The sequence below is a fragment of the Novipirellula herctigrandis genome, assembly GCA_007859835.1.
Classification (GTDB): Bacteria; Planctomycetota; Planctomycetia; order Pirellulales; family Pirellulaceae; genus Novipirellula_A; species Novipirellula_A herctigrandis.
The window spans coordinates 307,099-422,441 of the sequence record SJPJ01000002.1; the positions used below are offsets into that span (position 1 = coordinate 307,099).

Here is a 115,343-nt window from a genome sequence, read left to right on the forward strand (position 1 = left end):
TGAATTGGATGCGTTGGAAATGAAGGTGAAAAATCTTCGCAACACTTCGAACCAGCAACGTTTTGGCCAATCCCGGTGCCCCGGTGATCAAACAGTGGCCCCCTGCCATCAAACAAATCAACAATTGTTCGATAACGTCATGCTGACCAACGATGGTCTTGGACAACTCAGCCGCAATTTTTTCTCGCCCGGAACGGATCTGCCCAATGGTCTGTTCCTCTTGCTCAAGTGACAACGATTCGCTGCTCATCAAGGTTCCTTTATTGGTGCGGCATACTCGGTGCCGTTTAGTATAAAGGTTCAGGCAAGTATCGTGTGATTAAAAGAAGTAACCTTCGGAGTGCCGACCCTGATCACAGGTTTCCGCTGCATGCACCACGGTCCTGTGGTGGCAACGAGGGACGGCAAAAGGTTTCCTTGACCGCTCGCTCTGTAGAGGGAAGTCTTAGAGAGGGAAGTCGTCTTCGGCTGCACTATCAGCGTACAATGGCATGTGCCGATAATAGACTTCCAAAATCATCGTCGCAAACGCGGTGCTTGCCAAACGACCACCCTCTCTAGGCCCTCGATTTGCACGGCTATTGGGAAAATGCCAACTTCCTTTTTCGCCCGGCTTCTGCGATTGAACGGCGACCAACCAGTCGCGAAGCTCGACGTTGAATTTATCCCATTCCAAACCACCGTAATGACGCAAGACTTGGGCGGCATAGTAGTCGTAGTAGATATCTTCTTTGTCGACACCCTTGTTTGCCACATCTTTGACGCCCGCAATGATGCCTGGATGCGTTTTATCCCAACCAGTGTACATCCGACACAATAGCCCAATCGCCGTGTTGCTCGGCCTGAATCCGGCGGTCGGTTTGTCGTAGCCATAACGCGAACCGTTGTTGGATTGCACTTTGTCCAAAAACGCCATCGATCCTTGAATGGTCGTAGGTGGAATCACAAGGTGCCCCATGTGCCCACTCTTCAATGCCATGATTTGCCAACCCGTGACCGACGTGTCCCCACCTTCCGGATGTTTCGGTCGATATCGCCATCCTCCGTCGCGGCATTGGGCATAGATAATGTAATTCAGTGACGCTTGAGCTGGAGCCGCAAGTGCAGGGTCGCCTGTCATTGCGTAAGCTTCGCAAAGTGTGATCGATGCCAAGCCGTGCGAGTACATGTTGCCGGAACCTTCGGACAAATCGAGAACTGGCATGCCTTGTTGCTTGCCTGGCTTTCCATTGTTGGCGAGGAACAGGAGTCCGGCACGGATTCGGTCTCGGTATTCACCACTCATGTGAGTTTGCCCGGCACCCAAGAATGGCAACAGGGCGAATGAGGTTGCCGCGTTGTTTGCGTCCCAACGATTAGGCTCGCCGGGGTCGCCGCATCGATTTCGGCAAACCGTATTATGGTGGAACGTCCACGCACCATTGGGCATTTGATGCAGACTCAACCACTTCAATGCTTGCCCTACAGCCGATTCGCTTTGCTCACTGCCGCCGTAATCACGAAGCAGTTTCCTTTTCATTTCGGCACCACGACTGCTCATGGGAGCACCATGGGTCGCGGCGAGTGTTTGAAGTGTAGCGGAGACCGGAGCCATATCCGCAGCCATGTCCATGCTAACGGCCACTTGCGCGATTTCGATCGACTCGATCGCCGTTGGCTCGACCATCTCCATCTCTTGTTCGGTCTCGACCATTTCGTCGACCACATCGTCAGCTTCTTCTACATCGCCCGGATCGATTTGTTCAATCGAGAACTCCTCCATGTCGAGGCCTTCTTCGCCTGCTCCCGCAGCGGTCAAAACATTGACAACCCTGACCGGTTCCGAAACGCTAATGAGTCCTAAGATCAGGATGACAATGACATGAAAAAAGGTGCTGATCATCCAAGCAGGCATCGCGCGAAAAAACAAAAATCGCTGTTCTGGCGTGTAGTCGTCGGTTTCGTGCTCTTCGAGCATGGCGGCTTCGTTTGCGATGTCCTCATCATCAATCACATCGCTGTCAATCACATCGCTGTCAATCACATCGCTGTCAATCACATCGCTGTCAATCGCACTTTCATCAACAGAGTCGTCCAGAATGAAGGATTCCTCGACGTCCGGATCAATCTCATTACTCATGGATTACGCAAACCCTGATTAGAAACACTACGAAACAGAACTCTGCCGATCCCAGTATAGCCACTAAGGGTACTGAATCGACCACAGCAATCGAAATTAATGCCGTTCTGCAGCCTATGATTGGGTGAGTGAACGCCAAGCTTGCTCCGCCGCAATGCGAATCTCCTGGGCCGTCGTTTGGTGACTTTCTGCCAAGGCGGCGGCGTCATCGTCTTCGATCGAAAACCGCGGCTCTCCCTTCGGAAGAATCACCAATTTCCCTCGTACGGGCCCGTAAGCGGTTTCCACGGTTTCTACTTTTCGCTGCAATTTATGCCGATCGACGCTGTATCGACGAATCCCAATCGATGTCGAGTGCGCAAAGATGATCTGCTCCAACACCGCAACGCTCGAATTTGGAGATACAGCGGTCAGCACGACGCCGCTTCGTCCTTTCTTCATCACACAGGGGGTTTGAAAGACGTCAAGTGCGCCAGCGGAAAGCAAACGACGAGCACAATCGGCCAACTGCTCCGGCGAGCAATCGTCGATGTTCGTTTCCAACACCACGACCCGATCGGATTCCACCGCCCCAATCGACTCCGCATCACCGCCTTCGGCTTCCCCCAACAAAACACGAAGCACATTTGCTTGTTCACTCAAATCTTTGCTGCCAGCACCGTATCCGACCGCCGCCAGTGTCATCGCAGGCATATTTCCAAAGTGGGTCGCAGTCGCCTTCAAGATTGCCGCACCGGTGGGGGTGGTCAATTCGGCTTGGATATCGCTGGCAGCAATCGGGATGCCTTTAAGAAGTTCCGCAGTCGCAGGTGCAGGAACCGAAACGAGGCCGTGCGCGATCGTGATTTTCCCACTTCCGGTGGGGACGGGCGAAGTCGCGACCGCTTTAATGCCTAGAGCCTCCATGGCGATAGCGGTGCCAACGATGTCCGCAATCGAATCAATGGCCCCCACTTCGTGGAAATGGACTTTTTCGATGGTCGATCCGTGGACCTTCGCTTCGGCTTCGGCCAATCGACGAAAAATTCGATGAGCCAACTGTTTCGCCTCCTCGCTGATTTGATCGGCCCGATCGATCATCTCGGTAATATGGTGCAGATGGCGATGAGCATGCTCCGGGGGGTGTTCGATATGGACTTTGACAGCCCGAAACCCGTTTTTCTTGACCATTTCCGAGCGAATGGCGATTTCGGGCAATCCCATCGAACGAACGCCCGTTTCGATCGCTGCAGCGTCGATTTGCCCGGTTTGGGCTCCCAAATCAATCAATGCACCGAGAGTCATATCGCCACTGATTCCACTGTGGCAATCAAAAAAGGCTGTCGTTACCGATCCATTCATTGTCGCTTCCTACTTTTCTCGGTTGTTGAGCGGAGGGGGGGTGAGGTGGATTTCATGTCAGTTTTGGCGGGAATATCTGTTTTGACAATGTCGGTTGTGGCAGGCGTTTTGGCGTTGAAGGATTCCTCCAAACCGCTATACTCCGCCCTTTCCAACGTGTTCTTACGTTAACAAAAGCGACTCGCCGCGGCCATTGTTAGCCGCTGGCGTGACAGAGTATACGAAATAAGCGACGAGATCGATCCGATGAAAGTTGTCAGTAGCATTGGTGCCTTGAAGTACCGCCATCCCGATTGCCAAGTGGTCAAACGCCGCGGCCGTATTTACGTGATTTGCAAGAGCAATCCGAAGTTTAAGGTCCGCCAAGGCGGTGCGAAGGTAAAAAAAGCCCGTCGCTAAAGTCGTTGATCACTCCGCAAAATGACGACCATTCATACCGAAGCGCCCGCGGATCTGCCTAGCACCGATCCACTTGATATGCTGGTCGTCGCCCCTCATCCGGATGACGCCGAATTAGGGATGGGTGGTACGATTGCTAAAATGCAATCGATGGGCTGGCGCGTCGGTATCCTGGATTTAACCAGCGGTGAACCGACACCTCATGGGTCCGAATCACTGCGTCGCAAAGAAACGCTTCTCGCAACCGAAACGCTCGGTATCTCTTGGCGAGGAAACGCAGGTTTGCCCAATCGCAAACTTGAGCACACCCTCGATGCTCGCGAGTTGGTCGCCAGCTACTTTCGCGTGCTTCGTCCCCGATGGATCTTTGCCCCGTATTGGCAAGACGCCCATCCGGACCACATTGCGGCAACCGAGATGATCGAAGCGGCCCGGTTTTGGGCTAAGTTGAGTAAGACAAATATGCCGGGAGAACGATTCCATCCCGAACGCGTTTTCTATTATTACTGCATCCATTTGCGGATGGCCGTCACACCGGATTGGATCGTCGACATCAGCGAACAATGGGAAACCAAACGAGCGTCGATCGAAGCGTACCAAAGTCAATTTGTCCATGGTCGCGAACCACAACCGCCGACCTTCATTGACCGCTTGCGAGACGAAGCGGCCAATTGGGGGCGGCTGATCAATCGCCAATATGGCGAGCCATTTGCAACCAAAGAACCCTTGGGCCTTCGTTCGCTCGAAGGAATTCTCTGAGTCCTGTCGCTCGGGATATCGAAAAATCGGAGTGGCCCGCCCCACCCATTACCGCAGCACATTCGAGATCGATTATAGTAGGGACTTGGAGAATTTCCTTTCTTCCGAATCCGTTTGCTCCACTCACAGTAACTACCATGCCTGTCAAAATGCAGCTGGCCCGGATCATCATTTCCGAGCTTACTGAAAACCAAGTGATCTACCTTCAAGAAGTAGATGGGCAACGCGAGTTCCCTATTCTGATTGGCATCTTCGAAGCAACCAACATCGATCGTCGTGTCAAAGAAGAGTACGTGCCCCCACGACCACTAACCCACGACTTGATCGTCCGCGTTGCCGACTCACTTGAAGCGAAGATCGAAAGCGTGGTGATCAGCGATTTGAGCGAACACACCTACTACGCTCAATTGAATTTGCGAAAGGCAGACGGAGAATTGATCACGATCGATTCACGACCAAGTGACGCAATCGCGGTCGCCGTGACCTTTTCACCGCCTCTACCGATCTTCGTCGCCGAACATGTTCTCGACGAAGCGACATCAGCTCCCTTCTAAAGAACCTGTTGAAACGGATTCACATGCAGCGACTTCTTACACCCGAGCAGGCTCGGTCTTTTGTGTTATCGCATCGATTCGAAGGCCGGACCGTAGGTCTAGTGCCGACGATGGGCGCACTTCACAAAGGCCACTTGTCACTCGTTCGCCAATCGCAACAACAATGTGATGTAACCGTCGCAACCATCTTTGTGAATCCGACACAGTTTGGCCCGAGCGAGGACCTCGACAAATACCCGCGATTGCTCGAGCACGATTGTGAACTGTTAGAGCGTGAAGGCACCGCAGCGGTTTTCTTGCCGTCCAATGAAGCGATGTACGCCAATGGGTATAGCACCTTCGTCGATCCCCCCAAGGTCGCCCAGCGACTAGAAGGCGAATGCCGACCGGGCCATTTTCGCGGCGTCGCGACGGTGGTGCTCAAGCTGTCTCAAATCCTACCTGCCACACATGCCTTCTTTGGCCGCAAGGACTACCAACAACTCAAAGTAATCCAAGCGATGCTGAGGGATTTGAGTGTCGGCATCATCGCGGTTCCTTGCGAAACCGTTCGTGAGCAAGACGGATTAGCGATGAGCAGCCGTAATCGTTACCTCAGCGACGAACAACGTTCACAATCGCTAAGACTATCAAAGGCTCTCAGTAAAGCGAAGCAATTAGCGGATTCGGGCGAACAGAGTATCGACGTGATTGAAGAGGCGATGCAAGAAGAACTACGAAGAGATGGGGGAGTGGACCGCATCGACTACGCAACCGTCGTGAACGCAGAAACGCTCGATCCCCTGTCAAAACTTGACCAACCCGCCGTCGCATTGATCGCAGCATTCGTCGGTAAAACACGCTTGATTGACAATCAAACGATCCTTTAAAACTCAACTTCAATTGGATGGAACGGGACGTGGCGGATCGCGGCTCCACCACTGAAAAATTGCATGCGGTTTAGCTCGTAGCCTTTCACAACTCGGTGCGTGTGACCAAACACCACCCGGCGAACGCCGTTTGCATAGTTCAAGTCATGTAGGTCCAAGAACCGAGACAATTTCTTGACCGCCATTTTATTGCGGTGCGCCATCGCCGCAGCCACCTTATGGGCTCGCGATGCAACGATCGCATCATAGGGCGCGAACCGCCATAGCGCCGCCCGTTTCTTATCGGCCCACTTTTGTCGATACAGTTCGAACCGAGCGATTTGTCCACGACCTTCGATTTGATCACCGTGCAACATGACCGTATCGCCAATTCGCAACACATCGCCTGCGAACAGAAAATTCGACTCCGAGGCGGCATACTCTTTTAATTCCGCCAAAAACTTCGGCGCCGCGTCGTGATTACCACACAAAAAGGCAAACCTCTGGCTAGGAAACCTCGTTTGCCATGACTTCAAGTAATCCATCGAATAGGCAACCGCATCGGACTCATGATGTAGACGACTCCAACGAAAGTCGAATAAATCGCCTCCCCAAACAACCAAATCAGCGCGTTCGATAAAGGATTCGATTAGGTACTCATGCTCCTCGGCCGTGCTACGCGTGCTCATCAAGTGCAAATCGGAAACGAACAACACTCGGCCAAGCGGCGAGTTAGTCGGCCATTGGTAAATCACGATGGGTCTCCTTGTTTCAATCCTGATATCAATTTTTTCTAAAATTGATGTTATTGACACGATTCCAGCGACCAACGGAAGCGGGCGAACGTGATTCGAGCGGTAGCTCACCTCGCTTGCGGTCCTACCGTACTACGCTTTCAGATGGCGATAACGTTCGATCAACTGATTCGTGGAGCCATCATGGCTTAGCGATGCGTCCTTCGACTGCAACTCAGGAATGATCTTCTGGGCGAGTACCTTTCCAAGCTCAACCCCCCATTGATCGAAGGAATCAATTTGCCAAATCACACCTTGAACGAACGTGCTGTGCTCGTACAAAGCAATTAGCTTACCGAGAACCGCAGGTGTCAAACGGTCAATCAAAATCGTATTGGATGGCCGATTTCCTTCAAAGACACGGTGAGGCACCAAGGACGGGTCGGTCCCTTCGCCCTCCACTTCTTTTGTTGTCTTGCCCATTGCCAGAGCTTCCCCTTGCGCAATCACGTTAGCGAGCAAGTAGTCTTGGTGGTCACCGATAGGGTTGAGCGAGTTTGCGAAAGCGATAAAGTCACAAGGAATCAAGTGCGTTCCTTGATGAATTAACTGGTAGAACGAATGCTGACCGTTCGTGCCCGGTTCACCCCAGAAGATCGGGCTGGTGTCATAGTCGACTCGGTCGCCCGAAAGGGTGGTCGACTTGCCGTTGCTTTCCATCGTCAATTGCTGAAGGTAAGCGGGAAACCGTTTTAGGTACTGATCGTAAGGCAACACGGCTACCGTTTTCGCATCGAAAAAGTTGGTGTACCAAACCGTTAGCAGCCCCATCAGGACAGGCAAGTTTTTGTCAAACGGCGCGGTGCGAAAGTGAGTGTCCATTTCATGAAAGCCAGCGAGCAGTTCACGAAAATTCTTAGGCCCAATCGCTAACATCGTCGACAACCCAATTGCCGAGTCCATCGAATAACGTCCGCCGACCCAATCCCAAAAGACAAACATGTTGTCCGTGTCGATTCCAAACTCTTTCACCTTAGCAGCGTTGGTCGACACGGCAACAAAATGCTTGGCTACCGCCGAGGCATCGCCACCGAGCCCGTCGAGCAACCACTGTCGTGCCGTGCGTGCATTTGTCATTGTTTCCAACGTGGTGAACGTCTTCGACGAAACGACAAACAACGTTTCAGTCGGATCGAGATCCGCGGTTGCTTCGAAGAAGTCGGTGCCATCCACGTTCGAAACGTAACGGAATACCAAGTCTCGGTTGCTGTAGTGCTTCAGCGCCTCATACGCCATCACAGGACCGAGGTCCGATCCGCCGATACCGATGTTGACAACATTGCGAATCGTTTTGCCCGTTTGGCCTTTCCATTTACCACTCGTAATGCGATCACAGAAATCCGCCATCTTGTCCAACACGGCGTGAACCTCGGGAACCACGTTTTCACCTTCAAACTCGACCTTTGCATCCCGGGGGGCTCGCAAGGCCGTATGCAGAACGGCACGGTCTTCGGTGATGTTGATTTTTTCGCCGCCAAACATCGCGTCGATGCGGGGCTGAAGCTCCGCGGATTCCGCCAATGCGATCAGTCGCTTGATCGTTTCCCCATCAATTCGATTTTTTGAATAATCGAGAAACAAGCCGATCGCATCAACAGTGAACGTTTCTGCACGACCAGCGTCTTCGGCAAACCAATCACGAAGTTGTTTGTCTTTGATTTGTTCGTAATGTTCGGCAAGGGATTTCCAGGCGTCCGAAGTCGTCAGTTGGGTCGGTAATTTAGCGGTCATCTTCGTCCATTTCTCTAGGATTCTTGTGTTTTCGGGTTGCCTGAGGATGGGGGCGACCGATCCACGGCGGGTGTATTGTCTACGGCAAAACGAAATTTGGGAACCGGCTGGAATCGTACGCACTTAAGCAATGGCAGATGCGAACCGACGACGGTTGCCCCCAGGGACGCAGGGCAAGCGATTGGGTTACAATGGTGAACGCCACAGCCCCAGTGGTATCAATGTCATCCCACCTTCGCTTTTTTGCATAAGGATCCTTCGCTTTGGTCCAACCTCCTCCGATTGAAACTTCCGGCGATGCTGCGGCAACGACCCGCCTCGTCCACGCCTGCAACCAAGTTCGCGAACAAGTTGCCCGAATCGTCGTCGGCCAAGACGAGGTGATCGAGCAACTGCTGATCGCTATTTTGGCTCGCGGGCACTGCCTTCTTGAAGGCGTTCCGGGGCTCGCTAAGACACTGATGATCCGAACCCTCGCCGAGTCGATGCATCTATCCTTCCGACGAATCCAGTTCACGCCGGATTTAATGCCGGGCGATATTACCGGAACCGAGATTATCCAAGAAGATCCATCGACTGGCCGCCGAGAATTTATCTTCGAGCAAGGCCCGATTTTCACACAAATGTTATTGGCGGATGAAATCAACCGGACGCCACCCAAAACCCAAGCTGCATTGCTCGAAGCGATGCAGGAGCATGAAGTCACCACAGCAGGAACGACCTATCGTTTGTCCGAACCTTTCTTTGTCCTGGCGACACAGAACCCGATCGAACAAGAGGGTACCTACCCCCTTCCCGAAGCCCAACGAGACCGATTCCTATTCCATGTGATTGTCAACTATCCAAATCGCGACGAAGAGTCCGAGATTGTGGACCGAACCACGTCAACGTTCCAATCAACCGTGCAATCGGTCGTTTCGGGGGATGACATTATCACATTCCAAAAGACCGTTCGCGAAGTTCCGCTGCCACCCCATGTGAAGGATTGGGTACTCGACGCCGTCCGCACCCTTCGCCCACAAGACGAACAGAGCGCCGCATGGGCAAAAGACTTGATCCAATGGGGACCGGGACCACGAGCGAGCCAGCAATTAGTATTGGCGGCGAAGGCGCGGGCTTTGTTGCACGGTCGACCGGTTGTGGCGATCGAAGATGTGAAGTCGCTAGCGCTGCCAGTCCTCAGACATCGAGTAGTGCCAACCTTTGCAGCGGAAGCCGACGGTATCACGGTCGACGAGTTGATCTCGAGAATGATTCGTGAAACATCCAAAGGGCCAGCAAAAGTACTGTAACGACCATTCCAACGGCTACTGCCGTCGGCTCATTTCCCGAGCGAGTACCAACCGGACGAATCGCGAGGCTTTGATACAGGGACCGATGTCGACACCGGTTGGCGATAGGAACGCTGTTGAATGAGTGCCGCTTCGCGAACGGGGACCCGTGGCGCTACGGCTTCACTCGGAGCACTGGCTTGGTAGTCGCGGTTGTGGGCGTTGCTAGCTGGTAGCGGAGGCGCCGACAGTGGCGAGCGATCGTAATCGTTACTCGGAGTGAACTCGAGCGATTTCCGTTCGAATGGTGACGTGTAACCAGGCGGTGCCTCGATTGGCCGAACATCCGAATAGGGTTGTGACGGACTACCCTGTGAATTCGTCGCTGAAATCATTTGATCCGCCGCTGATGTCGATGAGCCAAACACGTTGGAGTCGGACGGATTCTGAAGCTGCCACGATGGCCTAGGACTCAGGCTTGGCGGTGTCAGGCTTGGGCGAGTCTGGCTTGATGGTGTCTGGCTTGATGGTGTCTGGCTTGATGGTGTCTGGCTAGGTGCAGCTTGGCTTGATGTCGAGTTGCTGTCCAAATAGCGACTCATGTCGCTGGGACCCGAATTGGGCGACGCCGTGCCGTAAGGACTCGGTGCATATTGGCTAGATTGAGTTGCCCCAAGCTGCGGTTGACTCAGCGGCGCCAAATCGCCATTTGCTGGACCTGTCAACGGAGCGGTGTTGGGTGCTTCATACGAGGAACCGGTCCCGTACCCTGTCGCAGGAATCGGAACAACGGAACGCTCGGTAGGTGATTGAATGCCACTGGCTCGATTGACACCGCCGTATGCATATGGCTGCGACGTGGCTGGGCTCACGCCATAAACCGAAGGCAGCGGTGTCGTTGGCGGTGTGGCGCCCAAACTAGCATAGGGAGTGCGTTGCAATTGGGTCTCGTATGACGAACAACCTTGCTGCGTCGTGACGGTTGTGCCGCTGACAGGATCAACGGTGGTGACGGGGCGGTAATACGTTACTGGAGCGCGATAATACGATGTTTGGTAGTTCGTTCCGAACATCGGTGCACAAAACCGTGACAAACCACATCCCGTTCCCGTTGCCGGGGCCGCTGCTGGGTAGAGCGGTGCCATTTGCGTTGCTGGCATCGCAGTCACAGGCGCTCCGGTGACAACAGGTGCACTACCATAGCTGGCCGAGTAAGGAGTGTTGTATGACACAGGCGGGTAGGCGTTGCTGCCACCATAAAACGAGGTGGTTGGCGCGGCACCCCGATAGGCTTGTGCGAGTGGAACGGTATTGGGCGGAACGGCATTGGTCGGATAATTCGCCGAGTAGGGCGTCGCTAGCGGTGCCGCCGCCCCCGTCAACGGCAAACTATAGGAAGTTTGCCTCGTCGTCCGTGGAACCACCGGCAAACCGGTGTAAACCGATGGGTTGTCGTAGTAAGTCGGACGCTGCGCTTGGTAAACGCCGCTCACTTGATATTGGGATGTGTAGGGTTGCGCCGAGACAAGCGGTAGTGCCGAGCGATATCCAGCCGAATACGATCCAGCCGAATACGGAATTGTCGCCACCGGCGTGTAACTAGCCGCGTAAGGCTGTGCATAGGCGGGACCATATCCAACCACGTACGCCGGAGTCCGCCCGAACAACCAATCCTTTAAACAGCAAGCCGAAACATCGACGGCCACTAATTGAATAGCAGCAAAGGTGAAGACAGCAATGAGGTGGCGTCGTGTCGACATCCATCTATCCCGTGCGAGTGAAAAACTACTGGTGAAGCGAAAACCTGACTCATACCAACCCATTGTGACGGAGCGTCCCCGCCGGTTGGTTACCGGCATGACTGCGCACTGGGTCTTGACGTGTAAGTGGACGTTTCGAGTCGTCTTTCGTCAATCTTTCTGTAGCAAACTTTTGCAACTTGAAAACCTTTCCGCATCGCTACCTACCGATCGAAACGATTGTGCCAACTTTACGGCGAGCGTCATCGACACATGGGTGAAGTGAATCGTATGGCGTCGCTCCGAATTCGTCTCCCGTCGCCAGGCAAGCAGCTAGCAAACGCACGTTTGATTACGATAATTTGTGCGTTCTGGGCAACTTGTTCCTTAATTATGTCCTATGTTTCCTTGGGTCTTTAGATTCCGTCGCAAGCGAATGATCTCGCATCAGCGACGAAAACAGCGAAAGCAATCGCCAAAACGACCTTGCACGGGTGCTCATCCCACAACCAACTGTTTTGAAAACAGCCACGTTCGGGTGTAGCAGGTATAGAACAAAGCAATCGGCATTAACGGTATCAACCGGGGAACTTCCAGCTATGCGTAACGCGACTCAATCCGCTCGCCCTGAAGTGAATCGTCAGCAGCAATTTGAAGATATCAAACGTCGCATCCACAGCAAGTTGGTTGACAAACTTGATCTTTCGCGCGTCGGCGATCTAAAAGGCGAAACGCTGACACGCGAGATCCGTTTGGTCGTCGAACATCTGTGCGATGCAGAAGAAACACTACTAAACCGGCAGGAACGAGAGCGGATTGTCGACGAGGTGCTCGATGAAGTCCTCGGCCTTGGTCCACTTGAATTGATCCTCAAAGACCCAGCCGTCAGCGATATTTTGATCAACGGCCCCAAGAACATTTATGTCGAAAAGGGTGGTCGGATGCAGAAGACCGACGTGGAATTCCGCGACGGCAAACACTTGTTACAAATCATTGACCGTATCGTCAGTAAAGTTGGTCGACGCGTCGACGAAACCTGTCCAATGGTCGATGCACGACTCGAAGACGGTTCACGTGTGAATGCGATCATTCCGCCTTTGGCACTTGACGGAGCAGCGGTCAGTATTCGTCGTTTCGGCAGCAACCCATTGAAGCTGGAAGACTTGCTCAACTACCGTGCATTCACTCCTGAAATGGTGATGTTGCTTGAAGGTTGCATCAAAGCGAGATTGAACATGATCATCGCAGGCGGCACTGGCTCGGGGAAAACGACGCTGCTCAATACGCTGTCATCCTTCATTGGGCACGACGACCGTATCGTGACGATCGAAGACGCGGCGGAGTTGCAGCTTCAACAAGACCATGTTGTTCGTTTGGAAACGCGACCACCGAATATTGAAGGTACGGGTGCGGTCACGGCAACCGACCTGGTGAAGAACGCCCTGCGTATGCGTCCGGAACGAATCATCATCGGTGAATGTCGTGGCGGTGAGACCCTGGACATGTTGCAGGCGATGAACACCGGTCACGACGGGTCGTTAACGACCATTCACGCCAACACTCCGCGTGACGCGATCGCTCGTCTAGAAACGCTTGTCATGATGGCTGGATTTGAATTGCCCGTCAAAGCGATTCGCCAACAAGTCTCGGGGGCAGTGGACGTGCTGATTCAAGCGAACCGTTTACAGGGTGGTCCGCGACGCGTCACTGCCATCACGGAAGTGGTCGGCATGGAACAAGACACAATCGTCTTGCAAGACATTTATCGCTATTCCCAAAAGGGCATCAATGATGAAGGAAAGGCGTACGGCCACTTTGAATGCACCGGAGTTCGCCCATCGTTCATGGACAAATTGGAAGCCGCCGGCGTCCGTTTGCCTGGCAGTGCGTTCCGCGAACGAGTCATCATGCCTGCGTAATGGTAAACGACACAAATAGGTGGTGGTCACCTTAAACGGGATCGCCATGCTTAATCCATATTGAGTATTCGAGTTCAGTTTCAATAGTTTTTACACGATAGCTAAAGCGTTTTAGTCATGAGCGGAATTATCATCGTCGTCGCGGTCGGCGTATTCGTAGCCTCGATCGTCGCCTTTGCGATCAACGTCATGATGCCCAATGCGGACACCACGTCGGCCGAAGATCGGTTGTCGATGATGGCATCCCGCCGAGGGCGGGAGAGTGCCGATGAGATTGAACAACGATCGTTGCTTCTAAACAACGAAGGCTCGACAAACCCGATCAGCAGCTTCTTGGAAAATTTACCGGGACTATCGGACTACCTCGAACAAGCTGACGTAAAGATGCCGGCGCCACAGTTCGCGTTCATCTGCTTTCTCTGTTTAGCCGGCGGAGTTGTCATAAGCGTGCTCTCGCCTTTGCCGAACATCTTGGCCCCATTGGTGGGTATGGCCTTTTTGTCATTGCCCATCGGATGGCTAGTAATGAAACGAAAACGCCGGTTGGCCAAATTCGGCGTTCAAATGCCGGAAGCCTTGGAACTACTTGGTCGCTCACTTCGTGCCGGCCACTCACTCAATGCTGGTTTTGACCTTGTTGCAAAACAGATGGACGCGCCTTTGGCGACAGAGTTTGCACGGTGCTTCGAAGAACAAAACTTTGGAATTCCGCTTGATGAAGCGATTGAAGGGATGGCTGATCGCGTTCCGAACATGGACATTCGGTTCTTTGCAACCGCAGTGATTCTGCAACGACAAACCGGCGGTGACTTGGCCGAGATTTTAGACAAGATCGGCTACATCATTCGCGAACGACTGCAAATCCATGGACAAATCCAAGCTCTCACCGGCGAAGGCCGCATGAGTGGTGCCGTCTTGCTGGCGTTACCACCGGTATTGTTTTTGGTAATGCTCAAGCTGAATTACGAATACATCATGATGTTGTTCACAGACGAAATCGGGCGTTATTTGCTCGGCGTCGCTTTGGTGTCCCAGATCATCGGTGCTTTGATGATCAAGAAAATCATCACGATCAAGGTTTAATTGCGTCTTTCATAAGTTAGGTGAGTTCATTGAGAACACGCCATTTAGAAACACTATTATCCGTCCAACTGCTGACTGTTCGCCGCCTTCACAAACGCCTATCATGACTACATTCACGATGATCGCTCTTGCTCTAAGCCCTGTCACGATTACGTCGATCTCCATTTTCTTTGGCGTGACGGCATTGGCATGGTTCGTACTAGGCCGCGTCAGTGGCGATGACAAGCCTCGCGCCGAAGCACGCCTCGATGCCATGCGCAGCCGACGCGGTGGTAATCTTGATGAGGATCTCTCCGAAGACGAGCTAAAAAAGAAGAAGAACCAAGCGATTGCAGCGGTGCTTGAAAAAGCAACCTCGCCATTGGCCGAAACGGTCCGTGGTAGTGACGAAGAAATGAGTAAGCTTCGGGAAGAATTGATGAACGCTGGATTCCGCGGCGAATCCGCTCCCATTGTGTTTCGTGGCGTTCAATTGATCATCGCATGTATCGGATTGTTTCTCGGCGGCATATTTGGATTGGTCGCAAACGGATTGACCCAAGCGATGCTTATGAAATTGCTCGGTGGCTTTGTTGTCGGCTACATGGGACCAAAGTTCGTACTGGGGATGATTGCCAAAAAGCGTATGGAATCGATTTTCTTGGGTCTTCCTGACGCACTCGACCTAATGGTCGTTTGTGTGGAAGCCGGTTTGGGAATGGACCAAGCACTTCGAAAAGTGGCTGAAGAAATGTCCAAGAGCCACAAGAATATCGGTGAGGAATTCAGTGTCGCCAATCAACAACTTCAATTCGGTCGACCTCGATCCGAAGTGCTTCTTGCACTCGGACAACGAAGCGGCGTGGATGACCTGAAACAATTGGCATCGATCTTGATCCAAGCGGACAAGTTCGGTTCGAGCGTCGGGAATGCACTCCGCGTGCAAAGTGATGCGATGCGAACCAAGCGTCGGCAAATCGCGGAAGAAAAAGCGGCGAAGACCGCTGTAAAGATGATCTTCCCACTGGTTTTGTTCATCTTCCCAGGCATCTTTGTGGTGCTCGTGGGGCCTGCGGGAATCAACATGTACCGTCAAATGCTAACCAAATAGCAAGCACCAGCACGCTTGGCTTTCGAGCCTAGCGTGCCGCTGCAACCGATTCCGATACTTAAGCTTGACAACGCCACTTTACGCGACATGTGGCGTGTCTGTTTTAGAAAGAGTAACCTCCGAGCGCAAGCACATGATTCCGCCGTTTTGATCAACGATCGAACCGCGTGCGAGTGAATTGCGGCTCCGCAAAACCTACATATACTCCGCCACTGGAAGGACAAGGATTTTGCCGTCGCCGATGCGGCCCGTCCGCGTAACGGAGACAATTTTTTTGAGAATTTCTTCACAGCGTGAATCGTCAACCCACATTGTGATTTCGACTTTGGGTACGAAGGCTTGCGAGTACTCGGTCTCTTGATATTCGTCCAAGTAACTCTTCTGGCGGCCGTAGCCTTTCACCTCCATCACACTCAGCGCCTCCAGCGGCGCACGGCGGAGACTGGCAAGCAACTGTTCAGCCAAATGCGGACGGACAGTAGTGATTATTTGTTTCACGTGCTGAAAGCGTCTTTCGTGGAAGAGTAAAGCGAAAACCGACCTTTATCGTACACTGTGACGACAAATGCGGGCAATCATGCCACGTCGGCCGATTTTCGACGCCTACTTCCCTTGTCGGTTGGCCCTATAATCAACATACGTAGTGGGACAACGCCATTTTGCGACCCTTCCATCAATTTCAACGGGAACGACCATGTCTGATTATTTGAGCATGAGCGCCCTCCACCATCAGCCGCTTGGGAAATCGATCGCTTTGCGATTTGCCTTGGCATGGATATGTTTCGCCACCATCTCGGGCGTGCTTTCCGCTCAAGACATCACAGCTGAAAAAGTCGACGGCATCAAAGTCGGCTATCTTATCGATATGCCCATGCCCCTTACCTCCAATGGGGCAGCCGATTTGATGGCCCAACTCGGTCGTTTAGCCCAGTCCGCCAATGACGATTCGCGGCTGACCGTCGTGCTTCGTTATCACGACTCAACCGATTCGTTAGGGAGGACTCCCTTCGAAGACGCGCTTCGGCTTGCTCGTGCGATCACCGGTCCGGACCTGCGCCGCATCCGAGTCGTATCGTGGGTCGAAGGAACCGTTAACGGCCATTTGACGCTTCCAATTTTGGCGTCTGATTTGTTGGTGGTTGCCCCTACAGCTGTGATCGCGGATGCAACCAAAGACGAATCGGCCGCGGACGAGACGATCGAAGTGAGTTATCGATCCGTTGCCGCCCGTCGTGGGCTGTTCCCCCCCGAGGTCGTTTCGGCTTTGGTGGATCCAGGACTCGAGTTGGCGAAGGTTGCCAAAATCGACGGTGGCGAAGTCTTTGCCACGGGAAACGACTTGGACAAACTGCGTTCGACCGGCCAAATCACCAGCGAATCGATTTGGTCTTCCGCGAACGTCCCGCTGCGAATCGATGCAAACCAGTTGCGTTCGTCTCGAATTGCTGCCGGAATCGTAGGCTCGAAAGAAAAAGTTGCGGAGCTGCTTGATTTGGCTTCGCTCAACCCGATAGACCACAGCACCAAGTCGGGCGAGCCCAAAGGAGTGCTACTCGAAATGGTCGGATCGATTACCGATAGCCGATCGCGTCGGTGGCAAAGCAATCTTCGTGGCACAATTGAAGCGGGCGATATCAATACTTGGGTGATCGCGATCGATTCGCCGGGAGGTAGCCTTGGCCAAAGTGTAACGCTTGCGGATTGGTTCGCAAATCCCGACCCTCCGCTGCATACGGTTGCCGGTTTCATTCAAGCCGAAGCTCGAGGCGACGCGGCGCTGTTCGCCGTTGCTTGTCGGCCGCTTTTCATGAGTCCAAGCGGACGACTCGGTGGCCCAGGTGCCGAAGCGATCGATTCAGCCGCAGTGATGCAAAACGATGAGCTCATCGAAGAAATTGCTCGAAATGCAAAACGCCCCGCCGCGTTGATTCGCGGATTGCTCGATCCGAGTCTGGAGGTATACCGTTATACGAGCCGAAAAACAGGCCGTGTCCGATATGCAACCGAAGAGGATTTGATTCGCGGCGTTGAGGATCCGGTTGCTGAACGCGAGCGGTGGCAACGAGGGGAATTGATCGAATTAGCCGAGGGACTGAGTGCATCCGAAGCGATCGCCTTTGGGCTCGCCGAGGGCGAGTCGCCGTCGGTCGATGATGTTTCTCGGCGGGCGGGATTGACGGGGACACCACCGCTCGTGACTGACCGCGGAATGATCCGATGGGTCGAAAGTTTGGGGCGAAATCACGCCTTAGCGTTCTTCCTCCTTTTCATTGGATTTGCCGCACTGTCGACCGAAGCAAATGCACCGGGATTGGGGCTGCCCGGGTTTGTCGCCATCGTCTGTTTTGGAATGTACTTTTGGATCAAATTTCTCGCCGGCACTGCCGAGTGGCTGGAGTTGTTGGCGTTCGCGATTGGGTTGATTTGTATCGCGATCGAGGTCTTTGTGATTCCTGGATTTGGAGTATTCGGCATCGGCGGTTTAGCATTAACGGTGCTTGGTGTCGTATTGATGAGCCAGACATTTGTGATTCCTCGAAATGTCTATCAAATCGAAGTGCTAACGCATAGCATTTGGGCGGCAATTGCAAGCGCCTTCGGGTTGATAGCCGGTTTCGTTCTGTTTCGGACGATGATGCCACACATTCCGGTACTCAGTGGTTTGGCGATGGAGACCCCCGATTCCGCCGCAGTCAACGAGGCCGAGAAGTTGGCTGACTACTCGCACCTGTACGGACAAACGGGCATCACAACGACGCCGCTTCGACCATCAGGAAAGGCAAAATTCGGCGATGCGATCGTACAAGTGATCAGCGACGGCACCGCGGTCGGTGGCGGCGAACGGGTGCGTGTGAGCGAAGTTCATGGAACTCGAGTGGTTGTCGAGGGCCTCGACGAGGTGGCTGATGAACGTGCACCAGAGGCGACGGAAAGCTAATGCCACTTTATTATGCGTACGGATTGCTGTTACTTTTCTACTTTCTGCTGGTGCTCGAGTTTTTTGTCCCCAGCGGTGGTCTGGTTGGCGTTGGGGCCGTCATCGTGGTATTCGGGGCATTGGTGATTGCGTTTTCTCATAGCTTCACAGCTGGATTGACCCTCTTGTTGGTTGTCGCTGCGACAACCCCTATCGTTTTCATCGGAGCAATCCGGGCTTGGCCGCATACGCCATTTGGTCGGCGGATTCTGAATCGCCGCCCAGGGCAAACCGACTCCAATAAGTCAAATCGTAAGCTAGCCGATGGAACGCGTCTTGATGAATTGGCTGGACGGATCGGAACAGCAAAAACCAATCTACTGCCAAGCGGTTTGGTCAGCCTCGATTCCGTTCGTGTCGATGCGGTAAGCCAGGGAATGCCAATCGACGCGGGAACTCGCGTTATCGTCACCAAAGTCGAGGCAGGCAAAATCCATGTCCGACCTGTTACGCCGGATGAAGAGCTGGCCGAAAATCAGACCAAGCAACAGCCCGCGACTCCCATTTCCCCCGAATCGCTCGAAAGTCCGCCTGAATCATTTGATTTTGATACATCGCAATTGGATTCGAACTAGTCGGTTGACATTGGCGCTGGAGGGCGGGACATTAGAAGGACGGTTTGCATACGATCGACACACCTCCTGATGGAACCCTCAGCCGATGACGTACTTTGCTTTGATGACTCAGCAGGCTTTGATTGCCCAGCAACTGCCGAAACAGACGATGCCACTTTTGATTGGCGCGTTGGTCGTTTTCGGTTTTCTATTGGTGATTTTGTTCATCTTCGCCAGCTATTTCGGATTGTGGATCCAATCACAACTGACCGGCGCGAACGTCACCATCTTTAACCTGCTCGGCATGACGTTCCGAAAAGTGAACGCCCGAACCATCGTCCGCAGCAAGATTATGGCTACGCAAGCGGGGCTCGATGATCCCGAGATCAGCAGCGAAGCACTGGAGGCCCATTATCTGGCCGGGGGCAACGTCCAGCAAGTCATCCGCGCGTTGATCGCAGCAAAGAAAGCCAAGACGATCTCATTGACATTCCGCGAAGCAACGGCGATCGACTTGGCAGGACGCGATGTACTTGAATCGGTCCAAACAAGCGTTTATCCAAAAGTGATTGACTGTCCACCACGAGGTGCAGTGAAACCGTCACTCGATGCGGTTGCAAAAGACGGGATTCAATTGAAAGTGAAAGCACGAGTCACCGTGCGTGCAAACTTGCAGCAATTAATCGGGGGTGCAACCGAGGAAACCATTATTGCCCGTGTTGGCGAAGGCATCGTGAGCGCAATTGGTAGTGCAGCGGACCACAAAGCTGTACTCGAGAATCCCGATGTGATCAGTAAAGCGGTTTTGGCCAAACGTCTTGATTCGCAAACAGCGTTCGAAATAGTCTCCATTGATATCGCCGATATTGATGTTGGAGCCAACATTGGTGCTCGATTGCAGGCGGATCAAGCCGAAGCGGACACTCAAGTAGCACGGGCAAGAGCGGAAGGCAAACGAGCTTCCGCCGTGGCAGAAGAACAGGAAATGCAGGCAAAAATCGAAGAAAGCCGTGCCTCCTTGGTTCTCGCCCAAGCGTCCGTTCCCGAAGCAATGGCCGAAGCGTTTCGCAGCGGAAATTTGCACATTTTGGACTACTACAAATTGCAAAATGTGAGTGCGGATACGGAAATGCGGAAATCAATCGCTGGCAGCAGTCGGGGTGCAGTAGAAACGAATTACGACAAACCATAACGCGAGTAATCGATGTCAGGTGACTTAGAAGACTTTCTGCGTCGAGCGGCGCAGCGGCGACAAGCCAAAGCAGGCCAAGCCAAAGCAGGCCAAGGTAACGCAGGCCAAGCAAAACCAGCGGGTGCAAGTCGACAGCGAGCAACTCAGCAGCCACCCCCTGCAAAGTCGACGCGTCAACGCCCCGAATACAGTAACAGCCGTTCAGAGCGGCTCGTACGCCCAGTCGAAGAAGAAATCGTTGTCGCCGAGATCGTCGAGGACGTTGATAGTGAATGGCAACAACGTCGCCGCCGAATTGAAGAAGCAAAGCGAGCCGCTAAGCAAGCGCAAGCCGAAGTCGGTCGACAGGTTTCCAAGCTGAAAAAGAAATCGACTGATCAGACCCCCGTGCCGGTATCGCCATTAGGCACCGGACATGCGATCGACGATTTGTTGAACCTGATACATCGCCCCGGTGGCATGCAGCAAGCAATCTTGCTGCGTGAGATCTTAGACCGGCCTGAGCATCGTTGGTAGCGGCCGGTTCGATTGAATTGGATCCGTTTTTTGAACCCGGTCACTTCGATCAATCCGATCCATCGATCGGATTGATCTTTCGTAGTATCGACCGACTGCTAAAGCGTTCCGCCACCACCAGCTGCACCGCCACCACCGCCGAAGCCGCCACCGCCTAGACCTCCGCCACCTCCACCGCCTGGGGTTGTTGTTCCTTCGCCAGATACGAAGTTAAACGTACTGACGTCCCCAATCTGTGAGAAGAACGGAGTCGGTGAAATCCGAACATACCGCCGATCGGCCGAAATGATGGCCAGCGTCATCAACATTGCACCTTCGGGAATCGTCGTGATCTCAGGCTGGAAACCAACTGCACCGCGTCGGAAATTCCCTTGGTTCACAGCACCGCCGGTCAATCCTCCGGTACTTCCACCGGTCAAAGCCTGAATGTCTCGGTAAAGATCACTTAGGACCTCTGCCGAGTTCCCTTGCCCAGGCAAACCCCCGAATTGACCTAACATGTCGCGGTTGATGCCGCGTTGTTCCTTGCGAAGGCTTTCCAATTGAGCTGCTGCGATTTCGCCTTGTCGCTGACCGTCTTTGACTTCGAACACAACGAGCGCGTCCTTGTCGCCTACCGGGATTTCTTCGCGGATATAGCGTTGGCTCATACGTCCGACATCCGTGACGATTTCCACGGTTGCTTGACCCGTGGACACTTGGCCCCATACACGCCGAATCAGCAGACGGTATTTTCCGGTGAACCCTTGCGGACAGACGTAAGTTTCCGAAACCATTCCGACTTCGTCATCACCATGACCTGGGAAGGCGTCGCCCATCAGCGTGCCACCACCGGCCGATAAGGGGGAATCCATCGAGCAAACGGTCCCCGATGGTTCCTCAACGGCTAAGTCCAAATCGGCATCCCCCGTCCATGAAACACGAACCAAGACGTCGTGCGAAGAAGCGAGGCGTAACGCATCACCAAATTTCTTGGCATCTTCGGTCCGACCTTCGGCAACGAGCTCACTGTGTGTGGCACGCGCGGTCAATCGAGCGTCTTCGACGATGGCTTGCAATTTTTCAGGCCACGCTTGACTTAAAACGCCACAACATGCCCACGACAAACCGTCGATATCGTTCAGTTCTTTAGCAATGCGAAGGCCCATCGAGTAGGCTTCGCGGCGATAAGGATCAACGCCCGCTACTTTCTTGCACAATTCCAAAGCGGCTGCACCACTACCAACTTCGTCGAGCCTAGCGGCAACGTGAAGTAATTCTTCGGGGAATTCGGCAAAGTCAACAGCCGATAACAACGCTCGTTCGATCTGTTCACGTGGAGCATCGGTTGCTTGTAACGCGATGGCATACGCTTGGTACATCCACGGTTGGCCGTGACCCGCACGCATCGCAGCCGCAATCAAATCCCGGGAATCGGCAAAGAAGCCAATCGCCACCTCACGGTCACTCGCTTCTTGAGCCCTGGAAGCTTTGATTGAATACTCACGGAGCGTCGTACGAATCCGTTGATCAAGAATCGTAAGATCTTCGGCGTTTTCGATTTTCACGGATGTAAAGAAGGCGTCCCAAGCTTGGACCTTGGTTTGCCCTTCGGTCAATTGCAAACGAATTGGCTTGATGTCGAAACGCGAAATTGTATCGACTGACTTCGCGGGTAGATTGCTTGTCGAGCTAGCGGATTCACTGGCAGAAGCTTTGCTTTGAAGCGAAATGTCGTCAGGCACAGCAAACATACCGCCGCCCATGCCGCCGCCACCCATGCCGCCCATGCCGCCGCCGCCCATGCCGCCCATGCCGCCGCCGCCCATGCCGCCGCCGCCCATGCCGCCACCCATGCCGCCGCCCATGCCGCCACCCATGCCGCCGCCCATGCCGCCCATGCTCATGATTGGAATCACCAAGTCACCGACTGGATAAACCATCAATTTTGGGTTGTCCTCAGCAGCTTCTTTGGTCGTAATCTGCATCACTTCGTCCTTGATCATGTAGGTCAGCTCATGTTCACGGAGCATCAGACGCAAGAACGAACGTAACGATACGTTTTCAAGACTAACTGTAATGGGTTGGTCCGGAGTCAAACCGATTTCTTCGAGAGCGCGACGATCGACGACGATTGGAATATCGTGATCCGTCGATAGTTTCTGAATCGCTTCTTCCAAAGGCGTTTCAACAAAGTTCTGCGTCGTCTCATCCCCAAGACTCGCTTGGATTTTTCTTTCGCTCTCGTTGTCACCGACCAATTCAATTGCACCATATCGTTCCAAACGACGACGGCTCAATCTTTGCCAAGTTTCCGCTTCCGGATAAACGATCGGCGGATCGTCGACGAAGGGAACATGAGCTTTGAGTACCAACGACATCGCATCGATGTAATTTCGCTCGCGAAGTTCCGTATAACGACGGTCACGTGCGTACGTTTGTAGCCAAAGTGGGAAATCGGTGAAATGACGACCTGCGACCGAATCGCGAGTGACCGTATCACCCGCCAAACGAGCAAACGGAATCGACACTTCGCCATCCGCTTCTTCGTAACGACCTTCGTCGATCAACGCGTTCATCTGTTCCGACAGGGTTTTTAGCGTGTCTTCGTTGCGGAACGTTTCTTCGAGCAGCCGCGCGGACGCGTTCGCACCCTTGGCCATTTGTTCAAGATTCATCTGTTGATCCAAGAACTCCGCTTCCCGGCGGCTTGCAATTTGAATTGCCGAGCGAACTTGGGACATCAATTCCTGACGAGTCCCTGGATCAAGTTCGGGTTCCGCTTGCAACGATCCGAGCAAACTCTTCAATGCCCCGGATACGCCCGTTGGATCCTTTCGCATGTTGCGACTTGATGCACTTAGTTGTGCATTCACCTCGGCACGCCAACGACCTTCGACCGCCGATTGTTGAGCTTCAACGCGGTTAAGCAATTCGCCACCCGATTCAAGCAATTCATCGTCACCGACAGGTGGGCCAAAAAAATTGTCTTGGGAAAGCGGTGCCTGGGCTTGTGGGAAAGCTTGCTGAGGTACCGCTTGTGCAGGAGTTGCTTGTGCGGGAGCTGCTTGTGCGGGAGTTGCTTGTGCAGGAGTTGCTTGTGCAGGAGTTGCTTGTGCGGGAGCTGCTTGATCGAATCCCATTGGATCCGCCTCAACGGTTTCGCCACCGAATACATCGCCTTGAGGAGCGGCGTCAAGCGGTGCTTCCGCAGGAACATCAACGGGGCTCGATTCACCACCGAACAAGTTTCCGAACGGATCATCGTTCTGGATAATCAACTTTTTTCCGTTGCTTGAAGCCTTTTCAATCGCTTGAGCTTCGGGGTTCTCAGGATCAATTTCTAGTGCTTTTTGAGCGATCGTCCGAGCTCCACGAAGATTCCCCTGTTTGATGGCCAAATTACCAGCGCGGACCAATTCGTCCGCTTGCAGAGCTAACAAACGAGCCGATTCACGTAGCAGGGGCGAGCCTGCCGACGGCAACATCAACCCGCGGTCGATCGTCGATTGCTCGACCATGGCACACAAGAATGAGAAGTCAGGATGGCTCGCTTCCACGTGAGCGTCAGTGGTGATTTCAATTTTGGCAGAGGTAGTTTCGCCGATAAATTTGAGTTCCCCATCCTTCTTCGCTTCGCCGCCAATACGTCCAAGCAGGATTGAATCGCGATCCACTCGCAACGGTGGCAAACGATCTTGTTGAACACTCGACATCCCGTCGATCAACGTCACACTGTTGATCCAGATCGGAGAAGTCGATGCTGATTTTCCGACATATCGAGCGATATCGACGGGGCGGCTGCCTTCGGTTGCCGCAACAAACCCCAGAACGCCACCGGTTTGATTTGCCAAAATCGCAGGCAATTCGACATTGGTTGTTGGCCCAACCATCACGCTATGGACCGAAATATGATCTGCACGCAGGGCATCAACAAGCGATTCAAAACGTTTCTTGTCCGCCGTCGCTTCAATCGAAGCACCATCGCCAACATAGACGATCGACCGTGTGTGGCTTTGTGGGCGTGCGACCAATGCAGCCCGAGTCGTATGGAGTGCCGAAATCAGATTCGTATTTCCGAGTGGCAGTCGCTGGTCAAGCTTCGCAAATGCATCCGCCGTCAGCGATGAATTAGCCATTTCAAAATCGCCACTCAAATCGACTGCATTCACGTCCGCAGCATAAATTCGCACGCGATCGGCCGAATCAAGTTGGTCGGTCAAAGCACGAACCGTTGCAATGGAATCAGCCCGAAACTCGCCCGCTTGGCTAGCGGATGTGTCAACGATGATGACCACGTCTGCGTCTGCTTTCGCAGTCGCTTGGATCATCGAATCGCTGGCCGACGGCTGTATCGAAGCGGCAAAGTAGGCATCACCCGATGGACTCGCATAGCTGGTGATGCGTACTTGAGCATCATCAACCTGCGATTCGGTTTCCGCGTTTACCGCCGTCGCCATCAAAGCGCCGGTGAGGGCCACGACATAAGCGAGAGCGACGAAAACGCCGTAACGCCAACGAGGCTGTGAAATTTGGACGAATGATGCGAGGGGTCGCAATTCCATCTGTGTAGGTCTCCGCAGTGACAAAAAACGCATGGTGCGTGTCTCGTGGGTGTGGCTCGAAAAGGAGGTCGATTCTTAAAAATCGATCGTTGGTATCAGTTGTAAGGTTTCGGGAACGCGGGCCGATTCGGGGCATTCCCTGCACTAGAGTCTATTTCCGATGCAGTGACTTCGCCACGAAAAAACCAAGCTTTCCGGTCCCCTTCGGCGGGAAGATTCCGATTGTAGGTGTTGCAATCTGCAACACCTGTTGCACGCTTGCACATCACAACCGATCAAAACCCTCGATCGACCGAATGAGAAGGCTATAAACGCTAGAACCGTGCCAGAATCACCCATTATTTCTGATCACCAGCAAAATCCCCTAAAACGTTCAGCCATCTGCGGGTGGATTATCAGACAAATTAGGATGATGACGAAGAATCCAATCAAACCATCAACCGAACGTATGACCGCGTAGAAACTCCTGAGCCGCCATCTCTCGCTTACCGGACGGTTGAAGCTTGATGATTTCGACGAACCGATCTCGGCTGGCAAACTTGAATCCGCCCTCAACCACTATCGTGCCCGGCTTGGTTCCTGGCGGGACCTCGTCACCAATTCGAACCTCTTTGATCGCCACTCGCACCAGTTCCTTCTTCGACTGGACCGATACAAATGTGTATGCAATTGGCCATGGTTGCATCCCCCGCACATGGCAATCGATCATCCGAGCAGGCTGGTCCCAAAGGATCTCGCCTTCGGCCTTCGACAATCGTGCAGCACGCGTCACGTTGGCAGGGTCTTGCCTTTGGCCAAGATCGCTGTGGCCATCCCAAGCGATCAATCGGTCGACCGCTTCGAGCGTGGCGTCAATCCCAAGCGTCGACAATCGCTCTTCGAGTTCCCCCGCCGTTTCGTGATCTTGGATCCGAGTTTGTCGCGTCGCGATAATGGGCCCACCATCCAATTTAGGCGTCATGTGGATCACCGAAACGCCCGTTACCGAGTCGCCACTGAGCAGGGCTCGTTGAACGGGAGCCGCACCACGATAGGCCGGAAGTAGCGAACCATGCAAATTGATTCCACCAAGCGAAGCAGCCCCAAGCGCCGCTGGCTTGAGAATTTGTCCATAGTCACAAACCACCAACAAATCAGCCGCCAGCAACTTCATTCGCTCTACCGCTGGTTCGTCATTGATACTATCGGGATCATCGAGGTCCAATTGGTGCTCATTCGCCCACACTCGCACGGGCGAATCAGGAGCTTTTTTGCGACTTTTCACGGGCGGTTGCGGTCGAGTGACAACCAATGGGATCGAATGTCCTGCTAACCGCAGGGCCTCAAACGAAGGAACCGCGAACGGACCCGTTCCCATCATGATCAAACGAAGTTTCTTATTTTGGGGCACTTCATCAGGCATATCGCTTGGTCCACTCCGCCAATCCTGCAATCAGTTCTTCGTCTGGTGAAATCGCACCAGTCGATTGTTGGGACCGAAAATCCGTTTCGAATTCGCCCAGAGGATCGAGCAATTCACGTTTCCCCTCTTCGCTCATTCGATCAAAAAACAGTACTCCGTCGAGGTGATCATTTTCATGCATCAAGACGCGAGCCAAGAAGCCATCGACATCTCGTTCAATCGCATTCCCCTTCAAATCATACGCACTGAGCCGAATCGCTTTGGGGCGTTTCACTTGTCCAAACAATCCCGGCAGACTCAAACACCCCTCTTGGTCCGATTCATTCCCACGCGGCATTTGCAATTCGGGGTTCACGAGGATCATTTCTTCCCCTTCGTCCCGTTGCCCCGACGGATTAGCCACAAACATTCGCAGCGGCAAATTGACTTGGTTAGCTGCTAAACCCACGCCATTAAACTCGTACATCAAATGCAGCATCTCATCGGCAATTGCTCGCAGATCTTTGTCAACGCGACGAATCGGTTTGCTACGATACCGCAGCGTCGGATGCGGATACTGAATGATGCTTAAAGGCATGAGTGGTAGATGCGAGAAATCAGAGGACACGGCAGTAAGACGCCAACAGGATGAACGATTTCCACGCTTTTACGCTGGCAGATCATTTTCGTTACCCTAGACAGAGCCATTCGACTCGGCGACAGTTTATCTATGTTTAATCTACACACGTTTTCGCTTTTCGACCACCTAAGCGATACCGCCATTTCGAAGCGAATCGTCGCTTCAACCGTTGCCGGTGCCAGCGTCCTCGACGCTGGCGTTCACACCGCTGGATCGCTCGCAGCAGGCGTTGGGCTGGCTCGTTTGTGCCTTGCGGATCGTGCCGAAGTGACCCTTGTCCCATGCGATGAGAGGTCTTTCGTTAGTCCCAATGCGGTTTTCGTTCGAACAGACGATCCGATCGGCGCCTGTTTAGCAGCCCAATACGCCGGATGGCCCATTCACACCGATGATTTTTTTGCCATGGGTAGCGGCCCCATGAGAGCAGCTCGAGGCCGCGAAGAACTGCTTACCGAATTGAAAATAAACGAAACTGCGTCGACCGTTTTTGGCGTTTTAGAATCGGATAAATTGCCGACCCAATCCGCGATTGAATTGATTTCCGATCAGTGCAAAGTCCCACCTGCGCAAGTTCGACTTGCCATCGCACCAAGCTCGTCGATCGCCGGCAACATCCAAGTGGTTGCCCGGTCGATTGAAACGGCACTCCACAAACTACACGCTTTGAAGTTTGATGTCCGGCAAATCGTTTCCGCTACTGGGCACGCACCCTTGCCCCCCCCCGCGAAACCAGGTGACTCGATTGGTGGCATTGGACGAACCAACGATGCCATTCTGTATGGCGCAAGCGTGACATTGTGGACCGATGCCAGCGATGATGAAATTGAAAATGTCGCCGCGAATGTTCCCAGTAATAGCAGTCCCGACCACGGACAACCGTTCGCAAAAATCTTCAAAACCTATGATTTCGACTTCTACAAAGTTGACCCACAACTGTTTAGCCCTGCGGTCGTGACGATTCACAATCTTCGCAGTGGCCGGACATGGAATGTTGGGCAAATTGAAACGGCCCTGCTTCGCCAGTCATTTCTATCATGAGCGGCGCAAAAATTTTAGCACTCGGGGCGGGGGAAGGGTGGCACGCCAACGAACTCCGAAAAGCGGCCGCACGTCACCAATGCAAAATCGCCTTTCGCGATTATGAATCGCTCTATGCCAAAATCATTTGTCACGACCAAGTTGAGTTAGGCTGCGGCACGTTTTCACCCGACGCCAAACGGATTGACGATTTTGATGCTGTGCTCACTCGCACCATGCCGACGGGATCACTCGAAAAGATCACCTTTCGACTGGCCGTATTGCATTCGCTTGGTGCCAACGCGGTGCCTGTCGTCAACGCACCTAGCAGCTTAGAGCTGGCGATCGACAAATTCGCGACCCTGGCCCACATCGCTCGGCTTGGTTTCGCTGTCCCTGACACCATCGTTGTTCAATCACGCGGTGAAGCAGTTGTAGCGTTCAAACGACTCGGGGGTGATTGTATTGTCAAACCGATCTTTGGCGGCGAAGGTCGTGGAGTGATGCGGATTCAAGATCCTCAATTGGCATGGTACGCTTTCTCGACCCTCGAACAAATTGATGCGGCATTCTACATCCAAGCGTTCGTGCCTCCGGGTGGACGCGACACTCGATTGCTTGTCATCGGTGATCGCATCGTAGCCGCACGACGGCAAAACGACACCGATTTTCGGACCAATTTTTCTCAAGGCGCTCGTACGATCGCAATCGAACCGACTAACGAACAAATCGACATGGCACACCATATCACCTCATCGCTTGGATTGACCATTGCCTCGGTTGACATGCTCGATTCCGCCGACGGCCCGCCTCGAGTCTTAGAAGTCAACGGCGTGCCTGGATGGAAGGGATTGCAATCGGTTTGTGACCATGACATCGCCTCTTTGATTATCGAGACCGTGCTACAAACCAAGGAGGCAAACCAATGAATTGCAGCCCTACGGATGGAAACGTTGCCCATCGTTTGAAAATCGTTAGCGCACTGACCCCCGCAGGAATCGCGATCGCGGAACCCGATGGTCCGCCGCGGCCCGACGGATTACGTCACTACAATCTCACCACATTCGAACAACTCGACCAGCGCAGCGACAACATCGCGAAAGGCCTGATTGCATGGGGCGTCAAGCCCGGGATGCGATTGGGGATGTTGGTTCCGTTTGGTGGGCAATTTATCGAACTGGTTTTCGCACTACTCAAAACAGGTGCGGTTGCCGTGCTGATCGATCCCGGCATCGGCAAAAAACATCTCGTCAAATGCCTCAGCGAATCTCGCCCCGATGGCTTTGTCGGTATCCCCAAAGCACAAATGATCCGAAGCGTCCTGCGAAAACATTTTCCCACCGCTAAATGGAACGTGACCGTGGGCCGTCGTTGGTTTTGGGGTGGAAAGACGCTTGACCAGATTATGGAACTTGGCCAAAAAGCGGACAACGCCACACTTCCCAAAGTGGACCAAACCGATCAAGCGGCGATCATCTTTACAACCGGAAGCACCGGGCCGCCAAAGGGAGTCCTCTATACACACGGTACCTTCCACGCCCAAATCGAGCGGATTCGCGAACGATACGATATCCACCGAGGGTCGCGTGATTTAGCCTGTTTTCCGCTGTTTGGATTGTTTGATGCTGTCATGGGAGTAACGACGATTATTCCCGACATGGACCCGACTCGCCCGGCGGATGTGAACCCAATGCGGTTGATCGAAGCGGCAAACCAATGGGAAGTCGATCAAGCATTCGGCTCACCCGCGCTTTGGAATACGGTGGTAACGTGGTGCGAAAATAACAAAGTCGAGCGTCCGTTCCCGACGCTGCGCCGAGTGCTTTCCGCCGGTGCGCCCGTCCCCGCGGTGACGCTCGAAAAGTTGCGCACACTGATCGATCCCGATGCAATGATCGTGACTCCGTACGGTGCCACCGAAGCACTTCCCATCGCATCGATTGAATCTCGCGAAGTGATCGCTGAAACCGGACCTGCGACGGCGAAAGGAAAAGGGGTTTGTGTCGGAAGTCGATTTGAAGGAGTTCAATGGCGAGTGATCAAAATTGAAGATGGTCCAATCGACGATATCTCCGAGACGTCCGAAATGCCGCGCGGGAAAATTGGCGAATTAATGGTCAGCGGCCCCATGGTCACTACTGAATATGTTGTCCGATCGGATCAGAATCCTATGCACAAGGTTCGCGATGGTGATCGCGTCTGGCATCGCATGGGCGACGTGGGATACCTGGATGATCGAGACCGTTTTTGGTTTTGTGGACGCAAAGCCCATCGAGTCGTGATGGAAAATCGAACCCTGTTCACGATTCCGTGCGAGGCAGTGTTTAATTCACACCCCTCGGTTTACCGAAGCGCGCTGGTCGGAAAAGGTCAACGACCCAACCAAATCCCCGTGGTGATGGTGGAAACCTTTGCCAAAGATCAACCGAATAACGATACAGAGCGAGAAGCATTACAAGCAGAATTGCTTGATTTAGCCGCTCGCAACCCCATCACGCGACGTATCGAGGAAATCATCATTCGCACCAAACCATTGCCCGTGGACATTCGCCACAACAGCAAAATCTTTCGTGAACGGTTATCCGAAGAAATCCAAAGCAAAGTCTGATCGGCGCAGAAGCGTTTCAAAACGTGCCCCTACCTTCCGATCGGTTCTTTGCCACTATAGGTCAGCATCGCCTTGATCGTTCCCAAATCGATGCTTGATGAAATGAATTTGACGGCACCGTCACCAAACAAAACGTGGCATCCGCCTGGGTGGCTATTTCCGAATTGCGGCAGCGGGTTATCCAAGTCGACTTGGACGTCTTGTGGCTTCGTCCACTCGACCGCCTGATCGCGGTTCGCTTCAATGACCATGATCGTTGTCGACAAACCATCAATAACGTCGCGAAATTTGCGAGTTCCTTCCTCGGGGAAAAACACCTCCGTGCCGACCGGCAACTGGAAAACCGTCATTCCAGGCGCCAACGGCGCACTGGGGTCGACGAATGTTTTTGGCATCAAAGGAATCAACGTGCGATTATGGGGACTGTCCCAGGGTTCATCTAAATGGAATTGGTCATAGAGTTCGTTGGCTTCGAGGAAAGGTAGGATTGCCACACGCCAACTAAGCAGCGGCTTTCCATCGGCATCGCGAATCGCCCGATCGGGAAGCGATCGATATGCAGAGTGATGGTTGTGCAACGCCAAACCAATCTGTTTCAAACCGTTGCTTGCCGACATGCGGCGGGCGGCCTCGCGGGATGCTTGGACCGCCGGCAATAACAAAGCCACCAACACACCGGTCGTTGCGATAGAGCCTTCAAGGTCCACTTGAACTCGTCGACCTGACCGTTTCGGTCGGGCCAATCCAGATAGTTTGGTCGACATCCGATCGATGTACTTAAGAGTTGCTTCCTCGACGAGTTGGCTCTCTCCATGCACATTCTTTGTCATTTCGTTGACTGCAATGTCGCGGCCAAAATCAATCGACTGATTGATCAATTGCTCCAATTCCTCTGCCGCAGCTTCATCACGGCCAAGTAGCGAAACGCTTAAAAGCCCACTCATCAATCCATAATCAAGATTGACTAGCATTGCATCGGTCAATTCCGCGAACTCGGTCCATCCGCTAAGAGGCGGGGGCAGGCTGTCCCCGTTTTGTTTAAGGAGTCCCGTGACCATCGGGCGAATGCCATCCATCACGGCCACCACATTGATCCCATCGCGTGGCATAAGCTTCGACACCAATTGAGCAAGCGTTCCCGCCTGTTTGTCCGCATCGAGCGCTTGTCCGTCCGCATCGAGCATTGGTTTCAGGTATCCGCCCATCGCAACAATGAAGGTCGAATCGTCTTTGCGATACAACACGGCTCCAGGGATTTCCGAAAGCGACCACACCGACACCCCCTCTTCATCATGCGGCTCGGGCGACACCAACCACTGAGGTTTCAGATCGCTGATCTGATAAGCCTTCGACGTTTCAATCACCATTCCCGCCTGTGGGCCCTGCGGGCCTGGCATTCCGGCAACCACTTTGATGCGTAAAAGGTCAAGTGGATCGACCCCCACTTCTTCGATCACTTTCGCCTGGAAGATCTCGATCGGAAGCATCTCTAGTTCAGGGTCCGTAAGAACCTCCTGGACCGGATAAAAGACAGCGGCGACCGCATCGGGCGGAATGAAATCACTCGATAGTCGACCACCGTCTTGCGCAAAACCGTTTACGCTCGCAGTACAAAGCAATGTGAAAGACGCGAGACAAACAGACCAACTTCTGAACATTGAAAACTCCGCATCGTTTGGAAAACGCTATTCTCGGACGAATGGGCTTATGACAACGAGTCAAGCGTAAAGTATACCAAAGTCAGGGGCGCATAACGGAGCAGCAGCATTCGCGCGGAGCAGCCGCATTCGCGCGGAGCAGCAGCATTCGAGGCGACGAAGCCGACTCGCAAGAACAGGTGGTCGCGTGTTAAGCAAAGCGGCGGATTCTTACCGCCGAGGCTTGACCTTGCGGGGTGACGTTCACGTTGACGAATTCATCACCCGCAGGTGTTCCCGATTCCATACATGCGTTGATCGGACACTCGGGGTCCAAGTCATTGCAATTCAGAATCGTAAAGAGTTCGTCACCGAGCGAATCAAGACTAGCGACGATTTCCACCATCCCACCTCCGGCACCTAAATTTCCGAAGTGGCCTTTGGCGGTCGTAACGGGCGGTTGATCTTTCGATGCACCAAATACGTCCGCGATTGCGGCGGCTTCGTCACGGTCCGATTCGATCGTTCCTAAGCCATGTGCATTGATGTGGCCAATCGATTTCGGATCGGCTGTTCCGAGCGCACCTTTCAAAACATTGCGAATCGCTTGTCTCAGATAGTCCGCTCCGGCTGTGGGGCCGACCGCACTACTGCTGTAACCAACGATCTCGCCGATAATCGTCGCGCCACGTTTTTGAGCATGCTGGAGTGATTCACAAACAAAGGCGGCCGCGCCTTCACCCACCACACTGCCATCTCGCGTAACGTCGAACGGGCGACTCATTTTGGACGGATCGCTCGTGTCAGCGGCCAATTTCTCCTGCAGCGATGCGTGCAGCGTCCGCAGCGGGTGAACGCGTGATCCCGTTGCCCCCACAATCAATGCATCGGCGTGCCCTCGTTGGATCGTCGAAACCGCTTCGCCAAGTGCCGCACCAGCGGACGCTTCGCGAACGGTCAGCGAATTGTTGGCACCACGCAAATTGTTGTAGATCGCGATATGGCTAGCAGGCATGTTGGGCAAGTACTTTAGCAGCCACAACGGGTTGACCTCCGGTTTGCCTTCTTGCCCCCATCGATCGAAATCGAAATTGCCGTCTTCATCCATGCACTTGCGAATCCCGCCGATGAACTCTTCGGGAAGCGACATGATATAGTCACATCCGTACAAAACGCCCACTCGCTCGGGATCACGCTGGTCTTCGGTCAATCCCGCGTCATGCATGGCGAGTTGAGCGACGGCGACTCCCATTTCGATTTCGCGGCACATCACTTTGCTGCCCTTGCGAATCGTCCGCTGGAGTGTTTTTTCGAGCGGTCCGTAGTTGGAAATATGCCCGGTAAAATCGATCGCCTCGGCACCATGATCGACACACAGCACACCCGTGGGGACTTGCGTGAACGCACGAACGCCACTCGTTCCGCTCTTGAGGGCCATTAGCATGGCCGCGGGATCGTTTCCAAGAGGGCTAACAACGCCTCGGCCTGTAATGACCACTCGGCAAGGTTCGGATCTGTCCATAAAAGGTAGGCGGCCGTGGCCGACGAGTTTGCTAAATGGGTGAATGGGAAAGACTTCGGTTCGTTCAACCGAGCCATTCTAAACAGATAAGGGCAAACCTTTGAGGGGGGGGTGAAATCGGAAATGGCAGCCGGTTTTGGACGCTGTCGTTTGCCTGCGATTCGTGGTTTGTCTCTGTTTCATCGCTATCGGGCAATGATCTTTGTTTTTCACAGGGATCGCGTCGATGATCGCGGCCCCATCAAACAAGCTAACTTAAACAAGCTAACTCGACCACACTAATAGCGGCCTCGGTTGGGTGCGGCGTACGGGATCGCAGAAGCCGTTTGGGGAACCCCCATACTGGGCGTCGTCAAGTTTTCCGAAGCTCGTCCACGGAACGCGATAAATAGCAACGCGTCCGCTCGACCCGAGGTGGTACCTGTAAAGGCATCGAGATTTAACAGCGATGAGCCGGCCGACCGCTCCGGACTAGCAACGACTCCGCATGACAGCAGCAACACCTTATCTGATTCCCAACGAAATCGCTCGTGCAATCGCCAACTAACGACCTGTGGCACCTCGATCCGAGTTCGATGAATTTGTTGATTACGAAGCGGCAACTCCACTTCGACCCCGTTCAACTTGTCCACTTGGTCAATGTCAGCTTTGATCATGCAATCAATCACCCGACCATCGGTACTAAGCAATGGGCTAAGTGACAAACGATATCCTTCTAGCACCTCGCCCGTCTCGGGTTCGTACGGAGGCCAACCGTTGGGTGATTCACGTACATTTCGAACGTAATTACGTCCACGAATTTGTGACAAATTCTCCGTTTGCCCATTAAATACCGGCATGTCGACGCCTTGCACTTCACGAGCGTCGGTGCGCTGACGTAGCAAATTCAACACCATTGCTGCGTTTTCTTTGCTCAAAATCCATGCCTGGACGCCGGGCGAATCGACCGGAACATGCGTCATGAGCATGTGTGCGCGAGCACGCCAATTTGGGTTGCCAACGGTCATCAACCGCAAGTGCATGATTTGGGGTTCGACTTCGCCAGCGACGAATCGATCGACAATCCCACCGATTAGGTTGTGGACTTCGGGTGTGTGATATACGGACAATTTGTCCCGACTGGCGTTCATAAATCCAAACGGTTCCGAAAACCAAACATCCGTCCCAGTTTCTCGTAGAATCCAATCCACAACCGCTTGTTCGGGATGGTCGTGCTTGGTCAGGTAGCGTGTGTAGGGCGTCAGGTCGTAAACACGATGTTCTTGACCAGCACTGCGGGGCAATTGACCACCCCCCGTGACCTGGCCGGCGTTTGGACGGTTTGCCGCAGCCGGCGGAGGCGTTTGCGGGGATTGCTGCAAACTTGGTGGCGTTGCGCCACCGGGCAATCCAAATCCTTGGCCCTGGGGGGCCGCAGGAGCCTGAGCATTCGAAAAATCACAGGTCAGAATCGCGACAATTGCGAACAGCGACAAGCTAGAAAATAGTGGGAAACGCATCGATTCCATTCCTGCATCCGGAAAGCAAAAGGGGGACTTCCATGTGCTATAGCGGTTGAGTCGAATCGATGGCAAGGGAGAAATCCGATCGACATATCGCCCTAGTACGCCGCACCCCGCTCGCTCCCCGGCACGGATCCCGGCACGGATCCCGCGAAACGTCCTCTCACAAGCGAAATTCCACTCACCCCCACTTGATGCAAAACGGTATAATTTTTTCGTTGATACTGCGGAAATACCTTCCTATCTCGCTCCAACCCGAATCATCAATAGTTCGGCAAACAAATGTGGCTACTTCAACGACATGAACATCAGGATCTTTAAACTGTTCGCCGTACCAGCAATGTTCGTTGTGACCATCGGTATTGCCGAAGACGCGCTTGTGCAGCCGCTCGCAGAACAGGCTCCGCTACCGCCAAAAGACGCCGTTCTGCTCCAACTCGAAGACGCCTTTTCGAGCTACAAGAATTCGTCTTCGGACGCGCGAGACATCGTCTTGAGAGCATTGGATTCCTCGCTCGCGATTGCACAAGCCAGAGGTGATTTAGATGCGCTAAAGGCACTTCAATCGGAAAGAGATGCTTTTTCATCCTCGGGAACCCTGCCAACCTTGGTATCGATTCGTATATACCAGCGGCGCACGGCGCTTGCTAAGCGAAATTTAGAATCTGCGTATGAGTCGGCCGTACGAGAACTCACGCAAAATGGTGATATCCCAACAGCAGAGGTCATTCAGCAAGAGTTTGAAGCATTCAAGAAATCGGGAAGCTTAAGGGAGTCTGCAATAAATCTATTGGACGGGGATCACTTAAACGCTTGGGACCTATCCTTCAAACTATCGAAACATTGGTCACCGCGAAATGGAATTCTGAGATTCGATGGACAGGGGGGCGAAGAAGCGAATCTATCCACCAAACGCTCCTACAAGAACTTTACATTTCGATGCGAATGGCGAATCGGCCCCGGTGGTGACAGCGGAATTTTCCTGCGTGGAATACCACAAGTCCAAATCTGGGATCACATTCATGGCCTGGGGCAGGGCATCGGATCGGGTGGCCTCTACAACAATAAGCGATTCCCAAAGCACCCTACGGAAATCGCTGACAATCCAATCGGCCAATGGAATTCCACGACTGTCACCATCATCGGGGATAAGGTGACGGTCACACTCAACGGTAAGTGCGTTGTCAATGGAATCACAATGGAAAACCACCCGAACCATCGCGTTCCCCTTCCCGCGGAAGGCCCGATTGTCCTGCAGGCATTTCGGTCACCGATCGAGTTTCGACACCTCACGATATTAGAATTGCCTTAGCCCGGTCGCTCGTCCGTCTCTTCTTTGCGACATCGCAATGAAAGTTGCCCCTGCGTCAAATATCATTTTTTTGTGAACGGGGATTGCGTTGCTGCAAACGCATTTCCCACCGTCAAATCGACTACAATGTCACACTTCCATGAACCTCCGCCATCTTGAAACTTGATTCGTTGTTCGCCGTGTTAAAATCAGCGCGATCCGAAACAAGAATCGAGCTCCCCATTTCAAGACGGCGGTAGCGAAGTTTGGTTATGAATGTAACCAGCCACTTGAACGACGATCCACCTACGAGGATTCAACATGATTCCGTTCCTTTCCAAGTCAACGAATTGTTCCGAAAAAGGTAAATTCAGACGGTCACTCGATCGGTATGTTCCCTATCGAACGGCGATTCTTACCTTTGCGGCATTTGCAGTGATTGTTGCGCAAACGAACTTCGCAACACCACTTCAAGCCGAGTCCAACAAACAGCCAAACATCGTGCTAATTGTCGCCGATGATCTTGGCTATCAAGAATTGGGATGCTTCGGACAAAAACGAATTCGCACGCCTAACATCGACCAACTTGCGGCGGAGGGGATGCGATTGACCCAACATTACAGCGGCAATGCCGTTTGCGCACCGTCGCGATGCGTGTTGATGACGGGAAAGAATCCAGGGCATGCGTTCGTACGTGACAATCGGTCGACACCACCGGAAGGCCAGTATCCGATCCCTGATTCCGAAGTGACGATTGCCGAGTTAATGCAAAAACAAGGCTACACCACCGGAGCGTTTGGCAAATGGGGACTCGGTGGGCCGGACTCAAACGGCAATCCCATGAAACAGGGAGTGGACCGTTTTTTTGGTTATAACTGCCAAGCTCATGCACATAGCTACTACCCATCGTACCTATGGGATAACGATGTCCATATCGAATTGAATAATACGCCGCCGGTCCCCGGTCACGCGTCGCTTCCCAAGGACGCAGACCCCAACGATCCAACGAGTTACCAATCGTTCAAGGGACAAGACTATGCACCGGATCGAATCCATGCCGAAGCACTGCAATTTATCCGCGACAATAAAGAAGGTCCGTTCTTTCTTTACTATCCATCGGTGATCCCACATGTGGCTTTGCATGTTCCCGATGAAGACTTGGCCCCCTACCTCGCACTTGGTTGGAACGATCCCCCGTTTACTCGCGGGAAGGGCTTTGGATACACGCCTCACTTCACTCCCCGGGCTGCTTACGCGGCAATGATCAGCCGACTCGATCGATACGTTGGCAATGTGGTTCGTCTACTCGATGAACTTGAATTATCAAATAATACCGTCGTCATCTTTACCAGTGACAACGGCACGACTCATCTTGGCGAGGAAGTTGACTATGAGTTCTTTGCGAGTGTCGGTGAACTGCGTGGATTAAAAGGATCGCTGTACGAAGGTGGCGTCCGAGTGCCAACAATTGTCCGCTGGCCGGGCAAAATCGCAGAGGGCAGCGAAAGTGAGCGCATCAGTGGTTTCGAAGACTGGATGCCGACGATTTTGACACTCTCGGGCGCGGCGGACACCATTCCTAAGGACATCGATGGCATTTCCTTGGTACCAAGCCTATTGGGTCAGACACAACCACCGCGGCCCTATTTGTACCGCGAATTTGCGGGCTACGGAGGTCAGCAATCGATTCGCGTTGGCAATTGGAAGGCCATTCGTCAACGGATGAGACAAGGAAACCTAGACATCGAACTCTACAACCTTGCAGATGACGTTGGCGAACAAAACAATGTCGCAGCGGAGCATCCCGAATTGGTCGCCAAATTCGCCAATCAAATGCAGACCGTGCGAACACCTTCAACCGAATTCCCATTGATTCCGCTGGACGCCCCAGTCAAGAAACCGAAGCAAAAATCGAAGTAGTGTTACGTCCTTAGTTGCTGTTAGCTCCGAGCCCAAACGGATCGTCAAGATCAATGGGCTCTGGCTGCGACGACGATTCTTGGGAGTCCTCCTTGGTCGGCAGGTTGTCGATATCCGTCGGAGCATCGACACCAAAAGGAGCATCGATAACAAAAGGTGCATCGATATCGGACGGGATTCCGTTGCCGGATTGTTCGCGTTGCCGCCGCTCAAGTCGTCGTTCTCGATACGAACCTGTGATCATGCGATCCTCTTTCCCATCGCCCACTTCGATCACGATTGCCGAACCTTGCAAGCTGCCTGATTGTTTGACGTTAATGACATTGCAACGCGTTTGGCATAGACCACAACCGACACACTTGTCCGCTAAAACCACCGGCGCCAAGAAACCGCTACCTTCGATCGGCACTCCAAACTCGTCAACTTGCGTGTGAACTTGATGGAACTCGATTGCCTCATAGCCGGCTGACACACATTCATCAACACATAACTGACAAGCCTCAATGCCGGCCATTGGCAGGCAAGTCAATTCATTGACGACCGCCAACCCCATTCTTGCATATCGTTTCTCTTCCATCGGTAACGCTCGGATCGCTCCGGTCGGACAGACTTGGCCGCATGCGTTGCAGCTCGATTCGCAGCCCGCCCAATCTGCATTCACCATCGGGGTCCACAATCCCGCCCAGCCCTGTTGAAATCCTTCCAACTGTAGAACGTGATTCGGACATGCTTTGAAACACTCGCCGCAGCGAATACACATTTCCAAAAACTCCGCCTCGGGGACACTGCCTGGCGGTCGAACGGGTCGGGGAAATGCCGGATCATCGAGATCGGCTCCGCTGACACCCATCGTTTTTTTCACGATTCCTGTGCCGATCGCCGCCGCACTGGTCCCAGCGGCGAGCGACAAAAATCCACGCCGCCCTATTGCTGTTTCGCCCGTCGGCGGATCATTAGCAAGTTTTAATTCAAACACATCGCCTCGAGGAACAAACTTGATTGCATGAACCGGGCACACGCCACCACAAGTTTGGCAGAACGTACAGTCGGTGGTGCGAGTTGTGAAATCGGGCTTGATAGCGTCGAACGGGCAAACCTCAATACACTTGTCGCAATGGATACAACTCGATTCCACTTTTCGCTGCGTCACTCGAAACAGATTGCCGAGCGAGAAAACGGCACCACTCGGACAAACATATTTGCACCAAAAACGTGGTTGCAAAAAACCAAGTGCAAACACGCCCAAAAACAGAACAATCGAAACAAGGTGTCCGAAATGCAGCGAAGGTATTTGATGCAAACCGCGAGTACCAGCGATTTGTAACGGATCGCCAAAGAGCAACATGCCTCGCGTGATTACGGGAATCGCAGCGAAATAGCCTGAGACCAAGACTCCAAACAATGCACACAACATCGTTCCAAGCAGCAGGTAGTATTTGACGTGAACCCACCAACCGTCCGGAGCAACACGAAACCGCGTAACACGAGAACCGATTGACCAATCAAACAGATCGATCAGAGTCCCCAGCGGACACAAATAGCCGCAGAATCCACGTGGCACCACGATACAAATCGCCAAGAGGATTGCAGCACAGCCCAGCGACCATACCCATTGGCGTGAGGCAACTGCGGTGGAAAGACTGACCAGCGGATCGATTGCCAAAAACAACTCGGCCGGCAGCCTTTCTTTGTTGCTTAGATTGTCAGCGTAATGCGAAGGCCACGCGGTAGGTGAGGATTCCGCCAACGTCCAAGGCCCCGCAGTCATGAGCATTCGGTTGAACTGAGTTGGCGACAGCACGCCCGACGGCCGCATGGTAACAGTATCTTCGGCAATATTTTCAATCGAGAAACCGCCAAGCTCGCCGTCCCGGTCACTGGCGGCGGAACCATCGATCACATAGACCAAATCGCCATCTGCTTGCAGACTTTTTGTCCGCAACCACTTGGGTATCGACTCGTGTTGCCAGGTCACCGCTCCATCGTCTCGAAGTTCCGTAAGCGTCCATTGGGGTGATTGATTTTGTGACGTCAAAGGCTGTGCATCGTAAGGCCAACACACATAAAAGAACAAATACAGAAACAGCAGGAAACAAATCGCTTGCGATGCTCGACGAACCGGTGATGCTACGACGCTTGGTCCTAGTCGGCGAAGAAACTTACGAACCGTTCCGGCGCGTCCTCGGTCCATGTCCGAAAACCAGGACTGCGGCAAAACTCGCCTTGCGATGCCCACCGGCAGCAACGTTCGCGGATCTTCGCGATCGGAACGTCGTTTTCGAAGCGTGGGAAGAAACCATTGCAATCGAAACGCCCCTTTTCGTCGAACCCCTGTCCGTCGAACCCCTGTCCGTCGAATGTCTGTCCGTCGAATGTCTGTTCGTCGAATGTCTGTTCGTCGAATCCCTTCTCGTTGGCTCACCTAGAGCTTCCTTTCGAAAGAGCTTTGGCTGTAGCGTTTACAATCGCCTGCGAAGTAATGGTCGCCCCGCTCGTTCCATCAATGCCCTGAACCGATTGTTTTTCGATGATCCGCTTCGGCGTATCCGTCAATGCAGCATAAAATTGTTTCTCGGTGTGTTTAGTCACCTGGACTTTCGTGATCGCGTGATTTTCGACGACCACCTCAACACTAACGGGTCCTGTGTATCCAACGCTACTGTCGCGATACGTGCCGTCGGCAACTTGGCGAACATCGGCTTGCTCAAGCAACCGAATCGCCTCGATGCTATCTTTGGCGCGACCATGAAAGCGCTGCGTGACCGCCGGATTTCGAAACGGAGGCAAACTCAGAACTTGCTCATAAAACATGACCGCATCCTCGTAGCGACCATCTTGCCGACAAGCATCGGCCGTTAGCAAACACGCTACGGTTGCTTGTCTTGTTTTCAAGGCTGACCGCCCCAATTGTATTGCCCGATCCGTGTGTCCCATATCGCCAAGCAATTTGATTGCTTGAATCGGAAGCGGCGACGTGTTGAGTAACTCCATTGCCAAGGGCTCACACCCAAGACGCCAATAGCATTCCGCCAATTGAATCTTCAAATTATTATTCGGCAAGGGATCTAGTTGGCGAATCCAAAACGCAGCGCGAGGGTAATCTTGAAACAGCTGAAAATACATTCGCCCCAAAGTTTGGATATCTCGCTGCTGCAGCGATGGCGAGTTCTTGTGCAACGCCATTTCATGATCGATCAGCCGAGCCCCCGATTTCCACCGGGACGGGTTTGGGTAAATAACATCCCACAAGTACTGCCCCACATTGCGTTGGTTATTCCATTGCTTTGTTGGCGGCCGCAAAGGCCAGGACAAATCAAGCGATTTGGGATAATCGAGAGAGGTCGACTCGAACCAATCCGGTTGATTTCGACCGGAGGATTCAATCAACTGCAACACTTCCGTTTCGGTCCGGACCATCGCTTGGCCAGCCCCGGCCGCTCGTTTTCCCGTCAAAACATGGCGTTTTCCGTTGATCGTGACTGCATGGACCTGCGAAAACGCAAACGTACTGACTTCCACCTGATTACCGAGGACGATTTCAAAATCAAATTCCTTATCGGCTTGACGAATGCCCGTGACTTTCCCTGACGCCTTGGCGCCACTAAGCATCTCAACGACGTCTTCACTTGCCATCGCAACGGACGGTGCAAACAGGATTGCACTGCACAAGAAAACCATACACACCCGTGTCAACAAGACGAAACGCATTTCCATTCCTTTGCTGCTTCTACGATTGAGTTACTGCCGTCGGCTCATTGACTAATCGGCATTGGCCGTTAGTTGGTCTCTTCGTCCCACAAAGAGGTCACGCCAACATCACTAAATGTAACAATGACAAACCTGTCGTGTGAACAGCAACAGGCGTGTCACCGGCAATTCCATCTAAAGAAGGTGGCACACAACCAATGTAGTCGACTTTGCTACCTCCGGGCGGGGGCAAGTCATGGCATGCTAACCACTCATGCGAGGCATTGCGTGAAGAGAGAGCGTCAGTCAGAAGATGTCGCAGCCAGCGGACGGGACGCCGCGCATTCGCTGGAACCCTCCGAATGTTTGCCCTCGCGAAGCCCTCCGACACCTTTACCGAGCACTTTTGCGTAGACTTCCGCGGTTCCACGTGCCATCGCCAGGTCCGAAAAACATTCGGTTTGACGTTTGTATGCCGCTTCGGACATTGTTACCCAATCGAATTTGCCTGAAACCAATTCGCGAATACACTTGGCAAGAGAAACAGGGTCGCGTGGCTCGGCCAACAAGCCTTCACCCCCATCGGTAACGGCTTCGGGCGTTCCTTCGACTCGCGTTGCAATCACTGGCACAGCGGCTGCCATGGCTTCCAAAACCACCATTGGCAAGCCCTCGCCAAATAGACTCGGTAATACCAACGCGTCTGTTTTCACAAGCTCCGCTGGAACGTCATTGGTAAAACCCACTCGCTCGATTCGGTCAGCAATATCCAACCGGTGGATCATTTCCTCAATCTCACTACGGTATGCTTCGGTCTCAAAAGGACCAATGATTCGCAAAACAACATCAAGCGCTTCGGCTTTTAGCATCGCCAGCGACTCAAGGACTACCTCCAGACCTTTGCGTGGACGCATCAGTGCAACCATCCCAAGCACCCATCGACCGCCGGGCTGCGGGAATTGATCGCGTTTGGGACGGATGGTTGGCACGCCATTGTGAACAACCGTGACTTTCGATTCGGACGCCCCTTTGGCAATCGTCTCTAGTCGCAAACTTTCCGACACAGTCATTAAATGGGAACATCCATAAAGCGAGACCTTCTCTATGAAATGGTTAATCCGGTTGTTCCAAGCGTTAGCGGAATCGCGTGCAACTGGGCTATGGACATGATAAACCCAGGGAATGCGACACAATCGCGATGCAGCCGACGCAATCAAGGCAGTCCGAGGCGTGTGGGCATGAAGCAATTCGTAGCCGTAAGCTTTGACCAAATCACGTACATGGAACGCCGTCCGCATATCAAAGCGACTTTTCATCGGAGCCGTATGACATCGTCCCCATGATCGATTATGCTCGGCGAGTACATCGGGGAACATTCCTGGCTTGACGCAAACGAAGTCTGCCGTCACGCCGAACTCAGGTAAACAGCGGCCCAAATGCGATTGAACGCGTTCGGCTCCGGCAAAATGTTCGCCATTGACCACATGCAGCACTTTCGCGTTGATTTGCAGGTCGCGTTTGAGATCCTTCTGCGACTGACTAGGTAACTCCATATGGGTTGGCATCGGAACCAACACGGGCACCGATGGACCTGCGAACGATGAGGGGGTCAGGTTTTCAAGCATGGTGGATTTAGGTACGAAATAGTCGACACAAAGTGATCGGCAAATGGAAACGGCGAAAACGGCGCAGCAAGCTGCCGTCTACGACCAACGAGCGCCTATTGAGACTTTTGTTCGATCCTGGGCCCAATGCGGCGGCCAAGACGTCGACTTCGGCGAACCGATGCGAACCGACGGTAAGCGATTCGGTTTGTAACGATTATCCGGTTGTCAGCGAGCATTCCGATCGCTAATGATTGGGGCTATCAATTGGCATCTGATTCGAGGAACCTGCATTGAACCCTTCCGAACACGCCAAACCACGGCGACACAAATTCCGGCGCCGCTTCTATCGACCATTCCAACGCCGAAGTCGTGCGGGATCGGTTCCCGGAGAAATCCGCCCTTCCGACTTGGCCTTGCCAACGCAGGTCGAGCAAATCGTTTTTTCCAAAAAGGAGGTGCGGGAATCGCAATCCGTTAACTTGAAAGACTCCCTGATCGAGTCGCCGGATATCCAGGACCTCCGAATATTCAGGACCACTCGCACATTCGCGATGCGAAACGCGAACTCGCGATTTTACGCAAAGCAGCCTGGGCACACCGCGAAACCATCCAACGACTGCTGCAATCAAGCGATGACCATTTCTCACAGCACACCTTGCTTTTTTTGCGAGATTGCTCGGACCATGCGAGCCAAATTCTTGATGTGACCGAGTCATTCCGCGAAGTGGTGACAGATTTGCGAGATTTATACTTCACCAGTTTGTCACAGCGTACCAATGACGTAATGAAGTTGTTGACGATTATCTCGACGATCTTCATTCCGATGTCGTTCGTCGCAGGCGTTTACGGGATGAATTTTGACCATGGTCGATCGCCTTGGAACATGCCCGAAACGGAATGGAAATACGGTTACCCGTTCGCCCTGTTCCTAATGGGGATCATCGCGTCGGCCATGTTATGGATGTTCTATCGCCGTGGATGGCTCGCAAGAAAATGAATTCCTACAACGTTCTCAGGAACATTGACACTCGGCTGCTGAAATCGTTGAGGCTCATGCCAACGATATTTTCAAAATCAGCCAAGCGTGCATCACGGGCATATTTCTTCAGCGGTGCCCGCGAAGCGGTGTGATTCAAAATCGCTGCAAATTGCTTTGGTTGACGTTCAGACAAATAGAACATCATTGCCCAAGAGATCGCGTATGCAGCATCGACTTGCTTGTCATCGTTGAACTTCGCGTCGCTTCCAATCAGACTACGCATTTGCTGGACCAATGACTCTGAATCTTTTTCCGAGGCCATCTTCTTGATCACCATCATGCTATCCGCATTCACTCGCTCGCGGCGTTGTGAAGGACTCTGTGCGGTGGTCATGGCCTCGGGTTCAAACATTTGACCAATCCCCTCGGTCACCCAACGCGGCGTGTCGTTGACTCGGCTATGTACCCCACTGTTGAAAGCTGACTGATGCGCCGCTTCGTGGCGAACGGTCGCTTCGATCACCGACGAGGTGCGCCCGTCGTGCGTCATTACCCGGTTAGACAAAATCGAATAGACACCCGCCACCCGTGTCATGTCGATCTTCTCTTTCTTGAACGCTTCGTACATCGATACTTCATCGGGAAAAACAATCGCGACCATCGGAAAACGTCCTTGGCGAATATGGACACCACGTCGAGCCATGAAACTGACGAAACCGCGATGCGACTTCTCAAATAGATTCGGCCATCGATCCCCCCGTCCTTTCGGTTGTACGACAAGGAAATTCGAGGTCGTTAAAACTTCAAATTGGCTGCCGAACTCGGCGCGAAGTTGATTGCGAAGCTCGGGAACCGAAACAGGCGAATAGGCTTCGGGGATCGATCGGACTTGTGTTTGGTCGCTCCTTGGATCGATCGAATGAAGCCAACCGTCGCGGCCAATCACGATCATTTCATGAGCCAACGCGACCAAAGTCATTCCACGAAGCCGCTCGCCACCCACCGAAAACTCAATCAGCCCAGGGGATTGCGCTTGACAAAAATGGCCCTGACCATTGCCGAGTTGCGTCGCAAGTATGACGAGAAGAAGGATATCGATGCGGACAAATGTGCGAAAAACCATCAATCAGTTCCGTTGCAGTGCGGTAAGCGTGCGAGTACTGAAACGGTAGGTTAGAATCAAAACAAAGTCAGACTAACGCACCCTCGGACGGGCCAATTTTCCAACTCGCCACCCGATTGGTCGTGCAAATCGATGTAGAAGCACGTACAAATGGCAAGGATCGTAACGAAGATGACGACAATACCAATTTTTCATTTTTGGGCTAACCGTGCATCGGCACTGCTATTTGCCTTGATCTTTTGCCTGCTGTCGCCCGCCCACACCCACGCACAAGATCCCCCAACGGATTTGAAGTCCGATGTATTGGAATGGCTTGACCAACTCGATGCGTCTACGGCTTCGCGGCGTCAATCGGCTGAGCGAGCGTTAATCAAAGCTGGCCCCGAGGCTCTAGAGTTTTTGCCCGAGAGTCGAGTAGGGATGTCGCCGGAAGCATCGGAAAGGTTGATCCGTGTTCGCGAAACGCTTGAAGCCGCTCGTGCAAAAACACAGTCCAAAGCGATCGCGATCCGATTAGACCGAGTCAACACACTCGGCGCTGCCCTCGAAGCGATTAGCCGCGACAGCGAGATTGAATTTGAGTATGAAGGGGATATTTCACAGCCAATCGAATCGGTCCAAACGCCCCTTTCGTTCTGGCACGCCGTCGACTATGTCCTCGACCAGGCGGACTTGGACATCAATTTTTACGGCGGTGATCGCGAGACCCTACTACTGACGCGTCGTGAAGCCGATCGACCATCGCGAGTCGATTCAGCTGCTTACACAGGTGTCTATCGAATCGAGCCGACATCCATTACGTCGCGCCGAGTGTTGAATCATCCTAAGTTGAGCGCGTTGAACATTAGCATGGAAATCAGTTGGGAACCGCGTTTGACCCCGATTGGAATGAGTATTCCGATTGGTGAATTGCGAGGCAAGCTTGATGACGGCGCGATGCTGAAGCCACAAAGTTCGGGCGAGACGATTGATATTGCCACCAACAGTGATATCGCGTTTAGCGAGTTCTTTTTGCCGATGCAATTACCGGCGGGCCAGCCCGAGAAAATCGAGACACTCTCGGGTATGATCAAGGCATTGCTGCCCGGCAAACGCCAGAAATTTGAGTTAGCTCTATCCGAACCGGCCGCCAGCAAAAAGATTGATTCGATGGAAGTGAAGATCGAAGCGATCCGGCAAAACGGGCCGCTGCATGAAATCCGCGTTGGTGTGCGACTTGAAGACGCCGGCCGATCATTGGAAAGCCACCGACAATGGATTTTTGAAAACAAAGCTTTCGTTCGACAAGCCGATGGCTCGCGTGCCGAGCATCTTGGTTACGAAGTCTATCGCCAAACGAGCGATGGCGTGGGAATCGGCTACCTTTTCGATCTAGGCGACGACGTAGGGCAATCGACCTTTATCTATGAATCCCCTACTGCCGTAGTCGAAAACGAAGTTTCGTTTGTCGTCCAAGATATCCCATTGCCATAAGTGGAGAATTTCCAAATCATGTCGTCTCGGCTGACCAATGACGTGATTTCCAACGAATCCCGACGACGACAAGTGCCGCAACCATTGCCGTGACCACGATCGCGGAAATGCCCATCGGAATGCGTTCTAGCACCAACAGCGGAAGCACAAACGTCACGATGCCGCCGCCAATGAATGGGGCCGAAAATGGGGCGGCCAACGCGTAATCTTCCGCCGCATCGGTTTCAAGTTGCGGGTCGACCAGCCGAAGCAACACAAACCCCGTCGCTGTCGTTCCGGTAGACATTCCAAAATTGATCAACCCAAGCTCGAACCAATGACGGCTGGGCAACACCCGACGTGCAATCACCATCAGGCAAACCCCCGTCCAAACCGCACCAAAGAACACAAGAATCGAAAACGGCACGATCAAGCTGGCAACCGCCATCAAATTCATCGACGCAATCGCGGCAACGACCAACACATCCATCGATGCCGACGTGAGCCGAGCAATCGAATCCGAATCAATCAATTGGTCGCAGTGGAGAAACTGCAGAAAATGCCGAAGCAACAAGCCGCCGAACAGTGTGTAGATGAACAACGGGAAGTCGACCAGACGCAAAAACGTCAATCGTTCCGACAACTCACGCTCAGCGGCACTCGCTTGACTCGCTTGACTCGCTTGATGAATAAAACCATCGGCTAAGCCAGCTGTTGACAGCACCATTTGCTGCAGGATCAACCCAATCCCCACGGCCAACAACAACCATACGATTTGCAGTAGTAGCGGATCCAGTGTTTCGTTTCGGATGCGAGCGTAACCAATCGGTTTCAGTTTCGTGTCGTTTCCTTGCACCTCGCCCCTGCTGTGATTCTTGATCCAACCGATACGAGCAGCCACATTGATCCAAACGATTCCGCTAAGAATGCCGTAGATCAAACCGACCGTCGCCATCAAAATGCCCAAGTCGCGTCCTGATGAAAGTCCAATCGAATCATGGCGCAGAACTTCGCCCATCGCAGCCGCAGTACCATGGCCGCCCGCGAATCCCGTTTCAATCAGCATCCCGAAGGAAGCAGGAACGTCGAAAAATGGGCGGATCAATAACCATGTCACGAGAAGACCAACGGCGGTTTCACCAAGTACGATGATCCAAACCATCAACGCTTGGCGACCGACGTCCGTCGCTTTCTCTCGCAGTGGCGTCGATTTTCGCTCAAGTAACATTCCCCCAAAAACCACGGCAATCAGCCAACTTGGCCATGTGTCGAGTGTTTCCGCGATCGAATGGGCGGTCCATTCGATCGAGTCGGGCATGCCCTCGATGTGGCTAAGCTGGATGACGGCCAATCCAACGATTCCTGCGATCACCGACGCGGGAACATAGAGCCACCGAAAAAGAAAAAATCGGAGTCGCATTGCGACACCGATGACGAGCAAGATTGCGGTGAAAACGAGAGCCAAAATCATAGCCGGACATTGTATCGCGTTTTAATCGAGAACAATGCCCGGCATTTGATTTATCGTTACCGTGTTTGTGAATCGCTACTGTGTCGACTCACACGGTCACTTTGTGGACTCATGTAGTGAGTCGCTTCTTCGGCGACCAGAACCGTATCACCCGATCGGACTTCCGTTCGGAAGCGATGGTGTCCAGCGCGATCGGCCTTGGCCACCACTCGCATCCGCACTTCTTGACCCGCAGCGATTTTGGCAATCGGATCGAAGACGACTTGCCCAGTCAGCAGTTCACCACTTTGGCCTTCGATACGGCTCGGTTCAATACCATGGCTGAATTGCGCGATCGCTCGCACATCGGTGGCCTCTTTGCTGCCGCGGTTTCGTACAACGATTTCGTATGTCACGTCAGCTCCGATCGGTGCCGGTGCGGCCGGATCGTTAATCGTCAAGACCAAGTCAGCGATCGATTCGACACGAGTGGCCAGTGCGACACTGGTTTGCCCCGCTGCGGTGCCCTTGCATTCGAAAGCGAAACGCTGTTCCCCGGTTGCAGTCATATTGCAACGGAATTGGTAGTTGCGACTCGCACCAGGTGCCAATGCCTTAACGGTCCACGCCAGCACGCCCGTTTCAGGGGACGCTTCTTCGATACCGCCAAGGTATTTCACACCGCTCGGCATGCGTAGCGTAGCGGTGATATCTTCGCTCGTCGCCGTCCCGTTGTTTTGGACTTCGAGGTTATACAACGATTCCGTGTTTTGGTACCGAATTTCGGGCCCCGTCAACATTGCTTCGAGTTTCGCAGCAGAAACAGAAATCGTTTTTTCCGCTTCGGCTCGTAGGTCCAAGTCACCGGAAGCCAAACCGTGGATTTTCAAGTCGACCAAGTCTTGTGCAGTGAGCTCAACTTCGAATTGAGCTTCCTTGCCGGCTGGGATGTCGCCGATACGCTGGGTTTGTGGCGTTGCCGAATTCGGAGACAACGTGAACACAACATTTGGTGCAGTCCCATCGCCCGGATTCAAGACGCGAACGGTGTAGGTTTGCGATTCGCCATAGATCACTTCTTCGGGGCCGTCGATGGTTAGGTCGAGACGAGGTTCGTGGACCTTCACGGTTGCGATGGCATGTTGTGGCAACAACGTCCAGTCGACATCCAAATCGTGTGTTCCACTACGCTCAGCACGCAGCTGAACGAACATCCGCTCTACACTGCCCGCCGGCAATGACGGGATCGACCATACCATACATTCGCCGCGTCCTTGAGCTTCGTTTTCGATGGAACCCTGTGACACTTTGTGTCCTTGGATTTCAGCCCAATCAGGAACGATTGCACGAACCAAGATACCTTCGGCGTTAATTGCCCCGCGATTTTCCACCCGAATTTCGTATTGCCGCGTTTGACGAATCATAATTTCACCAGGGCCGAACGTGACCACGCGAATGCCTGGCAATTCGGAAGCGACCGAGTTTTGGCCCGGCATCAATTCGCGCCCGTTAATCCCATTACGCATGTCATTGGCATACGCGGTGTTGGTTCGCGAACCATCGTCACCCGGTTGTTGGAAGTCATCCGCTGCACCACGATGGCTGTCGTGTAGTGGTACGCCAGCGGCCGTTTGGCCGTTGCCAGATCCAACCATTGCACGACTTGGGGCCGCTGCCGAATCCTCTTGCACTTCGACCGGTTGGCCATTCGTTGTCATCTTGCCGTTGGCTAGATCGAACGCATTTTGAGTGCCACCACGAGCTGGCGTCGGATTGACGGAAGCCTGGTTTCCGTAGGCCTGGTTTCCGTAGGCCTGGTTTCGGGCCGTTTGCGTATTGCTCGGCTGTGCAACGTATTGTTCGCTGAAAGGCTGCGTCGTAGCGTTGTTATTCAGGGGTGCCGCCAAGCCAGAGCCAACCGGGCTCGTCGATTGGCTATCGACAATGGCAGGTCGAGTTGCCGCAACGAACTCACCCGGGCCAAATGCGGCGGGTGGAGGACCGGCTCGATGCGAAACCGCTTTCGATGGCGTCGTGCTTATGTTCTTGCTCGTGTTCCTCGGTAAACTCGGCGGCGTGGTTGCTGCGACCGAGGTAGTATCCATCGATGGAGTCTGGTAGCTGGGTGCTTGCAAGGTCGCTGACGGTACAGACACTTTTGGTGCTGTGGCGATTGGTGCTGTGGCGATTGGTGCTGTGGCGATCGGGGCTGCGGCGATCGGTGCCGGTGCTTTCGCTGCAGCAGTTGGCATTGCAAGTTCCGCGGAAGGAACAGCCGCGTTGATAGCGGCGGGCTTCGGTATCGCGGTTGCCTTTGCAGCGATCGATTCTGCTGCGGAAGCCGCCCCCGCTCCCTCAGCTGTTCCTGCACCGGATGCGGAAGTGGAACCGGAGCCGCCAGTGGTCGTTTGACTTGACGCGACTGATTCGGCAGCGGGTTTCGCGGGCTTTGTCACAGCCACGTTTGTGCTGTCGCTCTTCGACTCCTCGTTGCTTTGGTCATCCGTAGTGATGATTCGACGCGCTACCTTGGGAACCAAGTCCAGTGCTGCGAGAGCTTTCGCTGGTGTCGTCTTTTGTCTCGAAGATGCTATGGATTCCTGTGGTTCCGATGGTTCATTTGGATCGAGTACGTCTAGCGAGCGGCGGCCACTTCGTCGGCTGCTCGTTTCGCTCGACAAACCTGCAACGGTGCTGCGACGAGTGATGGTTTGTGGCGTGTCGGTTCTTGGCTGAACCGTACGAGGCTGAGTACTGCGAGTGGTCGTCGTGCGAGCAGTAGCCGTCGGTTGTGGGATCGCCGGCGGCGGGGTGGGAATTCGAGAAATCGATTGGGTCGAATTCGAACGCAGTGGCTCAGGCGCACGTCCGCGGATGATTCGAGTATTACGCGTACTAACGCCGGGATCGCGAATCGGTGCGGGCGTTGGAATCGCATTCGATTTGCGCACGGATTTCGCGGTGTGGTAAGGAATCCCACTCCAATCGGTTGGCTCGCGAGATTGCGTCGTATCGTTTGATCCACGCAAAGGCACCATCGCCGATTGGGTTGTTTTGCTGGAGCCACTCGAACGCTTGAACAAACCGCTTAGAAAACCACCGGTTTGGTTTTGTTCATGTTGATGATTCGTTTGGCTCGAAGCGACCGATCGCGGTTGAGTTTCTTTTTTACTGCCGAAACCGAAGGCCTGCAAAAGGCCTGAGCCACTTGAGGGTCGCGATTCAAATTGTTTCCCAACGACTTGTCTAATCGCGCCGACCTCGGTTTCACCGGGATCTGCTGTCGAAGTAGCAACGGCATGTTGGACCGTTGTCGATTCATCGATAGGTGTCTGACCTGTTGACAGGTTTGCGACGAGGAAAGCAAATGGAATGGCGACCAAGGTCGCTGCCACAAGCATTTTGCGGTTACCGCGCATCATGCGTCATCTCACGTAGTTGTGGAAAGAGATCGATACCGTGTGGTGAATCGGCATTTCGGTCTGTGCTCAATGAGTAAAATTTGACGATTATGCGGATAACGACAGCTATGAACCTGCAATTCCCCCTGGAAGAGACGCCCCAATGAGCCGACGAGAAAAGATTGAAGCGATGTTAGCGGACGAGCCAAACGACACGTTTTTGCGATATAGCTTGGCGATGGAGTTGAAAAACGAACAGCAATTCGATGAAAGCCTCAGTCGATTAGACGAGTTGACGCGTGACGCGTCCCCCTATATCCCCGCTTTTTTCATGGCTGCCCAAACGCTCGCGGATCTCGATCGCGTGGACGAAGCCCGCACCTATCTACGTGATGGGATCGATCAAGCGAGGGCTCAAGGTGACACGCACGCGGCTGCGGAAATGAGCGACTACTTGACGATGCTTGGCGAGCGTGGCGAATTGTAACGGTGCCAAGAACTCATGTTTTTTCTTTTTTTTTCGTCCGTGAAACACGTTTTCCGAGTCTCCTGTGTCGGCTGAGCAAAGTGTCGCAATTGTGCTCCGAACGATCGAATTTAGCGAAACCAGCTTAGTGGTGACGCTGTTTTCACGCGAATTTGGCAAACTGTCTGGGATCGCCAAAGGGGCTCGGCGACCCAAGGGTCCCTTCGAAGGATCGCTTGACCTGTTGAGCGTTTGTCGTGTAGTCGTTCATCGTAAGAGTAGCGATGCGCTCGATTTGCTTACTGAAGCGAAGCTGCATCGTCGTTTTCGCGGAGCCGAGCGTTCTCTCGACCGCGTTTACGCGGGCTACTACCTTGCGGAAATTTTGCAGCTATCCACTGATGACCATGACCCCCACTGCGACGTCTACGACTTGACTATCGCGACACTCAACCAAATCGATGGCACCGGCGATGTCGGCTCTGCCGTTCTCTACTTCGAAGCTCAATTGCTCCGGTTGCTCGGCCATGCGCCTGGAATCGATCGGTGCACTGACTGCGGCGGCGAGGTCGAATCGACGGGACCGAGAATACCGTTTGCACTTGTCACCGGTGGAATTGTCTGCCGCAATTGTGCCGTTCGGCAAACCAGCGTGATCTCGGTTCGACGAACGGTCCTCGAAGAACTTCGCCGAATAATTTCACCCAATACCGAGCCCCAAAGTCTTATTGCTGCGAGGGTTTATGGCGAGCTTCGCGCCGTGATGAGCCGATACATTCAATCAGTCGTGGGCAAGGTGCCCCGCACGCAATCGCTGCTGCCGCATTCAATCACCCCAGCCACGAATAGCTCAACTTCGAATAATCCAGCACCCAATTCGCTGCCTGCTTCGAAAAGGACGGAACCGACCGCATGACGCACCTACACCAACGATTCCAATCGTTTTCCCATTCGTCCGCAGCAACACTGATGATGCGTACGATCAATATGGGTGTCTTGGTATTCGTTCTTTCGGTCCTCATGGTTGGATGCCAAACCTTCGGAGGAAAGAAGGACACATTCGAATCGCTCACCCGAGGCGACGTATCGGACCTTCCGACACCAGACCCCGTCGTGCAGGCATCCTTTGTAGATTCGGCGCGAAAATCTACTGACAAAGTGGTCAACTTTGTGACCATGAAAGAACAAGAAAACGTCGACAAAGCTAAAAAGCTTTACCAACAGGGCGACGCGATCTTTCGGGACGCTCAGTCTCAACAGGGACTCACCGCAAAAGACACTTTCTATAAAGCATCAAAGACGTTTCGACGAGCTGCCGAAGCCGCACCCGGAACCGCGCTTCAACAAGATGCGATGTTCATGGAGTCCGAAAGCTTGTTCTTTTCCGACCGTTTGACCGATGCCAGCGAATCGTATGGGAAATTGCAAAAGCAATTCCCTAGGAATCGCCACAACGATTTGATCACAGCACGCTTGTTTAACATTTCCCGCTATTGGATCGACACGGAAAAAGCGACCGAAGGAAAATGGAAGCTGCCCAATCTAACCGACTACAGTTTGCCGATGATTGATTCGGATGGTCATGCGATTCGATTGTTAGACCAAATTCGTTACGACGATCCAACGGGCAAATTAGCAGACGATGCCACGATGGCGGCTGCGGCAGAAGAAATCCGACAAAAGGAATTTGACAAGGCTGACGCATTCTTGACTGATTTGCGTGAGACCTATACCGATAGTGACCACCTATTCCTAGCTCATCTTTTGGGAATTCGCTGCAAATTGGAAATCTACGCCGGGCCCAAATACAGCGGTTTGATTTTGGAAGAAGCCGAAAAATTGGTCCAACAAACTCGCAAACGGTTTCCCGACAAAATGCAGGAACAAAAGTACGCCGACATCGTCGCCCGTGCTGCTGCAGAAATCTCTTTCCACACGGCCGAACGATTGGCCTATCGCGCAGAATTTCGTGAAAAGAAAAAAGAGTATGGCGCCGCACGCTACTACTACAACAAACTATTGGCACACCACCAAGACACGCCACACGCCGAAACCGCGCGAGTTCGTTTAGCAGAAATTGAAAAGCTGCCCGATGTCCCGACACAGCGTTTGTCATGGCTAACGACGGTCTTTCCTGACTCGACTTCATCGAGCCCGCTCGAACCAAAGTTTGACGATAACAACAAACCCGCCACTGAAAGCGAAGGACCCACACTGCTTCGATGATCCCAATCGCATTAACTCGCCGAACCTATCATGGGTTAGCCTTCGCCGCAGTCGGTTTCACGTTGTGGTTGTCGGGCGGATGCGCGTTGTACCAATACGGCCCTTCCTCGCTTTATCGCAGTGATATCAAAACCGTTCATGTTCCGATTGTTCGCAACAGAACCTTCCGGCACGACCTTGGTGTTCGCTTGACCGAAGCAGTGGTACGAGAAATCGAACTTCGCACTCCCTATAAGGTCACCGGCGACCCTAACGCAGATAGCTCCTTGCTGATCGAGTTCAATGCCGAGAGTAAGGGGGTTTTGACGGAAACCGCTTCGGACGACCCGCGAGCCCTCGACATGTCCGTTTCCGTCCAAGCAAATTGGATGAGCCGCCAAGGCGAGCTATTGATGCAAAACACGGTCGTTCCCAATAGCGGCACCCTGATCGCGTTCGGGCAAACCGCTCGGTTCGTTCCCGAGGCGGGCCAATCCGTCGACACAGCAGTGCAAGACGCCATTGAAAAATTGGCAAGCCGCATTGTTTCGCAAATGGAATTCCGCTGGTGATCGACTATTGGGACATCGGCCGGCGTCAACTTGACTTAACGGCGCGTCCATTGGTCATGGGGATTGTCAATGTAACGCCCGATAGTTTTTCCGATGGCGGCAAACACTATCAATCCGGCGATGCGACTCGCACTGCCATCCAAATGCAATCCGATGGTGCATCGATTATCGATATCGGTGGCGAAAGCACACGGCCCAATAGTGATCCGATAAGCACCGACGAAGAACTCTCGCGAATCATCCCGGTGATCGAGCGGCTGGCAAACGAGCTGGTAATCCCGATCAGCATCGATACGTCCAAAGCCGAGGTCGCTCGACAAGCAATCGCGGCCGGTGCGGAAATCATCAACGATGTAACGGGACTTGAAGGCGACGCTGATATGCCCCGCGTTGCAATCGAAGGCGGTGTCGGCGTGTGCGTGATGCACATGAAGGGGACACCTCAGACAATGCAAAACGACCCCACTTACGACGATGTCGTTAGTGAAGTCGAGACTTACTTGATCGCTCGACGCGAACAATGCGAAGGTTACGGAATTCAACGCGACCGAATTTGTTTGGATCCAGGAATTGGCTTTGGGAAAACCCACGATCACAACATCGAACTTCTCCGAGCGACCGGTCGGTTTGCCGCTCTGGGCAGTCCACTCCTGATCGGTCATTCTCGCAAAGGTTTCATTGGCAAAGTCTTAGGCGACAAAACCGCCAACCGAACCGCCGGCACACTCGGTGTCTCGTTAGCGGTCGCCGCAGCCGGAGCAAGCGTGGTTCGAGTCCACGACGTCAAGCTAACCGTCGACGCACTGAAACTGTTCAAAGCATCCTCTGGTCAGTAAAATTCTGCTCTGCCGATGTGGTTCCTGATCTTATTGGGGACCACAAACATCCGAATTTTGGATCTCTAGATCTTGTATTCAAGCTACCAACGTCCAACGCGCCGAGAGATCGCAGATAATGAAGATCCCTGCAAATACGGTCGATGAATACATCGCCAAGTTGCCCGAAGACCGTAAACCTGTGCTAGAGAAGTTGCGACAAACGATTCTCAAAAATCTGCCCAAAGGCTTTGAAGAATGCCTCAACTATGGCATGCCCGGCTATGTCATTCCGCTTTCGCTGTATCCCAGCGGATACCACTGTGATCCGAAACGGCCACTTCCGTTCATGAACATCGCGTCCCAAAAAAACTTTGTGGGTCTTTATCACATGGGGATCTATGCCAGCCCCCCTCTGCTGAATTGGTTCGTCAGCGAATACCCAAATTATTGCAAGAGGAAGTTAGACATGGGAAAGAGCTGCATCCGGTTTAAGAGAATGGATGAAGTACCATACAAACTGATCGGAGAGCTTACCGGCAAGATGAGTGCCGCGGAGTGGATCCACCTATACGAATCGCAATTAGAAAAGAATAAGAAGTAGTAGCGAGACGAAAGAATCGATTCGGGGCTGCTGAATTTTCAAACAGGCGAGCCTTGCGTCTGGATGCGAAAACGCCCTCACGGTTCAAACGGGCTCGTCAATGTGACGGCCTCGCACATTCATTTGATGACTCAACACGATGGCAAGCATTACGGTAGAATCATCAGTGTCGTGGCCTCAAACCCACTTGCATCGAATTGCCGCCCGACCGTGATTTCCAACTAGGCTTAGTTCTTCAAGGTGACAGACGAGTGATTGATTATTCTTGGCGTTCGCATTTGTGGCGGTGTTCCTCAACGGTTTTGTGTTCCCAAATTGAAATGAGAACAGCCCCGCTCACGCTTCTTCTTGCTACCGTGCTCACGTTAGCGTTCTCTGTGACGTCGGCTGTCGGCAACGAATGGTCAATACCGGTTGCCGGAAACACCTTTCGTAGCAAGCCAGACTCTGGAAGGCTTCCAGTGAAATCCGATGGCAATTTGCGGTTCGGCAATGCGAACGAAGCCTACAGTGTTTTTTTTCACGTCGACCGGCCAGGCAACATCTCGCTAGCCGTGAAAGGTCGCGCGTCGCAGGGAACAATCGACATCCTTGCCCTTGTTGGCGATGAACGATTGACTACGAAAATGAACGACGATCCCGCACGTCTGTATCCGCTTGGAGAGATAAATGCATCCGGCCCTGGATACGTTCAGGTCAAACTTCAATGCGCCGAACGTGAATCCTCTGCCGTGACGGAAATCGACCAAGTCGTCGTGAGGTCGGACGTCGATGGCATGACGCTCGATTATGTCAAAACCAACCAGGGCAACATGTTCTATTGGGGTCGCCGTGGTCCGTCGGTTCATTTGAGTTACAGAATTCCCAATGACAAAAAACTAACATACGCCTATAGCGAGATTACCGTACCAATCGGGTACGATCCGACTGGGGCCTATTACATGGCCAATGGTTTTGGCGAAGGTTACTTTGGCTTTCAGGTCAACAGCGAATCGGAACGCCGCGTCCTCTTTTCAGTATGGAGTCCATTTCGCACCGACAACCCAGCGGACATTCCTGCAGAAGATCGTGTGATCACATTGGCCAAAGGCGACGGTGTCCATGCACAAGACTTTGGAAACGAAGGTTCCGGTGGCCAAAGCTACCTGGTGTACCCCTGGAATGCCGGAACAACCTACCGGTTCTTAACCGAAGTCAAACCGGATGGGGAAGGCAATACGCTTTACACCTCTTGGTTTGGAGAGAAAACCTTCAACCGGTGGCAACTGATCGCCAGTTTTCAGCGTCCCAAAACGGACAAGCACCTCACCGGCTTTCACTCGTTTCTTGAAAACTTCAACCCCAATGTTGGTCACGTCGAACGTAAAGCCTATTACGGAAACCAATGGGTCTGCGATGTCAAAGGCAATTGGCACGAAATCACGCGAGCAAGACTAACCGGCGACAACACCGCACGAGGCCGGCACCGACTCGACTTCGACGGCGGAACAGAAAACGACACTCTGTTTCTTCGCCACTGTGGTTTCTTCGATCAAACCGCCAAGCTTGACCATACCTTCGATCGTGATTCCACCGCCGAACAGCAACCCGCGATTGAGTTCGATGACCTGCCGCGAAGGTGAGTCCCGCTAGTTGAATAGGCGACTAATGGGAGAGCAAATCGCGACACGGATTTTATTCCGGGTGCATGTCCATTTACCACTGCGAACCCGCAGCACCAAACCGCAAGCCAAAAGCATCATGCATCCCCATCCCGAAGGTTCGGGAACGGCGGTGACGTTTGCATACGTTAGCGCAGAAATCGAGAACGGACCGATGTAACCAACTTCCGTTACCATGCCATCGGTTAGGTTGATCGTCTGCAAATAGGATCCATCGGACTTCAAGTTGATCGTGTAGGCGTTGCCTGATTCATCGAACGTCAACGAATTAGTCGCTCGTTGACTCAGCGTGATTCCCTGAGTGACGGTTCCTGTACTTGGATCTACGGTGTAAATATCTTCTGGGATCTCATTCGTCTGGCCAGCCTTCAAGTACAGCGTCCCGTTAGGATGAAATGCTAAACCTGCGCGGTTGGATCCGATACCAGCCTCGCCCACCCGTGTGAGCGTGCCGTTGGTTGTATCGATTTGAACAAGATCGTGAATGTTGCCGCCGACGACGCTGCCTCCACTGAGCCCTAACCATCCGAACAAAGTCCCATCGGAGGAAAAGGTCAGGTCCGTGAGGGTCGTACCAGTTTCGCCAATCAGAGAGGTTGATCCCGATTCGGGATCAATCGTAAACAGGTTGCCGGTATCCGAGACGCCACGGATGTTTTGATGGGCAAACAGCAATCCACTCGAAGGATGCTGTGCGATTCCAGTGATGTGGTTCAACCCCGTGTCGCCAAGTTCCCGAACAATCGATCCGGCAAGAGGATCAATCTCGAAAAGAACACTACGAGATTGACCACCACCAGTAATTGCAATCAAAGCCGCAGACGCCGGAGAGCAAAGAAAGACGACCACAAAGAAGAGTACCGTTCGAGACAAGATCACCGACCGTTCCAATGGATTCGACCGTTCCAATGGATTCGAACGTTCCAATGGATTCGAACGGTCCAATGGATTCGAACGGTCCAATGGATTCGAACGGTCCAATGGATTGCAGAGATTCATGATGAACTCCTTTTCACAAATTCAATGGGCATTTGATGCGATACGCTTCGCGGAAAAGATCATTACAGCAGTTGACCCCAGATCTTGCCAGAACAGTTGCGATAAGGGAAGGTCGCCCCACCTGCGCTCAACTGGCTATCCCCCAATTCGGACGATCGCTACGACCGTCAGACTTTCGCGTATGAACAACAGATTCGGGGGATTCCATGTTGCATTTTTGCATCATTGACGTGTTTTTCGGCAACATTCAATAGACACGTTTCCCTTGGAAAAAGAGTCAACGATTTGTTGGGGCAAACTTCTATCCAAGAATCCTTCCATCCTCGAAACCCATTCACTACGTTGTATCGCCAGGGGCCAAGTGGCATGCAAAACTCTTTCTGACCTCTTTCGAACTTGCCCACTCCCCATGCCCATTCAAGTCCTCATCATTGATCCCCACGCCGTAACGCGATTGGGAATCAAACAAGCATTCTCATCCCGCTCCGAACTGGAAATCATTGGCGAAGCCGCCACGATTGCCGAGGGAATCCGGATTGCACACGATAAGAATCCCGATGTCGCAATCATCGATCCAACAGCAGGCGGCGATCAGTCGATCGAGATGCTTCGCAAGTTGCACCAAGAATTGCCGCGTCTGCGAACTTTAGTGTTCACGGCCAAAGATGGCCCTGAAGTCGCCACTCAAATGGTTGCATTAGGAGCGTCAGGCTATTTAATAAAAGCCGCTGACTTAGACGAGGTCGTTGTTGCGATTCAAAGCGTCCATGTTGGTCGGTTGTTCATAAGCCACTCGCACACCCTGCGAGTGATTCCGTCACCACATAGTGTCAATCGAGAGACCGCTTGCGAGTTACTCTCGCAGCGAGAACGAGAAGTCCTAGGAAAATTGGCCGACGGCATGACCAACCAACAAGTTGCCGAAGCCTTGTTCCTAAGCGTCAAGACGATTGAAACGTACCGATCGCGAATCATGAAAAAGCACAAATTGGCGGATCGCGCCGAATTGGTGCGATTCGCACGCGAATGCCTCGATCCTTGTGTTACGGAAAGTGCTTGATTAGCACAAAACAAAAAAATACCTGACACGCCTGTCAGGGAAAACGACTTCGGCATCAAGACTAACCCTTACGTGAAACACCTGACACTTCTGCGATTTCGATCGGCAAAACCCTAGGTTAGCAACCTCTGTGTCAGGGAAACTCGGACTTCTATCGAGAATGTTTGTACAAGTCTAAATCTGACATAGTTTTGGATTGTTAGCAGCCACGAGACTTCTGATGGAGTTTCACGAATCCAAAGCCAATACAGTGCTTTTGAAACGTCGGTGCTAGCAAAAGGCAAATGCAATGAATTGCGTTGACCTCTACAGGCGTGACTTACTACAAACCACCTGTACCGGATCAGCCAAGCGGTAACGTGAGCATCGGAGGGAAAGCACGGTAAACGCGGGGAATTCATTGCAAAGCCAATTGTCCCCTTTTCCAAAACCGCGTTATCGCAAAGGAAACACACCATGAAAAGTATCAAATTCACACTCGCAGCATTGTTCGTATTCGCATCCACTTCAACTGCAATGGGCGACACGACCGCATCGCAAAAGTTCACCATTAATGTCCCCACCGCAATTTCGATTACGGCACCGTCCAACGTTTCGATTACACACGACGAAACCGAAAATGATCAAGCCTTCCCAGCACAACCTTGGGTCGTTCGCGGCAACTCGCTTGCCGGAGTAACGGTATCGCTTTCGACAACCAAAGCGTTCACGCACATTACGGATACGACTGCCAAACGAAACGCTCAATTGGGACTCTCAGTCGCGTCGCAAGAAGGTGCAGCAAACTGGACCGTAACGACACCGACCGACGTTACCGACTATGCAACCAACGATGGCGTTGCCACGGTTCAAGCAACATCCAACGGCTTTGGCCGAGCAACGCTTGACGTTGCCGTTAGCTTCGTCACCGACGGCTTCGGTACATTCGCCGCTGGTGATTACGAGACCACGGTAACTGGCACAGTTACCTCCAACTAACATTTCGAGTTAGGTTTGTGACCTGATTCTATGAGATCGATGCAGTAACAAACGAAACTAACGAAAAGACGAAACCGCTACAAGCCATTTGGGTTTGCAGCGGTTTTAGTCGTAACCAAAACCTAACCAATGCTGAAACCTTTCCACGCACTATTATTTGCAGCCGCAACATTGACTTTGCCGGTCAGTGCCGATGCAGATAGCAATCCAACGTTTGGTGGAGGCAATACGTCGGGCATTCGCGTCGAAATGGTTCGTCATGAAAACAATCCTGCGGGCTCCGCTCTATCCGATTGGCATCTGAGATTAAACAACAGCCAGGCAGTACTCCATTGGGTCGCAATTCCGTTTACGCATTCACAATCAAGTCAACTGCAAAGCGACGCAACGTTGTCGGCCCGAGTAAAAAGCCAAAAAGGTCCGATCAAGATTTCACCCTCCGCCATCATCGATTCGACGAATCTTCGATCGGGTGACGAACAGGCTTCGATCAACCTGTTTGCGCAAGGTGCCGGGCGAGCAAGCATTGAGCTACAAGTTGGCATTGACCAACAGCACGCTGCCGCAGGTACGCATTGCACAACTGTCATTCTCTCCGTCACCGCACCGTAAACCTGGAAACCGCGTTGCCACAAGCAACCTCGTCTATTCGAACAATCCTCTCCACCACACTCAATGTGGTTGGGCTAGGTATCGTTTGCATTGCGAGCTTGTCCCTTTTCGGGTGCGTATCACATCCGTTACCTCCCCGACCGACCGTTCACGAATTGATCGAACAATCGTTCAGCAAATCGATTGCGACGATGGAAGTCGAAGAGCCAGTCGAAATCGTTCTCGAATCGGAAACCATTTTGTATGAAGACACAGCCAACTTGAACGGCCCCACCGGCAGCGGATTCCTTGACAATGCCCTAGTCGAAGAATCACCGAATCAACCGCTGATTAACGAAGAATTCATCGAAACCGACATCCGCGAAGCACTGCTATTGATGGCCGAAGACGCCGGCGTCGATTTGATCATGGATGAAAAGGTCACCGGGATTATCAACACCCAAGTCAACAATTTGCCGATTGACCGCGCAATCGAAAAAGTGTTGATGCCGTTGGGATTCGTCAGCGCCCGACACAACGACCAATTCGTCGTTTGCCCTGCGGACCCCACGAGTCCCCTATTTCCGTACGTCGCCCGTCGCGACGAATACCGCCCGGCTTTCCTCGACGCGAATGCGATGGTCGAAACGGTGCCCGAGCGACTAAAACAATACGTCCAATTGATTGAGAATACAAATCTGATCATCGTCGAAGCACCAGCGATCTTGGCAGATGAAATTCTAGATCGGTTTGCTGCGATCGACCAACCGATTCCTCAAGTCGTATTGGAAGCAATCATTTGCGTGATTTCGCCCGACTCAGGATTCCAATTTGGACTCGATTGGCAACACGCTGTCGAACTCAATGGCGAAAACGCCTTCAAACTCGGCGCAACAGGCTTGGCAATGAGCGGCAATTATAGCCCCGCAGGTGCTAGCGCACTGTTTGACGATTTTTCAAACACTTCGGCGTTCGTCAAACTCCTCTCCGAAAACGGATACCTCACAATTCGTGCCACACCGCATGTGATGGCACAAGACGGTGAACAAGCCAACATTGCAATCAATCGACAAACCTACTTTAGCGTTCAGCCACCGACGACCGCGAATGCCGACAATAGTTCGTTTTTCTTTCAACAAGAAATCCAATCGGTCGAATCGGGCATCACACTCGACATTACGCCTCACGTTCGTGGTGACTTGGTGACCATCGAAATTGAAAAAGCCGAGGTTAGCGAAGACATTCGCAACGCCAATACCGAACTTGCGCTGAACCCATTCCCCATCATCAATCGCCGCAGCGTATCAACCACCGTCCACGTTAAAGACGGCAAAACCATCGTGATCGGCGGTCTGGTTCAAAGAGAGACGATTGATCGAATAAATCGGGTACCTGGTCTCAGCCGAATTCCTCTGATGGGCTATCTTTTTGAGAACACTCAACGACAAACGCGGGAAGCCGAAGTCGTTATTTTTATCTCCCCCCGAATCGTTAAGCCGAACAAAGTCATGGATGAGTTTCAAGTCGGCGTTTGTCAATAGACACTCCCCCACCACCATCCGCGCAAGCCTAGCTTACCCATGACGAAGTCAACCATTGTGGTCGCTATTGCGATCACCGCCGCTGTCGGATTTACATCGCCCTGTATCGCACAGACACGGGCTGCACAGGCACGGGCCGCTCAGACACGGGCCGCTCAGACACGGGCCGCTCAGACACGGACCGACCCCTCCAATCAGTCTAGCGATGCGAGACGCGTGACTCTGACGCAAACGGTTGAACCGTCTTTTCACATTGAACCGATCGTCCATCGATTCGATGCACGACGCGGCGAAGTGATCCCGTTTACATTTCTGATTCGTTCTACGGGCAAGGCAATGGATGTCACGGTTTCACCCGTGAAATTGCGTCAGGAGGAATCGGGGATCATTCTTCATGATGAACAAGGCGATCCCGCCGATGCGATTCGCTTTACTTCGGAAACCGAATTTGAACTTGCCCCTGGGCAATCGCACGAAATCACAGGTGAATTGACCATACCACTAGCGAAGTCCAACTTTCTCTCCTACGGTGTTCTGGTTCGCGACAACGGACAAGTTTCAGCCGATCCAGACCGACCTTCGGATCCAAACGGAACCAACGCTTCGATCCGCTTCGTCACACAGTATGTCTTGCGCATCGATGTCGAAACCGGCGAAAAAGATCTAAGCGAAATGAACCAATTGACATTCGAACAAGGAACCGTCCGCAGTTCCAACGGAATGCCCGTTGCAAGGACATTCCTGGTCAACCCCACCAATTTCGCTTTTGAATGCAGCGTTCGTGGTGAAATCGAATCCTCCGCTAACTCGCGACCGACTCCCTTTTGGATGATCATGCCATCGCGAGTAAATTTGCCTGACGAACAACGTTACTTAGTCCGGATCATGCCCAACAGCAAAGTACGGCTCGAAGCGGGCATCGAAGATTTGCTGTTTCCTGGTCAGCAAACGCTGAAACTTAGCATCACCAATGGACGCCGGTCACTAACCGAAGAGTCTTTTTCGATCGATGTAAAACGGGATGATTACCCTGCGTTGCAATCCAAACTCGCGTACGTCGACGATTCACTATCGGTCGAACCATCCCAAATTGAATTGGGCCAAATCGCTGGCGCCAATCGAACTTGCACGCTTCGGTTTACCAACAGCTCTGTGGCCGAGCGAGCAGTTGAACTTCGCCTAGAAGACCTGCAGGGAAATCCACTCGAACAGATCCGTTTGTCCTCAAGCGACTTTGATGTCCGAAGTGGACGAACCAAGACAGTGCGTGCAACACTTCTTAACGATCACGATCTCGATCAGGCGATTTACGGCAAAGCGATTATCGAACTTGTTAACCAAAACGGGAAGAAAGAGCGTCAAGAGTTGCCCTTAGCGATGTTGTACGGAAAACCTCCGACGCCTCAAATCGAATTAGCGGGATTACAATCGCTTGAAGTGGATGGTTTCACGTCGTTTCTGTTGGCGGTGACCAACCAAGGTGCCGGGTACGTGCCGATTCATGCTGATTTGCAGGTAGCCGACGAGCACGGACATGCATGGAGGTTGAGTGACGGCTACGGACGCTGGATCGCTCCGGGTGAAACTCGCGAATTACGATTCATTCCCGAACAACGACTCGTCAAAGGCAATTACCAATTGTCATTGGGCTTGCAGACCACACCCGATCAACCAGCGAAGACTCAAACGTTGATCATCTCGCTCGATCCAGACGGTGCGGAAACCGAATCCGTCACCGCCAATCAAGGGTCGCAACCCGCAAAAGCAGGCTAATTGTCATAGCTAACTAGCGATGCGACGCGAAAGGATGCGAAGCAATCCTGAATGGATTGCGAATCAACATCCCGCCATTCATAGTGAACAGGATGTGTTCACATCGAATCCTGCGACCGATCGTTTTAATGATCTCTTTCGCAGCCATCTTTCTCATTGGCTGTGGAACCGTCCGAGCACAACACATTGGTTCGCAAAACTTCAAGATGCGAGTGCCACAGCGAACCTGCGTGAGTTCACCTGCCACGATTTCGATTGACTCGGTCGACTCCGCCACGGACATCTCGTTTCCACAACAATCGTGGTCCGTATCCTCCAATCTCGCTGAGGGGATTTCCGTATTGTTTATGCTTGAGAAGCCCTTTTCGATGATTGGCAATCAAGATATCCAAGCGGATGGAGAGATTTCAGTCCAATTGGATGCATCCAATGGACCCGCGACATGGTCCATCAGTGAGCCTACGGCGGCAACGGACATCGACTTGGGTGATCAAAATGCAGCCGTGCAGGTGATCGCTAGCCATCAAGGCGAAGCCGACTTGAGCGTGCACGTACGGATGCTCGCGGAGCAATCCGCCTTCGTCGTCGCGGGAACCTACGAAGCCGTGCTTACTTGCACCGTTACGACCCCGTAACCGTACTCCGGTTAAGGGGCCCTAATTATGGGGCACTAGTTAAGGGGGCCTGGTTACGAGTAGCAACGCCCCATCAAGAAGTCGGTTTCGATTAGGATGGCTTGACATCCTTGGTCCTTGGCACGACCATTTCCGTCCACTCCTTTCTGCTTCTCTGGAAAAATCACGATGCGAAACCTGCGAAAACCGAATCGTCCGATGGCGATTCTACTACCGCTGCTAATATCCACGACCACGATCGCCACCTCGTATGCTCACGAAGGTCACTCCCACAAACATCGACCGGCAATGTCTCCATCTCCAAACAACACGTCCCGATTCATCACGATTTCCACCGACGGTGATGGGAATGGATTTAGTACCGATAAGCAGACTTTCCATTGGAAACACCGCAGCGATCTTGGCACGCAACCCGATGCGATGATCGAAGCGGCCCGAACTGGCCTGCACAACAATGCCGACATTGATCCGAAGACTGGAGAACTGATCACAGTTGTGAAGGACTATGGATTGGTTGCTTTGGATTCCGAATTAAAAGCGTGGACGTTGATCGAAGACCAAGATCAACACTTTGCCGCTGGCATGAACGCACACGGAATGGACTGTTTCGAATTCGACGGGCAAGTTCTCTACGCGGCCGCGTCAACCAACACGCGTGAGATCGTCATCTCCAACCGTGGAAAAATCGTCGCTCGTTTAGGTTCGCCTACTGGAAAAGAATTCGACAATCCGACTGCGAATCAGTACTACGCCAACGGAGGTCCCTTCGTCCCGTGCGATGTCGTTTGGTTGCCCGAAGCGAAGCGACTTGTCGTTGTGACAGGTTATAGCCCTGGTGACTTTGCCGTGTCAGCGGAGCGAATCGATGGAACCTGGCAGTGGAGCGGCCCGGCGTTTGGCGGAAAGCAAAGTGAGGGAGGACCATTCAACACGGCACATGGGATGGAAGTCAAACAAGTTGATGGTTTGGAAACAATTGAAGTCGCTTCGCGCGGTCATGGTCGAATCTATGGCTTCACCCCTTCGGGTGCGATGATCCGTTTAAAGGGAGCCAATAACGGATACTACGTCCAACTACCGGACCGATCGACACCCTGCAATCTTTCGTTTGTCGACGACAAAAGTTTTGTACCGCTACTGAATTCGTTGCCCGATACGGGCGGAGTCGCTCCCGTATTGGTTCTGCAAAACAATGAATTGATCGGGTCACTCATTCCCGCCACTTACGACGGGCTAGGATTCATGCATCATATGCACGGTTTGAAGGCCTTTGATCGAAATGGGAAACTTTATGCCGTTGCCCTATCATGGCCCGACGGCAATAAAGACAAACGGAACGACGGACAAATCGCGATATTTGAAGCGGTTCCTGAAAATCCAGTCCAATAAGCAGGTACTGGTCAGAAATATCGTTGGCGAAAAATGAGTTCAGTGCGCAGAGCAAGGGCATCGTTTTGGGAAGACGGCTTGATTTCCCTTGCCTGAACTCCCCTAGCCGACTTCGATGTCGGCCTTTGGCTTCTTGTCCCAAAACAACAGGATAAAGCCGACCATCACCACTGCGGCAAAGCCAGCCGGATACATCCAAAACCCTTTCCAATCAAGTACGCCGCCCTCGGTTTGGAAAACTTCTAATCCGCCAAACACTTGGGCTCCGATGAACATCCCCAAGCCTTGCGTAACCAAGACCAGGAACCCTTGGGCTTGGTTGCGGATCGCGGCGGGCGTTTTCTTATCAACGTAGATCATGCCGGTTACGAAGAAGAAGTCATAGCAAATCCCGTGCAGCAAAATGCCGCCGATGATCATCCACCAAATTTGATCCCCCGCAGCTGCGGCGAATAGCCCGTAGCGCAACACCCAAGCCCCCATTCCAATTGCTAACATCCATTTGACACCGAGACGTGCGAAACAAAGTGGCATCACTAGCATGAAAAAGATTTCACTCATTTGACCGAACGCCATTGCAAACGTGGCACTCCCAAATGGGGTCACATTGGATGCTTCCACGTACGACCGAGCAAACGCGAAATAGCCAGCCAACGGAATGCAGGTTAAAAACGACGCGATGATAAACACCGTGTAAGAGGGACTGCGAAATAAACGCAGTGCATCGAGCCCGAGGATCTCGCCAAACGAAACCCGTTTTCCCTTCATCGGTGGTGGTGTGTGCGGTAGCATCAAGCAATAAATGCCGAGCCCAATCGCACACGTGCCTGCTAAGAAGAATTGGAGCGAAGACGCATCCTTTCCCGGTAACAAACTAATCGCCAAGTTACCGCAGATCCAACCGATCGTGCCAAGCACCCGCACAACCGGAAACTCCTTTTCAGGATTCTTCAAGTGCTTAAACGACAAGCTTGCCGTCAGCGCGATCGTTGGCATGAAGCATAACATGTGCCCTAACATTGTTAAAACGAACGGATGCTGAAGCGATTGCCAAAGCATGCTAAAGCGGCCCATTAACCAATGCTGGCTTGAAACATCAGGCACACCGAAGGGGGAAGCCATCGAAGGAGCGACAAACAACAGTAAGCCACCGACCGCAAACAGCATCGCAAGTGTGAACTGAGTCGGCATGAATCGATCAGCAATCAACCCAAGAAAGAACGGTGAAAAAATGGCAGCCAAAGGCCCGACCGAATAGAGCGCAAAGACGAGTCCATTCATGCTAATGTCTTCGCGGAGCATGAAGCCGGTTGCTGAAACGTACCAGGCCCCCCACATAAAGAACTGAAAGAACATTAAGATCGCTAGCCGAATCATGATCGACGGATCTGTCGATTCGCTGGGTTTTTGACCATGACCTGCCGCATCATTTGCGTTGGAATCATTCACGCTCACTTTAAATCCTTCAATACATCGGAGGTCGGTTTAGGTGGGATTGCTTCGAGCGGACTATCAGACCGGGCGAAAAACATCAAATGCTGCCAAGGTAGCTTATTGCACTCGCGGACCAGTTTGAAGTGGTTTTGTTCATACTCTTTAATAATTTGCGATTTCGACATTCTGTGAAGTGGCTTTATCGGCACGGTCGGGTCTTCTTCGCGATATTCCAACAGAGCGATCACGCCGGTGGGTTTGAGCGCGCGGTGGATATGCCAAAGCATGGATTCAGGGTGTGAAAACTCATGATAAACGTCGACCATCAATACCAAATCGACTTCGTTCTTCGGCAAATTGGGATCATTGATTTTGCCCAGCACGGCTTGGATATTCTGCATTCGTTCACGACCTGCCCGAGCGCGAAGTTTCTGCAGCATCTCCGGTTGAATATCCACGGCCAACACCGAACCGGTTTCACCAACAGCCTTTGCCATCGGTAGCGTCCAGTAACCGTTACCGCAACCAAGATCACAAACCGTCATCCCTTGGGTCAGACCAAGTTGAGTAAACGACTCCGACGCGTTTTCTTCTTGGTCTCGGTTTGCGCGAACCAGCCAAGGTGCACCGGCATGTGACATGTACTGGGCGACGATCCGGCCAAGATAGACTCGCCGAGCATTTTCTTTTGGCGGTGCCGATTCAACGGATTCAATTCCTGCGGGTGCATCAAGAACCGAGGGGACTTCTTGAGCCAACCCTAATGACGCCGTCAAAACGAGCCACAGCAGCAGCGTCGAGAAAGCCGCTGTGAAAGGGGATCGCCCCAAAACACTGGACGCACGTTCGCAAGGAAATCCACCACGCCGCTTGAAGCTATTCTGCTTCGCGCGGAACCAACTCAAACTCGGGTTCGAAGGCGTCGCCGAAATCATAAACGTCATCAAAGTCCTCTCGGCGATCGGTTTCGCTTTTTCGCATTTGTTCGATACGAATAAGATTGTATACCAAATCCCCGAAGTCGCTCGTCGACCGTATCCCCCAATTGCCCAAAACCATCTTTGCCAAGAACCCGTATTGGTCGGTCGCATAGCGTCGACATGCTTCGCAAAGCTGTTGCCCCGTCACATGTTTCGGCCCTGTTTGCCCTTTTCGGATCGATTCAGCCAAGTCATTCTCCCCATCAATGTCAAAGTTTTCGTGGGCAAAATGCAGTGCTTCACGAATAAACTGGTAAGCCTCGATCCGGTACCGTGGATCTTCCACCAAGAGATCGCGAATTGCTTGAAGGGGAGTCGGCATGCTTCGCTCGTTGACTAACAATTGATAAGAGTGCACCAAAAAATCTGCTGAACCTGCATCACATGCAAAAGCGAAAAATAGCCTTTTGAGGCCCTGTCGGCTTTTGGCCCTGACGCGTAGGTCTCGTACATTCTGACCAACTTTACCCAAAAAAACAATTCACCCGCAAAAACTTTGCCTGGATGGAAGAAACGAGTGATAAGGGGGCTGGTAACGTGGCCCAGGGCAAGCAAACCATGAGCAAAAAAGAAAAAAGCTAGCTGAGCGACACCAGAGGTCATGGGGCAAATCACGTCAAGAGCCGCCCAGCTAACAGTGTTAGTAAAACTAATCAGACAACTATTTACAATCCCATTTTCGGCGATTGGAAACGGTTTCAAGAACAAAAAATTGAAATTTCAATATACATGCTTTGGAGATCGCCGGTCCTCGGTTATCAGCATCAGCATGGCGCACACCTCCACGCCGGTGGCACTTTGCCCTCACCAAAATCACCACATTGAGCATAGCAACCTCACGTGGTTTCATAATCGGTCAGCGAGTTCGGTGGCAACGCAACACGAAGCGCGTTGACGACCGCAAACACGTCAATGACTTCTTGCGTGATCGCACCGGCCACTGGCGGCAAATAACCCGCTGCTGCGACAAACATCGCAATGATACTAATGGCCATTCCACCAACCGCGCTCTGCAAAGCGATGGTGCGCATGCGCTGGCTAATGTGCATCAACTCATCCACTTTTTGTAGTGACGAATCGAGGACAACGGCACCGGCGGCTTCGGTCGTGACATCACTGTTTTGACCAAATGCGATGCCAACGGTCGCAGCCATCAACGCCGGTGCGTCATTGATTCCATCGCCAACAAAAAGCGTGTCTGCCAACCCGGTTTCCTTGCGAACAATCTCAAGCTTCTCTTCGGGATTCTTCTCTGCATAAATCTCACTGACACCGACTTTCTCAGCCAAGTAACGCACTTCGGATTCACGATCTCCGGAGAGCAACATCACTCGCTTGACCTTATGCCTGGGGCCGAGATGTCGCACGAACGACGCACCTTCTTTTCGAGGAGCATCGCGGAACGCATAGGTTGCTGCATAAGATCCATCAATCAATACGACGCACTCAAGCCCTGACGATGGCGGTGGCAATTGATCAACCAGCTGGGGATGCTCTTTCGCGATTGCTTTTCGGTGAGTGATGCGAACGGACTTTCCATGGACCACACCGCGAAGCCCTTGGCCTGGCTTCTCACTAATCTCCGACGTTTCCAAGATGGCCGCTTTGCGTTCTTTGCCCGCATCGAGAATCGCTTCGCTAAGCGGATGTTTTGAATATCGTTCAACACTTGTGACCAAGGACAGAACTTCGTTTTCATCCACGCCGGGTGGACAAAACATTTGAGTCAATTTGGGCTCACCGTAAGTCAGGGTTCCCGTTTTATCAAAGATCACTGTACGGCATCCGCCTAACTTCTCGAGTACCGAGGGGTCGCGAATGACGACCGCACGTTTGGCTGCTAACGAAATCGAACCGATGATCGCTACCGGAATCGCAATCAATAACGGGCACGGCGTCGCAACGACCAAAACCGCCAAAAAGCGAATCGCTTCGCCGCTGAAAAACCATGCGGCAAGGGCAACCGAAACTGCGATAGGCGTGTAAAAAGCACCAAGCTGGTCACCGAGCCTGCGAATACGAGGTCGTTGTTGTTGAGACGACTGCATGACCTTCATAATTTGGGCATAACGCGAATCAACCGCTAACTTATCTGCCAGGATCGTCAGCGCGGAATCACCGTTAATTGCCCCGGAAATCACGGTCGCACCAGGCGTTTTGGACATCATATACGGTTCGCCCGTCAAGTAAGATTCGTCCATGACCCCATGGCCGTCGACGACGGTACCATCGATCGGACAGACTTCGTGGGGAAACACGAGCAAACAGTCGCCGATCGCGATCTCGTCGAGCGCCACATCCTCGATGTTTGAATTGGTTTTTCGGTGAGCGACCGAGGGCATCCGCTTGGATAGAGCCTGCAGCACCGAAGAGGCACTCTTCACCGCGTAGCCTTCAAGCGCCTCGCCTCCCGACAGCATTAACACAACCAGTGTGCCGGCAAGGTACTCGCCTAGGATCACCGCAGTGACAATCGAGATACCGGCGAGAAGATCGGACCCAAATTCGCCTCGAACTAGCTTAACGAGCAATTCCCAAACCAATGGAATCCCACCCAAGACCAAGGCAACATACAACGGCAAGTTCACCACGGTTTGCGACGGAACTACCGAAAACCGCAATACCAGGTGGACAATGATCGCAATGACCGCAAGAAGGGCGATCACCAGTTGCATACGATTTTGATTCGTTTCCATTTACATCCATTAACCGTTTTCAATGGTCCAATGAACGGCCTCGCGAGTAAGAGCAGCCATGTCATCGAGTTCTAGCTTTTCTTTGATCCGAGCACGATAGGTCTCGATCGTCTTTGTACTCAATTGCATCTCACCGGCAATATCGGCCGTCTTGAGTCCTCGTCCAATTAAAGCAAACGTTTGCAGCTCACGATCCGATAACGCATCAACCGGCGCTTTGCCGAGCGGGCTACGTCCCATCACGACACGATTGAGCATTTTTGCCGACATCGCCTCGCTCAAGAAAATATCACCTTTGAGTATCCGCCGAATCGCATCAATGATCACTCCTGTGACGTTTTCTTTATTGATGTATCCCATCGCACCGGCCCGTACAGCTCGCTCGGCGTACAGAGAGTCTTCGTACATCGACCAAACCAGCATACGCGTGCTTAAGTTTGCCGATTTGACCTTCTTGATCAATTCAATTCCATTGCCGGTTTTGAGTGACACGTCGATAATTGCGATATCCGGCAATTTCAATTGGATCAACTCAAATGCCTCATCCACGTCGGCCGCTTCACCAACGACCCGGAGGTCAGCTTCAAGTTCGATCCGCGTCATCAACCCATCACGAGTGGAGGGATGATCATCGACAATTACAATTGTAGTCATCACAAAAAGCCTTTGGTCCTACCGGTTATTTTCGCGAGCAAGCGTACAAGACACTTCCGTGCCGCCACCCGTCGCAGGTCGTATTCGCAATTCGGCTCCGGCAATTCCCGCGCGATATCCCATGATTCGGAGCCCCATACCATGGCTTTGCTGTGGATTCTCGACGATACCAACGCCATCGTCGATCACCCTTAAACGAGGACAATTATTCTCAATTAACAATACTACCTCGATTCGTTTCGCTTTGCCATGTTTGACCGCATTGGTCGTCGCTTCCTGAGCAATACGAAATACCTGGGTTGCCACTTGGTTGTCAGCTAGCAAAACCGGTTCGTTGCATTCGAACGAGCAATCGATGTTGTATAGGTCCGTTATTTGTTCACACATCAACGACAACGCCGACATCAATCCTGCTGCATCCACATCAACCGGGTACATTCCACGAGCCAACACGCGGACTTGGCCCAGGGTTTGCTTAAGACCAGCATCCAGTTTCTTGGCAAACCGCAATTCGGGGGCGGCTTCCCTTCGTGACATCGCCGTAACCAACGTATCGGCCACCATCGAAAGGCCGGTCAGTGCTTGGCCTATTCCGTCATGCAAATCGTTTCCAATCCGGCGACTCTCCTCGGCGGCGACATCAAGCACTTGTTTTTCGAGCGCTCGTCGCTCAGTGATATCGGTCGCAAGGAAATAGACACCACTAACTTGGCCCTGCTCATTTTGGTCCGGAATCAAAACAGCGGTAAACCAAAAATCGGTGCCATCATAGACACGGAATTTATCGACAAAGGAAACACGGTTCCCCGCCAGTGCCGTTTGGAGCGGTTCTTGGATCATTCGCAAATAGTCATCATTGCCTACCACGTCAATGATCGGTCGACCGAGCATCTGCTGGCGAGGCCGACCAAACACCTCCTCGTAACGTCGATTAACGAATTGACACCGGAGCTTCGTATCCACATAGCAAAATAGTTCCGGCACATTGTCGGCCAAGGTTCGGAATTTTTTCTCTTGCTTGACGAGTCGCTTGGTTGCCAAATCACGGAAGTAGTTGCGTTGCTTCTGTTCGTATAGCTCGCGTTCCTTCCGTTGCTGCTGCTGCTGCTCGCGTTCAACTTGCTGATTATAAGACGACACCCACTCGGCGAACGGCGGGTAATCAGACAACACACTTTCCACGTCCGGTTCGAGTTGCAGGTTATCATGCGTTTCGGTCCAAAAATGGGCGGTCCGAACAAACGATAGAAACAGAACCAATCTTTCGTACCAATCCGATCGAAAAGCATCGCGAAGCGCAATGCGGCAATCCAACGCAGAGGAATCACTGAGAAAAACCGAAGTCGAACAGGCAAACACACTTTCTTCGATAATGCTTCCGTTCCGAGGCCATTCCCCTAGTGGTTCGCCAACACCTCGGAGCACCTCGAGGTGACTCTGCAGTTCTTCCTGATCCAAAGCCGGGCGGTTGAGCATTTCAACCATCTCGAATACCGATATTCTTGCGCGGTTTTCGCCGTCGATATCGGCCCCCAAATGGGGATCGTCTCGAGTGACCAACCATGTCGCGTGTCGCGTAACGCAGTAGGGAACCTTGCAAAAGCGAGACAGATAAACAAACAATCGCTCTTTGAACCCGTCCGGTATCGGGTTGTCGAGATACGCGAATAGTGTCTGTTCCCACAGATTCGTAACGATCTCGGGCTGATTCTCTCCGACCTGGTAAAAAGATGGATAGATACCCAAACGACCCGCTATTTCGGATTCGAGTTGATCTCGCTTCGACATCTTTTCTGTGGTTATGGTGTTCGGATACGCAGGTCCATTAACGACGTATCAGAAGTATACTGATTTGCAATTTCGTTGACTGCACTGGGGACTTCGCGACAACCACCTCAGGAAATTCCCGATGCGACTCATAGCTGAGCACAGGAATCGGTTTCCAGTTCCGCATGCCCTTCCGCGGGTGCAAGTCGGGCGAATCGCTGGGTCGTGTATGTCGAAACGCGTATACGGGGTGACCACCGATCGGGATCCAAACCCGCTTTGAGTCGCAAATGGCGAAAGAACTCGACCGGATCCTGCAAGGTCTCCCAAACATCAGGAAGAAAAGTCGCCGAGTGATCTCCTAGCCGCAAAACGACGCCGTCGACACCCGGTTGAATGTGTCCGATCACATCACCGAACGTGCGTGTGATTAAATGCTTCAAGGGGCTAAGCACCGTGATTTGAATCGTCAACCGGGGGAACTCTTCCTGACGCACCGCCGCGAAACGTCCATTATTGAACGCCGCTCGACAGGCATTGTGACTGACATCCGTGACCAACGGGTCCGATGCATCAAGCGATCCAATGCAACCACGCAGTTGTTCGTTGACGTGAAGCGTCACATAAGAAGACTGGACGTGCCGCAAATCCTCTGAATATGCACTCAAATCCGGTTCCATGATCCGTCGAGTTTCGAGCCCAATTTCGATGCTATTGGCCGCAACATCCAGCAAAGTTTGCTGATCCAATTCGCTCAACTGACCTAGTTCCATTTTTTTTGGCATGATATTCCGATCGTCCTATTGATTGGCCCATTACTCGCTGAAAACGCACAGATGCGCCACCAACGCACACCGACGCACACCGAACATCCTATCGATTCGTACGTGTAAAGCGGATTCTGATCAGCCTACGATTATGGAAGGTGAAATGCAAATGCTATTCCCGCTAAATCACCCAACTGCAATTTAGGCAATTTGGGTCCCCTTTTTCGTTGCGGCCAGCGGTGCCGGTTGTTTTGATTATCGTCGAGAAACCGATTGTGAAGCATCGATAAAACCCGAGTGACTCGGCACATTTTAGCCTTCGACAAATGTTTCACTTATGAATTTAAACTCAATCGGTTGTCGATACGCCATTTTTCGCGTTGTGGCGTTTCACTCTATTGCGATGATGGTCGCGTGTGTTTTGCTCTCTAACCCTAAGGTGGCCTACGGGCAAAAGTCATCGCTGCGTGCCTTGATGGCGGCGCAAACACCAAATTCCGACGCCGAGAGGAAATCAGAACAGACCGATGTCGGCACCACAGACGAGCTGCTGGATCAGGCCCAAGCAGAAGAGAGCGAAACGACATCTCGAGATCGTCGACGTAGCGAACACTTGATGGCACTTCGCAAACCTGTCACCTCGATCACCGTCGCAACGCTTGATCCGGCAATGGAGACGCCAAAGAATCGGGCCGCAGAGCTCGAAACCGAAGCGTCAATTGTTATCCATTCCCTTGGGCTACCAGTTCCCGGTCCCGACCGCTACACGGTCGGTTTTTGTCATCAACCGCTGTATTTTGAGCAGAAGAATCTCGAACGCTGCGGGCGCAGTTACGGATTCTTTCAAAACGCGGTTTCCATGACCGAATTCATTGGTCGAACCGAATTGTGGCCGTATCATTTGGCTGCCGAGCCGATGGGTCGTTGCGTGCCAACCGCGGGCGAGTGCTTCACCTGCGAGTCCTTTTCCACGCCTAAAAACCCTTTTCCGCTCGATCCGCACGGGGTGCTTTTGCAATCCGCCGCTATCGCCGGATTCGTGATGCTTCTGCAATAGGAGATTACTTTAGGGCCGATTCATCGCCCAGACGAGCAGAACAATCAAGGCGATCGCAATCAGACTTAGCGCCGTAATTAACATAACGCCTTTGAAACTTTTTGCTCGCCGGCGACCACCAATGTTGTGATCACCATGCAGTGAGTCAGGTGCAACTCCGAGCGTTTGCGGTGTCGACGCCGAAAACTCATCGCTCTCCTTCGCCTCTTCCGATTCCGGCAATCGGCTTTTCAACTGTGGCAGCACTTCGATCGCTTCTCGCCACTGAGCCCATCCGTCTCGCCACACCAACGCTGTTGCTGCGACACGCCCTTCACCAATCCACTGCTGAAACACATCCTCGCTGGCCGGCCCATACTGGCCACCGCTCGGAGGCCGTACATACCAAGTTGACGAACCATCAAAAATCGCAGCAGGGAAACAATCGCCGTTGTCCGAGTCACTTTTTTGTGAGACATCACCTACAACCGCGGCTGGAATCGTCGCGGCACCTTGCGTTTCCCCTCGCCCGCTTTCATTGGGAACGGAGATGGCTTCCGTGAGCGGCTTGCGGATCGGTGATTCGACCGGCGTTTCGACTGACGCTTTGGCTGGTGATTCGACCGGTGATTCGACCGGTGATTCGACCGGTGATTCCACAGGCGATTCCGCAGGCGATTCCACAGGCGATTCGACTGGCGTTTTGGCTGGTGATTGAACCGGCACGCTCTGGCTGGCAATCCTCTCGACGGCAGGCGCCTGCTCTACCGGAAGCGACTGTTCACAGTCTTCCTCAGGAATTCGAAAACGCGACGAGCAAGCAGGACAAACGCCACGCTTGCCAGCCAATTCGTTCTTGATATTCAGTTTCTTGCCACATTCGTGACAGGCGAACCGAATGCCCATAGGATGCAGTGCCTTATACGCGGGAAAAGTCGATCGAAAAGGAACGGATGCGTCTTATCATAGTCAACTTTCCCACGGCGTACCGGGGGACTGGCAAGATTCACTCAACCGGCATTGGGCCCCTCAACCGGCATTGGGCCACTTCGAGCCTTCACCCGCCACCCCCCAACCGAAATGGAATCCTACCAAACAGGGTGAACCCAATCCTGAATTGGATGTTCGGACGTGGAGACGGCTGCGATCATATTGTCGATTGCGATTTCAATCGGACTAAAAGCTGATGATTACTACTCAGCCGGTTTGTGGTAAATTGGGCAATCGCTAGGACGTTGATCAGCATCGATGCCGAATCGTATTCATTAATCTTCGAGGCCGAACATGAAAGAAATATCGGATGTCTCGAATTTCGAGTCGTGGGCCAAGAAGTCACCGAAGCGAAAACCTGCGGCGATTCAAGATCTCGATTTGCGGCCCTATGCCAAACTAATCAAGAACAAGGAATTCCCGAATTCCATCTTTCTGTCGTGCGACATGGATGCCTCCGTTGCCGGGCACATCGTGCAAACCGGTGGCGTCGTGATTCCCGACCTGAAGGGCTTCAAGTTTCAGGTGCACCGAAAGTCGCTGTATTGCGTCGCAGAGCTATTTCACGGGTTCAATATGGACGATCCCAAAGGCTACGAAGCGACTTATGACTTCAAGGTTTACAAGCAATATTGCTGCCAAGGCAAATCACCAAAGACGATCAACACCAGCCTTGCTCGACGACTCCACGATCATTCAATCACCGATGCGCTCGAAGAAGAGTTGAAGGGAAAAAAGGTCGTCGCTGTGATGGGGGGACATGGCATGGAGCGACAAGATCCGTTTTATACCAAGGTTGCGAAAGTCTCTCGTTTATTGACACGGGCCGGATTTCTAATGGTCAGTGGTGGCGGACCAGGTGCGATGGAGGCGACGCATCTTGGTGCTTACTTTGCATCACGGGAAGAGAACGAACTTGATGTCGCAATCGAGATCATCAAGCAGCGACCTGCCGATGGAAAACCTGGGCAAGAATACGAAGATCAAGATTGGCTTCATCGTGCATGGCGAGTAATGGAAACATTTCCGATTCCAGATGGTACCGAACAGGATTGTAAGAGCATTGGGGTTCCGACTTGGCTTTACGGCCATGAACCACCAGCACCATTTGCGACCCATATCGCCAAGTATTTCGCAAACAGTGTGCGTGAAGATGGCCTTCTAGCTATCGCCAATCACGGTGTCATCTTTGCTCCTGGTAGCGCAGGAACAACTCAAGAAATCTTCCAAGACGCAACCCAGAACCATTACGCCAACCAAGGCGTCATTTCGCCGATGATTCTGTTCGGTGAGAAACATTGGACGGAAACCCGGCCTGTCTGGCCACTGCTTGTCAATGTAGCGAAGGGAAAAGCGTATGGCGAATTGATTGCACTCACCGACTTGGAAGACGAGATTGTCCGCAGGATCAAAATGTTTGCCCCTGAAATCTATACAAAAAAAGAACAGCCGAGATTTAAGTGTAAATGATCCCAAGCGATAATAATCGACAAGCCATTGCCTACTTGATGGCAGCAGATCCAATCATGAAAGACATCATCAACACGGTGGGTCCCTTTACACTGCGGCCGAATCGAGATCGTTTTGGAATGCTGGTCCGTTCGATAATTTCTCAACAAATCTCCACGGGCGCGGCACGATCGATTCGATTACGACTAGAAGAACTCGTAGGGAAAGATGGCCTGACCTCCGAAAACCTTGCCCGACATTCCGTCGACGAACTGCGTGTTGCGGGAGTATCGCCCCAAAAAGCAAAGTACTTGCTCGACCTAGCGGAAAAAGTAAGGAACGCAGACATCAGACTTCAACACATTGGTCGGTACTCTGATGAAAAAGTGATCGAGCAGTTGACCACGGTTAAAGGGATCGGAAAATGGACGGCTCAAATGTTTCTGATTTTTTCGCTGGGCCGCTTAAATGTGTTTCCACATGATGACCTCGGAGTACGAACAGCGATCCGCAACTGCTATGGTCTCGATGAATTACCCGACCAACAGACAAGCCACGCGATCGCCACGAAATGGCGACCTTATGCCTCGGTTGCAAGTTGGTACTGCTGGCGATCGCAAGAGCACAACAAATACAAAACGGCAACAGCAAGCCGTTAACCGTCCAAACACTTCCAATGCTGGTATATACTTGATCTAGTTGATGCACAAAATCGCTGTAGCACTTCACCCACATACAACATGAATTTGCATGGCGAAGTGAGGATGCAGACAAACTCAAGGAGAAGCGATAATGGGGTTGTTCGATTTCCTTTTTGGCAACAGGAAACCCACAAACGTCCAAGTCTTGCTTGACCAAATTTGGATGACGACGGATGCCAAGTTTACTGGACTGATCAAAGAAGCAGAGGAACGCGCGAAATCCGAATCGGTCGCGATTCTGCTTGTTGCCCATTTTCCCGATGTGCTAGAACGACTCCACTTGCTCGCTAATGAGTGGACATCGGATGTGCCGTTGATTGCGGTGCTTGCAAGTAATCTAAACACCGATCTTGCTGCCAGCTTGAATGTAGACGAGACGGCAGTCATCGACATTATCGTCGGCGAACGACACCCATTGCCATCGGTTGATGAAAATCTCGTAACGTTCGCCAATGAGTTACCGTGCCGATGTCGGTTTTCACACCATGTCTCACTGGAAGACCCAGTCATAAACATTTTTGGGGGTGAAAGCATCAAGAATATGCTCGGCTCACTTGGGATGTCCGAGCACGAAGCCATCGAGAGCAAAATGATATCCCGTCGCATCAGAATGGCACAACAGAAAATCGAAGGAAAGACATCCAAGCGTCTTGATGCCGAAACCGCCGCCGAATGGCTCGAGAAGAATTGCCCAGAACTGTGAAACAGTTAACTCAAGCCAATCTTTTTGCAGATTCCGTTCCATCAACGGACAACTCGCCGATATTTGTATAGTTGTTTTCCAACTCTATCAACTTCAGTCGCATAATCACTATCCGTTTGGAATGATGTCTATTTGCAATTCCTCGCTCGAAGACGGACAATGGAAGTAGAGCGAAAACACCAAGGAAATGTCTCCGGTGATCGAAATCGATGAACAGCACCTACAAACACACCCAACAGTCACCTTTGTGTTTGCTACTCTACACGCTTGGCATCGTCTTCATGGTTCTCAGTTGGACGTTACGGAACGAACCGGTGATTGAGTGGATTTTCCCCTGCGTTGCAGCGTTGATTTTGCTCTTCGCAGCATCGTTTCATCATTTGACGGTCGAAGACGAGGGCGACGCGTTGTCGGTACGCTTTGGCCCTTTGCCGCTGTTTCATCGAACCATTCGGTATGCAGATATCGAAAGCGCCGAACCCGGTCGAACCACCATTCTTGACGGTTGGGGTATCCACATGAGCCTAAGTGGAGGTTGGGTTTGGAATCTCTGGGGGCGAGATTGTGTGGTGTTAAAATTGCGAAAAAGCTCGTTGCGTGTGGGGACGGACGATGTCACCAACCTAGCGAATTTCCTCACAACTCGACTGCAAAGCATCCATCGAAATCAACACTCCATCAAAAGCAACCATGAAAAACGTTGATCAACGCCTAGGACGCCGAGCGGTAATCCAAAACGGAACGCTTCTTTTGACCACCGCGACGTTTGCCCCTTCCATACTAATCGCCAATGAAACCCAATCGTCATTGAAGGTGGGGCTCATCACCGATTTGCATTACGCTGACAAGCCACCAGCAGGAACTCGCTACTATCGCGAAACGATTGGAAAGCTCGACGAAGCAGTGTCACAATTCGAACAGAACCCTCCATCCTTTATGGTCGAGCTAGGTGACCTGATTGACGCCGCCGATTCGGTTGAGACGGAGCAGCGGTATCTAAGGACGATTGATCAAAAATTTTCCGCGATCTGCAATGATCGTCACTATGTGCTGGGGAATCACTGCGTTGACACGCTCAAAAAGGAAGAGTTCCTTGGTGCTGTTGGACAGCAAAATTCGTACTACTCGTTTGACCGAGGCGGCTTTCACTTTGTCGTACTCGACTCCTGTTTTCGAAGCGATGGAAAACCGTATGGACGCAACAATTCGGTGTGGACCGATGCGAATGTCCCAGCGGCGGAATTGGAATGGTTGAAAGCCGACCTAAAATCAACCAATCATCGAGTGATTGTTTTTGCACACCAACGGCTTGATGTCAGCAGCAACCACGGAGTCAGAAATGCTGTGGCCGTTCGCCGAATTTTCGAGGGTTCCCAGAAAGTATCGGCGGTTTTCCAAGGGCACAGCCACCAAAACGACCTCAAAGACATCGGCGGGATTCACTATTGCACAATGGTCGCGATGGTCGAAGGTTCAGGACCCGATAACAATGGTTACTCGACCATAAATCTTGAAGCTAACGGAACGATTTCGGTTGAAGGATTTCGTAAACAAGCGAATTACCGCTGGGATTCATGACACCAAATCCTCCGATCATTCCAGTCATAATCATCAAAACCAATCGGAGTTGACTTGGCATGGCGGATCCGAACGGCGAATATCTTTTTGTCAATCTGAGTGCATCGCAGACGCGGCGACGCCTCAAAGGATTCGGCCACGGTGTTCGCAAGATTCAAAGTGCAGGGAAGAACCGAGCGATCATTATCCACACAGCTACGGGCGAGCATTTCAACGAATTAGAAAACCAATTTGGTGATGTCGGTTTCTCAACAGACGAAAAAGTTATCGGCGAGTCGGTTGAAAACGTCCGGAACATCGGAACCGAAAGTGCGGCGTGGTTGCGTGACGTTGGCATCAAGACCAGAGCTGAACTTGAAAACGCGGGCCCTATTTTGGCATATCAATTAGTGAAGCAACAACATCCATCGGCAAGCCTGAAACTGCTGTGGGCAATTGCCGCTGGCATACAAAATCGAGACTGGAGAGAGTTGACGAACGACGACCGACAGCGACTGCTCAAAGACCTTCCGTAGACCCTTTCCCCGAACACCTGCGACTCCATCCTTGCACATGAAAATGCAAGGCCACTTTCGGACGCATTCCCGTCCTACCGGCCATCTCAACGGAATCGGCCACGGGGTATCCGCTTCTACATATTGCTCACTTCGATCAATCATCCACTCGGCGATGTTGGCATGCCGTACGTGAAACTAATCGTGCTGGATTTGCACCGTCATCATGTATTGCGAAGGAGTCATGAAGGTGCATCCCTTGGACTTGAGGTAGTCGATAATCTTTACGAAACCTTGCCATCGCTCATCATCCCAACTCGCTGGATGTCCTTGGAGCGCCAAACACTTCTTGTCGTGCCCTACCTTCTCATAGGCAGTCTTGAATTTTTCGAAATCCGAAACGTGCGTCGGATTTTCAAGCGTGAAATGCCTTGAAAACACAACCTTGGAGGAATGATTTGGCCCATAGAACCACATCTTGATCTCAGGTATTTCGTCCAGCGCTTTAACAGTGCCCTCGTTCGTGCCACTCCAATGAGGACCAAAAACTTTTAGTTCGATGCCAAGCTTTTCTTTAGCAAGCGTCTGAGTCCTAACCAGACTGACCTTCTGCTCATCATACGCCCCCTCAAACTCACCGGCCTTGTCCGTGGACTTGCGATTCCGGTAGCCATGATTCCAGAACTCAATCTGGCCACCGTTGTGCAAATCCTTGATCCAGTTGAAGTAGGACTCGTTGTCTTCCTCCAAAGAATATCCAATGATCCCATACGACGCTTTGATGTTGGACTCTTTTAGAAAATCCGTGATCCGCTGCCACCTAGGAGACACCGGTAGCGCGTTGGATGACGACGCCGCAACTACGTCGTCCAATTTCAGCACAATGACCTGGGCAGCGCCATCCGCTACTTCATTACCATTTGCAATCCCCCCGAAAAATGCGATGGCAAAGACTACAACCGATACGTTTAATAGAAGAATACGTTTCGCGGTGCTATTGATGGTGTTCTTCACTGTGTTCTCTCAGTACGGTTTTGAATGAATCGATGTTAGCTCTCTAGAATATAGTCACTCGTCTCGTGGCGCACCCACCACCGCGATCGCTTCTCTCTCGCTATCACAAACACGATTGGAATCATGGTAATTCGTTGAATTGATACGCATCCATTTTGCGGCACCAAATTCTTTCGGCCGATTTTTTTCTGGTAAGCTAGGCAACACAAATTCCCTCTCTAGATGGAGATCGTGTCGATGAAGATTTTGCTACCGCTCCCAGTGCTCGCAACTCTAACGTTATTGGGAACTCTAACGGGCGTTGTGTCGGCTGCGGAGTCCGTTGACGAGTTGCCCACGCCTCCGGATGACAAATCATTAACGCTAAAATGGCACGATGAATTCGACGGCGACCAACTCGATGCAACCAAGTGGGAAGCACGACCCGATGGCAAACGGAAAGGGGGTTGGTGGAGTCCAAGAGCGATTTCATTGAACGGAGAAGGCCATCTTGCCATCACGACATTCTCGGACAATGGCAAACCCACTACCGGTTGCGTTTGGACCAAAGGTAAATTCGAGCATTCGTTCGGATACTACGTCGCACGAGTAAAATTCCAAAATCAGCCAGGGCACTGGTCTGCATTCTGGATCAATGGCAATGGTATTGGAACGGTTGGCGATGATGGCCGGGACGGCACGGAAATCGACATCATGGAAAAGCCATGGCTCGATGACCGAGTTCAACACACATTGCATTGGGATGGCTACGGCGATCACCACAAATCAAAAGGCAATGTCGTCAAGGTGCCTGACGTAATGAATGGCTGGCACACGTTCGGTTTGCTTTGGCTTCCTGAGGAATACATTTTCTACGTTGATGGAAAGGAAACATGGCGAACCAACGCAGGTGGCGTTTGCCAAGTACCCCAATACATGCTGCTGAGCGATGAAGTCGGATCATGGGGAGGGGACATCAGCGAGGCCAAACTGCCAGATCAATTTTTGGTGGATTACGTGCGTGTCTACGATCTGGTGGAAAAATGAAACTCGCAGTTCGATTTACGATCCTTGTCGTGACGCGTAGCAAAGGACATACAAATAGGACCCGACAATGAAATCGCATCGTTACTTAAAATTGAAGAAGATGGCGATTTGCATCGTGCTGGAGAAGAGATTCAGTACAACGTCAGCGACGGTGCACCTTCGACCGGGCATTGGAGTTTGGGACCGAACCATCGATCACGGAACACGGTTTGCCATCGACGGCGGCTCTGTTTTCAATCGCGTGTTCAATATGGCAGAACGACGGGGACTTAGTTTTCCCGATCAATAATCGGACATGCCATTGCTACATCAGGCAAGTCAAACCAGACACTTGCTAAGACGCAGAATCGATCATTTTTTTGGCGTCTTCAACCACGTGGCCACCGTGGCTTCCTCGGCCGTATCATATCCGGGTATGAACGGTTTAATGTCAAGAATGGGAGTTCCGTCAAACGCATCCGTCCTCTCAATCTCGATTACGTTTGCCTTGATGGAAACGATCTTGCAGAGTGTCAAGGCGATAAGGTTAGGTCGCGATGGGGAACGCGTTGCGAACACGCCCGTGAGCGGATTGTTGCGATTGCCCTGCGGGTGGACCTGCAGGACCGATCTCTTTTGGGGGTTGTCATTGTTACTGAACCACCAAAAAACTTGGATATGGGAATACTGGTCGAGTCCAAGCAAACCAGCTTGGTGCTTCTTATCAACAATGATACAAGTGCGATTATCTGCGTTATAAAAATGGCCAATGGGTTGAACCACAAACGATTGCACCGGCGAGCCAGAGGGCTCCTCTGCGTGACTTGCTGAAGAGGCGACTGCCGCCGTGACAATCAACGTAGCAAAGATCAAACGGAACGATTTCATCACTCTTCTCCGACTAGCGAAATGGGATTGGATTTGGGATTCAACTTTTCCGATCCCAAGTACGGAACTTGACATCGTTGCAGTCTTCCTGATGGCTAATTTGGGAGAGTCTATCGCTTGATCGGTCGAGCAAATAGATGCCGCTATATTCGCACTACCTCTAGCGTACAACTCATGGGGTCCCCGCTGACGAATACGGGTGAGAACCACAGTACATAAGACGTCTAGTGTATGGTCGATTGGCTGTCGTAAAGACGTCCCCCTACACTCAACACGATCGACTCTTTCATACACCCTCCTCTTAGAACACTGATGGATCTATTTCGGATGCCCGTCGCTGTCCTTGCCGTCGCTGTCCTTGCCGTCACTGTCCTTGCCGTCGCGCCGCAACGTCGCGTTCTTCACCTGAACCATGCAAAGCTCTGCACTGTGTCAACTGTGCACATGGCGTCCTTATTCGCACGCCCAACCTGACCATGATGTTGGCGTGCGAGTTCCCTGCTGAACAGAAAAAACGATGGTGAATGCAGGGTAGATATGGTGACGTGGATTGAAAGCCGCCGGATCCCGGTTCGGAACAGGATTTGCGACTTCGATGGTCGTGGTTTCTGATACCCCAAAGTTTCCGGAAAGATGGTCGTGAAAGACCAAGTACGTGTGTTTTGACTTCGCTATCGCGCTGGGTAGTAAGAGATGTTTCCCAAATGAGTTAGCTAGTCAGAGCTTATGGGAGATTTTTGATGACCCTGACCCAAAAAACCCGGTTTCTTAATTTGACCACCCCGCTCGGGGATGACGTTCTTTTACTGACTTCGTTCTTTGGCAACGAAGAGATGTCTCGGCTCTTCACTTATCAGCTCGAGATGATTTCAGACAACAACGCGATCGAAGCGGCAGACATTGTTGGAAAAAACTGCACATTCAGCGTTGAACGCGCCGACGAATCACGCCAATTTTTCAATGGTTGGGTGAGCCGGTTCGTTGCGGGCGACGAGGATGGTGAGGGGCGACGCGATTACCGTGCCGTCGTCGTACCGTGGCTATGGTTCCTAACGCGTACGGCGGACTGCCGAATCTTTCAAAACAAAACCATTCCCGACATCATCGAGCAAATCTTAGGCGACCTAGGCTTTAGTGACTATGAGCTTCAACTCTCGTTGGATCACAAGACATGGGAGTACTGCGTGCAATATCGTGAGACGGATTTCAACTTTGTATCACGATTGATGGAACAAGAAGGGATCTTCTATTTTTTCAAACATGAAGATGGCAAACACACGCTTGTAATGGCCGACCATAAAGGGGCATATCTCGATTGCCCCGAGAGCGAAGTAGATTTACCACTTACATCGAGCGGCATCGCCGTGACGGACCACCTCACGCGCTGGGAACATCAATACGAATTCCGGCCCGGCAAATGGACTCAAAACGATTTCGATTTCAAGAAACCTAAGACGAGTTTGATGACGAAAACCAACACCGTCATCGAAATCCCATCAGTCAGCAAGTACGAAATCTATGATTATCCGGGCGAGTATGTCGAAAAGAGTGACGGTGACACCGAAACACGAATCCGGATGGAGCAAGAGGAAACTTCTCATGATGTCGTACATGGTTCGAGCACATGTAGGACTTTCGCAACAGGGGCGAAGTTCAGTGTTGGGACTCATCATTCCCGAAGCGAGGAAGGACAGTCCTATGTAATCACGGCAATCCATCATGCGGCGACGGAACCCAAGCAGTATGAAACAAGGACCGGCGGATCCGACACCGACTATCGGAATTCATTCGCATGCGTCCCCGATTCCGTTGTCTTCCGACCGGCACGCATTACGCCCAGACCCGTGACATCCGGAGTCCAAACGGCAATCGTCGTTGGTCCAAAGGGCGAAGAAATCTACACTGACGAATATGGCCGCGTGAAGGTTCAATTCCACTGGGATCGGGAGGGAAAGAAAGACGAGAACAGTAGTTGCTGGATTCGCGTCGCTCAAAACTGGGCGGGCGATAAATGGGGAGTGCTGTTCAATCCCCGAATCGGCCAAGAGGTCGTTGTCGATTTTGTTCAAGGGGACCCCGACCGCCCATTGATCACAGGGCGTGTTTACAACGCCGAACAAATGCCACCGTACGAACTCCCCAGCGAGCAAACCAAGAGCACAATCAAGACACGCAGCTCCAAAAATGGCAGTCCCGACAACTTCAATGAGATTCGCTTCGAAGACAAGAAGGGCGAAGAAGAACTATACATTCACGCAGAGAAAGACCGCAACGGCATCGTCGAGAACAATCACACGCTTAACGTGGGCGTCGATCAGACAATTGAAATCGGGAACAATCAGAGTCTTAAAGTGGGTGGTCCAACCGCGCAAGAGGGAACTCAAAGTGTCGAAGTATGGAAGGACCAAAATACGACCATCAAGGCCGGTGATCGAAACGTAACGATCGAACTTGGAAACGACACGCTCAACCTCAAGATGGGAAATCGGACGACGAAATTAGATCTGGGAAAAATGGAAACCGAGGCGATGCAATCGATCGAACTGAAAGTTGGCGGAAGCAGCATCAAAATCGACCAGATGGGAGTGAAAGTCAAAGGCATGATAGTCGAAATCGACGGATCAATTATGACCAAGGTAAAAGGAACGTTAACCGATATTAAGGGAGAAGCAATGTTGAAGTTGAGTGGCGGAGTCACCATGATCAACTAATTCCAATCACATTTCGCGATCAACATCAACAAACGTATTCAACGCATTTCATCGCGAGTAAGACATGAACATTACACTCGAAGTTGTTCGGGGTCCTGGATCCGGCAGGAAGGTTTTCCTGCAATCTGGTGAGCAAACCATCGTTGGTCGCACGGACGCGTCGGACTATAGCTTTGCTGATAACGAGGAAATGTCAGGCCGTCATTTCGCAGTGGTCTGTAAATGGCCGCAGTGGTACGTGAAAGATTTGGGCAGCAGCAATGGCACGATGCTCAACGGCAAAACAATCACGCTCTCCGAGTTGAAACACGACGATCAAATCGTGGCTGGCCGAAACGTCTTTCATGTGATCCTCAGCGGACAAGATCAACGACTTCAAACTCACATGCCAGCGGAAGCACCGGCTGCTGCCGAAGTGGCGACTACGGCTTCCTCCGATGCGTCCGAGATGGAACCAATCGGCCCTGTTCGAGATGAACCAAGCGGATTCGTCGCTACCACATCCGAACCGATCTGCGAGCAGGTGAAGGAATTGAGCGAAGCGGCGGCAAATCTGGTTCAGCCCAAGCAGTCCCCCAAACAGTACCTCGCAGTACTCGAACAAAACGAATTATTCACTGATGCGATCCGGTTCCTGTCGACCGCGCTTCCCCGACGTGATGCCGTTGGTTGGGCTGCTGATTGTGTCGTTACCGCAAACAGCAGTAAACTTGCCGAAGCAGACGAACGAACCTTGAAAGTGATTCAAACCTGGGTGGCGGATCCGAACGAAACAAATCGACGTGCTGCGATGGACGCCGCCGAGACAGAGGAATTTTCAACACCTGCTAGTTGGGCTGCCGTGGGAGCGTTTTGGAGTGAAGGCAGCATGGGACCGCCGGAAGCACCGACGATTCCCCCCGCGCCACACTTGACGGCGCACGCCGTGGGTAGTTCCGTGATGATGTCAGCCGTAAAGAACGAACCGGAACGAGCGGCAGACAAATACCGCCAATTCATACAATTAGGAATCCAAAAGGGTGAGACCGCTCGCGAGTAATCGACTTTTTTTCCAAAGGAACTGACAAACGAGCTCTTTTGAATCCGCTTAAAAATGGGAGCCGGATAATGGGAATGCCAGCCGCACGCGTCGGGGACATGCATGTATGTCCAATGGTTACCGGAGTGGTTCCACACGTCGGCGGTCCGATCTTGCCACCCGGGGGTATTCCCGTTCTGATTGGCGGAATGCCCGCAGCTCGGGTCGGGGACATGGCGACTTGTGTCGGGCCACCAGACGTCATCGCGCTAGGATCATTCGCTGTTCTCATTGGCGGTCAGCCGGCTGCGCGGATGCTTGACTTGACAGCCCATGGTGGGACGATTGTCACCGGCCACCCTACAACATTGATCGGTTGACTTGGTTAATCTGCCAGAGTCGGAGACACCAATGATAATCTATGATTGTGAACCAACCGCGCCGAGCGCTGAACATTTTTTGGACTACACACATGATCCTTCGACCGAATACTATCGGTGCGGCGATGCAACGCCGACGAGTGTTCGTGTTGGGTCACGCTCTCGCCAGCAAGGTCCTGCTGGTCACGATTGGACGCGGGTGCAACTCGCCCGCACATGCCCCGAAGATGCCGAAGTGTGCCCATCCGATGCGGTGGAGTACTATCAACAGGTTCAATTCGATATCATCCGCAACGCCCTGATTGTTGTGGGCGGGAACAACTCCGTTGAAATACCAGTCCACAATGCAAGTCGCGAAGAATTGGAGTTGTTCAACAATACGTTTTGTGATGAGGCTCTGGTGCCGATAGCACACCTGAACCGAGTACTGGAGATCCGACCAAATGGGATTCACGTTGAGAGCACCACGGGGCGCCCCGGCGGTAGTCTCAGCTACATGGGCGGACTCAACCAATCCAATCGGATTGTTATCACCCATGGGTCGCTATGGGGATCTCGCCGACGTGGCATTTCCGAGACGGTGCTACATGAAATTGGTCATGTGATGACTCACCGAGGTAACGTCTGGCTGAACGTGAGCTCACACGATGTAGCGCAAATGCGTACCGGGACCTCTCGCAACCGAGGTGGATTGGAAGGGCTTTGCGATGCCTACATGTATTTCCTTTGCTATGGCTCCAACGACACTACGATTCAACAATTTGGAGAACGCAACGGCAACCGAACGACTCGCGACATCCTCCGTCGTAGCTTAGCATTCTCGCGGATTTCGTCCGACGATCTATCCTCCGATTGGACGAGTCGATTAGCGGAACGAGAACCGCAAGCATCATAATGCTGGACATGACGTCGTTGTCTTCAGGCAAAACCAACGGAATTAGACGGAGTCAATTTTCTGAGGTGAGTTGCATTTTGCTCGCAGCATTGGTATGCCATAGGTGACTTGAAAACATCGCGGCGAGGGCGCGTACTTCGGCACCATGTTTTCTGGTCCAAGTTGTCGGCTACTCACTGATTAGACCTTTCCAATACCAATCGAGAAAACCTGATGGCTAAAAAGAACATCCTGTTTTTATGCACTGGAAACTCGTGCCGCAGCCAAATGGCCGAAGGCTGGGCAAGACATTTCCATAACGATACGATCGTGGCGTACTCTGCTGGCATCGAGGCTCATGGCATGAACCCCAACGCAATGCGTGTTATGAAAGAAGCCGGTGTTGACATCTCAGGCCAATCATCGAAACTTGCCGACACACTCATTGATGTATCGCTTGATCTTGTCATCACGGTTTGCGGTCACGCGGACGAGAACTGTCCAGTGTTTTTGACCAAAGCAAAACTGGTTCATGTCGGCTTCGACGATCCACCGAAGTTGGCAAAACAAGCCGCCAGCGAAGAAGAAGCCCTCGATCAATACCGACGCGTTCGTGACGAAATCCGTGATTTCGTAAGCAAGCGTTTGCCAGACTTAATCTCTGAAGATTAACAGAGGTTTGTCCGGCCACTTTTGATGCAGCGTATCGATCATGGGAGCGGGCGTTTTCATATAGCCATTCTGCGTCATGATATCCGACTCCGTTAGTGAATCGCTCTCCGGTGTGTTGGATACTGTGCCCGCATAGATTGAAGTGTGCTGTTCCTGACTGCAAACGGTCTCTATCGTTGACGGCTCGAAAAATGAAACGCCTCCCACAATGAACTCAGGTTACTCCATGACAAATTCCGCCCTTTTCCAGCCATTCAATCTACACGACCTCCAATTACCAAACCGAATTGTTTTGGCTCCGATGACCCGATCTCGGGCGGGAAAGGCACGTATTCCAAACCAGTTGATGGCTGAGTATTACACTCAGCGCAGTGAAGCGGGACTACTGATCACCGAGGCCACCACAATCTCCGAAGAAGCGAATGGTTGGAACGAGTCACCAGGAATCTACGCCGATGAAATGACCGAAGGGTGGAAACACACGGTCAACGCAGTGCATGATAAGGGAGGCGTCATCTTCATTCAGCTTTGGCATCTCGGGCGAGCTTCTCACAGTAGTTTCCATGGTGGCAAGCCAGCCGTTGCCCCCTCAGCTATCAAGATTGACGAACCCTACATCCACACACCCGCAGGGAAACAGGCTTACGAAGTGCCTAGGGCGATTGAAACATCCGAAATCCCAAGGGTCGTCGAAGATTACCAACGTGCTGCTCAGCGAGCAAAGGCAGCAGGTTTTGACGGTGTTGAAGTTCATAGTGCCAACGGCTATTTACTCGACACCTTTCTTCAGTCGAAGACCAATCATCGAACGGATCAATATGGTGGCAGCATCGAGAATCGCTACCGCATATTGAAAGAGGTGATCGAAGGAGTCACTTCGGTCTGGCCTGCCAATCGAGTCGGTGTTCGGCTTTCCCCCAATGGTTCATTCAACGACATGGGGTCTCCCGATTTCCGAGAACAGTTCACTTTCGTCGCCAGTCAACTAGATCACTTCGGCCTGTCATACCTACATGTCATGGATGGACTTGCATTCGGCTTTCATGAACTCGGCGATCCAATGACGCTAGCCGATTTCCGCCAGGTATTCCGTGGGCCACTGATTGGAAACTGCGGTTACACGCAAAAGGCCGCTGAAGAGGCAATAGCAGAAGGACACGCTGATCTGATTGCTTTCGGTCGCCCCTTTATCAGCAACCCTGATCTAGTCCAGCGTTTCAGAAACGGCTGGCCACTGGCGGAACCCGCAGAAATGTCCGACTGGTACTTGCCCACGGGTGCAAAGGGATATACGGACTTCCCTTCCTATACAGATTGATCGACGCTCCACTCATCTTCCAAGAGCCACTCTCTTGAACCCATCGTTGATCTCGCAATGCCGGTTGGAGCAAGAATCATCAATCGGGAACTCGATTGCCAAATAATCTACCCAGAAGTCAGGAATCGCTAGGGTCCCGATATCCCGTTTTAGGTCTCAAACGATTTCGTTTTCTTGCGACGGTTTTGTCTCTGATCTGTGATTCCCATGTTGTCGTTACGCCCCGCTGAACTCCGTTTACTTCGGCGATTCCCTAAGGACCGATTCGATACCGCCGAATACAGGGTGTGATTAAGTTTCCTCTGCAACTCGTTCACTAGCACCCAAAATGCTCAGGTTCAATGTTCCGCCCCTAATCAACATTTCATCCATGGCTCCATTTACATCTTGAGGTGAAATCTGCTCGCCATCATTGCGTTCGATCGAGAATTGAGCAATTCGTCGCATCAGCTCTTTAATAAACGCCGCACTCACCCCTTCGGTTCTCTTCACAAGATCCACCATGATCCGATCATCAATCGTAACGCTAGGTGCGTACATTGTGATCAATTTTTGGCGACCATCCTCGTCGGGCAAAGGAAACTCGATGGCTTGGTCAACACGTCCTGGCCGTGAAGCCAATGCTGCTTCGAGTACCTGTGGGCGATTCGTCGTCAAGATAAAGAGAATGTCAGCCTCTTCCTTTAGCCCATCCATTTCGTTGAGCAATCGATTCAGCAACGCTTCCTCACAAGCACTGCCCATCTGCGACCGTTCTCTTGCGATCAGGTCAACGTCTTCCATGACAACGATACTTGGTTGCAATAGCCGGGCCAGTGCCATGTACTCGCTCAGCAAAGCAACTTGCTCAGCGGAAATCAACAGCATTGTGTGCCCTTCAAGTGCTTTCGCCAGGAAATGGATTGTGTGCGTCTTTCCGGTTCCGGGAGGGCCATAAAACAGCAAGCCTTTCTTCGTGGACATGCCCATCTGTTGCAACTGTGGGCGTTGCCTTACGAACTGAATCACGTTTCGCTCAAGCAACGCAAGTGCTAGCTCTGGGAGAATGACTTGATCGCGCTCGACATTTCGTAGCTTGTGGACGGAAATCCCCGCTGATTGGCCAGAATAGGAATGTTTTGTCTGTTCAAGTGAGAGGATCTTTCCTCGATAGGACACCGCTTCGGAGATAGCTTCTTGCAGATTATTGAAGAACAACTGTGTGACTTGCGTTCCTTCCACAGAATTGGTTGTAGCCACTTGGACTTGCATACCCGACTTTTCACCAGGCATTCCGGAGGACGACAATAGCACTGCTAAACGCAGTTCTTTCGATTGCATGAGCCACATCCCCTGCTTGAGCACTCGAAATGGCTGATCCTCACCAATGTCCAATTCTTCGTATTCCGGTGGAACAGAGGTCGCCGAGTTTTCGTCGCTTTCAATCATGCAGTCCGAAATCGAAATGCCAACGAAAGCGAAGTCTTTTTGGACACCAAAGAACTGAAGGACGTTGAACTCGTCAGATATTAACTTTTCGATTGTTCTTTGTAGATCCGCCCGCATTCGATAGGGAAACTGCCTTTCCGAAACGGATAGCTGGTTAATTGGAATGTTTTCAAAATGCGAGCGAAGCAGTGTGGAAACACTTGTTGACGAAGCGTTGCTTTCCTTTTGATGACGGATCCCAGCACTGGAGGCCCTCGTCATAAACAAGAACACGACGACACCTCCGACAAGGAGTCCTAGCAAACCATCCATTGCTTCCAACCTTTCAACGATCTGAAAATCATTGGGCAAAACCAACACACGACGACATTGGCTGATTCTAGCAGATTTGGATCACTATGATTGACCATCGATCACGGTGACGGAGACGGTGAAGGTGACGGTGACGGTCGATGAACTCCAGCCTCCCTCCTTTTTCCTGTGCCAAGAAGGCCGTCGCTTTCCTTAAAACTTCTCGCTCCATGGTTAATTGCCGGCTCGGCTCACGCAGTCGCCCGAGTTCAGCTTCAACACTGCGACTACCGAATCGGCTTCACGGCGAGAAGTTTGGCGCGTATCACCCCTATCAATTCGCCTTCAAAACGGGTCTCTCCGAGGCGTGCATTATCTTGACGCTGAGCGATTCAGAACGGACACTGGGTACACACGCTTTGTGACGACTTCGACCAACTGCGAGATGACTCAGCGACGTCAACGAGAAAACCCTTTCTAAGTATGCGAAAAACATGACTACCCTGCCTAAGATTTTATTTTTGTTGTTGGCGATGACACTCGGCGTGTCTGCGAACGAGCGACCGGTCGATTGCGTCGATCCTTTGATTGATACGCATTTGTCTCGCTGGTTTTACTTTAATTCGGCCAGCCGTCCATTCGGGATGGTGAACCTTTCTCCGGATACGCAAACGAAAGGGTCATGGAAATCAGGCTACCTTTACGGCGACACGCACATCCGCTGCTTCAGCCACGTGCATGCTTGGCAATTAGCGGGCATTCCAGTGATGCCAATCACGGGCGAAATGACTGGGCATCAGGGAATGGACACCTATCAGTCTGAGTATTCGCACGATGATGAGGTGGTGAAGCCAGGCTATCACAAAGTCATGCTGAAGGATTACGGCATTACAGCCGAGCTAACTTCAACGCCTCGCATTGGGTTTCACCGCTACACATTTCCGGACGCGGAAGAGGCTTACGTACTGTTCGACGTTGGAGCGCTACTAGCGCATGGACCGATGGTTGATGCGCAAGTGCGAAAGGTCAGCGATCACGAGATCGAGGGCATGAGTATGATGAAGCGGACGGGGCGAAGAAGAAAGGAAACCGCGATCTACTTTGTGGCAAGTTTTAGCGAGCCGATCCAAGGCTTTGGCGGCTGGAACGCAACCGAAGTGGAGGGCGAGGGCAAAGATCCCAAGATTTCGAAGACTCCTGTCCATGGCGTCACGGAAATCAAAGGTGCTAATTCGGGCGCCTACGCCAAAGTTCCCGCAGGCAAAACGCTATTGATGAAGGTCGCGATCAGCTATGTCTCCACCGAAAACGCACGAATGAACTTGGCGGCGGAGTTGGCCCACTGGGATTTTGACGCAACCGTAAAGGAATCGAGCAACGAATGGAATCAGATGCTCTCTCGGATTGAAGTCCAAGGTGGAACGGATGACCAGCGCCGCAAGTTCTACACTGACCTTTGGCGTGCAATGCTGGGGCGTCGAATTGTTAGCGACGTAGACGGATCCTACATGGATATGACCGGCGACGATCCGGTGGCACGTAAGGTTGCACCAGGGCCGGACGGAAAACCGGCTTTCAACATGCATAATTTCGACGCTTGGTGGGGCAGCCACTGGTCACTGAATGTACTCTGGCCGCTGCTCTGCCCTGAAGTATACAGCGACTTTTGTAACACGTCGTTGGAGATGTACGAAAACGGCGGTCGAATTCCCCGCGGTCCCTCGGGCGGCAACTATACCTCGGTCATGATCGGTGATTCGTCAGCCCCCGCGCTTACGTCAGCGTGGCAAAAAGGCATTCGCACTTTCGATGGTGAAAAGGCGTTAGAGGGGTTGGTAAAGAACACCGGACCCCAGGGTGGCCGCTACATCGGTGGTTATGCCGTTGAGTCGAATCCCAATGCCTGGAAAGAGTATGAGGAAAAGGGGTACATCAGCCGAGCCAACAGTTTGCCGGGAGGCCACGGAAAGGCTGTCTCTTCGCTGACGATGTACAACGCCTACCACGATTGGTGCATTGCCGAAATGGCCAAAAGTCTCGGCAAGGACGATGTTTTTGACACCTTTATTATGAAGGTCGGCAACTATAAGAATGTCATTTGGCCCGAGAAAAAATGTGCATGGGTGCGAATGCCAGACGGCGCATGGAAAGATGGATTTAAACCGGTAGACTCCGTTTTCGAGCAGGACGGCTTTTGCGAGGCTTCCGCTGCAATGACGACCTTTTTCGTGCCGCATGACCCTCAGGGACTTGCAGAAGTATGCGGCGGAACGGCGGCCCTAGCGGATCTTTTGGATGGCTATTTCAAAGCATCGGAACCCAAAAACTTTACCATCGGCTCGCACGGGCGTTTCCATGCGGAGACGTTTGTCGACTACACCAACCAAGACAGCACCGGCATGGCGCACGTCTTCAATCGTATCGGTTATCCGTGGCTGACACAGAAATGGGTACGAAAAGTCCAAGAGCTCAATTACGCCGGTTGCGATCCCTATCACGGATACAATGGCGACGAAGACCAGGGACAAATGGGGGCCGTAAGCGCATTGATGGCGTTGGGACTTTTTCAGTTTGACGGCGGCAGCGGACGCAATTCATCATTCGATTTAACTGCGCCGATTTTCGACAAAGTAACAATCCGGCTCAGCGAAAAATACTATCAAGGGAAAACGGTCTCGATCGTCGTCAAGAACAATCAGCCCGACAACGTATATATCCAGTCGGCCGCTTGGAATGGAATGCCATGGAATGCCTGCCTCATGCCTTTCGATTCATTCATCCAAGGAGGATTGCTCGAATTGGAGTTAGGTCCGCAACCTAACAAACAATGGGGTGTTACTTCAAACTAACCGAAGGCACTGATGACAAAATCGGTTGAATGACCTAATGCTTTTCGGCGTCGCTGCGGTGGTCCGAGTGGTTGATTTTGACGAGCTTTCCTCGCTCCGCCAACAGAGTGGCACGCGATGTCTTAATGAGCCACCCAAGCACAAAAGGGGCATACAGTATCGATCCTCCCTGATCCCATCTTCGATTTGCTCGGTTATGGCCAGTGGTTGATTTTCGTTAGCTACTGGTGTGATTCATTTAACGGCTTTGAGCCGTCAAAAAAGGCAAGCAGACCGGTGAGACATCTTTGTGCGGTCTGTATTTGACCGTGTTTTTCTGGGAAGCATCCTGTTGTCCAACCATTATTACACAACTTCCTGGTTGCTCGCACAAAGCGAACTGCGACCAAAGACGTGTTTGCACGGGTGCATCGCACTTGCATCGTCGATTTCCGATGCAAATATTGCCCCACTCGATCCTGGCACCGGAGCCCTGCACCAACCAAGCCGGTTTCAATCAAGCCGGTTTCAATCAAGCTCCGATCCGAAGGCGGTTCTAGGAAGATCGACAAACACTTGATGAGCAACCGTCGAACGGGCGCGGTCGGCGCCCGACGCCATGCAGTTCACATTGACGACGTGTGGGATTCCCGTTGCGGTTTCACCAGTGACACGTTTATATGCTTGTCGCATCATGCTGGCGTACCGCTTTAACGCAACCAACGGTTCGACCTCTCGCTTGGGATTTGTCGAAGGTGAATCAAATGAACGCTCGTAATCCGAAGCGGCTCGCAAACAGGATTGCGCAACCTTATCAATAAACTCTGGCGTATCGATGGTGAACTTGCCACTCGCACTCGACAGAGTCTTAAGGTTTGACTTCGCTACCGGACAGCGGATTTGCAGTCGATACTCAGTAGCGGTTGGACATTCGTAATCTAATTGAGATGTGCCAGCCGCATCCAATAGCATTGGCGTCAAGATCGGGCGACAGGAAAAGATAGCGTTTGTTGATTCAAGTTCCGGCTCGTCATCTGGGTCAATCGCAAACCTTCCAAGCGAGTTGGACAACGAAAACCAAATCGTTGACCCGATCACGGTCGGAGGTCCGGGCGAGGCACGACCGGGGCCCACGATCGTTTTACCTGTTGCAACAGGCTTGCCTCGTGGTGTCCATGGCGTAATCGTTAACCCACATATTTTCTGTTGCTGGCCAATTTGATACAGGAACCGATCACCTTCGATGGTTGTCAGCAACTCATAGTTTCGGGCGTTGGGGGAACGTCGATAGGGCAATGAGAAATGAAATCGAGTTGGTTCGACGGGCGACGCTTCAACAAACGAAAACACTCGCATCGCCTCGGAGGCCACCGGCACCGGCAAATCCCAGAGCAAGACAGGTTGGTTTTCCGCGTCGTATAAAACTCCGTCGCGAACCCTACCGCCCGCGATCGCCCCAAAGGCTTGTCGTCGGCTGGCCATCGGCATCCCGATTAACTGCAATCGAGTCGAGTCGTTCGGCTTGATGCGGTAATTCCGGGATACGAAACAACGCATTGGCTCTCGGTCAGCAGTCGAAAACGAGTCACGAGTGGTTACCACCGATACGGTCAATGCCTCGTTCCAGTGGATTCCAACCCCAGACTCACCGTACGTCTCACTAGAAATCTGCTCCAACTTACCAGCGGCTTCCACCGCATACCTCCGTAATTCGCACGCCTCATTGCCACAATCCAGTAGAACAAAAAGCTGGTTCGTGTCTCCTGCGGCGTCGATGATCTTTTCAGTGGGTTGCAGGGTCGCGATCAGTTCGCCTGCGTTAACATCGAAGATTGCCAATTGCGTAAAACGCGTGGGGTACTCTCGTTTGAAATCAGGATCGTGCAGTCCAAGAATGATGTTTGGGTCCGTCGTTGGCAGAATCTTAGTAAACGGAAACGGTGTGAATAGAGGAGCATCGAATACTTCGCCTTCGAGTATCCAGGTGTAATCACGCTCCGCGTCGATGCCGATCACGAACGTCGACAAACCCGCAGCGTTGAGCGGAACATCGAAAGTTATTTCGCTCTCCGACGCATTCCATTGGTATGGCAGCGATTTACCTTGGAAACTCAGTCGAACCGGGCGTTGGTTACGATCCACACTGAGTCGTTGCGTAACCTGACGACCCGAATAAAGCGTCACCGAAGAGTCAAAGGAACTTCTGACGGGCTGCGGTACTCCAAGGGAGTTGACGTCGATTACGACGGCGGACTCAGGAAACACGGCGATGCAGTACCGTGAATTCATCAACCAACCTAAACACGTCGGCCGATCCTCGTCGTTTGCATCTGCGTCCAGAACCGACTGACGCTCATCCGGCTGCAATGGAAACGTCTCAGCAGCCGTCTCGGCGAACAGAGGCGTTATCGTGATCCGCTCTGCTTCGATTTCATAGACAAGCCCGTCACGTTCCAAGACTCGTGGAAGTGGTTGTGCACACAACCGGCTCGCCATTGCCTCGGTCGTTGCGGTATGGGCTTGACGCATTTTCGGATTCCGCCTGACAAACTCCGTCATCGGTATCTCAAAAGGAAACACCGACTTGTCGCTAGGATTTTTGTCGTCGCTCGGCTTAGCAAGGCTCTGCATCGACGAGGGTGGATCTTGGTTCGGAGAAATTTGGCACACCCAATTCGCCACGACACTAGGCTCGCCCGCGGCTAGAAAAACAGTTCCGTTTTTGATCGCCGGATGAGTTGCGATGATGCGTCGAGAATGAGTGGGCGCATCAGTTGGCACCGGCACGGAATCGACCAAGCCCGCTTTCTGGTAGTCCCAAAAAACGACCGAATCCGAATCGGTTGATACGCAAGCCAACAATCGTTCGGAAGTCCGCGATGGGGCCGAAGATTGATTCGTTGCAAAACACATCGATTGTGGAGTTCCCTCGGCTGGAAAGATCCATGTCGGCTCAAGCGAAGATTTCCATTGCCCAATCGGGTACTGAAGAAACCCAAATTGGTCGTGCGTGATTGCGAGAGTGCCAATATCGCTAAGATCCGCGTGACGTGTAGCGGCTGGGAATCGAAGGCGGCGAAAAGTGGTTTTGCCATCTACAAGCGACACTGCAATAGCAGCCTCGCCAAAGGACGTACTGTCAATGATCCGCCCATTTAACAATGTCTTGCCGGTGCGTATGCACTCATCCAAGTCTGCGAGCCAATATGCGGCTATGTTGATGTGATCCACGGCCGAGTAATGATCACCGGTATTGCTGATGACCAATTTCGTTGGCAGATTGGCCTCGGCACGTTGCGCAGCAAAGGATGTTGAATTTCTAGCGGACACGACTTGGTCTATGTCACTATGGTACAAATAGACGGGACACTTCAAATCGGCTGCGTGGGTTGCCGGCGAGGCTTTAACCGCGAAGTCCCGCCAATCCGAAAAGACGGAGTCATAGTTGGCTTCCTCTTGGTCTCCAGCGGTTCGAAGAATGTCGGCAAAACCAGCCAATGAAACGCAGCCGCGTATTCGTGGCTCATGTGTCGCCAACAGCAACGCGTGTTTTGCCGCTGAACTATGACCCACAGCATACAAACGATTTGGGTCGATCGCTGGAACCGTTGCCAGCGCAAGCGAGATTGCGTTGCGTGAATTTACCAGGCCTGACATCGAAGCCCTGAATCGCTGATGGGCTCGAACAAATTCAGCGGTACTTGCTGTTTCGCTGATGTCCCCATCCGTTCCATAGCCGACAACAATAAATCCTTGGCGAGTCAACGCGGAATAGAGCCCCATCTCTGCCGTCGACATTCCAACCCCGTTCAAAACCGTCGCACCCGCCGCAGCAACGAAAACGCATGGATAGCGTTTCTGGGGATCGTGGTGGCGATCGGTTGATTTCGGACGCATCACCCAAATTTTGTCGTCTTCACCGGGGCTACCCGCCGGTATTCCCAAATCCACTTCTGCAATCTGAACCGAATTGTAATCGCGAAACGAAAGCGATTCGGGAAGTGAGGGCGTTTTTACCGAGTCGATATCAAATTTGGAATTCGGTTCCGTGATTGACTGCGTTGACTGGCTACATGAACTCAAGGTCGCCAACAGGATCGCAAACAAGATGCGGGGTACGTATGAGTTTTCGCTACATCGCGCGATAGGACTCTGGTCAAATCGTTCTGATTGCAATCGTGCCATCAATAAGCCTCAATTCATTCAATTTTTTCTAGACATGCCTGTCAATCGCACGGACATCAAACGACACAAACTCGCGTGTTGCTCTCTTATATCCGATTTGAGCCATGATCCTAACTGGGTGCTACACTGTGCGAATGAATATCCAGATCAATCTCAATCACCTAATACAGGATATCATATCATCACGACGCTTGATCATACGACGCGGCGCTATGGGGACGGCGGTTGATTGAAGTATCCCGTGGTAGTTGAAGTAATCCGGGCAGCTTGTGACTTTCGTCGTTCGCGGAGTCGGCCGAAACGATTCACCGTGTAAGATTGGTGAGGCTTCTCTGTTATAGATTCGTTCCAAAGTTTGTTACCCCTCCGAAAACCGTGATCGACACAGGCACGTAGTAGATTTTGCATCGCACCTCCCCACATAAGTTTACTGACGCTCGCTTTGACTTCCCCCGTTGAGCCGCATGGGGTCAAGCGACTACGGAATTAAACCCCTTGCACTGCAAACCGCTTAACTGCATCGCGACAGATACAACAGTTAAATCGGGCAATTGGTCATGCGAATTCTGATTGATGCACTCAGCGGTGAGCCGATTTATCGACAGATTATCGAGGCGGTGTAGTTCGCGGTCGCAAGAGGGTATCTGCTGCAGGGCAATCCGTTGCCGATTTTACGCACGCTGGTCAGTGACTTCCAAATAGGAGGTCGCATACGCAACATATTCCATCGAATGAAAAATCAGTCCGCGTACTTTCTTTTCACAAGTACCTATTTCTTCTAAGAAAGATCATTTCGCAGCCGATCGGCTTGCCCACCTTTCAAGACGAAGACAATGAAATAGCCTGTTCGATACGCAATCGATCCAAAATGGCACAAAAGGGTAACAAAGGGACCACTGATAAAATGGTGCCTTCGAGTTAGAATAAGAGCGTAAATCCTTCAAACTCGCGTGTTCCTGCCCCTGACTATGAAAACCTTTGTGAAACTCTTGCTTTTACTCGGCGTTGTAGGAGCCGCTGGATGGGCTGCCTATAAACCCTTGATGAAGTACTGGAAAGAGCGGAGCCGCGTTACCTGGGAAACTGCCGAAGTGATTCGCGGCGACATCACTCGCTACGTCATTTCCACAGCAACCATTCAGCCTGTTTTAAAAGTGTCCGTTGGCTCCTTCGTTTCAGGTCCAATCGTCGAATTGAACGTCGAATTCAACGACGAAGTAAAAAAAGGCGATATTCTTGCACGCGTCGACCCGCAATTGTATATAGCCAATGTCGAGCGCGACGAAGCAACCTTGGCGACTCGAAAGGCCGACGTCGAACGCATTGAGGCCCAACTGCAACAAGCGCTAAACAGTTACAAACGGGGCATCAAGCTCCGCGAGAAAAACATAGACTATTTGTCCGACCGCGAAATGGACGTGCTTGTTTTCGATGTCAAATCGCTCCAAGCGCAGCGAAAACTTGCCAAAGCCTCGATTCTTCAGGCAACCGCTTCGCTCGAAACGTCGCGAGCAAACCTGAAGTATTGCGAAATCCCCGCACCAGTCGACGGAATCATTATTGATCGAAAAATTGAACCAGGCCAAACGCTGGCAGCTCAGTTCCAAACCCCCGAGCTGTTTGTCGTTGCCCCGGACTTGCGAGAAAAGCTGCACGTATTTGCGTCGGTGGATGAGGCGGACATCGGTTTGATTCAAAAAGCAGCTGCCGAATCACGTGCGGTGACGTTTACGGTTGACGCTCATCCCGATGAAATCTTCGAGGGCGTAATTGAGCAAATTCGCGTCAGTAGCGTGACGACGCAAAACGTGGTGACTTATCCAGTGGTGCTCGCTACAGCGAATCCCGATTTGAAACTGCTGCCGGGAATGACGGCAAGCATTTCGTTCGAAGTAGATTCGACGACGAAGGTACCGAAGATTCCAAACGCAGCCTTACGCTTCTATCCCGAAGACATCAAACAAGTACGTGAGCAGGACCGAAAATTACTCGACGGTTCGTCTTGGAAAATGAAGGAAGATGATGATAAAAATGAAGAAGAGCTTACGGCACAGGAGAAAGCAAAGGCGAAGAAAACCAGGCATGTATGGGTCGTTGATGGTGAGTTCCTCAGAGCCATTGAGATACAAACCGGTTTGACGGAGAATCGATTTACGGAGTTGAAGTCAGGTGACTTAAAGGTTGGCGACAAACTAGTCACGGGACAAAAAGAACCATGAATTTAATTGATACCGTCCGTATTGCACTACGAGCACTTTTGAAAAACAAAATGCGAGCAGCGTTGACGATTCTCGGAGTGGTGATCGGCATCGCCGCCGTCACGACGATCGTATCGATCGGCCAAGGGGCTAGCCGTTTAGTTCAGGGCGAATTCCAAACGCTCGGCACAAACATGATCTTGGTACTACCAGGCAACACGAAAAGAGGTGGCGTGCGTCAAGGTGGGGCACCGACATTAACGTCAGTTGACGCGGATTTGATTGGCCAGCAGTGTCCCGAGGTGCTCGCTTCTTCGGCAGTCGTTTGGACACAAGGCCAAGTGATCTATGGAAATGAGAACTGGAACCCGAAAGAAATGCTGGGAGTTGGGCCAGACTTCTTGACAGTTCGGAATTGGCAGTTGGAGGCGGGTGGTTTTTTTTGCTCCAGCGACATCGAATCCAACGCGAAAGTCTGCGTGATTGGCCATACCTTGATTCCCAAGCTTTTCCAAACCACAAACCCGATTGGTCAATTGATCCGCATTAATAATGTGCCCTTTCGCGTGATCGGTATCCTAGAAAAGAAAGGGGCAAATATGGTTGGTGACGATCAAGACAACGTCGTTTTGATGCCGCACACCACCGTTCGCAAACGCATCAATGGCTCGCCGCTGGACAACGTTCATGCGATCATGGTTTCTGCTCGCAGCACAGGAAAGATGAACGTTGCGACAAAACAGATCAACAGCCTAATGTTAGAACGACATGAAATTTCGCCTGGAGATGAGCCCGATTTCACCGTTCAAGATACGACCGAAATTGCTGAGGCACTCGGTATGATCACGGGAACACTCACGCTAATGTTGTCTGCAATTGCGGGGATCTCGTTACTGGTTGGCGGCGTTGGCATCATGAATATCATGTTGGTTTCCGTGACGGAGCGAACCAGAGAGATCGGCATTCGGATGGCGATCGGAGCCCGCGGCAAAGATATCCTTCGACAATTTCTGATTGAGTCGGTGGTGTTGTCGTGCATTGGTGGCGTGATCGGGTTGGTGCTCGGAACCGGAGCCTCCGTCGGCGCCACGGTGTTAATCAACATGTATAAACCGGGTACTCAATGGCCAATCGTGGTGTCAATTCCTGCCGCCATTGTTGCGATAGCGTTTGCAGCCGCTGTCGGGGTGTTTTTCGGATACTACCCCGCACGCCGGGCCAGTCGTCTCGATCCTATCGACGCATTGAGGTACGAGTAAATTGTCGTGATTCTCTCGGCGAGCAAAATATTTTGGTCGCGAGCTGACGGACGATTGGCTCTTCCAATAGAGTAAGTCAATAATGGCACTCATTGAATTGAAAGATGTACGACGCGTTTACGATCTGGGCGAAGTCCAGGTTCATGCACTGCGCACGGTAACATTGAACATCGAATCGGGCGAGTATGTTGCGTTAGTCGGTCCCTCGGGCAGCGGCAAATCGACATTAATGAACACACTTGGGTGTCTCGATCGCCCAACACACGGCAGTTACCTGCTAGCGGGCGACGAAATTGTGACGATGACGAGAGACCAGCGGGCAAGAATTCGCAACACGCAACTCGGTTTCGTCTTCCAGAGCTTTAACTTGCTCAATCGGACATCGGCACTGGAAAATGTAGAATTGCCGCTGCTCTATTCGCGAGGCATCTCCGGACGCGAACGCCGCATGCGTGCAAAGGAAATGCTGACAAAAGTCGGACTCGGAGATCGATTGCATCACCACACCAGCCAACTATCGGGCGGTCAGCAGCAACGAGTTGCAATTGCAAGAGCATTAGTGAACCGCCCCTCGTTCTTGATGGGCGACGAACCGACGGGGAATCTCGACTCGAAGACCAGTCGTGAAGTGATTGACTTGTTTCGTGTGCTCAATGAAGAGCAGAAGATCACGGTGATTCTTGTGACCCACGACCAAAACATTGCCCGCAACGCAAAGCGAACACTTGTACTGCGAGACGGTGAGGTGGTTGAGGACACGACCGATTTTGAGAAAGCGGTTGCAGCATTGAATGAAGAAGTGGCGGACGACTGATGTTGCTGCCTAGCCCGCTTCTGTGGGGCTTGCTTGACGCGTGAAACTTGTACACGCTTGGCGCGTTTAGCCAACCAAATAGTCTCGTCCCCTTGGGGCCGATTCTGCCTTTGACGTCACAGTCGCGTCTAACCGTTGCAACCAGACCTTTTGTAACGAAGCGTGTCAGCCTCCGTTCCGATCGTAACGGCACAACAGGATTCTTGGAATCGCTAGGCATAACCCGCCGAAAACCACCTGTATGATCGTTAAGACAAAATATCAACAGATACTTCTCGTAGCCTTGGTTTGCTCCGCAATTTGCAGTACAGGCAACGCAGAGCAAACATGGACTCATTGGCGGCATGAGCAAACTCGCCTACAAGTTCGTGATCCCAATCAACTGCGTCAAGTTGCCGTCCCCGGGATGCCTAGACCTTCGACTGTGAAGGACCTGCAGTTTGACATTGCTACGCGACAACTGTCACTCAACGAAGCGATCAATGTTGCACTGGCCAATTCGGAAGTCGTTCGAATTCTCGGTGGCGTTTCCGCCGGTACGAGTGGTCGGACGATCTACGACGTCGCGGTGACCAACACCCGAATCGACCAGGAACGTGGAGCGTTTGATCCGCAACTTCGCGTCAATAACACCTGGACACAGAGCGAAGTCCCCAATGCGTTTACGGATCCAACCGACCCAACGCAGTCACTGATCGAGGGCCTCCAAACCGAAGGCTACGGCCTTGATTTCGGGCTATCTCAAAAGAACCTGCTTGGTGGAACCGCAGCGTTGGGCGTTCGTTCTAACTCAAATCGTATCAATCCAGGCACCTTTGCTCTGAATCCCAGAAATCGCTCTGCTACTGAATTGAGCTATACGCAACCGCTGCTTCGAGGTGCGGGAATCGGTGCGAATCAAACACCGATCGTGCTAGCTCGTATCGACACAGAGCGATCATTCTTTCAGTACAAAGATAGTGTTCAGCAGTTAGTACAGGGGGTGATCGAGGCCTACTGGCAATTGGTATCTGCCAAAACGGATCTGTGGGCAAGAGAGCAGCAGGTTAAGCAGGCTTCGTTTGCTTACGAACGAGCGTTGGCAAGAGTGGAAGTCGATGATGCGAACATTGGTGACTTGGCGCAAACCCAAGTGGCACTAGAAAATTTCCGAGCTTCATTGCTTGTCTCCGAAGCGAACGTGCTACAACGCCAAGGAGCACTGTTGAACATTATTGGTTTGCCACCGTATGAATCGGAACGAACGACTCCGGTTACGCCAATGCTCGACGAAGCTGTCGAGATCGATTGGAATGCGATCAATGAACTCGCTCAGCGGCAGCGTCCTGATATTATTGAATTGAAGCTGATTCTTGACGCCGACCAGCAACGTTTGCGGTTAGCGAACAACTTGGCACTCCCACAACTTGATGGAGTGGCACTGTACCGCTGGAACGGACTTGAAGGTGAGGTTCCTGCTAGTAACCGAATTCGTTCTGCTGCAGGCGACTTTACGGATTGGTCGCTCGGCGTCAATTTCTCGGTCCCGCTTGGCTTGCGACGTGATCGAGCGCTGCTGCGTCAACAACAATTAATCATTCGACGCGATCAAGCAAACCTGGATCAAGGACTGCACCAAATGCAGCACTTTTTAGCGCTGAGCCTTCGTAACTTGGAGCAATTCTTCGCTCAGTACGAACGATTCCAAGCGGTGCGTGAGGCAGCGAGGCTTAACCTAGATGTTCAACGTGAGCGTTACAAAACGGGCAGCCTGAATTTCATCGTCGTGCTGCTAGCGATTGTCGATTGGGGCAACGCCGTCAGCTCCGAAGCTCAGTCGCTCGCGCAATACAACACCGAGCTAGCGAGACTGGAAACGCAAACCGGCACCATTCTGGAATCGCACGGCGTGGTGTTCTTTGAAGAGCGTTTTGCTTCAATCGCACCTCTTGGTCGGCTTGCATCCGAGCAATGTTATCCCTATTCCCGTCGCCCCAGCCAAAGTGTTGACCAATACGCGCCAAGTGACCGCCCTTCGGAAGAGTATTTTGAGTTAACGGATCCCGTGGAACGCAATCGCACGACAAACTCTGGTTCACCCGGTGCAATGGATCTCGACGAAGGAGTCCAGTTCGAAATGATGGACGACCAAAACGGCCCGATGACGGACGAAGAGATTGACAGACTATTGCCACCCGAGAAATCGTCCCGCTCCTTTTCGGATATGCTCAAGCGAGCATTCCGTCGTTAGTCGATGGCCCTTACGTTCGTGGCATGCGGGAAAGGGGTAGCGGCGATCTAACGCCCTCATTCCCGATTTCTCATCGGAATCGGCTTTTTCTCGGTAACAACAACGGATTTCCAACGCTTTGTGTGTTGTTCATACCTGCAACACATACCCTTGGGATCTCTGCCATGTTCCGTTTCGTACTTGCCGGCCTGTTGTTTGCCAGTTCCGTTTCAGTGGTTGCTGCAGCCGAGTTGGAAGACATGTTCCCCGCTACAAGCGATCCCGATGGACTCGTCATTTTAGAGCGTGGGGCAATGATCGTTGTGGGCACCAACCAGGATGATGAAATTCGAGTGACCTTCCGCAGGAATTCTATCCGAGTTCATATCAACGGTGAGCGATCGACATTTCGCGAAAACGACATTGAGTTCGATACTCCCTTGGAGGTGGAAGCATTCAATATCGTTGTGCTCGGTCACGAGGGACAAGATAACATTGAATTTGAGGATGATTTGGACGACGATGAAACATCCATCGTCGCTTCAATCGGATGGTTAAACTTACTCGCCCACGGAAATCATGGAGATGACGTGATGATGAACCGCAGCATGTCCTACGACCAAGCCACGCTGATTGGCGGTATGGGTACGGACAAGATCTTCGCAGGAGTTGTGAACGACATATTGATCGGCGGGGAGATCGAAATGATCTTGGGTGGCGGATTCATGCCTCAATTCTTCACTCCGTTCCCAGACTTTCAAGTCGACGATCTGGTTGCTTACAAGAACGCAACAATCGTTGCTGAATACTGGACGTCGTTTACAGCCGTCCTACTTCCCACGATGTTCTATCAACTCAATCAGCTTGACCGAATTGGGGCGGGCAAAATCGGAACAATCCCAAGTCGAGAAAAAGGTGATGTGATTCCACTGCGAAAGATTGATTCATTCCGGCTCGAACTGGAAAACGTGATCTCCTATTCGAATACCAATCTGCTCGGCCAGGCCTGGTACGACGAAGACTTAACGTTTGATGGATTTGTTTTGTACCAATAGGAATAAAGTTTCGGAAGCGTTGAAGTTAATCCGTATGCGACTCAAAAGCGGAATGGACGATCGCGGCCAACAAGACAAGACAAGACAAAAGTGAATCGTATCGAAGGGAAGCGTCCCTATAACGCTGGCCGAATTTCGCAAAGTTTTTCACGGGCCACTGATTGCCAACTGCGGTTCCACAAAAAAAAAGCCTCGCTGGGTGACAGCGAGGCTTCTAGGAGCTTGAAAGATTGGCAGACCAACACGGAATGTGGTTCATCGTTTGTGATCTTTGTTTGCCTATCAAAGGCACAAGCGGCAAGGCGGCACTCGGGCGGCCTTGCGGCGTTCGGAATTTGCGATCATCGTTTCGTTGAACGCGTTTGTGCTGGTAGCGATGTTAGCCGATCACCTCTTCACATCGTCGGGCTAACATCAAGGCTAAGATCGGTTTGAAAATGGAACACGGAAACGATTGTGGCGACGGTCCAGAAATCGCCAGCCGTAAACAACTTGGTGGATCAAGCATTTGCCCCTCCGTTTAATGTTCTTTTGAAAACTCGACTCGCTGCTGCTACTAAACAATACACCACAGTCATTCCTGCCTGGCCGATTTCTATATTGTTTCCATTGAACGGTTGCTTGTCCAAACGGGATTCGCTAATCAGGTAAACTCTGCGTTTTGGAAAAGCGGAAAGCCCAAATTACACGAACCAGCCTGCCGTCCAGTCGCATTATGTTTGGCGCGAATCATCGGACGAGGGCAAACGTCATTATTTCCAAAAGTCCGATTTAAGAGCGCCTCGCCGCCAGACAAAGTAAGCCTGACTTTCACTGAAACAGTTGTTTTGTTGCCGACTTGCAAAGTCACAGTCTATTTGGAACGAAAGAAAGCTTGAATGTTAAACGACTTCAACGAACGGCTTGCGATTGCGAAAGCGAACCTCCGCCAAAAAGATAAACTTGAGTTGATGTTGCGTTCAGCCCAGAACTCACTTACGGAATCAAGAAGGAAGCGAGAACAACTCAAAGAGATCCTTGCGAAAGAACAGGCGGATGTCGATGCGTTGGAAGGACTGAGCGTCACCGGATTGTTCCATGCAATGCTTGGCAGCAAGGAACAGAGGCTCGAAAAGGAGCGGCAGGATTTTATCGCAGCGAAACTGAAGTATGACCAAGTCGCCGACACAGTTGATGACCTAAGCGATGATGTGCAGCGATTGCAAGAAGCACGCTCGCATCTGGGAGATGCCGACTCTAGGTATCGACGAGTTCTTGCCGAAAAAGCGGACCATCTTTCTGCAAACGAAAGCAACATCGCGAGAGAGCTCGTTGAGCTTACGCAGCAGATCGCTGATTTGACGGCAGATCAAAAAGAACTCGATGAAGCCACTGTCGCCGGTCAGTCCGCACTCAAATCCGTTGAGAAAATCCAAGTCACGCTTGCTTCAGCAGCCAACTGGGGCGCACTCGACATGTTGGGTGGCGGTTTGCTCACAACGATGGCAAAACACTCGAAGATGGACGCGGCCAAGAATCAAGCCAGAACTGCGCAACGAAGATTACTTCAATTTAAAGAAGAACTTGCGGATGCGGATGAACGTCTTCAGGTGTCATTGCAGATTGATGGTTTCTCGAAGTTTGCTGACTACTTCTTCGATGGCTTGATTGCCGATTGGATCGTGCAATCAAAAATCCAGAAAGCGAAAGCAGAATGCGACAAGACAATCACCTGTGTGAAAGTGGCGATTCGTCAGTGCAAGCGTCGCCTGGAGTCGGTTGAATCTGAGATTGAGACGCTGACTGAAAGCAGGAGAGAATTGATCGAAACGGCATAGCCAAGAATTTTGCCTAGGATCCACTTTACTCGTTTGTTGGGTATTTCTCACATGGCTCTTTGTTCTCCAATTGGTTGTGGTCCGGATTCCATACTGCTGGTGCATTTTTGTTTGTAGACACGTCTGTGGACGTGCCTTTCGACGTCCCCAACCAACACCACTAAAGGGGAAAGAGAAGTTCATCGTCCGTGAGTGGGTGAACAGCGAGACGTGTAAACCTCTGGTCTTCGTCGTAGCCGCTGACACTTACTGGGGCCTCGTCGTCGCACGTCTCATGGACTCGAACTGGTGGAATGCACCAGAGCCCCACGATCCACACCAGAAACGAATCTGGCGTGGCCGTGCGGCCTTCTTGGACGTGATGTTCTACGAGCCCGACTGAGCCCTTTTGCCAAGGCAGCGGGCAAGTCGAGCAATCTCAGACAATCTCTGCTTCTTCGGATGATCATCATCAAGATGTTCTGGTTCATCACCAGAGAAAACATGAACGGCAGAGCAAGGCCAGAAAATCGTCATTGTGAAAACCACGGTCGTATCGGATGTGATGCAGTAGTCATGACTTAATCTGACACAACCTTTACCCTGGAGGTATTCGTCGTTGTGTGCAACGTAGCGGAGGTGAGCGCAGCGATCCTGTCGAAGCACACCATCGTGAACCAGCTTTGATTTCTCGTTGCGTAGATTGAGAATGTGAGCGGAATCGGCTTTGCACTTTGCAGGTGCAACATGCCAACAGCTTGGCGGGGATTCGCATTCCCTCAATGAACGGAATGTAAAGAGCTTCAGACGCATGAAAATACCCTCGTTGTTGGAGCCAACAACGGGGGTTGGGTTTCACCCTATTCACAGGATGGCGGCGATATGGACGGACTCACAAGTCCGTCGCACGCATCTTACAGGCTCAGCGCCGGTTTCTGCCATTTGTTGCAACCGCTGGCGAAGCGGAAGCCCTAGAGCTAACAAGCTCATCCCAATACATCATCATTGTACGATCACCATCAGCGCCAGTTAAGTGCGATTGGATTTTTTCAAGGTTTGACTTCTTAGGCAGTACGATGAAAACGCAGGCACGCCACTTAAGACCCATCTCGCAAACCGGCTCGATCGACGTGGCGACAAACCGTCATCGGATGAACTCCCAAGTCCCGAGAAATCTGCTGCACTGGAATGCCTTGTTTGAACTGCTCCAGAATCTGCTCGGCTCTTTTACCAATGTAGTTTTTGGGTGGCTGCTCAAACGGCGGACGTTTCGTCTTCAGAAGTGGGCGAACTGCTTCCCCATATGCTCTTTGTGCCGCAAAAAGCTTCTCCCATGAATGTTGAATTACGGCCTACGACACCCGTTCTGCGACGACCCGAAAAGGCCAAAGTCAACATTGCGACCCCTGAAAGTCAACAAAATGAAGCCATGGCGAGAACTTTGACGGTCTAAATGTGAGTCCGCAATTGCCATTTTCACATAGAAAAAGGCTGCTTTCCGAGTTGGAAAGCAGCCTTTTCAAGGATGGAGGCGGCGGGAATTGAACCCGCGTCCCGCGATGCATCCACAGGACCGTCTACGTGTGTAGTCAAACTATTTATAGTTTCTCGAAGAAACCTGTTCGCTTCATACGGCACTGTTTGACAGGTTCCGCACTCCGCTAACTCGAATCTTTTTTAACCCGCTACGTCTCGAGTAGGACAGTGGGCGATCCAGAATTGTGACGGACATTCAGGCGACTCTGGCGGTCCCCATCAGTCCGGGCTACCTGTTCTTAGGCGGCCATTGCGAAACTTTCGTTAGCAATTAAAAATTGTGATCAGCTTTTTACGTGGCCAACTGATCAACCACGACACGCAAGCCATGCTTCTATTCATCCGGTCGAATCCAAATCGCCCCCGAGCTGCAAATGGGGGAACATGGAATAGGAAATGGCCGAAACCACACCCTAAGTCTAGTATAGGGTCTACGGGCGAATTGACAAGTTGGTTTGGTTGAATCCGTGTAGGCGTGAAGCGAGTCAAAACCGGCTGCGCATCAAGCCGAAAATCCCGTTGGCCAGTCCAGCCTACTTTTGACCTGTTGAGCGAATGGCAAACACTTTCATCAAAAACTCAAAGGACCGCTTGTCGATCCCCGGTGCAGTGCTTTGCCTTGGTCCGGCGATATTGAGGACGGCCGGCCGAAGGCTAGCGAGCCAATGTCGAGTCAAGTCAACGTCGTCGCGGTCGAGCCTCGCCAACATGCACTCTTTGTCGAGACGCCTACAAAGCCGCTGGGTCAGTAGCGTTCCGCCCGAAAGTTTCTTCTCGTATAGAATCAAAGTCGCGTCACTGTCGCGGACATTCCATTCCGTTCGCACCGGGTAGTCTCGCGATGCCGTTTCCGTCAATTCGTAGCGGCTTGGCACCGTGCCATCTTCGGCCAACCGACCGGATGGACACCATCCGCCATGTTCGATCCCAAGTGCAATCGCGGCGTCCAACCCAGCACGGTCCACACCCGTTTGGCCTCCCGAAACAAGTTTGCTCGGCAGAAACGTCGAATTCAGGTCTGTCGAACGATCCGTCATAGGAATCCGCTAAGTTGAAAACAAGTCCGCTATTTGCTGCTCGATTTGGTTTTTTGATGGTATCAGTTTACCAAACGTACGCCATGATCGGGGCACAGGAGCCCGCCAAACCATTGCCGTACGAAGCGTCGGATGGGTGATCCCCAATTGCAGGCTATGTAATCCAATACCGTCACGGAGCGAATGCTGTCCGCCGTATTTTCGGTCTGCCCAAATCGGGAACCCTCGCTCTGCGAATTGAACCCGGATTTGATGCTTGCGGCCGGTCAACAATTCGACCGCGATCAGCGTGGCTTGATCGGATTGGGCAATTTTCGCGAAACGCAGCCGAGCCAATTGTGCCCCCTCGGCCCGCTCTCCGCAAACTCGCATTCGCTTCGCTTTGTCGTCTTTGCGGACGAAATTTACAAGCTCGCCCGGTTCGTGATTGAATTGACCTTCTAGAACAGCTAAGTAGAGCTTCTTTGCGTGATCGTTTCCCTTTTGTGCGAATTGAGGCGTCAACCGCGATGCCGCTTTGCTAGTCTTGGCCATCACAATCACCCCACTGGTCATTGCATCAAGTCGGCTGACAATCCCCAAAAATGCTCGCCCCGGTTTGTTGTAACGCGTCCGTAGGTACTCAGCACCAAGAGCGTGCAGCGTTGTTTCGCCCGATTCGGCTCCCATCGTGGCGAGCCCAGGCGGTTTGTTGACAACCAATAGATGGTTATCTTCAAAGAGAATGTCGATCGAACTCATTCGACCGATTCTACCAAGCTCAGCAGTTTCGGTACGAATTTCCGCAGCGCTCGCGAGCGGTGGCTGATCGCTCGCTTGACGGCCAAATCGAGATCACCGAATGTGCGATGGTATTCGCGGATGATAAAGAGCGGGTCGTAGCCAAACCCTGCGGTACCTTGACGGTGATGAGCAATTCGCCCGCTACATCGGGCGTGTTCTTCGAGCCGAACGTTGCCTTGAGGGTCTGACAAACAAAGGTAGCTGTTGAATTGAGCCGTTCGCTTTTCGTCCGGAACGTCTTTCAGTTCCTCAAGCAGTTTGTCGTTATTCGCTTCGTCGTCGCCGTGTGTTCCCGCGTAGCGAGCAGAGTAGACGCCCGGTTTTCCTCGAAGTGCGTCCACCGTCAATCCACTGTCTTCGGCGACGACCCAGCGACCGAGATGTTTGGCTTGCTCGGTCGCTTTGATCGCTGCATTCTCGGCAAATGTTTGGCCGGTTTCTTCGACGTCAATCGATCCATTGATTTCAGCAAGCGACTGCAAACGAATCACGTCCTCGGGAAGCAGTAGGCGTAGCTCAATGAGTTTTTTGGCGTTACCGGTGCCAACCACAAGTTCGAACATGGGGAATCAGTCACAAAGAAATTGAATAGGCACCAAGAAAGCAGAGAGGTCGTGTTGAGCGATACTTAAGTTGCTTCTGGGGCTTCAGCGGTACGTTCACTGAGTTGTTGATCAATCATAAACAACCCCATTGGGTTGTCGCCGATCATTTTCAACTTGTCGACGATCGCCATCGCGGTAGCTTCTTCTTCCACTTGCTCATTGATGAACCACTGTAAAAACGCGATCACAGCGTGGTCACTATGCTTGGCGGCCAAGTCGACAAGCGTATTGATCTTGCTACTGATCAGGCATTC

At 52.2% G+C, this 115,343-nt stretch carries 94 protein-coding genes and 1 other RNA gene (2 of these 95 only partly in view); 56 read left to right on the plus strand and 39 right to left on the minus strand.

Annotated features, from left to right (window positions below; translation table 11 throughout):
* From CA13_RS31950 to larC, 3 genes are all read right to left on the minus strand, one after another.
* On the minus strand, positions 1-250 hold the 5' end (the start) of the coding sequence (locus CA13_RS31950; RefSeq protein ID WP_146404172.1) for an AAA family ATPase. It extends 758 nt beyond the left edge of the window; the window shows 250 of its 1,008 coding nt (coding positions 1-250); the start codon lies at positions 248-250; its stop codon lies beyond the left edge, outside the window.
* 195 nt (positions 251-445) lie between these two features.
* Positions 446-2,119 carry a prenyltransferase/squalene oxidase repeat-containing protein gene (locus CA13_RS31955; protein WP_419195235.1) on the minus strand — a complete coding sequence of 558 codons (1,674 nt, stop codon included), beginning with the start codon at positions 2,117-2,119 and terminating at the stop codon, positions 446-448.
* Between the two features lie 114 nt (positions 2,120-2,233).
* Complete coding sequence (larC, locus tag CA13_RS31960) at positions 2,234-3,460, minus strand: nickel pincer cofactor biosynthesis protein LarC (protein ID WP_146404173.1); 1,227 nt, start codon at positions 3,458-3,460, stop codon at positions 2,234-2,236.
* 246 nt (positions 3,461-3,706) lie between these two features.
* Between larC and ykgO the strand changes: the two genes are divergently transcribed.
* From ykgO to panC, 4 genes are all read left to right on the plus strand, one after another.
* Positions 3,707-3,859 carry a type B 50S ribosomal protein L36 gene (ykgO, locus tag CA13_RS31965; protein ID WP_040763550.1) on the plus strand — a complete coding sequence of 51 codons (153 nt, stop codon included), beginning with the start codon at positions 3,707-3,709 and terminating at the stop codon, positions 3,857-3,859.
* Between the two features lie 21 nt (positions 3,860-3,880).
* Positions 3,881-4,618, plus strand: coding sequence for a bacillithiol biosynthesis deacetylase BshB1 (gene bshB1 / locus CA13_RS31970; protein WP_146404174.1), 738 nt, complete (start codon positions 3,881-3,883; stop codon positions 4,616-4,618).
* Positions 4,619-4,755: 137 nt separating this feature from the next.
* A complete protein-coding gene (locus CA13_RS31975) occupies positions 4,756-5,172 on the plus strand; it encodes a bifunctional nuclease family protein (RefSeq protein WP_146404175.1) in 417 nt (138 codons plus the stop codon).
* 23 nt (positions 5,173-5,195) lie between these two features.
* Positions 5,196-6,041: a pantoate--beta-alanine ligase gene (gene panC, locus CA13_RS31980; protein WP_146404176.1), complete on the plus strand. Its 846-nt coding sequence runs from the start codon at positions 5,196-5,198 to the stop codon at positions 6,039-6,041.
* Here the strand turns inward: panC and CA13_RS31985 are convergent.
* Entirely contained in the window at positions 6,038-6,775 is a 738-nt protein-coding gene (locus CA13_RS31985) for a metallophosphoesterase (protein ID WP_146404177.1), read from the minus strand. The two genes, panC and CA13_RS31985, sit on opposite strands and share 4 nt — an antisense overlap.
* A 132-nt stretch (positions 6,776-6,907) precedes the next feature.
* On the minus strand, positions 6,908-8,545 hold the full coding sequence (pgi, locus tag CA13_RS31990) for a glucose-6-phosphate isomerase (RefSeq protein WP_146404178.1): 1,638 nt from the start codon (positions 8,543-8,545) through the stop codon (positions 6,908-6,910).
* 263 nt (positions 8,546-8,808) lie between these two features.
* Here pgi and CA13_RS31995 point away from each other — a divergent pair, with 263 nt between their 5' ends.
* Entirely contained in the window at positions 8,809-9,837 is a 1,029-nt protein-coding gene (locus tag CA13_RS31995; protein WP_146404179.1) for an AAA family ATPase, read from the plus strand.
* A gap of 29 nt (positions 9,838-9,866) precedes the next feature.
* Here CA13_RS31995 and CA13_RS32000 read toward each other — a convergent pair whose 3' ends face one another.
* Positions 9,867-11,576 carry a hypothetical protein gene (locus CA13_RS32000; RefSeq protein WP_146404180.1) on the minus strand — a complete coding sequence of 570 codons (1,710 nt, stop codon included), beginning with the start codon at positions 11,574-11,576 and terminating at the stop codon, positions 9,867-9,869.
* 31 nt (positions 11,577-11,607) lie between these two features.
* On the opposite strand from CA13_RS32000, the gene CA13_RS32005 reads away from it, so the two are divergent.
* The 4 genes from CA13_RS32005 to CA13_RS32020 all read left to right on the plus strand — a co-directional run bounded on the left by CA13_RS32005 (position 11,608) and on the right by CA13_RS32020 (position 15,647).
* Positions 11,608-11,841: a hypothetical protein gene (locus CA13_RS32005; protein ID WP_146404181.1), complete on the plus strand. Its 234-nt coding sequence runs from the start codon at positions 11,608-11,610 to the stop codon at positions 11,839-11,841.
* A gap of 313 nt (positions 11,842-12,154) precedes the next feature.
* Complete coding sequence (locus CA13_RS32010) at positions 12,155-13,474, plus strand: TadA family conjugal transfer-associated ATPase (RefSeq protein WP_146404182.1); 1,320 nt, start codon at positions 12,155-12,157, stop codon at positions 13,472-13,474.
* A 117-nt stretch (positions 13,475-13,591) separates the two neighbouring features.
* Positions 13,592-14,557, plus strand: coding sequence for a type II secretion system F family protein (locus CA13_RS32015; RefSeq protein ID WP_146404183.1), 966 nt, complete (start codon positions 13,592-13,594; stop codon positions 14,555-14,557).
* 103 nt (positions 14,558-14,660) lie between these two features.
* A complete protein-coding gene (locus CA13_RS32020; RefSeq protein ID WP_146404184.1) occupies positions 14,661-15,647 on the plus strand; it encodes a type II secretion system F family protein in 987 nt (328 codons plus the stop codon).
* Between the two features lie 195 nt (positions 15,648-15,842).
* Here CA13_RS32020 and CA13_RS32025 read toward each other — a convergent pair whose 3' ends face one another.
* Positions 15,843-16,145: a P-II family nitrogen regulator gene (locus tag CA13_RS32025; protein WP_146404185.1), complete on the minus strand. Its 303-nt coding sequence runs from the start codon at positions 16,143-16,145 to the stop codon at positions 15,843-15,845.
* 196 nt (positions 16,146-16,341) lie between these two features.
* Here CA13_RS32025 and CA13_RS32030 point away from each other — a divergent pair, with 196 nt between their 5' ends.
* The 4 genes from CA13_RS32030 (at position 16,342) to CA13_RS32045 (ending at position 20,886) form a co-directional block, all read left to right on the plus strand.
* Positions 16,342-18,585 (plus strand): NfeD family protein, encoded by a 2,244-nt coding sequence (locus CA13_RS32030; protein ID WP_146404186.1) that lies wholly within the window; start codon positions 16,342-16,344, stop codon positions 18,583-18,585.
* A complete protein-coding gene (locus CA13_RS32035) occupies positions 18,585-19,199 on the plus strand; it encodes an NfeD family protein (RefSeq protein WP_146404187.1) in 615 nt (204 codons plus the stop codon). The genes CA13_RS32030 and CA13_RS32035 overlap by 1 nt, the downstream gene beginning before the upstream one ends.
* Before the next feature lie 85 nt (positions 19,200-19,284).
* Positions 19,285-20,370, plus strand: coding sequence for a flotillin-like protein FloA (floA, locus tag CA13_RS32040; RefSeq protein WP_473087519.1), 1,086 nt, complete (start codon positions 19,285-19,287; stop codon positions 20,368-20,370).
* 12 nt (positions 20,371-20,382) lie between these two features.
* Complete coding sequence (locus tag CA13_RS32045; protein ID WP_146404188.1) at positions 20,383-20,886, plus strand: hypothetical protein; 504 nt, start codon at positions 20,383-20,385, stop codon at positions 20,884-20,886.
* Positions 20,887-20,984: 98 nt separating this feature from the next.
* Here CA13_RS32045 and CA13_RS32050 read toward each other — a convergent pair whose 3' ends face one another.
* The 3 genes from CA13_RS32050 to def all read right to left on the minus strand — a co-directional run bounded on the left by CA13_RS32050 (position 20,985) and on the right by def (position 27,409).
* Positions 20,985-25,430: a vWA domain-containing protein gene (locus CA13_RS32050; RefSeq protein WP_146404189.1), complete on the minus strand. Its 4,446-nt coding sequence runs from the start codon at positions 25,428-25,430 to the stop codon at positions 20,985-20,987.
* 436 nt (positions 25,431-25,866) lie between these two features.
* Positions 25,867-26,832, minus strand: a complete 966-nt coding sequence (locus CA13_RS32055; protein WP_146404190.1) for a methionyl-tRNA formyltransferase — start codon at positions 26,830-26,832, stop codon at positions 25,867-25,869.
* Positions 26,825-27,409, minus strand: a complete 585-nt coding sequence (gene def, locus CA13_RS32060; RefSeq protein ID WP_146404191.1) for a peptide deformylase — start codon at positions 27,407-27,409, stop codon at positions 26,825-26,827. The genes CA13_RS32055 and def overlap by 8 nt, the downstream gene beginning before the upstream one ends.
* A 132-nt stretch (positions 27,410-27,541) precedes the next feature.
* Between def and mch the strand changes: the two genes are divergently transcribed.
* The 3 genes from mch to CA13_RS32075 are packed head-to-tail and all read left to right on the plus strand — an operon-like array spanning position 27,542 to position 31,076.
* On the plus strand, positions 27,542-28,489 hold the full coding sequence (gene mch / locus CA13_RS32065; protein WP_146404192.1) for a methenyltetrahydromethanopterin cyclohydrolase: 948 nt from the start codon (positions 27,542-27,544) through the stop codon (positions 28,487-28,489).
* Positions 28,486-29,397 (plus strand): ATP-grasp domain-containing protein, encoded by a 912-nt coding sequence (locus CA13_RS32070; protein ID WP_146404193.1) that lies wholly within the window; start codon positions 28,486-28,488, stop codon positions 29,395-29,397. The genes mch and CA13_RS32070 overlap by 4 nt, the downstream gene beginning before the upstream one ends.
* A complete protein-coding gene (locus CA13_RS32075) occupies positions 29,394-31,076 on the plus strand; it encodes a fatty acid CoA ligase family protein (RefSeq protein ID WP_146404194.1) in 1,683 nt (560 codons plus the stop codon). The genes CA13_RS32070 and CA13_RS32075 overlap by 4 nt, the downstream gene beginning before the upstream one ends.
* A gap of 29 nt (positions 31,077-31,105) precedes the next feature.
* Here CA13_RS32075 and CA13_RS32080 read toward each other — a convergent pair whose 3' ends face one another.
* The 3 genes from CA13_RS32080 to CA13_RS32090 all read right to left on the minus strand — a co-directional run bounded on the left by CA13_RS32080 (position 31,106) and on the right by CA13_RS32090 (position 35,734).
* Positions 31,106-32,734, minus strand: coding sequence for a DUF1559 domain-containing protein (locus tag CA13_RS32080; RefSeq protein WP_146404195.1), 1,629 nt, complete (start codon positions 32,732-32,734; stop codon positions 31,106-31,108).
* A gap of 190 nt (positions 32,735-32,924) precedes the next feature.
* Positions 32,925-34,235 (minus strand): beta-ketoacyl-[acyl-carrier-protein] synthase family protein, encoded by a 1,311-nt coding sequence (locus CA13_RS32085; RefSeq protein WP_146404196.1) that lies wholly within the window; start codon positions 34,233-34,235, stop codon positions 32,925-32,927.
* A gap of 278 nt (positions 34,236-34,513) precedes the next feature.
* The gene (locus CA13_RS32090) at positions 34,514-35,734 is read right to left on the minus strand and encodes a hypothetical protein (RefSeq protein WP_419195236.1); all 1,221 of its coding nucleotides are present in this window, start codon (positions 35,732-35,734) and stop codon (positions 34,514-34,516) included.
* Between the two features lie 304 nt (positions 35,735-36,038).
* Here CA13_RS32090 and CA13_RS32095 point away from each other — a divergent pair, with 304 nt between their 5' ends.
* Positions 36,039-37,049, plus strand: coding sequence for a 3-keto-disaccharide hydrolase (locus tag CA13_RS32095; protein WP_146404197.1), 1,011 nt, complete (start codon positions 36,039-36,041; stop codon positions 37,047-37,049).
* Positions 37,050-37,349: 300 nt separating this feature from the next.
* On the plus strand, positions 37,350-38,948 hold the full coding sequence (locus CA13_RS32100; RefSeq protein WP_146404198.1) for an arylsulfatase: 1,599 nt from the start codon (positions 37,350-37,352) through the stop codon (positions 38,946-38,948).
* 10 nt (positions 38,949-38,958) lie between these two features.
* Here CA13_RS32100 and CA13_RS32105 read toward each other — a convergent pair whose 3' ends face one another.
* The 3 genes from CA13_RS32105 to CA13_RS32115 all read right to left on the minus strand — a co-directional run bounded on the left by CA13_RS32105 (position 38,959) and on the right by CA13_RS32115 (position 44,260).
* A complete protein-coding gene (locus CA13_RS32105) occupies positions 38,959-41,370 on the minus strand; it encodes a 4Fe-4S binding protein (RefSeq protein WP_419195237.1) in 2,412 nt (803 codons plus the stop codon).
* Entirely contained in the window at positions 41,367-42,656 is a 1,290-nt protein-coding gene (locus CA13_RS32110; RefSeq protein WP_419195238.1) for an FMN-binding protein, read from the minus strand. The genes CA13_RS32105 and CA13_RS32110 overlap by 4 nt, the downstream gene beginning before the upstream one ends.
* Before the next feature lie 281 nt (positions 42,657-42,937).
* Positions 42,938-44,260, minus strand: a complete 1,323-nt coding sequence (locus tag CA13_RS32115) for a glycosyltransferase family 4 protein (RefSeq protein ID WP_146404200.1) — start codon at positions 44,258-44,260, stop codon at positions 42,938-42,940.
* 508 nt (positions 44,261-44,768) lie between these two features.
* Here CA13_RS32115 and CA13_RS32120 point away from each other — a divergent pair.
* A complete protein-coding gene (locus CA13_RS32120) occupies positions 44,769-45,239 on the plus strand; it encodes a CorA family divalent cation transporter (RefSeq protein WP_146404201.1) in 471 nt (156 codons plus the stop codon).
* A gap of 4 nt (positions 45,240-45,243) precedes the next feature.
* Here CA13_RS32120 and CA13_RS32125 read toward each other — a convergent pair whose 3' ends face one another.
* On the minus strand, positions 45,244-46,344 hold the full coding sequence (locus CA13_RS32125) for a DUF1570 domain-containing protein (RefSeq protein ID WP_146404202.1): 1,101 nt from the start codon (positions 46,342-46,344) through the stop codon (positions 45,244-45,246).
* Between the two features lie 171 nt (positions 46,345-46,515).
* On the opposite strand from CA13_RS32125, the gene CA13_RS32130 reads away from it, so the two are divergent.
* Positions 46,516-47,817, plus strand: a complete 1,302-nt coding sequence (locus CA13_RS32130; RefSeq protein ID WP_419195239.1) for a hypothetical protein — start codon at positions 46,516-46,518, stop codon at positions 47,815-47,817.
* A 16-nt stretch (positions 47,818-47,833) separates the two neighbouring features.
* Here the strand turns inward: CA13_RS32130 and CA13_RS32135 are convergent, their stop codons facing one another.
* On the minus strand, positions 47,834-49,267 hold the full coding sequence (locus CA13_RS32135; RefSeq protein ID WP_146404203.1) for a sodium/glutamate symporter: 1,434 nt from the start codon (positions 49,265-49,267) through the stop codon (positions 47,834-47,836).
* A 56-nt stretch (positions 49,268-49,323) separates the two neighbouring features.
* The gene (locus tag CA13_RS32140; protein WP_146404204.1) at positions 49,324-52,668 is read right to left on the minus strand and encodes a DUF11 domain-containing protein; all 3,345 of its coding nucleotides are present in this window, start codon (positions 52,666-52,668) and stop codon (positions 49,324-49,326) included.
* A gap of 142 nt (positions 52,669-52,810) precedes the next feature.
* On the opposite strand from CA13_RS32140, the gene CA13_RS32145 reads away from it, so the two are divergent.
* The 7 genes from CA13_RS32145 to CA13_RS32175 all read left to right on the plus strand — a co-directional run bounded on the left by CA13_RS32145 (position 52,811) and on the right by CA13_RS32175 (position 58,931).
* Positions 52,811-53,134: a hypothetical protein gene (locus CA13_RS32145; protein ID WP_146404205.1), complete on the plus strand. Its 324-nt coding sequence runs from the start codon at positions 52,811-52,813 to the stop codon at positions 53,132-53,134.
* Between the two features lie 64 nt (positions 53,135-53,198).
* Positions 53,199-54,029: a DNA repair protein RecO gene (gene recO, locus CA13_RS32150; protein WP_146404206.1), complete on the plus strand. Its 831-nt coding sequence runs from the start codon at positions 53,199-53,201 to the stop codon at positions 54,027-54,029.
* Positions 54,026-55,339 (plus strand): tetratricopeptide repeat protein, encoded by a 1,314-nt coding sequence (locus CA13_RS32155; protein ID WP_419195240.1) that lies wholly within the window; start codon positions 54,026-54,028, stop codon positions 55,337-55,339. The genes recO and CA13_RS32155 overlap by 4 nt, the downstream gene beginning before the upstream one ends.
* Positions 55,336-55,890, plus strand: coding sequence for an LPS assembly lipoprotein LptE (lptE, locus tag CA13_RS32160; protein WP_146404207.1), 555 nt, complete (start codon positions 55,336-55,338; stop codon positions 55,888-55,890). Before CA13_RS32155 ends, lptE begins: the two co-directional genes overlap by 4 nt.
* Positions 55,887-56,726, plus strand: coding sequence for a dihydropteroate synthase (gene folP / locus CA13_RS32165; protein WP_473087520.1), 840 nt, complete (start codon positions 55,887-55,889; stop codon positions 56,724-56,726). Before lptE ends, folP begins: the two co-directional genes overlap by 4 nt.
* A 118-nt stretch (positions 56,727-56,844) precedes the next feature.
* Positions 56,845-57,309 carry a DUF1801 domain-containing protein gene (locus CA13_RS32170; RefSeq protein WP_146404208.1) on the plus strand — a complete coding sequence of 155 codons (465 nt, stop codon included), beginning with the start codon at positions 56,845-56,847 and terminating at the stop codon, positions 57,307-57,309.
* Positions 57,310-57,629: 320 nt separating this feature from the next.
* On the plus strand, positions 57,630-58,931 hold the full coding sequence (locus CA13_RS32175; RefSeq protein ID WP_419195241.1) for a DUF3472 domain-containing protein: 1,302 nt from the start codon (positions 57,630-57,632) through the stop codon (positions 58,929-58,931).
* Between the two features lie 6 nt (positions 58,932-58,937).
* Here CA13_RS32175 and CA13_RS32180 read toward each other — a convergent pair whose 3' ends face one another.
* Positions 58,938-59,969, minus strand: coding sequence for a DUF6923 family protein (locus CA13_RS32180; RefSeq protein WP_419195242.1), 1,032 nt, complete (start codon positions 59,967-59,969; stop codon positions 58,938-58,940).
* Positions 59,970-60,378: 409 nt separating this feature from the next.
* On the opposite strand from CA13_RS32180, the gene CA13_RS32185 reads away from it, so the two are divergent.
* The 7 genes from CA13_RS32185 (at position 60,379) to CA13_RS32215 (ending at position 67,936) form a co-directional block, all read left to right on the plus strand.
* Positions 60,379-61,029 carry a LuxR C-terminal-related transcriptional regulator gene (locus CA13_RS32185; RefSeq protein ID WP_146404210.1) on the plus strand — a complete coding sequence of 217 codons (651 nt, stop codon included), beginning with the start codon at positions 60,379-60,381 and terminating at the stop codon, positions 61,027-61,029.
* A gap of 456 nt (positions 61,030-61,485) precedes the next feature.
* The gene (locus tag CA13_RS32190) at positions 61,486-62,007 is read left to right on the plus strand and encodes a hypothetical protein (protein WP_419195243.1); all 522 of its coding nucleotides are present in this window, start codon (positions 61,486-61,488) and stop codon (positions 62,005-62,007) included.
* A gap of 129 nt (positions 62,008-62,136) precedes the next feature.
* Positions 62,137-62,619, plus strand: coding sequence for a hypothetical protein (locus tag CA13_RS32195; RefSeq protein ID WP_146404211.1), 483 nt, complete (start codon positions 62,137-62,139; stop codon positions 62,617-62,619).
* A 155-nt stretch (positions 62,620-62,774) separates the two neighbouring features.
* Positions 62,775-64,139: a type II secretion system protein GspD gene (locus CA13_RS32200; RefSeq protein WP_419195244.1), complete on the plus strand. Its 1,365-nt coding sequence runs from the start codon at positions 62,775-62,777 to the stop codon at positions 64,137-64,139.
* A gap of 39 nt (positions 64,140-64,178) precedes the next feature.
* Entirely contained in the window at positions 64,179-65,912 is a 1,734-nt protein-coding gene (locus CA13_RS32205; RefSeq protein WP_146404212.1) for a hypothetical protein, read from the plus strand.
* A gap of 128 nt (positions 65,913-66,040) precedes the next feature.
* Positions 66,041-66,547, plus strand: a complete 507-nt coding sequence (locus tag CA13_RS32210) for a hypothetical protein (RefSeq protein WP_146404213.1) — start codon at positions 66,041-66,043, stop codon at positions 66,545-66,547.
* A 168-nt stretch (positions 66,548-66,715) separates the two neighbouring features.
* Positions 66,716-67,936: a hypothetical protein gene (locus tag CA13_RS32215; protein WP_419195245.1), complete on the plus strand. Its 1,221-nt coding sequence runs from the start codon at positions 66,716-66,718 to the stop codon at positions 67,934-67,936.
* Positions 67,937-68,038: 102 nt separating this feature from the next.
* Here CA13_RS32215 and CA13_RS32220 read toward each other — a convergent pair whose 3' ends face one another.
* The 8 genes from CA13_RS32220 to amrA all read right to left on the minus strand — a co-directional run bounded on the left by CA13_RS32220 (position 68,039) and on the right by amrA (position 76,252).
* Positions 68,039-69,385, minus strand: coding sequence for an MFS transporter (locus tag CA13_RS32220; protein WP_419195246.1), 1,347 nt, complete (start codon positions 69,383-69,385; stop codon positions 68,039-68,041).
* A 2-nt stretch (positions 69,386-69,387) separates the two neighbouring features.
* Positions 69,388-70,314 (minus strand): class I SAM-dependent methyltransferase, encoded by a 927-nt coding sequence (locus CA13_RS32225; protein ID WP_419195247.1) that lies wholly within the window; start codon positions 70,312-70,314, stop codon positions 69,388-69,390.
* Positions 70,247-70,672 carry a Minf_1886 family protein gene (locus tag CA13_RS32230; protein ID WP_146404214.1) on the minus strand — a complete coding sequence of 142 codons (426 nt, stop codon included), beginning with the start codon at positions 70,670-70,672 and terminating at the stop codon, positions 70,247-70,249. Before CA13_RS32230 ends, CA13_RS32225 begins: the two co-directional genes overlap by 68 nt.
* A gap of 14 nt (positions 70,673-70,686) precedes the next feature.
* On the minus strand, positions 70,687-70,953 hold the full coding sequence (locus CA13_RS32235; RefSeq protein ID WP_419195248.1) for a hypothetical protein: 267 nt from the start codon (positions 70,951-70,953) through the stop codon (positions 70,687-70,689).
* A gap of 233 nt (positions 70,954-71,186) precedes the next feature.
* Positions 71,187-73,046: a heavy metal translocating P-type ATPase gene (locus CA13_RS32240; protein ID WP_146404216.1), complete on the minus strand. Its 1,860-nt coding sequence runs from the start codon at positions 73,044-73,046 to the stop codon at positions 71,187-71,189.
* 9 nt (positions 73,047-73,055) lie between these two features.
* A complete protein-coding gene (locus tag CA13_RS32245; RefSeq protein ID WP_146404217.1) occupies positions 73,056-73,700 on the minus strand; it encodes a response regulator transcription factor in 645 nt (214 codons plus the stop codon).
* Between the two features lie 18 nt (positions 73,701-73,718).
* Entirely contained in the window at positions 73,719-75,488 is a 1,770-nt protein-coding gene (locus CA13_RS32250) for a PAS domain-containing sensor histidine kinase (RefSeq protein WP_146404218.1), read from the minus strand.
* 128 nt (positions 75,489-75,616) lie between these two features.
* A complete protein-coding gene (amrA, locus tag CA13_RS32255; RefSeq protein ID WP_146404219.1) occupies positions 75,617-76,252 on the minus strand; it encodes an AmmeMemoRadiSam system protein A in 636 nt (211 codons plus the stop codon).
* A 319-nt stretch (positions 76,253-76,571) separates the two neighbouring features.
* Here amrA and CA13_RS32260 point away from each other — a divergent pair, with 319 nt between their 5' ends.
* A complete protein-coding gene (locus tag CA13_RS32260) occupies positions 76,572-77,291 on the plus strand; it encodes a hypothetical protein (RefSeq protein ID WP_146404220.1) in 720 nt (239 codons plus the stop codon).
* A gap of 9 nt (positions 77,292-77,300) precedes the next feature.
* Here the strand turns inward: CA13_RS32260 and CA13_RS32265 are convergent, their stop codons facing one another.
* Positions 77,301-78,176, minus strand: coding sequence for a DUF4339 domain-containing protein (locus CA13_RS32265; protein WP_146404221.1), 876 nt, complete (start codon positions 78,174-78,176; stop codon positions 77,301-77,303).
* A gap of 378 nt (positions 78,177-78,554) precedes the next feature.
* Between CA13_RS32265 and CA13_RS32270 the strand changes: the two genes are divergently transcribed.
* The 6 genes from CA13_RS32270 (at position 78,555) to CA13_RS32295 (ending at position 83,206) form a co-directional block, all read left to right on the plus strand.
* Positions 78,555-79,730, plus strand: coding sequence for an LOG family protein (locus CA13_RS32270; RefSeq protein ID WP_146404222.1), 1,176 nt, complete (start codon positions 78,555-78,557; stop codon positions 79,728-79,730).
* Positions 79,727-80,368: a DNA-3-methyladenine glycosylase family protein gene (locus CA13_RS32275; protein WP_146404223.1), complete on the plus strand. Its 642-nt coding sequence runs from the start codon at positions 79,727-79,729 to the stop codon at positions 80,366-80,368. The genes CA13_RS32270 and CA13_RS32275 overlap by 4 nt, the downstream gene beginning before the upstream one ends.
* A 133-nt stretch (positions 80,369-80,501) precedes the next feature.
* Complete coding sequence (locus CA13_RS32280; protein ID WP_146404224.1) at positions 80,502-81,113, plus strand: preprotein translocase subunit SecA; 612 nt, start codon at positions 80,502-80,504, stop codon at positions 81,111-81,113.
* Between the two features lie 209 nt (positions 81,114-81,322).
* The gene (locus CA13_RS32285) at positions 81,323-81,817 is read left to right on the plus strand and encodes a hypothetical protein (protein WP_146404225.1); all 495 of its coding nucleotides are present in this window, start codon (positions 81,323-81,325) and stop codon (positions 81,815-81,817) included.
* Positions 81,804-82,691, plus strand: a complete 888-nt coding sequence (locus CA13_RS32290) for a metallophosphoesterase family protein (protein WP_146404226.1) — start codon at positions 81,804-81,806, stop codon at positions 82,689-82,691. Before CA13_RS32285 ends, CA13_RS32290 begins: the two co-directional genes overlap by 14 nt.
* A 59-nt stretch (positions 82,692-82,750) precedes the next feature.
* Positions 82,751-83,206: a TfoX/Sxy family DNA transformation protein gene (locus tag CA13_RS32295; protein WP_146404227.1), complete on the plus strand. Its 456-nt coding sequence runs from the start codon at positions 82,751-82,753 to the stop codon at positions 83,204-83,206.
* 177 nt (positions 83,207-83,383) lie between these two features.
* On the opposite strand, the gene CA13_RS32300 is transcribed toward CA13_RS32295, so the two are convergent.
* Positions 83,384-84,199 (minus strand): polysaccharide deacetylase family protein, encoded by an 816-nt coding sequence (locus CA13_RS32300; RefSeq protein WP_146404228.1) that lies wholly within the window; start codon positions 84,197-84,199, stop codon positions 83,384-83,386.
* Positions 84,200-84,436: 237 nt separating this feature from the next.
* Here CA13_RS32300 and CA13_RS32305 point away from each other — a divergent pair, with 237 nt between their 5' ends.
* Complete coding sequence (locus CA13_RS32305) at positions 84,437-85,225, plus strand: glycoside hydrolase family 16 protein (protein ID WP_419195249.1); 789 nt, start codon at positions 84,437-84,439, stop codon at positions 85,223-85,225.
* Between the two features lie 67 nt (positions 85,226-85,292).
* Positions 85,293-85,514, plus strand: a complete 222-nt coding sequence (locus CA13_RS32310) for a hypothetical protein (protein ID WP_146404230.1) — start codon at positions 85,293-85,295, stop codon at positions 85,512-85,514.
* A 62-nt stretch (positions 85,515-85,576) separates the two neighbouring features.
* On the opposite strand, the gene tsaA is transcribed toward CA13_RS32310, so the two are convergent.
* Positions 85,577-86,092, minus strand: coding sequence for a tRNA (N6-threonylcarbamoyladenosine(37)-N6)-methyltransferase TrmO (gene tsaA, locus CA13_RS32315; RefSeq protein WP_419195250.1), 516 nt, complete (start codon positions 86,090-86,092; stop codon positions 85,577-85,579).
* A gap of 740 nt (positions 86,093-86,832) precedes the next feature.
* Here tsaA and CA13_RS32320 point away from each other — a divergent pair.
* The 6 genes from CA13_RS32320 (at position 86,833) to CA13_RS32345 (ending at position 93,065) form a co-directional block, all read left to right on the plus strand.
* The gene (locus tag CA13_RS32320) at positions 86,833-88,803 is read left to right on the plus strand and encodes a type VI secretion system Vgr family protein (protein WP_146404232.1); all 1,971 of its coding nucleotides are present in this window, start codon (positions 86,833-86,835) and stop codon (positions 88,801-88,803) included.
* Positions 88,804-88,867: 64 nt separating this feature from the next.
* Positions 88,868-89,842, plus strand: coding sequence for an FHA domain-containing protein (locus CA13_RS32325; RefSeq protein WP_146404233.1), 975 nt, complete (start codon positions 88,868-88,870; stop codon positions 89,840-89,842).
* A 74-nt stretch (positions 89,843-89,916) separates the two neighbouring features.
* Complete coding sequence (locus CA13_RS32330) at positions 89,917-90,201, plus strand: PAAR domain-containing protein (RefSeq protein WP_473087521.1); 285 nt, start codon at positions 89,917-89,919, stop codon at positions 90,199-90,201.
* 31 nt (positions 90,202-90,232) lie between these two features.
* Positions 90,233-91,096 (plus strand): hypothetical protein, encoded by an 864-nt coding sequence (locus tag CA13_RS32335; RefSeq protein ID WP_146404235.1) that lies wholly within the window; start codon positions 90,233-90,235, stop codon positions 91,094-91,096.
* Between the two features lie 213 nt (positions 91,097-91,309).
* Positions 91,310-91,747, plus strand: coding sequence for an arsenate reductase ArsC (locus CA13_RS32340; RefSeq protein WP_146404236.1), 438 nt, complete (start codon positions 91,310-91,312; stop codon positions 91,745-91,747).
* 226 nt (positions 91,748-91,973) lie between these two features.
* Positions 91,974-93,065, plus strand: coding sequence for an alkene reductase (locus tag CA13_RS32345; protein WP_146404237.1), 1,092 nt, complete (start codon positions 91,974-91,976; stop codon positions 93,063-93,065).
* A gap of 291 nt (positions 93,066-93,356) precedes the next feature.
* Here CA13_RS32345 and CA13_RS32350 read toward each other — a convergent pair whose 3' ends face one another.
* Positions 93,357-94,805 carry an AAA family ATPase gene (locus CA13_RS32350; protein ID WP_146404238.1) on the minus strand — a complete coding sequence of 483 codons (1,449 nt, stop codon included), beginning with the start codon at positions 94,803-94,805 and terminating at the stop codon, positions 93,357-93,359.
* 473 nt (positions 94,806-95,278) lie between these two features.
* Here CA13_RS32350 and CA13_RS32355 point away from each other — a divergent pair, with 473 nt between their 5' ends.
* Positions 95,279-97,633, plus strand: a complete 2,355-nt coding sequence (locus CA13_RS32355) for a GH92 family glycosyl hydrolase (protein ID WP_419195251.1) — start codon at positions 95,279-95,281, stop codon at positions 97,631-97,633.
* 507 nt (positions 97,634-98,140) lie between these two features.
* Here CA13_RS32355 and CA13_RS32360 read toward each other — a convergent pair.
* The gene (locus tag CA13_RS32360; protein ID WP_146404239.1) at positions 98,141-101,797 is read right to left on the minus strand and encodes an alpha/beta hydrolase family protein; all 3,657 of its coding nucleotides are present in this window, start codon (positions 101,795-101,797) and stop codon (positions 98,141-98,143) included.
* A 980-nt stretch (positions 101,798-102,777) separates the two neighbouring features.
* Here CA13_RS32360 and CA13_RS32365 point away from each other — a divergent pair.
* From CA13_RS32365 to CA13_RS32390, 6 genes are all read left to right on the plus strand, one after another.
* Complete coding sequence (locus tag CA13_RS32365) at positions 102,778-104,016, plus strand: efflux RND transporter periplasmic adaptor subunit (protein WP_419195252.1); 1,239 nt, start codon at positions 102,778-102,780, stop codon at positions 104,014-104,016.
* A complete protein-coding gene (locus CA13_RS32370) occupies positions 104,013-105,254 on the plus strand; it encodes an ABC transporter permease (protein ID WP_146404241.1) in 1,242 nt (413 codons plus the stop codon). Before CA13_RS32365 ends, CA13_RS32370 begins: the two co-directional genes overlap by 4 nt.
* Before the next feature lie 82 nt (positions 105,255-105,336).
* Entirely contained in the window at positions 105,337-106,068 is a 732-nt protein-coding gene (locus CA13_RS32375; protein ID WP_146404242.1) for an ABC transporter ATP-binding protein, read from the plus strand.
* 241 nt (positions 106,069-106,309) lie between these two features.
* Positions 106,310-108,298, plus strand: a complete 1,989-nt coding sequence (locus CA13_RS32380; protein ID WP_146404243.1) for a TolC family protein — start codon at positions 106,310-106,312, stop codon at positions 108,296-108,298.
* Positions 108,299-108,462: 164 nt separating this feature from the next.
* Positions 108,463-109,332: a hypothetical protein gene (locus CA13_RS32385; RefSeq protein WP_146404244.1), complete on the plus strand. Its 870-nt coding sequence runs from the start codon at positions 108,463-108,465 to the stop codon at positions 109,330-109,332.
* An 878-nt stretch (positions 109,333-110,210) separates the two neighbouring features.
* A complete protein-coding gene (locus tag CA13_RS32390) occupies positions 110,211-111,149 on the plus strand; it encodes a hypothetical protein (RefSeq protein ID WP_146404245.1) in 939 nt (312 codons plus the stop codon).
* A gap of 1,076 nt (positions 111,150-112,225) precedes the next feature.
* Here the strand turns inward: CA13_RS32390 and CA13_RS32395 are convergent.
* The 6 genes from CA13_RS32395 to CA13_RS32420 form a co-directional block, all read right to left on the minus strand.
* Entirely contained in the window at positions 112,226-112,474 is a 249-nt protein-coding gene (locus CA13_RS32395) for a helix-turn-helix domain-containing protein (protein WP_146404642.1), read from the minus strand.
* 177 nt (positions 112,475-112,651) lie between these two features.
* Positions 112,652-113,029: a transfer-messenger RNA gene (ssrA, locus tag CA13_RS32400) on the minus strand.
* 168 nt (positions 113,030-113,197) lie between these two features.
* Positions 113,198-113,701, minus strand: coding sequence for a putative molybdenum carrier protein (locus tag CA13_RS32405; protein ID WP_146404246.1), 504 nt, complete (start codon positions 113,699-113,701; stop codon positions 113,198-113,200).
* A 9-nt stretch (positions 113,702-113,710) separates the two neighbouring features.
* Complete coding sequence (locus tag CA13_RS32410) at positions 113,711-114,442, minus strand: RluA family pseudouridine synthase (RefSeq protein ID WP_146404247.1); 732 nt, start codon at positions 114,440-114,442, stop codon at positions 113,711-113,713.
* Positions 114,439-115,047 carry an RdgB/HAM1 family non-canonical purine NTP pyrophosphatase gene (rdgB, locus tag CA13_RS32415; protein WP_146404248.1) on the minus strand — a complete coding sequence of 203 codons (609 nt, stop codon included), beginning with the start codon at positions 115,045-115,047 and terminating at the stop codon, positions 114,439-114,441. Before rdgB ends, CA13_RS32410 begins: the two co-directional genes overlap by 4 nt.
* A 65-nt stretch (positions 115,048-115,112) precedes the next feature.
* A protein-coding gene (locus CA13_RS32420; protein ID WP_419195253.1) for a ferritin crosses the window boundary here: on the minus strand, positions 115,113-115,343 show its final stretch. The gene runs 276 nt beyond the window's last position; only the last 231 of its 507 coding nucleotides appear in the window; its start codon lies beyond the right edge, outside the window; its stop codon occupies positions 115,113-115,115.

Excerpts from the sequence above, each read along its gene's own strand:
- CA13_RS31955 (WP_419195235.1), bottom strand. The coding sequence starts at position 2,119 with ATGAGTAATGAGATTGATCCGGACGTCGAGGAATCCTTCATTCTGGAC.
- larC (WP_146404173.1), bottom strand. The coding sequence starts at position 3,460 with ATGAATGGATCGGTAACGACAGCCTTTTTTGATTGCCACAGTGGAATC.
- ykgO (WP_040763550.1), top strand. The coding sequence starts at position 3,707 with ATGAAAGTTGTCAGTAGCATTGGTGCCTTGAAGTACCGCCATCCCGAT.
- bshB1 (WP_146404174.1), top strand. The coding sequence starts at position 3,881 with ATGACGACCATTCATACCGAAGCGCCCGCGGATCTGCCTAGCACCGAT.
- CA13_RS31975 (WP_146404175.1), top strand. The coding sequence starts at position 4,756 with ATGCCTGTCAAAATGCAGCTGGCCCGGATCATCATTTCCGAGCTTACT.
- panC (WP_146404176.1), top strand. The coding sequence starts at position 5,196 with ATGCAGCGACTTCTTACACCCGAGCAGGCTCGGTCTTTTGTGTTATCG.
- pgi (WP_146404178.1), bottom strand. The coding sequence starts at position 8,545 with ATGACCGCTAAATTACCGACCCAACTGACGACTTCGGACGCCTGGAAA.
- CA13_RS32000 (WP_146404180.1), bottom strand. The coding sequence starts at position 11,576 with ATGTCGACACGACGCCACCTCATTGCTGTCTTCACCTTTGCTGCTATT.
- CA13_RS32010 (WP_146404182.1), top strand. The coding sequence starts at position 12,155 with ATGCGTAACGCGACTCAATCCGCTCGCCCTGAAGTGAATCGTCAGCAG.
- CA13_RS32015 (WP_146404183.1), top strand. The coding sequence starts at position 13,592 with ATGAGCGGAATTATCATCGTCGTCGCGGTCGGCGTATTCGTAGCCTCG.
- CA13_RS32020 (WP_146404184.1), top strand. The coding sequence starts at position 14,661 with ATGACTACATTCACGATGATCGCTCTTGCTCTAAGCCCTGTCACGATT.
- CA13_RS32030 (WP_146404186.1), top strand. The coding sequence starts at position 16,342 with ATGTCTGATTATTTGAGCATGAGCGCCCTCCACCATCAGCCGCTTGGG.
- CA13_RS32035 (WP_146404187.1), top strand. The coding sequence starts at position 18,585 with ATGCCACTTTATTATGCGTACGGATTGCTGTTACTTTTCTACTTTCTG.
- floA (WP_473087519.1), top strand. The coding sequence starts at position 19,285 with ATGACGTACTTTGCTTTGATGACTCAGCAGGCTTTGATTGCCCAGCAA.
- CA13_RS32045 (WP_146404188.1), top strand. The coding sequence starts at position 20,383 with ATGTCAGGTGACTTAGAAGACTTTCTGCGTCGAGCGGCGCAGCGGCGA.
- CA13_RS32050 (WP_146404189.1), bottom strand. The coding sequence starts at position 25,430 with ATGGAATTGCGACCCCTCGCATCATTCGTCCAAATTTCACAGCCTCGT.
- CA13_RS32055 (WP_146404190.1), bottom strand. The coding sequence starts at position 26,832 with ATGCCTGATGAAGTGCCCCAAAATAAGAAACTTCGTTTGATCATGATG.
- def (WP_146404191.1), bottom strand. The coding sequence starts at position 27,409 with ATGCCTTTAAGCATCATTCAGTATCCGCATCCGACGCTGCGGTATCGT.
- mch (WP_146404192.1), top strand. The coding sequence starts at position 27,542 with ATGTTTAATCTACACACGTTTTCGCTTTTCGACCACCTAAGCGATACC.
- CA13_RS32070 (WP_146404193.1), top strand. The coding sequence starts at position 28,486 with ATGAGCGGCGCAAAAATTTTAGCACTCGGGGCGGGGGAAGGGTGGCAC.
- CA13_RS32075 (WP_146404194.1), top strand. The coding sequence starts at position 29,394 with ATGAATTGCAGCCCTACGGATGGAAACGTTGCCCATCGTTTGAAAATC.
- CA13_RS32080 (WP_146404195.1), bottom strand. The coding sequence starts at position 32,734 with ATGTTCAGAAGTTGGTCTGTTTGTCTCGCGTCTTTCACATTGCTTTGT.
- CA13_RS32085 (WP_146404196.1), bottom strand. The coding sequence starts at position 34,235 with ATGGACAGATCCGAACCTTGCCGAGTGGTCATTACAGGCCGAGGCGTT.
- CA13_RS32090 (WP_419195236.1), bottom strand. The coding sequence starts at position 35,734 with ATGCGTTTCCCACTATTTTCTAGCTTGTCGCTGTTCGCAATTGTCGCG.
- CA13_RS32095 (WP_146404197.1), top strand. The coding sequence starts at position 36,039 with ATGAACATCAGGATCTTTAAACTGTTCGCCGTACCAGCAATGTTCGTT.
- CA13_RS32100 (WP_146404198.1), top strand. The coding sequence starts at position 37,350 with ATGATTCCGTTCCTTTCCAAGTCAACGAATTGTTCCGAAAAAGGTAAA.
- CA13_RS32110 (WP_419195238.1), bottom strand. The coding sequence starts at position 42,656 with ATGCGTTTCGTCTTGTTGACACGGGTGTGTATGGTTTTCTTGTGCAGT.
- CA13_RS32115 (WP_146404200.1), bottom strand. The coding sequence starts at position 44,260 with ATGCTTGAAAACCTGACCCCCTCATCGTTCGCAGGTCCATCGGTGCCC.
- CA13_RS32125 (WP_146404202.1), bottom strand. The coding sequence starts at position 46,344 with ATGGTTTTTCGCACATTTGTCCGCATCGATATCCTTCTTCTCGTCATA.
- CA13_RS32130 (WP_419195239.1), top strand. The coding sequence starts at position 46,516 with ATGACGACAATACCAATTTTTCATTTTTGGGCTAACCGTGCATCGGCA.
- CA13_RS32135 (WP_146404203.1), bottom strand. The coding sequence starts at position 49,267 with ATGATTTTGGCTCTCGTTTTCACCGCAATCTTGCTCGTCATCGGTGTC.
- CA13_RS32140 (WP_146404204.1), bottom strand. The coding sequence starts at position 52,668 with ATGATGCGCGGTAACCGCAAAATGCTTGTGGCAGCGACCTTGGTCGCC.
- CA13_RS32145 (WP_146404205.1), top strand. The coding sequence starts at position 52,811 with ATGAGCCGACGAGAAAAGATTGAAGCGATGTTAGCGGACGAGCCAAAC.
- CA13_RS32155 (WP_419195240.1), top strand. The coding sequence starts at position 54,026 with ATGACGCACCTACACCAACGATTCCAATCGTTTTCCCATTCGTCCGCA.
- lptE (WP_146404207.1), top strand. The coding sequence starts at position 55,336 with ATGATCCCAATCGCATTAACTCGCCGAACCTATCATGGGTTAGCCTTC.
- CA13_RS32170 (WP_146404208.1), top strand. The coding sequence starts at position 56,845 with ATGAAGATCCCTGCAAATACGGTCGATGAATACATCGCCAAGTTGCCC.
- CA13_RS32175 (WP_419195241.1), top strand. The coding sequence starts at position 57,630 with ATGAGAACAGCCCCGCTCACGCTTCTTCTTGCTACCGTGCTCACGTTA.
- CA13_RS32180 (WP_419195242.1), bottom strand. The coding sequence starts at position 59,969 with ATGAATCTCTGCAATCCATTGGACCGTTCGAATCCATTGGACCGTTCG.
- CA13_RS32185 (WP_146404210.1), top strand. The coding sequence starts at position 60,379 with ATGCCCATTCAAGTCCTCATCATTGATCCCCACGCCGTAACGCGATTG.
- CA13_RS32190 (WP_419195243.1), top strand. The coding sequence starts at position 61,486 with ATGAAAAGTATCAAATTCACACTCGCAGCATTGTTCGTATTCGCATCC.
- CA13_RS32195 (WP_146404211.1), top strand. The coding sequence starts at position 62,137 with ATGCTGAAACCTTTCCACGCACTATTATTTGCAGCCGCAACATTGACT.
- CA13_RS32205 (WP_146404212.1), top strand. The coding sequence starts at position 64,179 with ATGACGAAGTCAACCATTGTGGTCGCTATTGCGATCACCGCCGCTGTC.
- CA13_RS32210 (WP_146404213.1), top strand. The coding sequence starts at position 66,041 with ATGATCTCTTTCGCAGCCATCTTTCTCATTGGCTGTGGAACCGTCCGA.
- CA13_RS32215 (WP_419195245.1), top strand. The coding sequence starts at position 66,716 with ATGCGAAACCTGCGAAAACCGAATCGTCCGATGGCGATTCTACTACCG.
- CA13_RS32225 (WP_419195247.1), bottom strand. The coding sequence starts at position 70,314 with ATGACGTTTATGATTTCGGCGACGCCTTCGAACCCGAGTTTGAGTTGG.
- CA13_RS32230 (WP_146404214.1), bottom strand. The coding sequence starts at position 70,672 with ATGCCGACTCCCCTTCAAGCAATTCGCGATCTCTTGGTGGAAGATCCA.
- CA13_RS32235 (WP_419195248.1), bottom strand. The coding sequence starts at position 70,953 with ATGACCTCTGGTGTCGCTCAGCTAGCTTTTTTCTTTTTTGCTCATGGT.
- CA13_RS32240 (WP_146404216.1), bottom strand. The coding sequence starts at position 73,046 with ATGGAAACGAATCAAAATCGTATGCAACTGGTGATCGCCCTTCTTGCG.
- CA13_RS32245 (WP_146404217.1), bottom strand. The coding sequence starts at position 73,700 with ATGACTACAATTGTAATTGTCGATGATCATCCCTCCACTCGTGATGGG.
- CA13_RS32250 (WP_146404218.1), bottom strand. The coding sequence starts at position 75,488 with ATGTCGAAGCGAGATCAACTCGAATCCGAAATAGCGGGTCGTTTGGGT.
- amrA (WP_146404219.1), bottom strand. The coding sequence starts at position 76,252 with ATGCCAAAAAAAATGGAACTAGGTCAGTTGAGCGAATTGGATCAGCAA.
- CA13_RS32260 (WP_146404220.1), top strand. The coding sequence starts at position 76,572 with ATGAATTTAAACTCAATCGGTTGTCGATACGCCATTTTTCGCGTTGTG.
- CA13_RS32265 (WP_146404221.1), bottom strand. The coding sequence starts at position 78,176 with ATGGGCATTCGGTTCGCCTGTCACGAATGTGGCAAGAAACTGAATATC.
- CA13_RS32270 (WP_146404222.1), top strand. The coding sequence starts at position 78,555 with ATGAAAGAAATATCGGATGTCTCGAATTTCGAGTCGTGGGCCAAGAAG.
- CA13_RS32275 (WP_146404223.1), top strand. The coding sequence starts at position 79,727 with ATGATCCCAAGCGATAATAATCGACAAGCCATTGCCTACTTGATGGCA.
- CA13_RS32280 (WP_146404224.1), top strand. The coding sequence starts at position 80,502 with ATGGGGTTGTTCGATTTCCTTTTTGGCAACAGGAAACCCACAAACGTC.
- CA13_RS32285 (WP_146404225.1), top strand. The coding sequence starts at position 81,323 with ATGAACAGCACCTACAAACACACCCAACAGTCACCTTTGTGTTTGCTA.
- CA13_RS32290 (WP_146404226.1), top strand. The coding sequence starts at position 81,804 with ATGAAAAACGTTGATCAACGCCTAGGACGCCGAGCGGTAATCCAAAAC.
- CA13_RS32295 (WP_146404227.1), top strand. The coding sequence starts at position 82,751 with ATGGCGGATCCGAACGGCGAATATCTTTTTGTCAATCTGAGTGCATCG.
- CA13_RS32305 (WP_419195249.1), top strand. The coding sequence starts at position 84,437 with ATGAAGATTTTGCTACCGCTCCCAGTGCTCGCAACTCTAACGTTATTG.
- CA13_RS32310 (WP_146404230.1), top strand. The coding sequence starts at position 85,293 with ATGAAATCGCATCGTTACTTAAAATTGAAGAAGATGGCGATTTGCATC.
- tsaA (WP_419195250.1), bottom strand. The coding sequence starts at position 86,092 with ATGAAATCGTTCCGTTTGATCTTTGCTACGTTGATTGTCACGGCGGCA.
- CA13_RS32320 (WP_146404232.1), top strand. The coding sequence starts at position 86,833 with ATGACCCTGACCCAAAAAACCCGGTTTCTTAATTTGACCACCCCGCTC.
- CA13_RS32325 (WP_146404233.1), top strand. The coding sequence starts at position 88,868 with ATGAACATTACACTCGAAGTTGTTCGGGGTCCTGGATCCGGCAGGAAG.
- CA13_RS32330 (WP_473087521.1), top strand. The coding sequence starts at position 89,917 with ATGCCAGCCGCACGCGTCGGGGACATGCATGTATGTCCAATGGTTACC.
- CA13_RS32335 (WP_146404235.1), top strand. The coding sequence starts at position 90,233 with ATGATAATCTATGATTGTGAACCAACCGCGCCGAGCGCTGAACATTTT.
- CA13_RS32340 (WP_146404236.1), top strand. The coding sequence starts at position 91,310 with ATGGCTAAAAAGAACATCCTGTTTTTATGCACTGGAAACTCGTGCCGC.
- CA13_RS32345 (WP_146404237.1), top strand. The coding sequence starts at position 91,974 with ATGACAAATTCCGCCCTTTTCCAGCCATTCAATCTACACGACCTCCAA.
- CA13_RS32350 (WP_146404238.1), bottom strand. The coding sequence starts at position 94,805 with ATGGATGGTTTGCTAGGACTCCTTGTCGGAGGTGTCGTCGTGTTCTTG.
- CA13_RS32355 (WP_419195251.1), top strand. The coding sequence starts at position 95,279 with ATGACTACCCTGCCTAAGATTTTATTTTTGTTGTTGGCGATGACACTC.
- CA13_RS32360 (WP_146404239.1), bottom strand. The coding sequence starts at position 101,797 with ATGGCACGATTGCAATCAGAACGATTTGACCAGAGTCCTATCGCGCGA.
- CA13_RS32370 (WP_146404241.1), top strand. The coding sequence starts at position 104,013 with ATGAATTTAATTGATACCGTCCGTATTGCACTACGAGCACTTTTGAAA.
- CA13_RS32375 (WP_146404242.1), top strand. The coding sequence starts at position 105,337 with ATGGCACTCATTGAATTGAAAGATGTACGACGCGTTTACGATCTGGGC.
- CA13_RS32380 (WP_146404243.1), top strand. The coding sequence starts at position 106,310 with ATGATCGTTAAGACAAAATATCAACAGATACTTCTCGTAGCCTTGGTT.
- CA13_RS32385 (WP_146404244.1), top strand. The coding sequence starts at position 108,463 with ATGTTCCGTTTCGTACTTGCCGGCCTGTTGTTTGCCAGTTCCGTTTCA.
- CA13_RS32390 (WP_146404245.1), top strand. The coding sequence starts at position 110,211 with ATGTTAAACGACTTCAACGAACGGCTTGCGATTGCGAAAGCGAACCTC.
- CA13_RS32405 (WP_146404246.1), bottom strand. The coding sequence starts at position 113,701 with ATGACGGATCGTTCGACAGACCTGAATTCGACGTTTCTGCCGAGCAAA.
- CA13_RS32410 (WP_146404247.1), bottom strand. The coding sequence starts at position 114,442 with ATGAGTTCGATCGACATTCTCTTTGAAGATAACCATCTATTGGTTGTC.
- rdgB (WP_146404248.1), bottom strand. The coding sequence starts at position 115,047 with ATGTTCGAACTTGTGGTTGGCACCGGTAACGCCAAAAAACTCATTGAG.